General features: G+C 59.0%; 101 protein-coding genes, 1 pseudogene, 3 riboswitches and 1 other annotated feature (1 of these 106 only partly in view). Of the genes and pseudogenes, 70 read left to right on the top strand and 32 right to left on the bottom strand.

Translation table 11 applies throughout. From position 1 onward, the window contains the following. Positions 1-49 precede the first annotated feature (49 nt). Both ACSEXW_RS06790 and ACSEXW_RS06785 read right to left on the bottom strand, forming a co-directional pair. Positions 50-1,345 carry a sensor histidine kinase gene (locus ACSEXW_RS06790; protein ID WP_438445354.1) on the bottom strand — a complete coding sequence of 432 codons (1,296 nt, stop codon included), beginning with the start codon at positions 1,343-1,345 and terminating at the stop codon, positions 50-52. Then, a complete protein-coding gene (locus tag ACSEXW_RS06785; protein ID WP_438445353.1) occupies positions 1,338-2,048 on the bottom strand; it encodes a response regulator transcription factor in 711 nt (236 codons plus the stop codon). Before ACSEXW_RS06785 ends, ACSEXW_RS06790 begins: the two co-directional genes overlap by 8 nt. 245 nt (positions 2,049-2,293) lie before the next feature. Between ACSEXW_RS06785 and ACSEXW_RS06780 the strand changes: the two genes are divergently transcribed. Together ACSEXW_RS06780 and ACSEXW_RS06775 are read left to right on the top strand one after the other, a co-directional pair. Beyond that, positions 2,294-3,382, top strand: coding sequence for a Gfo/Idh/MocA family protein (locus ACSEXW_RS06780; RefSeq protein WP_438445352.1), 1,089 nt, complete (start codon positions 2,294-2,296; stop codon positions 3,380-3,382). A gap of 13 nt (positions 3,383-3,395) precedes the next feature. Beyond that, positions 3,396-4,487: an iron-containing alcohol dehydrogenase family protein gene (locus tag ACSEXW_RS06775; protein WP_438445351.1), complete on the top strand. Its 1,092-nt coding sequence runs from the start codon at positions 3,396-3,398 to the stop codon at positions 4,485-4,487. 74 nt (positions 4,488-4,561) lie between these two features. On the opposite strand, the gene ACSEXW_RS06770 is transcribed toward ACSEXW_RS06775, so the two are convergent. After that, entirely contained in the window at positions 4,562-7,093 is a 2,532-nt protein-coding gene (locus tag ACSEXW_RS06770) for a TPM domain-containing protein (RefSeq protein ID WP_438445350.1), read from the bottom strand. A gap of 134 nt (positions 7,094-7,227) precedes the next feature. On the opposite strand from ACSEXW_RS06770, the gene hflK reads away from it, so the two are divergent. The 4 genes from hflK (at position 7,228) to ACSEXW_RS06750 (ending at position 11,017) form a co-directional block, all read left to right on the top strand. After that, positions 7,228-8,229 (top strand): FtsH protease activity modulator HflK, encoded by a 1,002-nt coding sequence (gene hflK, locus ACSEXW_RS06765; protein WP_438445349.1) that lies wholly within the window; start codon positions 7,228-7,230, stop codon positions 8,227-8,229. Further along, positions 8,226-9,089: a protease modulator HflC gene (gene hflC, locus ACSEXW_RS06760; RefSeq protein WP_438445348.1), complete on the top strand. Its 864-nt coding sequence runs from the start codon at positions 8,226-8,228 to the stop codon at positions 9,087-9,089. Before hflK ends, hflC begins: the two co-directional genes overlap by 4 nt. 65 nt (positions 9,090-9,154) lie before the next feature. Then, a complete protein-coding gene (locus tag ACSEXW_RS06755) occupies positions 9,155-10,111 on the top strand; it encodes an ATP-binding protein (protein ID WP_438445347.1) in 957 nt (318 codons plus the stop codon). Positions 10,112-10,144: 33 nt separating this feature from the next. After that, the gene (locus ACSEXW_RS06750; protein WP_438445346.1) at positions 10,145-11,017 is read left to right on the top strand and encodes a tetratricopeptide repeat protein; all 873 of its coding nucleotides are present in this window, start codon (positions 10,145-10,147) and stop codon (positions 11,015-11,017) included. Between the two features lie 51 nt (positions 11,018-11,068). Here the strand turns inward: ACSEXW_RS06750 and ACSEXW_RS06745 are convergent, their stop codons facing one another. Next, a complete protein-coding gene (locus ACSEXW_RS06745; protein ID WP_438445345.1) occupies positions 11,069-11,905 on the bottom strand; it encodes an AraC family transcriptional regulator in 837 nt (278 codons plus the stop codon). Between the two features lie 193 nt (positions 11,906-12,098). Between ACSEXW_RS06745 and ACSEXW_RS06740 the strand changes: the two genes are divergently transcribed. Beyond that, positions 12,099-13,172, top strand: a complete 1,074-nt coding sequence (locus ACSEXW_RS06740; protein WP_438445344.1) for a Gfo/Idh/MocA family protein — start codon at positions 12,099-12,101, stop codon at positions 13,170-13,172. A gap of 47 nt (positions 13,173-13,219) precedes the next feature. Here the strand turns inward: ACSEXW_RS06740 and ACSEXW_RS06735 are convergent, their stop codons facing one another. Beyond that, entirely contained in the window at positions 13,220-13,996 is a 777-nt protein-coding gene (locus ACSEXW_RS06735) for a class I SAM-dependent methyltransferase (protein ID WP_438445343.1), read from the bottom strand. Between the two features lie 245 nt (positions 13,997-14,241). Here ACSEXW_RS06735 and ACSEXW_RS06730 point away from each other — a divergent pair, with 245 nt between their 5' ends. From ACSEXW_RS06730 to ACSEXW_RS06715, 4 genes are all read left to right on the top strand, one after another. Next, positions 14,242-14,685, top strand: a complete 444-nt coding sequence (locus tag ACSEXW_RS06730; RefSeq protein ID WP_438445511.1) for a DUF441 domain-containing protein — start codon at positions 14,242-14,244, stop codon at positions 14,683-14,685. A gap of 204 nt (positions 14,686-14,889) precedes the next feature. Then, positions 14,890-16,470: a gamma-glutamyltransferase gene (gene ggt, locus ACSEXW_RS06725; protein ID WP_438445342.1), complete on the top strand. Its 1,581-nt coding sequence runs from the start codon at positions 14,890-14,892 to the stop codon at positions 16,468-16,470. 37 nt (positions 16,471-16,507) lie between these two features. Further along, entirely contained in the window at positions 16,508-17,713 is a 1,206-nt protein-coding gene (locus tag ACSEXW_RS06720) for an amidase (protein ID WP_438445341.1), read from the top strand. A gap of 189 nt (positions 17,714-17,902) precedes the next feature. After that, the gene (locus ACSEXW_RS06715) at positions 17,903-18,445 is read left to right on the top strand and encodes a GNAT family N-acetyltransferase (protein WP_438445340.1); all 543 of its coding nucleotides are present in this window, start codon (positions 17,903-17,905) and stop codon (positions 18,443-18,445) included. A gap of 88 nt (positions 18,446-18,533) precedes the next feature. Here the strand turns inward: ACSEXW_RS06715 and ACSEXW_RS06710 are convergent, their stop codons facing one another. Then, positions 18,534-19,283, bottom strand: coding sequence for an MBL fold metallo-hydrolase (locus ACSEXW_RS06710; protein WP_438445339.1), 750 nt, complete (start codon positions 19,281-19,283; stop codon positions 18,534-18,536). 232 nt (positions 19,284-19,515) lie between these two features. On the opposite strand from ACSEXW_RS06710, the gene ACSEXW_RS06705 reads away from it, so the two are divergent. Then, a complete protein-coding gene (locus ACSEXW_RS06705; protein ID WP_438445338.1) occupies positions 19,516-21,513 on the top strand; it encodes an MASE4 domain-containing protein in 1,998 nt (665 codons plus the stop codon). Between the two features lie 140 nt (positions 21,514-21,653). Here the strand turns inward: ACSEXW_RS06705 and ACSEXW_RS06700 are convergent, their stop codons facing one another. Both ACSEXW_RS06700 and ACSEXW_RS06695 read right to left on the bottom strand, forming a co-directional pair. Then, complete coding sequence (locus ACSEXW_RS06700; protein WP_438445337.1) at positions 21,654-23,216, bottom strand: sensor histidine kinase; 1,563 nt, start codon at positions 23,214-23,216, stop codon at positions 21,654-21,656. Then, positions 23,213-23,899 (bottom strand): response regulator transcription factor, encoded by a 687-nt coding sequence (locus tag ACSEXW_RS06695; RefSeq protein ID WP_438445336.1) that lies wholly within the window; start codon positions 23,897-23,899, stop codon positions 23,213-23,215. The genes ACSEXW_RS06700 and ACSEXW_RS06695 overlap by 4 nt, the downstream gene beginning before the upstream one ends. Positions 23,900-24,374: 475 nt before the next feature. On the opposite strand from ACSEXW_RS06695, the pseudogene rpoD reads away from it, so the two are divergent. Then, positions 24,375-25,298, top strand: a pseudogene (gene rpoD / locus ACSEXW_RS06690) (RNA polymerase sigma factor RpoD); the annotation flags it as partial. Positions 25,299-25,382: 84 nt separating this feature from the next. Here the strand turns inward: rpoD and ACSEXW_RS06685 are convergent. Further along, entirely contained in the window at positions 25,383-27,317 is a 1,935-nt protein-coding gene (locus ACSEXW_RS06685; RefSeq protein ID WP_438445335.1) for an LTA synthase family protein, read from the bottom strand. A gap of 298 nt (positions 27,318-27,615) precedes the next feature. Here ACSEXW_RS06685 and ACSEXW_RS06680 point away from each other — a divergent pair, with 298 nt between their 5' ends. The 3 genes from ACSEXW_RS06680 to ACSEXW_RS06670 all read left to right on the top strand — a co-directional run bounded on the left by ACSEXW_RS06680 (position 27,616) and on the right by ACSEXW_RS06670 (position 30,767). Then, positions 27,616-28,038: a VOC family protein gene (locus ACSEXW_RS06680; protein ID WP_438445334.1), complete on the top strand. Its 423-nt coding sequence runs from the start codon at positions 27,616-27,618 to the stop codon at positions 28,036-28,038. Between the two features lie 29 nt (positions 28,039-28,067). Continuing rightward, positions 28,068-28,649 carry a thioredoxin family protein gene (locus tag ACSEXW_RS06675; protein ID WP_438445333.1) on the top strand — a complete coding sequence of 194 codons (582 nt, stop codon included), beginning with the start codon at positions 28,068-28,070 and terminating at the stop codon, positions 28,647-28,649. Positions 28,650-28,757: 108 nt separating this feature from the next. Further along, positions 28,758-30,767, top strand: coding sequence for a GTP-binding protein (locus ACSEXW_RS06670; RefSeq protein ID WP_438445332.1), 2,010 nt, complete (start codon positions 28,758-28,760; stop codon positions 30,765-30,767). 40 nt (positions 30,768-30,807) lie between these two features. Here ACSEXW_RS06670 and ACSEXW_RS06665 read toward each other — a convergent pair whose 3' ends face one another. Then, positions 30,808-31,023, bottom strand: a complete 216-nt coding sequence (locus ACSEXW_RS06665) for a hypothetical protein (protein ID WP_438445331.1) — start codon at positions 31,021-31,023, stop codon at positions 30,808-30,810. Positions 31,024-31,101: 78 nt separating this feature from the next. On the opposite strand from ACSEXW_RS06665, the gene ACSEXW_RS06660 reads away from it, so the two are divergent. From ACSEXW_RS06660 to ACSEXW_RS06650, 3 genes are all read left to right on the top strand, one after another. Further along, on the top strand, positions 31,102-31,659 hold the full coding sequence (locus ACSEXW_RS06660; RefSeq protein ID WP_438445330.1) for an SLOG family protein: 558 nt from the start codon (positions 31,102-31,104) through the stop codon (positions 31,657-31,659). A 229-nt stretch (positions 31,660-31,888) separates the two neighbouring features. Then, positions 31,889-31,976, top strand: a riboswitch (cyclic di-GMP riboswitch). A gap of 82 nt (positions 31,977-32,058) precedes the next feature. Beyond that, positions 32,059-33,717 carry a pyridoxal phosphate-dependent decarboxylase family protein gene (locus ACSEXW_RS06655; protein ID WP_438445329.1) on the top strand — a complete coding sequence of 553 codons (1,659 nt, stop codon included), beginning with the start codon at positions 32,059-32,061 and terminating at the stop codon, positions 33,715-33,717. Between the two features lie 16 nt (positions 33,718-33,733). Then, complete coding sequence (locus tag ACSEXW_RS06650; RefSeq protein ID WP_438445328.1) at positions 33,734-35,464, top strand: methyl-accepting chemotaxis protein; 1,731 nt, start codon at positions 33,734-33,736, stop codon at positions 35,462-35,464. Between the two features lie 64 nt (positions 35,465-35,528). On the opposite strand, the gene ACSEXW_RS06645 is transcribed toward ACSEXW_RS06650, so the two are convergent. Together ACSEXW_RS06645 and ACSEXW_RS06640 are read right to left on the bottom strand one after the other, a co-directional pair. Beyond that, the gene (locus tag ACSEXW_RS06645; RefSeq protein ID WP_438445327.1) at positions 35,529-37,766 is read right to left on the bottom strand and encodes an ATP-binding protein; all 2,238 of its coding nucleotides are present in this window, start codon (positions 37,764-37,766) and stop codon (positions 35,529-35,531) included. Between the two features lie 316 nt (positions 37,767-38,082). Beyond that, on the bottom strand, positions 38,083-38,988 hold the full coding sequence (locus tag ACSEXW_RS06640; protein ID WP_438445326.1) for an AraC family transcriptional regulator: 906 nt from the start codon (positions 38,986-38,988) through the stop codon (positions 38,083-38,085). A gap of 190 nt (positions 38,989-39,178) precedes the next feature. On the opposite strand from ACSEXW_RS06640, the gene ACSEXW_RS06635 reads away from it, so the two are divergent. The 6 genes from ACSEXW_RS06635 (at position 39,179) to ACSEXW_RS06610 (ending at position 45,191) form a co-directional block, all read left to right on the top strand. Further along, positions 39,179-40,036, top strand: a complete 858-nt coding sequence (locus tag ACSEXW_RS06635; protein ID WP_438445325.1) for a sugar phosphate isomerase/epimerase family protein — start codon at positions 39,179-39,181, stop codon at positions 40,034-40,036. Between the two features lie 8 nt (positions 40,037-40,044). Continuing rightward, positions 40,045-41,085, top strand: coding sequence for a Gfo/Idh/MocA family protein (locus ACSEXW_RS06630; protein WP_438445324.1), 1,041 nt, complete (start codon positions 40,045-40,047; stop codon positions 41,083-41,085). A gap of 12 nt (positions 41,086-41,097) precedes the next feature. Continuing rightward, positions 41,098-41,991: a sugar phosphate isomerase/epimerase family protein gene (locus ACSEXW_RS06625; protein ID WP_438445323.1), complete on the top strand. Its 894-nt coding sequence runs from the start codon at positions 41,098-41,100 to the stop codon at positions 41,989-41,991. A gap of 100 nt (positions 41,992-42,091) precedes the next feature. Then, positions 42,092-42,949 carry a phosphotransferase family protein gene (locus tag ACSEXW_RS06620; RefSeq protein WP_438445322.1) on the top strand — a complete coding sequence of 286 codons (858 nt, stop codon included), beginning with the start codon at positions 42,092-42,094 and terminating at the stop codon, positions 42,947-42,949. After that, positions 42,946-43,482, top strand: a complete 537-nt coding sequence (locus ACSEXW_RS06615) for a histidine phosphatase family protein (protein ID WP_438445321.1) — start codon at positions 42,946-42,948, stop codon at positions 43,480-43,482. The genes ACSEXW_RS06620 and ACSEXW_RS06615 overlap by 4 nt, the downstream gene beginning before the upstream one ends. Positions 43,483-43,652: 170 nt before the next feature. Beyond that, positions 43,653-45,191 carry an acetate--CoA ligase gene (locus ACSEXW_RS06610; RefSeq protein ID WP_438445510.1) on the top strand — a complete coding sequence of 513 codons (1,539 nt, stop codon included), beginning with the start codon at positions 43,653-43,655 and terminating at the stop codon, positions 45,189-45,191. 55 nt (positions 45,192-45,246) lie between these two features. Here the strand turns inward: ACSEXW_RS06610 and ACSEXW_RS06605 are convergent, their stop codons facing one another. Further along, positions 45,247-46,140: an EFR1 family ferrodoxin gene (locus tag ACSEXW_RS06605; protein ID WP_438445320.1), complete on the bottom strand. Its 894-nt coding sequence runs from the start codon at positions 46,138-46,140 to the stop codon at positions 45,247-45,249. A 139-nt stretch (positions 46,141-46,279) separates the two neighbouring features. Then, complete coding sequence (locus tag ACSEXW_RS06600; protein WP_438445319.1) at positions 46,280-46,870, bottom strand: acetylglutamate kinase; 591 nt, start codon at positions 46,868-46,870, stop codon at positions 46,280-46,282. A gap of 243 nt (positions 46,871-47,113) precedes the next feature. On the opposite strand from ACSEXW_RS06600, the gene ACSEXW_RS06595 reads away from it, so the two are divergent. From ACSEXW_RS06595 to ACSEXW_RS06570, 6 genes are all read left to right on the top strand, one after another. Then, positions 47,114-48,046, top strand: a complete 933-nt coding sequence (locus tag ACSEXW_RS06595) for a manganese-dependent inorganic pyrophosphatase (RefSeq protein WP_438445318.1) — start codon at positions 47,114-47,116, stop codon at positions 48,044-48,046. Between the two features lie 113 nt (positions 48,047-48,159). Further along, a complete protein-coding gene (locus ACSEXW_RS06590) occupies positions 48,160-50,091 on the top strand; it encodes a dihydroorotate dehydrogenase (RefSeq protein ID WP_438445317.1) in 1,932 nt (643 codons plus the stop codon). A gap of 91 nt (positions 50,092-50,182) precedes the next feature. Then, positions 50,183-50,671 carry a MarR family winged helix-turn-helix transcriptional regulator gene (locus ACSEXW_RS06585; protein ID WP_438445316.1) on the top strand — a complete coding sequence of 163 codons (489 nt, stop codon included), beginning with the start codon at positions 50,183-50,185 and terminating at the stop codon, positions 50,669-50,671. An 83-nt stretch (positions 50,672-50,754) separates the two neighbouring features. After that, positions 50,755-52,170: an MFS transporter gene (locus ACSEXW_RS06580; RefSeq protein ID WP_438445509.1), complete on the top strand. Its 1,416-nt coding sequence runs from the start codon at positions 50,755-50,757 to the stop codon at positions 52,168-52,170. 79 nt (positions 52,171-52,249) lie between these two features. After that, positions 52,250-53,614 (top strand): MATE family efflux transporter, encoded by a 1,365-nt coding sequence (locus tag ACSEXW_RS06575; RefSeq protein WP_438445315.1) that lies wholly within the window; start codon positions 52,250-52,252, stop codon positions 53,612-53,614. Positions 53,615-53,657: 43 nt separating this feature from the next. Continuing rightward, positions 53,658-53,954 (top strand): DUF6509 family protein, encoded by a 297-nt coding sequence (locus ACSEXW_RS06570; RefSeq protein ID WP_438445314.1) that lies wholly within the window; start codon positions 53,658-53,660, stop codon positions 53,952-53,954. A gap of 41 nt (positions 53,955-53,995) precedes the next feature. Here the strand turns inward: ACSEXW_RS06570 and ACSEXW_RS06565 are convergent, their stop codons facing one another. Continuing rightward, the gene (locus ACSEXW_RS06565; RefSeq protein WP_438445313.1) at positions 53,996-55,042 is read right to left on the bottom strand and encodes a glycoside hydrolase family 88/105 protein; all 1,047 of its coding nucleotides are present in this window, start codon (positions 55,040-55,042) and stop codon (positions 53,996-53,998) included. Positions 55,043-55,171: 129 nt separating this feature from the next. Here ACSEXW_RS06565 and ACSEXW_RS06560 point away from each other — a divergent pair, with 129 nt between their 5' ends. Continuing rightward, positions 55,172-56,140 (top strand): helix-turn-helix domain-containing protein, encoded by a 969-nt coding sequence (locus tag ACSEXW_RS06560; protein WP_438445312.1) that lies wholly within the window; start codon positions 55,172-55,174, stop codon positions 56,138-56,140. A gap of 4 nt (positions 56,141-56,144) precedes the next feature. Here ACSEXW_RS06560 and ACSEXW_RS06555 read toward each other — a convergent pair whose 3' ends face one another. Then, the gene (locus ACSEXW_RS06555) at positions 56,145-58,622 is read right to left on the bottom strand and encodes a beta-mannosidase (protein WP_438445311.1); all 2,478 of its coding nucleotides are present in this window, start codon (positions 58,620-58,622) and stop codon (positions 56,145-56,147) included. A 122-nt stretch (positions 58,623-58,744) separates the two neighbouring features. Here ACSEXW_RS06555 and ACSEXW_RS06550 point away from each other — a divergent pair, with 122 nt between their 5' ends. Next, positions 58,745-59,626 carry an AraC family transcriptional regulator gene (locus ACSEXW_RS06550; RefSeq protein WP_438445310.1) on the top strand — a complete coding sequence of 294 codons (882 nt, stop codon included), beginning with the start codon at positions 58,745-58,747 and terminating at the stop codon, positions 59,624-59,626. 85 nt (positions 59,627-59,711) lie between these two features. Here ACSEXW_RS06550 and ACSEXW_RS06545 read toward each other — a convergent pair whose 3' ends face one another. Continuing rightward, complete coding sequence (locus tag ACSEXW_RS06545) at positions 59,712-60,635, bottom strand: ArsR/SmtB family transcription factor (RefSeq protein WP_438445309.1); 924 nt, start codon at positions 60,633-60,635, stop codon at positions 59,712-59,714. A 209-nt stretch (positions 60,636-60,844) separates the two neighbouring features. On the opposite strand from ACSEXW_RS06545, the gene ACSEXW_RS06540 reads away from it, so the two are divergent. Beyond that, positions 60,845-61,618, top strand: a complete 774-nt coding sequence (locus ACSEXW_RS06540; protein ID WP_438445308.1) for a Cof-type HAD-IIB family hydrolase — start codon at positions 60,845-60,847, stop codon at positions 61,616-61,618. Positions 61,619-61,967: 349 nt separating this feature from the next. On the opposite strand, the gene ACSEXW_RS06535 is transcribed toward ACSEXW_RS06540, so the two are convergent. Together ACSEXW_RS06535 and ACSEXW_RS06530 are read right to left on the bottom strand one after the other, a co-directional pair. Further along, a complete protein-coding gene (locus tag ACSEXW_RS06535; RefSeq protein ID WP_438445508.1) occupies positions 61,968-62,846 on the bottom strand; it encodes a transposase in 879 nt (292 codons plus the stop codon). Positions 62,847-62,990: 144 nt separating this feature from the next. Next, entirely contained in the window at positions 62,991-63,206 is a 216-nt protein-coding gene (locus ACSEXW_RS06530) for a hypothetical protein (protein WP_438445307.1), read from the bottom strand. Positions 63,207-63,482: 276 nt separating this feature from the next. Here ACSEXW_RS06530 and infC point away from each other — a divergent pair, with 276 nt between their 5' ends. From infC to ACSEXW_RS06515, 3 genes are read left to right on the top strand one after another with little or no spacing between them, the layout of a single operon-like run. Further along, positions 63,483-63,956, top strand: a complete 474-nt coding sequence (gene infC, locus ACSEXW_RS06525) for a translation initiation factor IF-3 (protein ID WP_438445507.1) — start codon at positions 63,483-63,485, stop codon at positions 63,954-63,956. Between the two features lie 37 nt (positions 63,957-63,993). Continuing rightward, a complete protein-coding gene (locus ACSEXW_RS06520) occupies positions 63,994-65,739 on the top strand; it encodes an ABC transporter ATP-binding protein (RefSeq protein WP_438445306.1) in 1,746 nt (581 codons plus the stop codon). Further along, positions 65,723-67,588, top strand: coding sequence for an ABC transporter ATP-binding protein (locus ACSEXW_RS06515; protein WP_438445305.1), 1,866 nt, complete (start codon positions 65,723-65,725; stop codon positions 67,586-67,588). The genes ACSEXW_RS06520 and ACSEXW_RS06515 overlap by 17 nt, the downstream gene beginning before the upstream one ends. Here ACSEXW_RS06515 and ACSEXW_RS06510 read toward each other — a convergent pair. Continuing rightward, positions 67,581-68,561 carry a Gfo/Idh/MocA family protein gene (locus ACSEXW_RS06510; RefSeq protein WP_438445304.1) on the bottom strand — a complete coding sequence of 327 codons (981 nt, stop codon included), beginning with the start codon at positions 68,559-68,561 and terminating at the stop codon, positions 67,581-67,583. The genes ACSEXW_RS06515 and ACSEXW_RS06510 overlap by 8 nt on opposite strands. 120 nt (positions 68,562-68,681) lie before the next feature. Beyond that, the gene (locus tag ACSEXW_RS06505) at positions 68,682-69,029 is read right to left on the bottom strand and encodes a hypothetical protein (protein ID WP_438445303.1); all 348 of its coding nucleotides are present in this window, start codon (positions 69,027-69,029) and stop codon (positions 68,682-68,684) included. Between the two features lie 291 nt (positions 69,030-69,320). On the opposite strand from ACSEXW_RS06505, the gene ACSEXW_RS06500 reads away from it, so the two are divergent. Together ACSEXW_RS06500 and ACSEXW_RS06495 are read left to right on the top strand one after the other, a co-directional pair. Next, a complete protein-coding gene (locus ACSEXW_RS06500; RefSeq protein ID WP_438445506.1) occupies positions 69,321-69,593 on the top strand; it encodes a magnetosome magnetite crystal formation protein family in 273 nt (90 codons plus the stop codon). A gap of 20 nt (positions 69,594-69,613) precedes the next feature. After that, positions 69,614-70,090 (top strand): 2-thiouracil desulfurase family protein, encoded by a 477-nt coding sequence (locus tag ACSEXW_RS06495; RefSeq protein WP_438445302.1) that lies wholly within the window; start codon positions 69,614-69,616, stop codon positions 70,088-70,090. A 60-nt stretch (positions 70,091-70,150) separates the two neighbouring features. Here ACSEXW_RS06495 and ACSEXW_RS06490 read toward each other — a convergent pair whose 3' ends face one another. From ACSEXW_RS06490 to ACSEXW_RS06480, 3 genes are all read right to left on the bottom strand, one after another. Continuing rightward, positions 70,151-71,311, bottom strand: a complete 1,161-nt coding sequence (locus tag ACSEXW_RS06490) for an iron-containing alcohol dehydrogenase (RefSeq protein WP_438445301.1) — start codon at positions 71,309-71,311, stop codon at positions 70,151-70,153. Between the two features lie 46 nt (positions 71,312-71,357). After that, a complete protein-coding gene (locus tag ACSEXW_RS06485) occupies positions 71,358-72,647 on the bottom strand; it encodes a class II aldolase/adducin family protein (protein ID WP_438445300.1) in 1,290 nt (429 codons plus the stop codon). A gap of 215 nt (positions 72,648-72,862) precedes the next feature. Then, positions 72,863-73,084, bottom strand: a complete 222-nt coding sequence (locus ACSEXW_RS06480; protein ID WP_438445299.1) for a cold-inducible protein YdjO-related protein — start codon at positions 73,082-73,084, stop codon at positions 72,863-72,865. A 112-nt stretch (positions 73,085-73,196) separates the two neighbouring features. Here ACSEXW_RS06480 and ACSEXW_RS06475 point away from each other — a divergent pair, with 112 nt between their 5' ends. From ACSEXW_RS06475 to phnC, 11 genes are all read left to right on the top strand, one after another. Beyond that, the gene (locus ACSEXW_RS06475; RefSeq protein ID WP_438445298.1) at positions 73,197-73,721 is read left to right on the top strand and encodes a hypothetical protein; all 525 of its coding nucleotides are present in this window, start codon (positions 73,197-73,199) and stop codon (positions 73,719-73,721) included. Beyond that, the gene (locus ACSEXW_RS06470) at positions 73,718-74,881 is read left to right on the top strand and encodes a virulence factor (RefSeq protein ID WP_438445297.1); all 1,164 of its coding nucleotides are present in this window, start codon (positions 73,718-73,720) and stop codon (positions 74,879-74,881) included. Before ACSEXW_RS06475 ends, ACSEXW_RS06470 begins: the two co-directional genes overlap by 4 nt. Before the next feature lie 43 nt (positions 74,882-74,924). After that, positions 74,925-75,144, top strand: a binding site (T-box leader). Between the two features lie 59 nt (positions 75,145-75,203). Continuing rightward, complete coding sequence (locus tag ACSEXW_RS06465; RefSeq protein WP_438445296.1) at positions 75,204-77,078, top strand: arginine--tRNA ligase; 1,875 nt, start codon at positions 75,204-75,206, stop codon at positions 77,076-77,078. A gap of 97 nt (positions 77,079-77,175) precedes the next feature. Then, positions 77,176-77,907, top strand: a complete 732-nt coding sequence (locus tag ACSEXW_RS06460) for an MBL fold metallo-hydrolase (protein WP_438445295.1) — start codon at positions 77,176-77,178, stop codon at positions 77,905-77,907. Positions 77,908-77,911: 4 nt separating this feature from the next. Next, positions 77,912-78,502: a TetR/AcrR family transcriptional regulator gene (locus tag ACSEXW_RS06455; RefSeq protein ID WP_438445294.1), complete on the top strand. Its 591-nt coding sequence runs from the start codon at positions 77,912-77,914 to the stop codon at positions 78,500-78,502. Positions 78,503-78,539: 37 nt separating this feature from the next. Then, positions 78,540-79,088, top strand: coding sequence for a GNAT family N-acetyltransferase (locus tag ACSEXW_RS06450; protein WP_438445293.1), 549 nt, complete (start codon positions 78,540-78,542; stop codon positions 79,086-79,088). An 82-nt stretch (positions 79,089-79,170) separates the two neighbouring features. Further along, positions 79,171-79,821, top strand: coding sequence for a hypothetical protein (locus ACSEXW_RS06445; RefSeq protein WP_438445292.1), 651 nt, complete (start codon positions 79,171-79,173; stop codon positions 79,819-79,821). Positions 79,822-79,921: 100 nt separating this feature from the next. Continuing rightward, complete coding sequence (locus tag ACSEXW_RS06440; protein ID WP_438445291.1) at positions 79,922-80,683, top strand: SDR family NAD(P)-dependent oxidoreductase; 762 nt, start codon at positions 79,922-79,924, stop codon at positions 80,681-80,683. Between the two features lie 93 nt (positions 80,684-80,776). Next, entirely contained in the window at positions 80,777-81,733 is a 957-nt protein-coding gene (phnD, locus tag ACSEXW_RS06435) for a phosphate/phosphite/phosphonate ABC transporter substrate-binding protein (protein WP_438445290.1), read from the top strand. Beyond that, positions 81,730-82,479, top strand: coding sequence for a phosphonate ABC transporter, permease protein PhnE (phnE, locus tag ACSEXW_RS06430; protein WP_438445289.1), 750 nt, complete (start codon positions 81,730-81,732; stop codon positions 82,477-82,479). Before phnD ends, phnE begins: the two co-directional genes overlap by 4 nt. Further along, positions 82,479-83,225 (top strand): phosphonate ABC transporter ATP-binding protein, encoded by a 747-nt coding sequence (gene phnC / locus ACSEXW_RS06425; RefSeq protein ID WP_438445288.1) that lies wholly within the window; start codon positions 82,479-82,481, stop codon positions 83,223-83,225. Before phnE ends, phnC begins: the two co-directional genes overlap by 1 nt. 132 nt (positions 83,226-83,357) lie before the next feature. Here the strand turns inward: phnC and ACSEXW_RS06420 are convergent, their stop codons facing one another. Further along, complete coding sequence (locus tag ACSEXW_RS06420; RefSeq protein ID WP_438445287.1) at positions 83,358-83,885, bottom strand: hypothetical protein; 528 nt, start codon at positions 83,883-83,885, stop codon at positions 83,358-83,360. A 252-nt stretch (positions 83,886-84,137) separates the two neighbouring features. Here ACSEXW_RS06420 and ACSEXW_RS06415 point away from each other — a divergent pair, with 252 nt between their 5' ends. Both ACSEXW_RS06415 and ACSEXW_RS06410 read left to right on the top strand, forming a co-directional pair. Further along, complete coding sequence (locus tag ACSEXW_RS06415; RefSeq protein ID WP_438445286.1) at positions 84,138-84,488, top strand: hypothetical protein; 351 nt, start codon at positions 84,138-84,140, stop codon at positions 84,486-84,488. A gap of 62 nt (positions 84,489-84,550) precedes the next feature. Next, positions 84,551-85,087: a beta propeller repeat protein gene (locus ACSEXW_RS06410; protein WP_438445285.1), complete on the top strand. Its 537-nt coding sequence runs from the start codon at positions 84,551-84,553 to the stop codon at positions 85,085-85,087. 211 nt (positions 85,088-85,298) lie between these two features. On the opposite strand, the gene ACSEXW_RS06405 is transcribed toward ACSEXW_RS06410, so the two are convergent. Continuing rightward, positions 85,299-86,306 (bottom strand): MDR family oxidoreductase, encoded by a 1,008-nt coding sequence (locus tag ACSEXW_RS06405; protein ID WP_438445284.1) that lies wholly within the window; start codon positions 86,304-86,306, stop codon positions 85,299-85,301. Between the two features lie 33 nt (positions 86,307-86,339). Further along, positions 86,340-86,966 carry a restriction endonuclease gene (locus ACSEXW_RS06400; RefSeq protein WP_438445283.1) on the bottom strand — a complete coding sequence of 209 codons (627 nt, stop codon included), beginning with the start codon at positions 86,964-86,966 and terminating at the stop codon, positions 86,340-86,342. A 257-nt stretch (positions 86,967-87,223) separates the two neighbouring features. Here ACSEXW_RS06400 and ACSEXW_RS06395 point away from each other — a divergent pair, with 257 nt between their 5' ends. Together ACSEXW_RS06395 and ACSEXW_RS06390 are read left to right on the top strand one after the other, a co-directional pair. After that, positions 87,224-87,952, top strand: a complete 729-nt coding sequence (locus ACSEXW_RS06395) for a Crp/Fnr family transcriptional regulator (protein ID WP_438445282.1) — start codon at positions 87,224-87,226, stop codon at positions 87,950-87,952. Between the two features lie 180 nt (positions 87,953-88,132). After that, positions 88,133-89,371 carry a putative bifunctional diguanylate cyclase/phosphodiesterase gene (locus ACSEXW_RS06390; protein WP_438445281.1) on the top strand — a complete coding sequence of 413 codons (1,239 nt, stop codon included), beginning with the start codon at positions 88,133-88,135 and terminating at the stop codon, positions 89,369-89,371. A gap of 80 nt (positions 89,372-89,451) precedes the next feature. On the opposite strand, the gene ACSEXW_RS06385 is transcribed toward ACSEXW_RS06390, so the two are convergent. Then, positions 89,452-90,816 carry an MATE family efflux transporter gene (locus ACSEXW_RS06385; protein WP_438445280.1) on the bottom strand — a complete coding sequence of 455 codons (1,365 nt, stop codon included), beginning with the start codon at positions 90,814-90,816 and terminating at the stop codon, positions 89,452-89,454. A 223-nt stretch (positions 90,817-91,039) separates the two neighbouring features. Here ACSEXW_RS06385 and ACSEXW_RS06380 point away from each other — a divergent pair, with 223 nt between their 5' ends. Both ACSEXW_RS06380 and ACSEXW_RS06375 read left to right on the top strand, forming a co-directional pair. Continuing rightward, positions 91,040-91,516 carry a hypothetical protein gene (locus tag ACSEXW_RS06380; RefSeq protein ID WP_438445279.1) on the top strand — a complete coding sequence of 159 codons (477 nt, stop codon included), beginning with the start codon at positions 91,040-91,042 and terminating at the stop codon, positions 91,514-91,516. Beyond that, on the top strand, positions 91,504-91,995 hold the full coding sequence (locus tag ACSEXW_RS06375; RefSeq protein ID WP_438445278.1) for a hypothetical protein: 492 nt from the start codon (positions 91,504-91,506) through the stop codon (positions 91,993-91,995). Before ACSEXW_RS06380 ends, ACSEXW_RS06375 begins: the two co-directional genes overlap by 13 nt. Positions 91,996-92,058: 63 nt before the next feature. On the opposite strand, the gene ACSEXW_RS06370 is transcribed toward ACSEXW_RS06375, so the two are convergent. Next, positions 92,059-92,292 carry a 3-dehydroquinate dehydratase gene (locus ACSEXW_RS06370; protein WP_438445277.1) on the bottom strand — a complete coding sequence of 78 codons (234 nt, stop codon included), beginning with the start codon at positions 92,290-92,292 and terminating at the stop codon, positions 92,059-92,061. A 294-nt stretch (positions 92,293-92,586) separates the two neighbouring features. Here ACSEXW_RS06370 and ACSEXW_RS06365 point away from each other — a divergent pair, with 294 nt between their 5' ends. From ACSEXW_RS06365 to ACSEXW_RS06330, 8 genes are all read left to right on the top strand, one after another. After that, entirely contained in the window at positions 92,587-93,366 is a 780-nt protein-coding gene (locus ACSEXW_RS06365) for an alpha/beta fold hydrolase (RefSeq protein ID WP_438445276.1), read from the top strand. Continuing rightward, positions 93,363-94,937 carry a UDP-N-acetylmuramoyl-tripeptide--D-alanyl-D-alanine ligase gene (locus ACSEXW_RS06360; protein WP_438445275.1) on the top strand — a complete coding sequence of 525 codons (1,575 nt, stop codon included), beginning with the start codon at positions 93,363-93,365 and terminating at the stop codon, positions 94,935-94,937. The genes ACSEXW_RS06365 and ACSEXW_RS06360 overlap by 4 nt, the downstream gene beginning before the upstream one ends. 16 nt (positions 94,938-94,953) lie before the next feature. Further along, positions 94,954-96,129 (top strand): D-alanine--D-alanine ligase family protein, encoded by a 1,176-nt coding sequence (locus ACSEXW_RS06355; protein WP_438445274.1) that lies wholly within the window; start codon positions 94,954-94,956, stop codon positions 96,127-96,129. Between the two features lie 81 nt (positions 96,130-96,210). Then, entirely contained in the window at positions 96,211-96,405 is a 195-nt protein-coding gene (locus ACSEXW_RS06350) for a hypothetical protein (RefSeq protein WP_438445273.1), read from the top strand. A gap of 98 nt (positions 96,406-96,503) precedes the next feature. Further along, positions 96,504-96,962, top strand: a complete 459-nt coding sequence (locus tag ACSEXW_RS06345) for a PilZ domain-containing protein (protein WP_438445272.1) — start codon at positions 96,504-96,506, stop codon at positions 96,960-96,962. A gap of 98 nt (positions 96,963-97,060) precedes the next feature. Further along, positions 97,061-98,680 carry an alpha-glucan family phosphorylase gene (gene glgP, locus ACSEXW_RS06340; protein ID WP_438445271.1) on the top strand — a complete coding sequence of 540 codons (1,620 nt, stop codon included), beginning with the start codon at positions 97,061-97,063 and terminating at the stop codon, positions 98,678-98,680. Between the two features lie 107 nt (positions 98,681-98,787). Next, a complete protein-coding gene (locus ACSEXW_RS06335) occupies positions 98,788-99,600 on the top strand; it encodes a lipid II flippase Amj family protein (protein ID WP_438445505.1) in 813 nt (270 codons plus the stop codon). Between the two features lie 152 nt (positions 99,601-99,752). Next, a riboswitch (cyclic di-GMP riboswitch) is annotated at positions 99,753-99,837 on the top strand. An 85-nt stretch (positions 99,838-99,922) separates the two neighbouring features. Continuing rightward, on the top strand, positions 99,923-101,236 hold the full coding sequence (locus ACSEXW_RS06330) for a glycosyl hydrolase family 18 protein (RefSeq protein WP_438445270.1): 1,314 nt from the start codon (positions 99,923-99,925) through the stop codon (positions 101,234-101,236). Between the two features lie 26 nt (positions 101,237-101,262). Here ACSEXW_RS06330 and ACSEXW_RS06325 read toward each other — a convergent pair whose 3' ends face one another. Further along, positions 101,263-101,436, bottom strand: coding sequence for a hypothetical protein (locus ACSEXW_RS06325; protein ID WP_438445269.1), 174 nt, complete (start codon positions 101,434-101,436; stop codon positions 101,263-101,265). A gap of 197 nt (positions 101,437-101,633) precedes the next feature. Further along, on the bottom strand, positions 101,634-103,091 hold the full coding sequence (locus ACSEXW_RS06320) for an HD-GYP domain-containing protein (RefSeq protein ID WP_438445268.1): 1,458 nt from the start codon (positions 103,089-103,091) through the stop codon (positions 101,634-101,636). A 175-nt stretch (positions 103,092-103,266) separates the two neighbouring features. On the opposite strand from ACSEXW_RS06320, the gene ACSEXW_RS06315 reads away from it, so the two are divergent. The 3 genes from ACSEXW_RS06315 to ACSEXW_RS06305 all read left to right on the top strand — a co-directional run bounded on the left by ACSEXW_RS06315 (position 103,267) and on the right by ACSEXW_RS06305 (position 109,836). Beyond that, entirely contained in the window at positions 103,267-103,794 is a 528-nt protein-coding gene (locus tag ACSEXW_RS06315; RefSeq protein ID WP_438445267.1) for a DinB family protein, read from the top strand. Between the two features lie 267 nt (positions 103,795-104,061). Beyond that, positions 104,062-107,976 (top strand): glycosyl hydrolase family 28-related protein, encoded by a 3,915-nt coding sequence (locus tag ACSEXW_RS06310; RefSeq protein WP_438445266.1) that lies wholly within the window; start codon positions 104,062-104,064, stop codon positions 107,974-107,976. Positions 107,977-108,114: 138 nt separating this feature from the next. Further along, positions 108,115-109,836, top strand: a complete 1,722-nt coding sequence (locus ACSEXW_RS06305; protein ID WP_438445265.1) for an ABC transporter ATP-binding protein — start codon at positions 108,115-108,117, stop codon at positions 109,834-109,836. Between the two features lie 56 nt (positions 109,837-109,892). On the opposite strand, the gene ACSEXW_RS06300 is transcribed toward ACSEXW_RS06305, so the two are convergent. Beyond that, positions 109,893-111,269, bottom strand: coding sequence for a dipeptidase (locus ACSEXW_RS06300; RefSeq protein ID WP_438445264.1), 1,377 nt, complete (start codon positions 111,267-111,269; stop codon positions 109,893-109,895). Positions 111,270-111,541: 272 nt separating this feature from the next. Here ACSEXW_RS06300 and ACSEXW_RS06295 point away from each other — a divergent pair, with 272 nt between their 5' ends. The 3 genes from ACSEXW_RS06295 to ACSEXW_RS06285 all read left to right on the top strand — a co-directional run. Further along, positions 111,542-112,204, top strand: a complete 663-nt coding sequence (locus tag ACSEXW_RS06295; RefSeq protein WP_438445504.1) for a phosphatase PAP2 family protein — start codon at positions 111,542-111,544, stop codon at positions 112,202-112,204. 187 nt (positions 112,205-112,391) lie between these two features. Next, positions 112,392-112,940 (top strand): WGxxGxxG family protein, encoded by a 549-nt coding sequence (locus ACSEXW_RS06290; protein ID WP_438445263.1) that lies wholly within the window; start codon positions 112,392-112,394, stop codon positions 112,938-112,940. A gap of 154 nt (positions 112,941-113,094) precedes the next feature. Further along, positions 113,095-113,192: riboswitch (purine riboswitch) on the top strand. Positions 113,193-113,251: 59 nt separating this feature from the next. Continuing rightward, positions 113,252-114,341, top strand: partial view of an NAD(P)/FAD-dependent oxidoreductase gene (locus ACSEXW_RS06285; protein WP_438445262.1) — the 5' portion only. Its footprint extends 341 nt past the window's final position; 1,090 of the gene's 1,431 nt are visible here — the first part of the coding sequence; its start codon is at positions 113,252-113,254; its stop codon lies beyond the right edge, outside the window.

Here is a 114,341-nt window from a genome sequence, read left to right as displayed (position 1 = left end):
GATGCCTTAAGCCTATCAGCCCCGCCTTACGTCCAGATGACGCGGTACCTTACGATTCCGTAAGCTTTCGGGGGAGGGTTGCGGTGAACACGGAGCCGGCTCCGGGGGTGCTGCGCACCGAGAGGAAGCCCCCATGCTGCTCAACGATGGCCTTGGCCAGCGATAACCCGATACCGGTTCCGCCTCCCGGCGAGGCGGAGCGGCCTTTGTAGAAGCGCTCGAACACCCGGGGAAGCTCCTCCGGAGGAATCCCTTCTCCGGTATCCGTGACCACCACACGCGTCAGGACCGATGTTTCCTCCAGCCGTACCTGTACACGGCCTCCGGCTGGGGTATGCTCAAGCGCATTCTTGATCAGATTGCCCAGAGCTTCTCCCAGCCAAGCGGAATCGTGGGGAAGGAGGTAGGTTTTGCCCGGATCATATTGGGTCGACAGCTCGACCCCGAGCTGAACCGCCCGGGCGCGGAAAGCTTCCGCAGCCTCCTGGACGGAAGGGAGGAGGGAGCCCATCTTCATCTCCAGCCGGGTGGAGCCGGCCTCCAGCCGGGCGACGGTCAGCAGCTGGCGGATGAGCCAGTCCATTCTCCCGATCTGAGCCTCGCCCTTCGCCAGGAAGGCGTTGCGCCGGTCCGCCGGCAGAGCGTCATCCTGGGCCAGCTCGATGAACATCTGGAGAGCCGCCAGCGGCGTCTTGAGCTGGTGTGAGATATCGGAGAGGAGGCGCTCCATGGCCTCCTTCTCTTGACGCAGCCGTTCCAAGGTCAGCTCCATGCGGTTGGACATGAGCTGGAATTGGTGCGCCAGCTTGGCGAAGACCCCTTCCGCGGGGCGGACCCACTCCGTGCGGAAATCACCCTCTACGATCCGCTCGGCCCAATGCGCGTAGGTGGAAGCCGTTCGATAGAGGGTGCGGAAGGAACGGCCTGCCGCTCCCAGCAGGAGCGCTGCTAAGAGGAGCTCCGCCGCCATAAGGCCGGCCGCCCCTCTCCACAGGAGCCGGGTCATATCCCGGTCCGTCCGAAGGGGAAGGGAGCGGTCGAGCCCGAAGGCCCGTGCGGCTGCTTCTCCTGCGGCCATCTCCTCCGGAGAGGCTTCCCGGGCGAAGGCTCGGGCAATATCTCCGCTCCATTCGGGATGCTGGAGGGCCAGCTGTCCGATGACCGACAAGTCCCGGGATATCCGGCGCTGGTGCTCGTGCTCTATCATGAGCCACCAGAGCCCTTGGGCAAGGAAGATCAGGACCAAGGTCATCACTAGCAGCCGCTTGGCGAAGCTCCGGAACTCCGGGTTGACCCAGAGCGGCAGGGCGCTCTGGGTTCGAAGAGAGTGCGGCGCGTCAGACATGATGACCGGCACCCCCCGTCTCCAGACGGTAACCGATTCCCCGGACCGTCGTGATGAGCTGAGGATGGGAGGGATCGTCCTCAAGCTTCTCCCTTAGGCGCCGGACATGGACGGACAGCGTATTGTCGTCTACGAATTCCCCCTGTTCATCCCACAGCTTGTCCAACAGCTGCGCACGGGTCAGCGTCATGCCCGGGTGCTTCAGAAGCAGGGCCAACAGGCGAAATTCCACCGGAGTCAAATTTACCTCCGTACCGTGCTTGAATACCTTCGTATCCAACAGCCGGAGCGTAACGGCTCCCGCGCTCAGCAAGCCTCCAGCGTCGGCCTGGGATTCATGGGGCTGAGCTCTGCGAAGAATGGCCTTGATTCGGGAGAGCAGCTCCCGGAGCCGGAACGGCTTCGTGATGTAATCGTCGCCGCCCAGCTCCAGCCCTTGCACCACATTCACCTCTTCGTCGCATGCCGTGAGGAACAGGATGGGCATCCGGGAGAAGCTGCGGACATGACGGCACAGCTCGAAGCCTGTACCGTCCGGGAGCATGACGTCCAGCAGCGCGAGATCGTAGGGGGAGGCAGCCAGATGGGCTTTGGCTTCCGCAACGGAGCCTGCCCGGTCGGTCTCATAGAGCTCCTTGGTTAAGGCGAAAATCAATCCTTCCGCCAGCAATTCGTCGTCTTCCACCAGCAATATTCGGGTCATAGAAGAATCTTCCTTTGTCCATAATGGGTAGGGATGGATATTTCTTACTATAGGGGAATCGGCAGAGCAGGTCCAGTTCGGTCCGGTCGATGGTTCAGTCCGGTATCCATCGAAAAACAATCAAGCAACCGCCATATAAATACGTTATAATATAATTGTACACGTTTTCAGATGATAATTCCGATGAAGCATAGTATATTCATGCTCGAATATACGGAGTTTGAACAGGTAGAGGGAGGTTAACTATGTCTGCGGCTACGGCATTTGCCATCATTGGCGGGGGCTTCCGGGCCGAGTTCTTCGTCCGGATCGCCCAAGCGATGCCCCGGCGGTTCCATCTGTGCGGGGTGGTGCTGCGGGATGAAGAGAAGGGAAGGGCCTTCGAGGAAAAATGGGGGGTTCCGGCATACCGAACCCTGGCCGAGCTCCTGGACCGGCAGAGGCCGGCGTTCGTTATCGTGTCCGTTTCCCGGCCGGCCAGTCCCGGCTTCCTGCAGGAGTTGGCGGACCGGGGGATCCCCGCACTGGCGGAGACCCCGCCGGCGCCGGATCTGCCGGGGCTGCTGGCGCTCCATGAGCTGACCCGGGCGGGAGCCCGGATCCAGGTGGCGGAGCAGTATCAATACCAGCCCCAGCATGCGGCGCAGATCGCACTGGCCCATTCCGGGAAATTGGGCCGCATCACCCAGTGCTGCGTGTCCAAGTCCCATGGGTACCACGGGATCAGCCTCATGCGCAAGCTGCTCGGCGCCGGATTCGAGAATGCGAGGATCCGGGCCGCCCGCTTCCATCATCCGATGGTGAACGGACCGGGGAGATCCGGGCCACCGGCAGAGGACAAGCTCATTACCGTAGAGCGGGATCTGGCTTGGCTGGAATTCGACGGTGGACAATTGGGGATCTTCGACTTTGAGAAGGATCAGCATCGCTCCTGGATCCGGTCCAACCATGTGAATGTGCGGGGCGAACGGGGAGAAATCTATGACAATCGGATCAGCTGGCTGGAGGATCACGCAACCCCGGTGCATCTGGAGCTGATGCGGATCAACAAGGGCGAGGACGGCAACATGGAGGGCTTCCACCTCCAGGGGATCCTGGCGGGAGACAAGTGGGTGTACCGCAATCCCGCGGTGCCGGCCCGACTCTCCGACGATGAGATTGCCGTAGCCGTATGCATGATGAAGATGGCGGATTATGCGGCGGGCGGACCGGAATTTTACGGGCTGCCGGAGGCGTCGCAGGATCATTATTTCTATATGCTCATGGAGCAAGCCATTCAATCCGGGGAAGCCGTACAGTCGGTCACGCAGAGCTGGGTACCGGATCTATCTTAAGGAGGATGCCAACATGCAGGGATCGCATTATGTGGCGGGAACGCCGAATGCCTATATTCAGGAGCCGGGCTTGATCGGACGGGCGGGGGAGTGGATCTCCCGGTTCGGCCGCAAGGTGTTCCTCGTAACAGGCGTCAAGTCTTGGGAGGCTGCCGGAGCCAAGCTGGCGGACAGTCTGGAGCGGGCCGGGATCAACTACCGGGTCGAGCGCTATGGCGGCGAGTGTACCTACGGCGAGGCGGACCGGCTGAAGCAGCTGGTGGAGCCCGGCACGGAGCTGATCGTGGGAGTCGGCGCCGGCAAGGTTACCGATACCGCCAAGAAGCTGGCCAATGATCTGTCCCTTCCGCTGGTGACGATCCCCACCCTGGCAGCCACCTGCGCCCCGGTGACGAACTTGTCCATCATGTACACGGAGGAAGGCGTCTATATGGACTTCCCCGTCTTTTACCGGAATACGCTGCTCACGCTGGTGGATACAGAGGTGATCGCTGCGGCGCCGCCCCGCTATCTGGCAGCCGGCATCGGGGATACCATCGCCAAGTGGGTGGAGTCCAAGGCCTGCTCCACCGGGAAGCCGCAGAATCTGCCCACCATCGGCGGGGTGCAGACGGCCAAGCTGATCTTCGACACGCTGCTGGCGGACAGTGAACAAGCGCTGGAGGATGCCCGTGCCCAGCGGCCTACGCCGGAGCTTCAGCGGGTGATCGACGCGGTGATCCTGTTCAGCGGCATGGTCGGCGGGCTGGGCGAGGACAACTGCCGCTCCGCAGCGGCTCACGCCGTGCACAATGGGCTGACGACGCTCCCGGAGATGCATGCCGCTTACCATGGGGAGAAGGTGGCCTACGGCATCCTGGTCCAGCTGGCCTTGGAGCGTCGGCCTGAGGAGGAGATCCGCGAGCTGACCGGCTTCTACCGCAGTATCGGGCTGCCGGTGAAGCTGCGTGACATGGGACTCGATCGTCCCCTGACCGGCCGGGAGATGGAGGAGCTCATCCGAGTGTCCCTCTCCCCCGAAGGCACCATGGCCAACATGCCGTTCCCTGTGACCGGAGAGAGTCTGGCCGAAGCGATCCGGCAGGTGGAGGCTTGGACGTACTAAGGTTCCACGCATGCGAACAGAAAAACACCCCCTCGAACCCAGGACTTCATGGGATCGAGGGGGTGTTCCTTTCGTTACCAGTTGGAGCCGCCGGAGGAATTGCCGCTGTCCGAGCTTTCGCCGGAGCTGCCGCTATCCGAGCTGCCGGAGCTTCCCGAATCCCAGGAGCTGCCGCCGGAGGATTGCGATTGGGCCTGGCGCTCCTGCTCCTGTCTGCGGCGCTCGGCCTCCTCGGCCTCCAGGAGCTGCCGGTATTCGCGGTCCAGCCGATCCGCCAGACTATCCACCTCCGAGATTCGGCTCATCGCTTCGGCAAATAAGCCCAAGGCCATCAGCCGGCCAATGTCGCTTTCCGCGGAGGAGAGCTGGCCGTCTGAGGCGCCGAGGCGGATTCTGGATCCCGCCCGGGCGGATACGGACCGGTAGCGGGCCAGCGCCTCCCGGTAGCGACGCTCCGCATCTCGCTTCTCTTCGGCCATCCGCTCCACGGAATGACGGAGCGATTCCGCTTCCTTCCGGTATTCCTCCAGCGTATCCTCGATACGGTCGAGGCGGCGGGGCGAACGGCCCAACGCCTCATCGACCTGGTGGTCCGCCTCCTCCAGATATGCCAGCTGCCGCTTCCAGCCCTCGTTCACCGGCAGGCTCTCGTGCCGGATCATGTTCCGGGTATCCTGCTGCAGGCGGCGAAGCTGCTCCGCCCGGCCCGCCGCTTCGGCAAGCCGTCGGTCCAGCCCGGCGATCTCGTCCCTGATCCATCCGCTAAGCCGTTCGGATTCATGCAGCTCCGCAAGATGCCGGTCCAAGGCGGTCCTCGCCAGATCGTATTCCTGACGGCTATCAGCCGTCAGCTCCCGAATCTCCGGCAGCCCGGCAACGGCGGCTTCCAGCAGCCTGCGCATGTCCTTCTCCCCGGCATCCAGTTCCGTCCAATGGGAGGGATCATATTCCCTGCGCACCCGCGCCAGCCCTTCATTCAGCGGGGGCCATTGGGACCGAAGCTGCTCCGAGCGGCTCCCGATGGTCCCGAGATCGCCCGCATTCTGCTCCTTCAGCCGGACCTGGCGTTCCGTTACGGACACGGCGTCGGACAGCAACCGGTCCGCCTCCTCTCCCAGCTTGATGACCGGGTGCATATCGCCCTCCTGAAGCTTCGTCCACAGCTGCTCCATGAGCTGCGCTGCCTGCTCCAGATGGGAATGGGGCTTCAGGCGGCCCACGGCGATGTTGATTCCATGCTCCTGCGTCAACGCGTCGATCCGTTTCCGGGCGTCGGCCATAGCGGACGGGTAGGCATGGTACTTCTCCCGGTGCGGAAGCACCGCCTCCAGCAGCCTTCTGGCGGCGGATAACCGCTCCGCCAGACCTTGAGCCGCCTGCACCGCTTCCACAGGGTCGAAGAGCTTCAGCGCATCGGCCCGTGCATGCTCCTCGAGAAGTCCTTCCGCTTCGGTCCGGAGCACAGGAAGGGGGAAGCCCGTCTCCGCCGAGATCCGCTGCAGGTCCGCCACCAGCTTGGCCAGATCCTCCCGGAGTGCTTGGAGCTGCTCCTTGACGCTGCGGTCCGCTTCGACGATCGCCGCCGTTTCGCGGTCCGCTTGGGCCGCCGCCGCCTCCAGCTGGTCCAGCTCTCCGGTCAGCCGGGCATAGGAGGAGGACCATCGGGCCGGCAACAGCGTATAGCCGGAGGACTGTTCCCGCTGTGCCTCCCAATCGGAGACCCGGATCATCAGCTGGGCCAGCTCCTGGCCAAGCTTCTCGGACAGACGGGCGGTGGTGCCTTCGGACAAGCCGTGGAACGGCCGCAGCTCCTCCTGGATCCGGGCCAAGCTCACGAGGAGGCGGGTGCCCCGGTCCTTGAGCCGCCGAATCCTGCGCTGCATGAACCAGGCGGCAGCCGCCCACACGGCCAGCACGGCCGCAGCACAGCCGGCCAGGAACAGTCCGGCCTGTGCGTACGAGAAGGGACTCGAAGCCGGAACGGGTACGCCGTCCGTTACCGGCGCGACGGGGACGCCCGGGGCTGCAGGAGACGCGGGAGCAACGGGGGCAACCGGCGCAGCTGGAGCCGCCGGTGCCGCAGGCATGACAGGTGCCGAAGCAGCGGGCTCCGGCAGGCGGCGGGTCGCATCCATCAGTTGGATGGCCGCCCGGACATAGTCACCGGCCTTCGCCGACGGGATGAAGTGGACCGTGACGAATTCGTCCAGCTTGGTCTCGTTCGTCACACCGTCGCGGTCGTAATCCGGCGGCAGAGCATCCAGCCGCTTCTGCAGGCTGCTGTTCTTGAAGTTCATCTCGATCCGGTGTTCCCGGTTTGCCAGGAGCAGGAGAATGTCGTTCTCCTGCAGCTTCCACTTCTCGTACGCGGCGGTGGCCAGCGCGGCCGGATTTTCCCCGTCCAGGGAATCCAGGGTCAAGATGTAGAAGGTGTAGCCGGCCCCGGTGGCGCTCGACTCCAGCGACTTCAGCTTGTCCTTCGGGAATAAGCCCGCCTGGTCCGAGACGGAACCGGTACGGTCCGGAAGGGCCGGAGCCGCATTCAGCGTGCCCACGCCTAAGCTCCAAATCAATAAAATCCATAGGATTGTCCATATTTTCTTCATTTGCCAACCTCCGCTCTTCCTCTTCTCCGCATCCTACCACAGCGGCTGAAAATCGCGCAAGGATGAAACGGGACACCCCATCTCTTCGTACTACAGGCAACGGGAAACCGTATCAGAGAGGGGAGAGTGGGATTATGGACGTATTCCCGGGTGGGAAGACGGACCGGCCGGTCAGACCTCCGCAGATGCCTGCTGGTTGGGGGAAGAAGCTCGCGATCGGGGCGGCGGGAGCGCTGGTGCTGGGCTTCGGCTTCAGTACGTTCTATACGGTGCAGGAGCAGGAGCAGGCGGCCATCCTGACCTTCGGGCAATACACGGCCACGCAGGAGAAGCCCGGTCTGCACTTCAAGCTGCCGTATCCGATCCAGCAGGTGAAGACCGTACCCGCCAACCTGACCCAGAAGATCCACATCGGCTACAGGGAGAAGGACGGCCAGACCACTCCGATGCCTGAAGAGGCGCTGATGATCACGGGGGATGAAAATATCGTCTCCGCCGATGCGGTGGTCGAATGGAAGGTGGCGGATCTCCGCGATTACTTGTTCAATATCGAGGATCCGGAGCTGTTCCTCCGCAATGCGGCGGTGTCCGCCATCCGGTCGGTCATCGGGTCTACGAAGCTGGATTATGCCATCACGGACGGCAAGACCATCATCCAGACGGAGGTCAAGGCCAAGCTCGAGGAGCTGCAGACCCATTACCGTACGGGGATCCAGATCATCGACTTGAAATTCCAGGATATTGAGCCGCCCGAGGGGCAGGTTCAGACGGCTTTTAAGGATGTGACGAATGCAAGGGAAGAGAAGAATACGAAGATCAACGAAGCCCAGAAATACGTGAACGACCGTCTGCCCAAGGCGCGCGGTGAGGCTCAGGCTCTGATCGAGAAGGCCGAAGGGACGAAGAAATCACGGATTCTGAACGCCCAGGGGGACGTGGCCAAGTTTAACGCCGTCTACAACGAATACGTGAAGAGCCCCGGCGTAACGAAGAGCCGGCTGACGCTGGAGACGCTGGAGAAGATCCTGCCCCATTCCAAGGTCATCGTGACCGACGGCTCGGGGGATACGGTGAAATACTTGCCGCTGAACGAGCTGTTGACCAAATCCGGCACAACGGGAGGGACGGCTAAATGAAAAAATGGATCATAACCGGCGTAACGGCCGTAGCCGCGATCATCCTGCTTGCCGGATCGCTCTTCATCGTGCGGGAGGGCGAGTATAAGGTGGTGTTCAAGTTCGGCGAAGCCGTGCGGATTCACTCGAACCCAGGCATCAAGCTCAAGGTGCCGTTCATCGAGACGGTGTCGTCCCTGCCCAAGTACCAGAAGATCAGCGACACGCCGGAATCCACCATCATCACCCGCGACAAAAAGCCCATCAAGGTGGACAATTACACCGTGTGGCGGATCAATGACCCGCAGGCGTTCCTGAGGTCTCTGCGGACCGTCTCGGCCGCCGAGAGCCGGATCGGCGACGCGGTCTACAACGCGGTGCGGCGCAAGCTCTCCGAGATCGATTACGGCAGCATCATCAGCGAGAATTCCAGCCGGGGAGACCTAAACGATGAGGTCACCAAGGAGGTGTCGGATATCGTACAGCGTCAGGGCTACGGCGTAGAGGTCATCGACGTCCGCATCAAGCGCACGGACCTGCCGGAGGAGAACAAGCAGAGCGTCTATAACCGGATGATCTCGGACCGTCGCTCCATCGCAGCGGGCTACCTCTCCGAGGGGGATGAGGAATCCCGCAAGATCACCTCCAACGCGGACCGGCAGGCCCAGGAGCTCATCGCCCAGGCGGAGGCCGACTCCAAGAAGATCATCGCCGAGGGCGAGCAGGAAGCGGCGCGGATCTATAATGAGGCGTATGGCAAGGATGCGGAATTCTATAAGCTGTACCGCACCCTGGAGAGCTACGTGACCACCTTCCAAGGCGAGCCGGTCATCATGCTGCCGGTGAATTCCCCCTATACGGAAATTCTGCTCGGGAAGTAAACATCTGGTAATATTCTAAACTCATGGTACACTTGACATAGAGACCGGTCCAAAGGAGAGAGAGCATGTCCGACCATGACGAGCTGGCGGAGCGACGCCGCAAAAATCTGAAGCTCATTCAATTCAGCAAGGACGATCAAGCGATGATCGAGACGGAACGGCCGCAGGAAACCTTCGCGGATGTCGGGGGATTGGAGGAAGTGAAGAAGAAGATCCGGATGAACTTCATCCTCCCCTTGAAGCAGCCGGAGGTGTTCAAGGCGTACGGCAAGGAAGCGGGGGGAAGCCTGCTTCTGTTCGGACCGCCGGGCTGCGGCAAAACCTTCCTCGCCCGGGCGGTTGCCGGCGAGATCGAAGCGAACTTCGTCCATATCGAGCTCCAAGCAATTCTGTCCATGTATGTGGGACAAAGCGAGCATAATCTGCACGATATCTTCGAGCAGGCCCGGGCCAACAAGCCCTGCATCATCTTCATCGACGAGCTGGACGCCATGGGGGGAAGCCGTCATCACATGCGCCAGCACCACGACCGGATGCTGGTGAACCAGCTCCTGCTGGAGCTGGACGGCCTGCAGGCCCAGAACGATCAGGTCTTCGTCATCGGAGCCACCAACACCCCGTGGTACCTGGACTCCGCACTCCGGCGGCCGGGACGCTTCAACCATATGGTCTTCGTTCCGCCGCCGGAGGAGCCGGAGCGCCAGACCATCCTTCAGCTGAAGCTGGCCGGCAAGCCTGCGGATTCGCTCCAGCTGTCCAAGATCGCGGCGGAGACGAAGTTCTTCTCAGGGGCGGACCTGGAGCAGGTGGTGAAGGATGCGGTGGAGTCCGCCATGGAGCGTACCTTCGAGACCGGGGAGATCCAGCCGATCACCCAGGATGACCTCCGGAAAGCGGCCAAATCCCGGAAAGCTACCACCCTGGAGTGGTTCGCGACGGCCCGCAATTACGCCACGTTCAGCGACGTGAACAAGGATTACCAGAATATTCTCGACTATATCAAGCAGCACGGGATCAAGTAGGAGCCGGCGGGAGTTTCGGGAGGGCGTTCGTAAGTGGAACAACGCAGGAATCAGAGGGCATACGCAGAGATCTACCAGCTCATCCAGTGGAAACGCTACAAGGAAGCTCTGCGCGAGGCGGAGCAGCTCCTGGCGGAGGAGCCGGAGGAACCGGACCTGATGGCGCTGATCGGCCGGATCTATCTCTTGCAGGAAGAATACGAGAAGGCGCTGTATTGGGCGAGGGAAGCGCTGCTTCGGGAGCCCGATCATGAACAGGCCTGGAACGTCCGGGTCATCGTGTATTACCAGACGGACCGGGAGCGGGAGTTTCAGGAAGCGGTACAGGAAGCGCTGCGCATCGATCCGTACGAATCGGACTATTATTACTTACTGGCAAACCGGTTGAATAAGAAGGGAAAATTCAAGGAGGCCAAGGAGCAGCTTCTGCTGGCTCTGGAGCTGGCGCCGGAAACGCCGGAATATCTGGCGACGCTGAGCTATATCGAATCGCTTCTGGGGGACATGGCGGAATCCCGCCGGCTGGACCGGCAGGCGGTCCGGTATGATGCGGAGAACCCCCAGGTGCTCCTGTACCTGGCATGGGCGGCCTGCCGGAGGGGAGATTACGACCAGCAGGAGGCATACATGCGGTCGGCGGTACGGCTGAATCCGGAGGATAAGCAGGTTCAGGACGAATATCTGGAGGCGCTGCAGAATAGCAGCCGGATCTACCGGTTCTTCCTCTGGCCGTCCAAGATGCTGCGGCGGTTGAGGACCTGGCAGATCTTCGTCGGCTGGTTCTTCGTCTGGCTGCTGTTCAAGCCGCTTATTCTGCTGTTCCTGGTGCTCTATGTCGTCACCCACTGGTCCACGAAGGCCATCGTTCACGTTCGCGTGTTCGGGTGGAGGCGAAGGGGATCCTAGAATAGGCAGGCCCGGATCCTGGTGATCCGGGCTTGTTCGTTGTACCCGCCCTTAACGTGCCGAGCTGCGGTAGACGCTGGGGGAGAGGCCGATGGCGCGCTTGAACTGCTTGGAGAAGTTCATGAAGTCCATGCCGACGGCGGCCGCGATCTCGGACACGGGCAGCTCGGTGGAGCCCAGGAGCCGCTTGGCCTCCTCCAGGCGCTGTCGCTGAACGAACTGCATGGGCGAGATGCCCATGTGCTTTTTGAAGAAGGCGATGAAGTAGTTGGGGTGGAAGTGGACCAGCTCCGCCAGACCGTCCACCGTCAGAGGCTCCGCCAGCCGGTTCTGGATATGATTCAGCGTTAACGTCAGCTTGTGCTGCTCCGGCGTAACCAGGAGGGATTCAAGGAAATTGCCGTACCCGCCGTCCTCCATGCAGATGGAGATGAGCCGGATGAGCGCCGCCTGGGTACGGAGGTAGGACGCGGGGGACGCGCGCCGAAAGTGGAGGGTCAGCTCCTCGAAGGTCCGCCGCACATCCTCGGGGTCCCGGACCTGGGCCCAGAACGCCTGGTCGGCGGCCTGCAGCAGCGGCCATTCTCCGACCGTGGCGTAGAAGTCGCAGTAATACCGGATATAGGGATCGTCCGTCCGGGTGGTGAAGGTCTGCACGGTGCCGGCGGGCAGGATGAACAGCTGGTTGGGCTTCGGCTCGTAGGTGCGGCCGTTCAGCTGAATGGTTCCCGCGCCGGAGGTGAAGAAGTACATCCGGTTGTACCGGGGAACCTCATCGGTGCGGATCCAATCGGACAGGTTGGACTTCAGCATGGTGCCCGAGACGGTGACTTTGAGATTCTCCAGAAGATTGGCGGTGGTGTTCCGGGAGGGGACGGGGGGCTTCATGGGAGTCGCTCCTTCGGGTGCGGTGTGGCCGTATTGTTCCGGTACCTCCATTCTAGCACGGCGCCGATTTACCTGAAAGGTCTTAGGATTGGATAAATGATTCTTAATTCCGGCTATGGCGGGCGCGCGGGAATCGCGGTATGGTGGAGAGGAGAAATAAAGCGATTGCATTGCATAGAAGGAGGCTGCCTGAATGCAAGTAAGTGACGGAATGAACTATGCCCCGCAGGGCAAACCGAACCCGGTGGTGGGTCCGGGAGAGTTTATTTTTGCGGCTGTGGCGCTGGACCACGGCCATATCTACGGGCAAACCAACGGTCTGATCGAGGCGGGGGCGACCCTGAAGTGGGTTTACGACCCCGACCGGAGCAAGGCCGAGGCTTTTGCAGAGAAGTATCCGCAGGTCAGAATCGCCGATTCGGAGGAGCAGGTGCTTGCCGATCCGGAGGTGAAGCTGGTGGCCTCTGCCGCCATTCCCTCCGACCGCTGTGCTCTGGGCCTGCGTGTGATGGACGCCGGGAAGGACTACTTCACGGACAAGGCTCCGTTCACCACGCTGGAGCAGCTGGAATCCGCCCGCCGCAAGGTGCAGGAGACCGGGCGCAAGTATATGGTGTATTACAGTGAGCGACTCCATGTGGAATCGGCCATGTACGCCGGCCAGCTGGTCCATCAGGGTGCCATCGGCCGGGTGCTGCAGGTGGTGGGCTTCGGTCCGCACCGTCTGAATGCGCCGTCCCGTCCGGAGTGGTTCTTCCAGAAGGAGAAGTACTGCGGCATCCTGGGCGACATCGGCAGCCACCAGATCGAGCAGTTCCTCTATTATGCGGGCTGCAAGGACGCGAAGGTGCTGCACAGCAAGGTGGCCAATTACAACCATCCGGAATATCCGGAGCTGGAGGATTTCGGCGACGCGACGCTGGTGGGAGATAATGGGGCGACCCAATATTTCCGCGTGGACTGGTTCACGCCGGACGGCTTGAGCACCTGGGGCGACGGCCGGACCCTGATCCTGGGCACCGACGGCTACATCGAGATCCGCAAGTACACGGATGTGGCGCGGGAGAAGGAAGGCGACCAGGTGTACCTGGTGAACCAGCAGGGCGAATACCACTTCAAGGTGAAGGGGCAAGTGGGCTATCCCTTCTTCGGGCAGCTGATCCTTGACTGCCTGAACCGGACGGAGAACGCCATGACGCAGGAGCATGCCTTCAAGGCGGCCGAGCTGTGCCTGAAGGCGCAGGAGATGGCGATTCAGATTCAATAGGCTCGAGTAGTAAGACGGACAGTCCTTCTGGACTGTCCGTCTTTGCGTCAGGGCTTTCGCGCCAGATATAATTCGATCGTATCCTGCACCCGAATCTGTCCGCCGTGTTGGCGGATGGCTTCCTCCAGGCCTTGTTCCAGAAGTACTCGCTGCTCATCCGGCAAGGCCCGATGGTCGGAATAGGTATTCAGCAGGGAGATGTAGCGGTTCGCATCAAAAGTCCTTGCCGTATGATACAGCTTATAGCTTGCGTCCCTATAACCGTATTGCTCGATGGTACGGACCAGATTCTTACAGTTGTCTTCGTTGTGCTTGTGTGTGGAGCCCGGCTTGTGGAGCTTAGGGGAATAGCGCTCATAAACGTTCTGGATGGCCGCATGAAGATCATCTTCCCGAGCTGGAAACGGACGGTTCCAAAAGAGGGCTAACGTTCCCCCGCTCTTCAAGAGCTGATAAGCCTTCGGATAGCCGATGTCCTGTGGGATCCAATGAAAAGCGGTTGCCGAATAGATCAGATCGTATCGACCGGGCTCGAGCGGCACACCTTCAAAATCCTGGTTGATCACTTGAAAGTTCGGAAAGTCCGAGAATTTGGCAGCGGAGTAACGGGCCATCGACTCGCCAAGCTCAATGGCCGTCACCTGGCACCCGGTTTTCAAAAAAGGTAGGGTGGCTTGGCCTGTCCCAATGCCGATTTCCAGTGCTTCCGCAAGAGGATTCAAGCTGGAGAACCGAATCACATCCTGGAAGAGCTCTTGGACATACGTGGGGCGCATGTTCTCATAATTGACCACATCTTCATCAAACTTGAGGCGTAAATCCATGGGTTACCTCCGCTCCATTCGGGTTACTTGTTTATACGCTTCCAGCATATGGTAAGTTGCGCATCCGCAAGGACTGGCTGGAAGCGGTGGGCATGAAGATGCCGGCCAATCCGCAGGAGTCCCTGGAGGTGGCGAAGGCCTTCAGCGATAAGGATCCGGATGGCAACGGCAAGGAAGGTATGGACCTTCCGCTTTTGGACGATAGTGAAGATAAGGCTATCGCGCTTGAAAGGGGAGTCCGCCCGATGGACGGGGCATCGCTTGTGCTGTTGGGGATTGCGGTGCTGGGAGTTGTGGGGAAGAACCAGAGCGTCGCCATCGCAGTGTTGGCGCTTCTTCTCCTGCGGCTGACCCAGCAGGAGAAATCCATCGGCCTGCTGGATAAATACGGCGTTACCCTCGGCATCATCCTGTTGACCGCCGGGGTGATGGCGCCCATTGCAGGGGGCCGCGCTGGGCTTCGAGATATGGCGGCTGTCTTCGGAGACTGGCGCTCCCTGGCGGCCCTTGGAGTCGGTGCCCTGGTGGCCTACTTGGGCGGCCGAGGCGTACGCCTGATGGCTGATGACCCGCTGGCGGTCAACGGCCTGCTATTGGGCACCATTCTGGGCGTGGCGTTCTTCCGCGGCGTCCCGGTAGGTCCGCTGATCGCAGCGGGCATTCTGGCGGTGCTCACCGGAAGAGGCTGACCAGCCGGTGTCCGGTGCCGATCTTCCGGCACCGGTCCGGATTCGTATCGAACCATCCCGCATCCCTCGCTGATTTTGGTATGGCGAACGGAGGGCGGGCTGTTTTTTTGTCAGGATGCACAACATTGGGGACGCCCCGTTGACGGGCCGATTCCACTCGGAATATGATACCCCTAAACCAAGGTTGCAAGGGGGGGGATGGCCATGAGCCTGGCAGCGGAAGGGACACGATCCATGGTGGTCAGTCCCCACTATCTGGCCTCCGAGGCCGGATCGGTCATTCTTGAACGAGGGGGCAACGCCTTCGACGCCGCCGTGGCGGTCAGCGCGTGTCTCGCTGTCGTCTATCCCCATATGACCGGACTCGGCGGAGATTCGTTCTGGCTTCTCCACGATGGGGGAGAGGGAAAGGTGGCGGCTTACAATGCCAGCGGCCGCTCCGGTGCCGGCGTGAGCCGGAGCCTCTTCGAGGGGGAGGAGCGGATTCCCGTACGCGGCGCACGCAGCGCCATCACCGTTCCGGGAATGGTCGACGGCTGGGATGCCGTTCTGCGGAGGTACGGGAGGCTGACCCTCGGGGAGGTGCTGGAGCCGGCCATCCGCCATGCGGAGAACGGGTTTCCCCTGTCGCGGGACCAGCACGCCACTACGCTGGAGCGCCTGGAGCTGCTCCGGGGCATGCCGGTGACCCGGGACATCTATGTGCCGGGGGGGAGGGTCCCTGCTGCCGGAGAGAGGTTCACCCAGAAGCTGTTGGGAAGAAGTCTCCGGAAGCTGGCCGAGACCGGACGGGACGGCTTCTATCAGGGGGAGCTGGCCCGCAATGTCACTGGCTATCTGGAGAAGAACGGCGGGCTCTTGACGATGGAGGACTTTGCCGGTCACCGCGGCGAATGGGTGGAGCCGCTGATGGGCTCCTACCGGGGGCTGGAGCTCTATCAGCTTCCCCCGAACTCACAGGGCTTCACGGGGATCATGGTTCCCCATATTCTCGAGCATTTCGATTTCAGGGCGATTCGGCACGGGTCCTATGAATATTATCATCTGCTGGTGGAGGCGCTGAAGCTGGCTTTTGCGGACCGGAACCGGGTGCTGACGGACCCCGACTTCGCCGATATTCCGGTGAAGCGGCTGATCTCCAAGGCCTACTGCCGTGAACTGGCAGAAGCCATCGATCCGATGGGCAGCCGTCCCTTCGATTCGGTGTCCCTGGGCTCGGATACGGCCTATGCGGCGGTGGTGGACGAGGAGGGGAACGCAGCCTCCTTCATCCAGAGTCTCTACTTCGAATTCGGCTCTGCGGTGACGGCCGGGGATACCGGCATTCTGCTGCAGAACCGGGGCTCGTTCTTCTCGCTGGATCCTGGGCATGTGAACCGGCTGGAGCCCCGCAAGCGGACGTTCCATACGCTTATGCCTGCCATGGCCTGCCGGGAGGGCAAGCCCTACCTTCTCTACGGCACCCAAGGCGGGGAGGGGCAGCCGCAGACCCAGGCCGCCCTTCTGACGCGGATGGTGGATTATGGCATGAATCCCCAGGAGGCGGTCAGCGCGCCCCGTTGGGTATGGGGCCGGACGTGGGGAGAGGAAACTCAGGAGCTGAAGGTGGAGAGCCGAGTGGAGCCGGAGGTGCTGGAGGCGCTTAGCCGGGCCGGCCACCGGGTGAAGCCGGTGGCCCCCTTCGACGGAGTGGTCGGGCACGCCCACGCCATTAAGATCTCCGGAGCCGGACGCCTGGAGGGCGGAACGGACCCGAGATGCGACGGCGCAGCCGTCGGCCGGTAGAGATAGGGCCCTAATAGGAAACGGAGGTGCAGGAGGGATGGGGAAGCCGCTGAATGCTTACGTGCGGGAACGATACCTGGTGGAGCCGGCAGGCAATGGTCCGCTGGATGGGTACACCTTCGCCGTAAAGGATGTGATCGATCTGGAGGGACATACGAATACGGCAGGGAATCCGAGCTGGAAGAGGACCCATAGCCCTGCCGCCGCCCATGCTCCGGTCATCCGCCGCCTACTGGACGCAGGGGCCCTGCTGCATGGCATTACCCACACGGACGAGCTGATGTACAGCTTGAACGGGGACAACTTCCATTATGGCACTCCCTTAAATCCACTCGCTCCGGATTCGCTGCCGGGCGGCTCCTCCAGCGGCTCCGCCGCTGCCGTGGCGGCAGGGGCGGCCGGCTTCGGAGTGGGAACGGATACGGGCGGCTCGGTGAGGATCCCGTCCTCCTACTGCGGCTTGTTCGGCATCCGTCCTACCCACGGTGCGGTATCTCCGGAGGGGGTCATCCCCTTGGCGCCCAGCTTCGATACGGTGGGTTGGATGGCCAGGGAGGCGGCGGTGCTTCGCCGGGTTGGCGAAGTGCTTGTGGAGCTGGGGAGAGGAACCGGCCCAGCGGGCGGTGTACCGGCTGCCGTCTATGCTCCCCGGGAGCTGTGGAAGCTGGCGGATGACGGAGTGCGGGACGCCCTGCTCCCCTTGGCGGAGGCTCTGTCTCCGGAGTGGACGGAACTCCTGCAAGATGTGGAAGCGGAGAGCTGGCCGGCCTGCTTCCGGACGCTTCAGGCCTTCGAGATCTGGCAGCAGCACGGCGCTTGGATCGACCGGGTGAAGCCCCGGTTCGGGGCGGATGTAGCCGGCCGGTTCGAGATGGCGCGGGGGGTAAGCCGGGAGGAATACGAGAGGCAGACGGAGGTGCGGGTCGCCATCCGGCATCAGCTGGAGGAGCTCCTGAACAGCGGAGCCGTGCTCGTATTCCCTACGGCTCCCTGCCCGGCGCCCCGCATCGGCCTGGATGCCAGGGCTATGGACCGGATCCGCTCCCTTCTCCTTCGGTATACTTGTCCGGCCGGTCTCTCGGGTCTCCCCCAGGTTACCGTCCCGGTGAAGGGACCGGAAGGACGGCCCATCGGCCTGTCGCTGCTGGGGGGACGCTTCCGGGACCTGGAGCTCCTTCGCTTGGCGGAGGAATGGACCTCCCCCGGAGGGATATGGGCGGGTCGTGCCGGGTTTCCTGCCTGACTGTATGTAAAGTGAACAAGAGCTGCCAAGGATCCGGGTTCGGATCGGGCAGCTCTTGTTGTCTTGCAGAGGAGGCGTAGGGAAGCTTCACCTTCACATCATCGTACTTGCTGTCCGCAGGTTCTCAATGTATGGTATACTCCTCCAATAACGGATTGGAATTTGATTACAACGGGGATGAATAACGGTATGGGAGCAGAGCAGGTGTACATCCGGTTTCCGGTAGAGCTGGACGCGGAAGAGCTGGCGGCAATGGCGTTGAGAAACCGGGAGTTTTTCCAGGAGTTCTCCCCCATCAGCCCGGAGGAGTATTACACGGTGGACCATCATCTGGAAGCCATACGCAGGAATCAACAGGAGCGGGAGTCGGACAAAAAGTATTCGTTCGTCGTCTGCCTGGGGGATAACGGGACGGTCATCGGCACCGTGGGGCTCTCCTTCGTCGTGCGGGGGCCGCTGCAGAGCTGCATGATCGGCTACAGCCTGGACCGCGCCTACAATGGGAAGGGCTATATGACGGAGGCGGTGAAGCAGGTGGTGCGCTATGCCTTCGAGGAGCTGAAGTTCCATCGTATCGTCGGGGAGGCGTCACCCCGCAACACCGGGTCCATCCGGGTCCTGGAGAAGGCCGGCTTCCACAAGGAAGGCATCGCCCGCAGCAACGTGAAGATCAATGGTATTTGGGAGGACCACCAGGTGCTGGCCATCCTGAATCCGGCGGACGAGGATTAACGGATCGGAGCGTGCAGTCCGATCCCAAGAAGATAGATAGAGGCGATGCCCCCGGTTATCCAGGGTATCGCCTCTTCTTCATTGAGGCTCAGGCTTCCGCTGCAAGCTCCGCCAGTCTCTCCCGGATCCTGCCTCTGAACCATCCGCCATGGTAGCAGACCACCGTTTCGGTATCATAAGCGGACAGCTCCTCCAGGGAAGCCCTTGCGGTCTCACGGTCCAGAGTTGTAGCCGGATCCGGACCGAATAACCGGCCCTCCCGGACGGTAAGGGCATCGCCTGCAATCAAGGTTCGAGACGGTCCGTGATAGAGGCTGATGTGGCCCGGCGTATGTCCCGGCGTTGCGGCAACCGTCAGTCCGCCGCACCAAGGCAGAAGCTCTCCGCCCTGGACCGTCCGGTGGACGGCGGTTCTCGGCGGGTGGAGCATAAGCGCCCGGAGTCCCTCCCGGAATGCAGCGGGCACCTGGTCCGGCAGCAGGTCCAATCCGGCCAAGGCCTCGTCCGTGAACCGGATCAGCCTCCGGTCCCCTTGGATATAAGGAGCCTCCAGCTCATGTGCCGTTACTTCAAGACGAGTGGAGGCGGTCTCCGCAACCTCCTGCACGTTGCCGATATGATCGATATCTTGATGGGTCAGGATAAGCCGGGTCAACCGGTGCGGCTCCACGCCGTAAGTCCGGATGGCTTCCGCAAGCTGCGCCGATTGTCGGGGGAAGCCTGTGTCAATGAGAACCGCTTCCGGACCGTCCCACAACAGAACGGGATGAACGGTGTCGGAACGTCCCATTACAGAAGCCGATATGGACAGCATCGCTAAGCCTGGATAGAGGATCACGAGAATTCACACTCCCTGGTTGGTGGACCCGGCCGGGATCTTGTTTCTATCATAGAAAAAGAGATGATTACTTGTAAATAGCAAAATAAATTATTATACCACATAAATTTTATTTTGTCAAGTGCCTAAATTTCCCGACTTAGTGCACTAGGAGGATTTTTGCAGCCAGGGGAGGATTGTGACAGATTTTGCCGAATATTATAAAAGATTGATTATCGCGAAGGAGAATTTCATGAGCCCACCGCAAGCACCGGCTTACAATCTGTTGACGCTGCCGACGAACGCCGCACAACGGCGCTTTGCTTTTCTGATCGGCGCTCTGGTATGTGTCATCTCGTTGGCGGCCATTCCCTATACCCGCGTTCAGCTGCCGGAGCTGCAGGCTTACCAGCCGGCCTTATTCTCCACCGTGATCAGCTTCGAGCTGATTACCGCCTATGTGCTGTATACCCAGTTCTGGATCGAGCGGTCTCCGTCGACCTTGGTGCTGGTGGCGGGATATCTCTATTCCTCCGGCATGAGCTTGATGTACCTATTGACCTTTCCTCGTACCTTCTCCGAGACCGGTCTGTTTCATGCGAGCCTGCAGACGGCTCCTTGGCTGTATCTAGCCTTGCATGGCGGGTTCCCTCTGGCGATTCTTCTTCATCTCGCAGTGGACCGGAAATTCGGCCCGGTCCCCCTGAGCAGAAGGATGGCTCACATCCTGGCCTGGCTTGTGCCGGTAATGGTGCTCGCCGTCATCGTTTTTATCACGTACCTCACCACCTCGCTGCATGACCGTCTTCCGGTTCTCTTGAACAACGGGAAGCTGACTCCGCTGTTCAACTATGGGCTCGCCACTCCCATCGTGATCGTGACGTTCCTGACCATTATCCTCTACTACCGGTCGACCCGGGGCGGAACGGTCATGTCCGTCTGGCTCTGCATCGCGCTCCTGGCCTCCGCGCTGGATGTGGGGATTATTCTCTGCGGGGGCAAACGCTTTAGCGTCGGGTGGTACATCGCCCGCTGGAATACCTTCGTCTGCTCCAACATCGTTCTGGCCGGTATGATCTATGAGTTCACCCGTATGTATTACCGAATGACGGTCCTGTACCGCCAGGTGGCGGACAGCGAGAACCGGTTCAGGGTGCTGTTCGACGAGAGCCGGGCGGCGGAACGGAAGATTGCGGAGCAAAGCCGGATTATCGAGCGTATGCTGGAATCCAGTCTCGAAGCCATTGTCATGTGTGGAGAGGACGGCCGTGTCATCTTCGCCAACCGGCGTCTCGAGACGTTTTTCGGGAAGGAAGCGGTGCCCGGGGAGCTGTTCGGAGATTATTGCTCGGAGATGAGGCTTGCCCAAGGCGGACGACTGTGCGACAAGCTCCGGTCGGTGATGGAGAATGGCGGGGATGGGGAAGCCCTCGTGGAGCGGATCACCCATCTTACGGAAGGCGGGAGCGTCCGGCATTATGAGTGCTATGTGATCCCGGTGGCGGACGAAGGGGAGATCCGTCCCCGGGGATATCTGATCGGCTTTCGGGACCGGACGGAGGAGGAAAAGCTGGATGAGGCCAAGGATCAGTTCGTCAGCACCATCTCCCACGAGATCCGAACGCCGCTGTCCTCTATCGTAGGCTTCGTGGAGATCCTGGCCACCCGTTCCGTCACCGATGAGAAGCGGGCCGCTTATATCGCCATCATCCAGAAGGAGGCGGGGAGGCTGGCCAATCTGATCAACGATTTTCTGGATTTGCAGCGGCTGACCTCCGGTAAGATGAGCTTCCAATACCGGCCGCTGGATATGGCGGAGCTCTTGAAGGAGCTGGCCGCCCAGTGGCAGGGAAGGGACGCTCACAGCATCGAGCTCATCCTGCCGGATCGGAGGCTGACGGTTCTTGGCGACGAGGACCGCTTGAAGCAGGCTTTCCACAATCTGATCAGCAACGCAATCAAGTACTCTCCCTCTGCCTCCAAGGTGGAGCTGGTCTTGGAGCAGGCCGGCGGGGAAGCGGTGGTCCGCATCCGCGACTTCGGCCTGGGTATTCCTCAGGAGGCTATGGATCTGCTGTTCACCCGGTTCTACCGGGTGGATAATTCCGACCGGCGCAAGATCGGAGGGACGGGCTTGGGGCTGTCCATCGTCAAGGAGATCGTGGAGGCCCATCAGGGCAAGGTTATGGTGGAGAGCGTCCTCGGGGAAGGCTCCACCTTCACGGTCCGGCTGAAAGCGGAGAAAAGCTAGTATTTCGGCGCGGCGTGGTCCATGGAGGGAGGGCAAGTGCCCGTAACGTCACGCATGCCGGCCGGGCCTGATACGGCAAGAAGCCTCCAAGCCATAGGCCTTGGAGGCTTCTTGCTCCTCGGGGATCGTCAGAATAACGGTCAACCCGGATCGTTCCCAACCAACGGAACGCGGATGATGAAGGAGGTTCCGTCTCCGGGCTTGCTCTCCACCCGGATGGTGCCGCCGTGGGCTTCCACGATGGACTTGGTAATCGACAGGCCCAGTCCGGCGCCGCCGGAGCGGCGGGTGCGGGACGATTCGCTGCGGTAAAACCGATCGAATACGTGGGGAAGGTGCTCGTCGCTGATGCCGCTGCCGTTGTCCATGACCGTCAGCACCGCGTCGTCGCCTGCGCGCTCCAGCTTCAAGGTGATGGCGCCCCCCTCCGCTGGGGTATGCTGGACCGCATTGTGGAACAGGTTCAGGATCACCTGCTTCATCTTATCCGTGTCGAACCTGCCTTGGCAGGGCTCGCCGAGGTAGAAGCCAACGCTGCGGGTGTCGGCCAGCATACGAAGCTGGTGCTCCATCTCTTGGAGCACGTCCTTAAGGGCTGCCTTCTTGAAGAGAAGCTGGGGCTCCCGGTCCATCTTGGCCAGGAGAAGCAGATCCTCCACCAGCTTGTTGATGCGCTTGGATTCGCCGTACATGCTGTTCAGCGCCCGGTACAGCTGGTCGGGCTTATCTGCTGCTCCGCGAAGCAGGATTTCCAGGAAGCCATGGATCGACGTCAGCGGAGTCCGGAGCTCGTGGGACGCATCCGCTGCGAACCGCCGCATCTGCTCCTTGGCTTCACGTTCTACCTGGAAGGAGGTTTCGAGCCGCTCCAGCATGCCGTTGAAGGAGAGGGACAGCCGGTCGACCTCCTCTTGACCTTGGCAAACGGGAAGACGCTGGGACAGGTTGCCGGCATCGATCTGTTGAACGGCATTGCCGATGTTGGACAGCGGGACCAGAGTGCGGCGAACCACAGGCATAGACAGGAATAACCCGGCGAGCAGGGCGAAGGAAGACAACCCCAGGAAGAGGAATAATTGCTGGAACAGAACATCCTGCAGGGCCTCGGTCGGCGTGCTGATCTGGATGAAGCCTGCCGCAGGGTGCTCGGGTCCGCCGATGCTCCGGAAGACGACCAGCTGCTCCACGCCATCAGCGTTGGAGGCAATCCGGTAATCCGGCTCGGCACGCCGGTTCAACTGATCGAGAATGGTCTGGTACTCCTCCGCGGTCAGCTTGGGAGGCTGGAGCGTATTATCGACGGATATCACTGTTTGGGTTCCCGCGGCATCGATGGCGGCGATGGCAATATCCGGCAGGAAAATAAACGGGCGCTTGCCGCGGTACCCTTCCTCCCGGCCTCCTCCTGGGGGCTCACCTCGGTTCATGCCGCCGTTGGGTTCCTGGCGCGGATTGCCGGAGCCCGGTTCCTCCATCCGGCGGTCGGAATCATAGCCGAACAGATCCTTCGGGAAGGTGGAGATCTGGCTCTTCAGCGTCTCGGCCTTATTCCGATAGGCAAAATCCTTCATGAACCAGTACTGCAAGGTTCCGATCAACACGAGAATGACGGCCAGGATGGTCAGGGAACGGGAGAGAAGCTGCCGGCGCAGGGAGCGGGGGACAAGGAGCCGTTTCAACGCCGCTGCGAAGCTATCTATCATGTCAGGTCTACCCGGTAGCCGGCGCCGCGAAGCGTGCGGATCAGCCGGTGCTCCTTATCTTCCAGCTTCTCGCGAAGGGAGCGAATGTAGACTTCCACGATGTTCTCCTCGCCGCCGAAGTCATAGCCCCATACCTTGTCCAGTATTTTGGCTTTGCTCAGGACGATGCCGTGGTTCAGAACCATATACTTGAGCAACTCGTATTCGGTAGGGGAAAGCTCCAGGACCCGGTCGCGGAAGCTGATCTCCTTGCGCTGGTCGTCAATCCGGAAGGGACCGTGGTGCACCTCTCCCAGCAGGCTCGGGAACTGGTTGCGGAGCCGGGCATGGATGCGGGCCAGAAGCTCTTCGAAGCTGAAGGGCTTCACCAGGTAATCATCCGCACCCAGCGTCAAGCCTTTGACGCGGTCGTCGATCTCGTCCTTGGCGGTCAGCATGATGACCGCAGCTTGCACGCCGGACTTCTTGATCATACGGCACGCCTCGAAGCCATCGATGCCCGGCATCATCACATCCAGGATGATGACATGGGGCTGGAACTCCTTGGCTTGATTGACGCCGTTCAACCCGTCCGGAGCGGTCTGCACCTCGAAGCCTTCATTAGACAGGCCCAGCTCCAGAAATTGAAGAATGTGCGGCTCGTCGTCGACCAGCAATATTTTAACACCCTTTAGATTTTTCATGAGAGGTTCCCCCGTATCTTGTGGTTGCTTTCATTATGAGTCCTGATGCTGAATGTGCCCTGAACGCGCCCTGAATCCTCCCTTAAGGAGACGGCTTCCAGTATACCATTATAGCAAACTTCATCGGATGAAGCGGTGCATAAGGGGCGGGTATGGCTCTTTTTTTTTCGCCACTGTTCTCGGAATCCATCAAAAAAGGAGCTGCCTCAGGACCATGGTCATGGTTCTGAAGTCAGCCCCTTCCAAAATTCGCAGCAAGGCAGGCTTGTATTACCGGGATAAAAGTGGTACAATGGTGAAAGTCACTCTGCTATCGTCATACAACTGATGTGCCAATCATATATTATCATAACACAATCACCCGAATGAGTCAATATATAATCAGGCGCTGTTGCAGCTAAGGATCTTATAGATTAAGGATGTGTAGGGTATGGCAAACGGTGCAAACGGGGTTTCCTCCGGAACGAAGGAATTGGAGCTCGACCGGGATCATTCCATGGAGGCTTTCCATGATCGACAGGATTCCGCCGCTTATGGGACCGAGGATGATCTGACCCTGCCGGCGGGGATCAAAGTGGACGATCCGGTCCGCTTGTATTTGAAGGAAATCGGACGTGTTCCGCTCTTATCCGCGGAGGATGAGGTGAAGCTGGCCAAGTCCATTCTGGAAGGCGACGAGGAGGCCAAGCGCAAGCTGGCCGAAGCCAATCTGCGGCTGGTTGTCAGCATTGCCAGACGTTACGTGGGGCGGGGCATGATGTTCCTGGACCTGATCCAGGAAGGCAATATGGGCTTGATCAAGGCTGTGGACAAATTCGACTACACCAAGGGATTCAAATTCAGTACCTATGCCACTTGGTGGATCCGCCAGGCCATCACGCGATCCATTGCGGACCAGGCTCGAACCATACGGATCCCCGTGCATATGGTGGAGACCATCAACAAGCTGGTCCGGATAACCCGGCAGCTGGTACAGGAGCTGGGCCGGGATCCCACCGCAGAGGAGATCGGCCAGGCCATGGATCTGACGGCGGAGAAGGTGCGGGAGATCATGAAGATATCCCTGGACCCCGTCAGTCTGGAGACCCCCATCGGCGAGGAGAACGATTCCCATCTCGGAGATTTCATCGAGGATCCGGACGCGGAGGCTCCGGCGGATTCGGCGGCGTTTATGCTCCTGAAGGAGCAGCTGGAGGATGTGCTCGACACGCTGACGGAGCGGGAGGAGAACGTGCTGCGCCTGCGCTTCGGTCTGGATGACGGCCATGCGAGAACGCTGGAGGAGGTCGGCAAGGTCTTCGGCGTGACGAGGGAACGGATCCGGCAGATCGAGGCGAAAGCCCTCCGGAAGCTGCGCCATCCGAGCCGCAGCAAGAGGCTGAAGGACTATATGGAATAACGGCAACGGCTGGACGGGTCATCCCTGTCCAGCCGTTGTCGTTATGCTTTATGGTGAAGACTGCTCCTGCGGCAAATCTTCGAACTATTCATTGAAGCGGTCAGCGACGTAGCCGCTTAAGAATGGAGTATCCATGTATTGGGCCAGGTAGGATCGCCCGAACAGTAGGTCATACTGGAGCAGACGGTATTCCGCCACCGCATGCTCCGCCTCCAGGGGAACCTCGGCGGAGGAGGTTCCTTGAGCATCCACCGTAAGGTTGCGGAGCAGCACGGGGGTCATCTTGGCGACGTCGCGGCCCATGGCGAACTGGCCGGGCAGCTCCAGGTGCAGCGCATGGAGTATATATGGACCCAGGAAAGAATAGCTCATAGCCGGGATCCGTTCCTGCGGCAGACCGATATTGGACCATACGGCAAAAGGCACGCTCCGGATCTTCCGCAGCTCCTCCGAAGTCCAGTTCCCGGAATTCGGGGAGGACAGGAAGCCGGTCTGCACGTAGGTGTCGTAATCATAGCCCAACATCGGGAGATGGTCTCCGTAGAAGACGACGACCGTCGGCTCATCCAGCTCTTCGAAGCCTTCCATCAGCAGCTCCAGCGACCGGTCTGCATCCCGGATCCCTTCCGCATAGGTGGCGAGCGCTTCCCTGGCGCTGTCCGTCATGTCTCCCTGCACCTGGATCGTGGGGGGGCCGTACCGGTTATCATCATAAGGTCCGTGGTTCTGCATGGTCACGGCGTAGAGGAATAGGGGCTCCTCCGTATCCCGGGCGGTCTGCAGAATGCTGCGTGACACCTCCGCATCGGAGATGAAAGCGCCTCTCACCTCAGGGTCCTGGAACTGGGACTTGCTCTTGAAGCTGTCGAAGCCCATCAACGGATAGACCTTGTCCCGGTTCCAGAACCAGTCCTCGTACGGATGGACGGCCACGCTCTTGTAGCCCTGCTCCTTGAAATAGCTGGCCAGACTGGGCAGCGGCTTCGTAATGTACTGCTGGTAGGCCATGGACCCGGCCGGCAGGAAGCTCATGCTCAAGCCCGACAGCACCTCGAACTCCGTATTGGCCGTGCCGCCGCCGAATACCGGAGACACCAGATAGCCGGAGGTGGATGCCTCCTGCAGGCGGTGCAGCGTCGGTGCTGGATCTTCGCTGTAGCGGACTCCCGGCAGCAGCGACGGATCCCAGAAGGCTTCGCTCATCACGAAGATCACATTGGGCTTAACCGGAACTGGAGCCCGTACGGTGTCTGACGATTGAGCGGTGCGCTCCTCCTTCAGGATTCCGGCGATGCTCTGGACGGCCGCTTCATTATAGCCCGCGGGCTTGGGGATGATGGAATTCTTCACGTTCAGGGCAAAAGCGGTGAGAATCCCGTTGTTGGCGTAATTCTCCTGCTGGTTCCAGACGATCTCCTCCACACCGGCCCGATGGATCCAGCTCTGTGTCCAGGGGGATTGGACCCCGACCGAAACCAGGAGGGCCAGAGCGAGTCCGCCGCTGATCAGTCTGTGGGCGGGCGTCAGGCCCAGCTTGCGTTTGCGCCGCATCAGCGACAGCAGCAGAAGGGTTAAGACGGTGGCCGCCACAGCGCCGATCTTAAGGAGAGCACCTGAGCCGGTAACGAGAGGCGCGATGTTCATGCCCTCCCGGTTCAGAATCACATCCCACGGATAGAAAGGCTCGCCGATGAGCTTGGTCTTGAAGTAGCTGATCAGGGACATGGCGGAGAGCAGAAGCACGGCGAAGGCAGCTGAGAGAAGCAGGGACCCCGCCAGGGACAACAGGAGGAGCATCACCGCGAACGCCAGCAGGGCATTCACGGCGAACAGCAGGGGATGGGAGCTGAGCCAGCTCCAAGCTTCGGAGAGAGAACCCCTCTGGAGACCTTCGGCTCCCAGCGCCATGATCAAGGAACCTAGCGCGGCCAGAAGATAGACGGCCGTCTGGCTGGCATACGGGAGTCTGCGGCTGCGGAACCGTCTGGCGGAGGCAAGGGTATATCCTCGAGACTTCATGGTGTGGCTCCTTTCTTACATCTATATAGTCCAAAAAAAGAAGAGCCCTTTAGGTCCGCAGGCTCTTGGGTGTCCAAGACATCGATATACGACTTTGTTTCAGAATACCATCATTTTTCGATGAAAAATGAAAGGAATTGTAAACGAATTGTAAACAATTCGGTGAAAACGCTAACAGCTGGGTTCCGCTTTCTCCGCCGTTACTTAGTTACATTCACGTAAGTCATTTTCAGATGAGAGGATTTTGTCTATACTGGACAAGGAAGCGATTACCGGATAAGAGGAGGCTGTAACGAGAATGGGAACGAATGCAAAGATCGGCGGCGGAGGCTTTCACCATGTGGCCCTGAGAGCCTATGATTTCGAAGCGACATTGAAGTTCTATACGGAAGGTCTCGGTTTCCAAGAGCGTTTCGGCTGGGGGGAAGGCAATAGCCGTATCCGGCTTCTGGATTGCGGTGACGGCAATTATCTGGAGGTGTTCGCCGGCGGGGACAGCCCGACGAAGCCGGACGGCGCTTACTTCCATGTGGCCTTCCGAAGCGAAGATGTGGACGGCGCGGTGAAGGCGGCGGTGGCTGCAGGCGCGGTCGTCACGGTGGAGCCCAAGGACGTGGTGCTTCAGGGCAACCCTCCGACACCCGTGCGCATCGCTTTCGTACAGGGCTTGAACGGCGAGACCATTGAATTTTTCCAGAGCACCGGAGATCATAAACTGTAAGCCAATCCATTCATGAAGGAGACGATCCCATGAGCTTTACCTTGCCCATTGGCGCAAGCGCGCCGGACTTTTCCCTGCCGGGTACGGACGGCAAGACGTATGCCTTGAAGGATTTCGCAGATGCGAAGGTGCTGGTGGTCTTCTTCACCTGCAACCATTGCCCCTTCGTCATCGGCTCCAATGAAGTGACCCGCGAGACGGCGGACCGGTTCCGGGACCAGGGCGTCCGCTTCGTCGGCATCAATTCCAACAGCGTCAAGACCAAGCCGGAGGATTCCTTCGAGAAGATGGTGGAGGAGATGGAGAACCATAAGTTCCCGTGGACCTACCTGCGCGACGAATCCCAGCAGACGGCGCTGGCCTACGGGGCGCTGCGGACGCCGCACTTCTACGTATTCGACGAAGAGCGGAAGCTGGTCTACACCGGACGGGCCATCGACAACCCGAGAGAGTCCGCCAAGAGCACGGTCAACGATCTGGACCGCGCGTTGGAGGAGATCGTGTCCGGCAAGCCGGTATCCGTGCCCGTAACCAATCCCATCGGCTGCAACGTCAAGTGGGAAGGCCAGGATGCGCACTGGATGCCTGCGGATGCCTGTGATCTGGTATAATCGTCCGGCACACAGCGCGGGATAAGCGTGGACGGATTGCGGACGTAACATGAGGCTCCCTCCGGGCGGGGGAGCTTTTCTTTTGTTCCGGGGAGGAGCGGCTTGAGCATGATAGGGGAAGACAATCGGGAGGGCCTTCGGGTCCGGAACGTGGGCGTGTTCGCCCACGTGGATGCCGGCAAGACGACCACCACGGAGAGGATTCTGTATGCCAGCGGCAGAATCCGGACCTTAGGCAGCGTCGATACGGGGACGGCGCAGACGGATTGGCTGGACGTGGAGCGGGAACGGGGCATCTCCGTCCGGGCGGCGGTGACCCGATACGAATGGCGGGGAGTATCCGTAAATGTGGTGGATACGCCGGGACATGTGGATTTCTTGTCCGAGGTGGAGAGAAGTCTGCGGGTGATGGACGGCGCCGTGCTGGTTCTCTCCGCGGTGGAAGGCGTCCAGGCTCAGACGGAGGTGATCTGGAGGGCGCTGCGGGAGCTGCGGATTCCGACCCTCCTCTATGTGAACAAGATGGACCGGATCGGCGCAGACCCGCTGCGCGTTCTCACGGAGATCCGCAGGCTGCTCTCGCCTGCCGCGGTGCCGATCCAGGCGCCTGTGGGGGTTGAAAATGGGTTTACGGGAGTCCTCGATCTTATGGGCGAGGGGGCGACGGCTTCGGGAGAGGCTTGTCCGGAAGCGGCGGAATACCGCAGGCTGCTGAACGAGATCCTGGCGGAGCAGGACGAGGAGCTGCTCATGAAGGTGCTGGAGGAAGGAGAACAGCCGCCAGAAGTGCTGAGGGATGTTCTGAAGCCCGCGGCGGAGCGAGCCACAGCTTATCCCGTTCTCTTCGGAGCTTCGAGTCAAGGCATCGGCATCCTGCCGCTGATGGATGCCATCATTTCCCTGCTGCCGCCACCGGCAGGCTCGTCCGACGCTCCGTTGTCGGGCGTCGTATTCAAACTGGAGCAGGATGCGGCCATGGGCCGGGTGGCGTATGTCCGCTTGTACGACGGCGTGCTCCGCAACCGGGATTCCGTCCTGAACCACACCCGGGGGCTGGACGAGAAGATCACGCAGATCCGCAAGGTGGAGGGGCCCAAATCCGTGGACGCCGGGGTTCTGCAAGCCGGGGACATCGGAGCCGTGTACGGCTTCAGCCACGCGGCCGTAGGGGACATTCTCGGCAGTCCGGAGCGGATCCCGCACCTCGGGCGGATGGCGGTGCCCCTCCTGACCGTACAGGTGAAGTGGCGTCAGGAGAAGGACTTCCCTGCGGCGGTAGCCGCCTTCCGGGAGCTGGCGGATGAGGATCCCCATCTGGACGTCCAGTGGCTGAAGGAGGAGCGGGAGCTTCATCTGAAGGTCATGGGCCCGATCCAGATCGAGGTCCTGACGGAGCTGGTGAAGAGCCGCTACGGGCTGGACGTGGACTTCGGGGAGCCGACGGTCATTTATAAGGAAACGCCGGCCGAAGCCGGCTTCGGGTTCATCGCCTATACGATGCCCAAGCCCTGCTGGGCGGTACTCCGGTTCCGGATCGAGCCCGGCGAGCGGGGCAGCGGCCTGCAATATGCCTCCATTGTACGGAAAGAAGACCTTCTGGAGAGCTATCAGAACGAGGTAGCTCGCAGGGTCCCGGAGGCGCTGGAGCAGGGCTTGCGCGGCTGGGAGGTAACGGATCTGAAGGTGACGCTGGTGGAGGGGGAGCATCACGTGTGGCATACCCATCCGCTGGATTTCGTCGTGGCGACGCCGATGGGCATCATGGACGGGCTGGCGCGCACGGGAACCAAGCTGCTGGAGCCGATGCTCCGGTTCCGCCTGTCCGTGCCGGAGGAGGCCGGAGGCAAGGTGATGAATGAGCTGGTGCTGATGAGGGGGGAATTCGACAACCCCGTCTTGAGCGGGGAGCGGCTGGAGCTGACCGGGATGCTCCCGGTGGCAACCTCCCTTGATTTTCCGGCGCGGCTAAGCTCCATGACCAAGGGAAGGGGCCATCTGTCCGTATCGTTCGGTGGATACCGGGAATGCCCGCCGGAGGTTCATGTGGAGCGGCCCCGGAGGGGAGTGAATCCGCTCGACCAGTCCAAATATATATTGGCGGTTCGACGGGCTCTGTAGCGTGCCATGCGACGGAAGGAGCCCCTGGGCAATCGCGGGGCTAGTCCCTCTCGTTTTCGAAGAACTCGCACTTTTTCCGTTGATGGTAGGTAATTTCGCTTACGCTTGATTGTACGACGATGACGGAATCGTCGAACCGGATGATCAGCCCTTTGGGATCCACGATCATATCGTCCTCGAACACCCGGATCGGGATCCGCTTGGTCATAGCCTCCTGGAAATCGGCGTCGGTCATCAGCTTGCGGTTGCGTGCCATGGTTGCATTCTCCTTTTCAAAGTTTCCTAGACTTACCATCTTATGCTAACCTGTATCCGTGTCGAATACAAGGGGGGATTGTCGCTGGAACGGATTTTGATCACAGGCTACAAGGCATCGGAGCTGGGGATCCACTCCATGAAGCATCCAGGGATTCCGATTATTAAGAAGGCGGTGGCCAAGGTGCTCCGGGGCCTGCTGGAGGATGGCCTGGAATGGGTGGTGGTCAGCGGCCAGTGGGGGGTGGAGCTGTGGGCCGCCGAAGCCGCTCTGGAGCTTCGGGAGGAGTATCCTGCGCTCCGGCTGGCGGTGATCACCCCTTACGAGAACCAGGAGGAGCACTGGGGCGAGGAGAAGCAGGAATGGTACCGCAGCCTCCTCGCGCGGGCGGACTACAAGGCCTGCGTCTCCAAGCGCGGGTATGAGGGGCCTTGGCAGTTCAAGGCCAAAGACCGGTTTTTGCTCCGCAACACGGACGGCCTCTTGCTTCTGTATGATGAGGAGAAGGAGGGCTCGCCCCGGTACCTCCGTGCGGAGGCTCAGCGTTACGCAGCTATTGAGCCTTACCGAATCATCACGATTACGGCGCAGGACCTTCAGGATACGGCGGACGAGGAACGTCCGGCTTGGGATTAAAGGGACAAGGGACCGGCAGGGGCCGGATGCATCCGAAGGGAGGCGTCCGGTCCTCTTTGTCGCACCCCAAGATCGCCTGATTGCAGGGAATTAGCCAATCTTACCCATGGAAACGGGAGTTAAAAACGACAAATTACAGAAAAGTTTCCAATTTAGACACATTTTTTGCGTGACAAAGATCGTTCATCCTTTATCCTACCTATTGGGGGATGAAGTTGGACCTGAATCGAATAGTGACCGGCAAACCTGCCGAAAGGCAGGGACGCAAAGCTATAGGGACTACTCCCGCAGGTCGGGAAAGTCAGCCAGTTGCCCATTCCTGAACTGTGGCATATCCGGCTCCAGTTTTTTTTCTTTCCCTTACAAGCCCACTACAAAGACAGAAGAGGAGAGATGTACGTGAACCATGCTTTGAATCGGGTTCAAGAATGGTTTCCCAGTGCGGACGGCGACCCCTCCCGGCGCCAGCAGCTCCAGGAGCTCTTAGAGGAGCTCCTGGCAGGAGCCGACCGGTTGAAAAATCCGGATCGGGTCAATCTGGCCGGAACGAAGCGGCGTTCGGAGCATTTTTACCGGGAGCTGCTGCAGGAGAGCGCGATACCCCAATCGGGCGCTCCTATGAAGGATGTGGTTCCGAAGCTCTTGGAGCTGCTTCATGACCATCCATACCACACGAAGTATTTTTTGACGAACATTTTGCCCATGGCGAGCATTCCCGGGATCGTCGGCATGCTGGCCGCTTTCCTGGTGAACGGGAACAACCTGTGGGATGTCTACGGGCCCGCTGGAGCCGAGGCGGAGGTGCGCGTCATCGGCATGATGTCCAAGCTGGTCGGATACGACCCCATGCTAAGCGGCGGCTATACGACCTGGGGCGGTCAAGGGGCGGTCTTTACAGGTCTCCGTCTGGCCATTGCCAAGCTTGCGCCGGACGCTCAACAGACCGGAGTGCCGCGGAACCTGTACGCCTTCTGCTCGGAAGCGGCCCACTACAGCCTCTATAAATCGGTCCAGGCCACCGGTCTCGGCACGGATCGGCTGATCCGGGTGCGCACCCGCCGCGACAGCAGCATGGACCTGGATGATCTGCGGGACAAGCTGCTGCAGGTAATCCGCCAAGGCGGAATTCCCGCTTATATCGTCGCCACGACGGGGACGACGGATGCCTTGGGCATCGACGATGTGCAGGGCGTCAGCGCCGTCTCCCGTGAGATCGCACAAGCCCACGGCTTGCCTGATCCCCATATCCATGCCGATTCGGCGCTGGGCGGATTTTTCGCGTTCTTCAACGGGTATGACTTCGACCGTAACCCGCTTGGGCTGCCTATTACGGCGCTGAAGCCTCTGCACGCCATTCACCGCAGGCTCCGGCACCTGAACCTGGCTGATTCACTCTGTTTCGACTTCCAGAAGCTGGGCCAGACGCCGTACGTGACGAGCCTGTTCATGGTCCGCAACGCATCGGATCTGAAGCTCTTGGATCTGGAGCCCGAGGAGACGCCTTATGTGGGACACCGGGGGTACGGCCAATACCATACGGGTTACACGCTCGAATGCTCCAGGATGGCCAGCGCCGTCAGCATTTACAGCGCCTTGACCGCATTCGGAATCGAGGGCTACCAAAGACTGCTGGCGCAGTTCATCGAGGTGAGCCACCGTATCCGTGAAGAGGTGGCCCGGGAGATTCCCGAGCTGACTCTCGTGAATGCCGATAATCCGGGCATCGTCTCCTTGTTCCGGCTGTATGCGCCGGTAGGCCCCCGTTTCGCGGACGAAGTGGCCGGGCGCTGCTCCACCGGGCAGATCGCCGAGACCAACCGGCTGAACGAGGAGCTGTTCGAGCTCTTGGGCCGGGATCGGGATAAGATGTTCTTCGGCGATACCAAGAAGCATCTGCTCGTTCCCACAACGGACGGTCCGGACCAGCCGCTATCGGCTTCCAAGATCTTCGTCATCTCGCCGTACACCGAGGTGGAGCACGTCCCGGAGATCGTCCGCTACCTGAAGTCCAGAGTAAACGAGGCTCTGTCGGCCTTGAAGATTCCAACCGCACCTTAAGGAGGACCATCATACCTTGAACCGCATATGGAACAACCCCATCACGAGAGGATTCCGAAGATCCGTATCTATGAAAATCATGCTGGGCGTCACCATCCTCCAGCTCTTGACCTGCTCCGCCTTCGCCCTGTCGGGGTATATGGTGAATACCAAACAAACGGACCGGCTCCTGGAGCAGTTCGACCTTCGGCTGGCGACGGATATCCACGTGGCCGATGAAGCCGTTGCCTCCATACCGGGCCACATCGAGGAGATCGACGGGGTCAAGCATCCCTATTACCAGCAAGTGAAGAAGTCTTTGGAGGCCCTGAAGCAGAAGCACGGCTTGGAAAATGTCTACATCCTGGCCAACCGCCAGGATAAGGAGCAAATTCTGATCCTGACGGGCCTGGACGAGGATTTCGGCACGGATTACCCCTTCACCGGCGAGATGAAGGAGTCCCTGCAGAAGGGCGTCGAGGTGCTGAGCCCGATCTACAAGGACGAGTACGGCATTCATAAGTCCATCTTCCTTCCCTTGAAGGACAAGCAGGGCAAGGCGGCCGGCATTCTGGGCATCGACCTGGATGCGTCGGTCGTTCCCGGTACGAGCCGCACGGTATTTTGGATTACGGCCACGATCACCGTTCTGGTTCTGGTCATCGGCTTCGGCGTCACCTTCCTGATCAGCCGCCTAATCACCAAGCCGATCCGCCGTCTGATGCAGGCTTCGGAGCAGATGGCCGGCGGGGATCTGACCGTCGACATCGCCGTGAACCAGGAGGACGAGATCGGGAAGCTGGCCTCGTCGTTCAGCCGTCTGGGACATAATCTGCAGAGCCTGGTGAAGCAGATCTCGTCGGCTTCCGAGCACATAGCGTCCACCAGCTCCCAGCTGGTGCTGACCGCCGGCGAATCCAGCGCGGGCTCCCAACAGGTGGCCAGCTCCATGAGCGCCATGAACGACAGCATTGCCGAGGTGGTGGCCTCCATCACCGACAGCGCCGATTCCATCGTCATCATCGACCGGGAACTGGAGAAAACTGCCGCCGGGATGCTGGAGATGGAGGAGGAGGCCAAGCGGGTGGGTGTCCGTTCCTCCCACGGACAGCAGGTCGTGGAGGAAACGCTCCAGCAGATGAGCGCCATCCAATCGACGATGCAGCAGTCCCATCAGGCCGCGCAGCAGCTGGAGAAGCGGTCCGGGGAGATCAGCGCCATCATCCAGATGATCACGGAGATCTCCCAGCAGACCAACCTGCTGGCGCTCAATGCTGCCATCGAAGCCGCCCGGGTCGGGGAAGCGGGACGTGGCTTCGCGGTGGTCGCTGAGGAGGTGCGGAAGCTGGCGGACCAGTCCTCCCAAGCGGCGGTCTCCATCGCCCAGCTGGTATCCAGAACGCAGGGAGATTGCGTGCAGGTTATGGAACGGATTACCGAAGGCAGCCAGGCGGTGACGGAAGGCCACGAGCGGATGAAGGTCACCTACAGCAGCTTCCAGGAGATCTACCAGGGCATTCAGCAGTTCGTGGAGCAGACGGACGAGATGCTCGATGCGGTGCGAGGCGTGAAGGGCTCCTTCGGGACCATCACCGTCGGCATGCGGCGCATCTCGGATACGACGGCGGACCAGGCGGCGGGAACGGAGCAGGTGACGGCGGTCGCGCAGGAGCAGAGCGCCTCAGCCCAGGAGATCTCCGCTGCGATCCAAGCGCTGGCGAAGATGGCCAACGAGCTGAAGGCCTCGGTGCATCAGTTCAAAGTGTAGGCTATTCAGCTTCATTGAAGAAAGGACCGTGCCGGAGGCTCCGGCGCGGTCCTTTCTACTTGAATCAGCCTCCAGAGGCCTTCGCCCGCATTTGGGGCTGCGTCTGCGGTTGAGGGAAGTGAAGCACCACCTCAGTGCCGCGGTTCACCTCGCTGGCAATGGCCATGCTTCCGCCATGAGCTTCGATGATGCCTTGGCAGATGGTCAGTCCGAGGCCGGTGCCTTTTTCCTTGGAGGTGTAATAGGGCTCCCCCAGACGCTTGATCCGCTCCGCTGGGATGCCGACTCCGTGATCGCGGATGCTGACCCGCACGCCGCCGTGCTCGGCCAGACCGGTCCGGATCAGGATCTCCCCGCCGTCCGGCATGGCCTCGATGGCATTCTGCACGATGTTGATGAACACCTGCTTCAGTTGGTTCTCGTTGCAGCGGATTGCCGGAATCTCCTCCAGCGGTTCGTAGACGATCCAGATGTTGTTCATCACGGCTTGGGTGTTCACCAGAGAGATGACGTTCTCCAGGATTCCTCCCAGGGAGCTGTCCCTGAAGGATTCCATAGGCTGGGGCTTGGCGATCAGCAGGAATTCGCGGATGATCTGCTCGATCCGCTCCAGCTCCGACAGCATCACGCGGTAATGCAGGTCCTGGAGGTGGGGCTTCGAGATCTGGAGGAAGCCCTTGATGCTGGTCAAGGGATTCCGGATCTCGTGGGCCACTCCCGCCGCCAGCTGGCTGACGATAAGCATCCGGTCGGATTTGCGGAGGATCTCCTCGGTTTTCCTGCGGTCCGTAATGTCCAGGACCAGCCCCCACATGCGGTAAGCCGCCCCGTCTTCATCGAACAGGGCTTCCCCTTGACACCAGATCGTCCGGATTTCCTTGTCGGGCCGGACGATGCGGTATTCGCATTGGAACGGCTCGCCGCTCTTGGCGGAATCGACGCTTCGGCGGACCAGCTCCCGGTCGTCGGGATGGAGATAGTACCGGAAGAGACGGGTGGATACGGGAGTATCCGGGGATAGATCGAAGATCTTATAGGTCTCCGGCGACCAATGGGCGCGTCCGGTCTTCAGATCCGTATCCCAGATGCCCATGCCGGCGATCTGCTGGATGCGCATCAGCCGTTCGTTGCTCTTCCGCAGCTCCTTGGCCATCCGGTCCCGGGCCTCCATGGCCCGCTTCAAGCCGGTTACGTCATGGACGAAGCCATAGATGCCCACGGTCCGGCCTTTCATCCGGATCGGAATATGGGTGGAGACCGAATGGGCCAGCCCGCCGTTTTTGTGCTGCCACGCGATCTCCCCGCTCTGGGATATGCCGAAGGAGGCTTGGAAGACCTGATCCTTCAGAGATCGGACGCTGTCGCTTGCGGCAAGGGCCGTGACGGGCCGATGCATAAGCTCCTCCGCCGTGTAGCCGGTCAGGGCCTCGAACGCCGGGTTCGTGCCCGTGCAGCAGCCTTCCAGATCCAAGGTGTACACGGCTTGCGGATGCCGTTCGTACAAGGACTTGTACTGCTGTTCCCGGAGCCGGCTGTTGTAGCTCTCCCTCCGGATGGTCAGAACCAGATAGACGGACAGTCCGGTTGCCATCATCAAGGCGACGGCGCCGACGATGAGCCCGAGGACCGTATGACTCATCTCGAAGGCCGCCAGGCCGGAGGCCTCGGTGCGGACGCCGCCGCGGGCTTCGGGGATGAGGCGGGTGGCGTACATGGCCGCGTAGTGAGTGCCGGAGATGGCCGCAGTCATGACGAGGGAGCCGTACAGGACATAGGGGTGCCTGCTCTTGTGCCCCGGCCTGCCGGGAATGCTGTGGAGCGCAAGCCGGATGGATAGCCGGGACAAGGCCGAACCGAGCAGCAGGATCAGCATGAGAGCGGGGAGATGTAGATGGATCCGGTAAGGCATCTTCATCGCCATCATGCCCGTCACATGCAGGGAGAGGATGGCGAAGCCGATCAGGAAGCCGGCGGCCCACCAACGGAGCCTTCCCCGGGGACCATATACGGCGGCATGCAAGCCGATGAAGGAAGCGGAGACGCCGAGCAGCAAGGACAGAAGGGTCAGGGGACCGTCGTAAGTAACCGCGGCATGCAGATTCAGGGACAGCAATCCGGAGTAATGCATGGCCCAGATGCCGGCACCCAGCGTGACGGCACCGGCGGCGGTGCGGGCATACCGGTGCCGTTCCTGGGCGGCGAACGAGCGGTTCATAATGGTCAGGGCAACGAAGGCGGCCATGACGGCCAATCCGACGGATACGGCTACGAGGAGAACGTTATAGCTGTATGGGGAGTGCACGGACGATCAGGACTCCTTTCATTGCTTTTCTCTCTATTATGTCCACGGTTCATAGAGTATAATCGCTTTGGCAGGAGGATGGGCGGGGGCGACCCCCGTGAATTATAGCTGCGTGGATGAGAATCCAATTGCAACCTGCGGCGTTTGTGGAAGGAAGCTATAGACTGCGGACGGTTCGATTCATAGGTATGAAAGGGAGGGATGGATAGCCGGCCCCAGTATGAACAAAGCCTGCGGATCGAGGATCGAATCCGCAGGCTTTTTTGCGTTCGCTGCGATCACTATATCGGCCAGGAATGCCTTTATCTTCGATGCTTCATAGGACGCGGGACAGCTTCCGGTAGTTGCGGGGGGACATACCTTCGATGGAGCGGAACAATCTGCTGAAATAATGGATGTCCGCGTACCCGACATACTCGCCGATGCGCTCAATGGGCCAATCGGTTTCCCGGAGCAGCCTTCGTGCCTCACGGTGCCGGATGGAGCGCAGGTATTCCACGGGGGGAACTCCGGCGATATGCCGGAAGAGCTTGGTGCTGTAGTCCCCGCTCATGCCCAGACGCTCGGCAAGGCTGGTATTGCTCCACGGAGCGGCGGGCTTGCTCTCCATCTCCGCCATGATCTCCTTAATTCGCTGCCCGTGAACGGTCGTATCCGAGACCCGGCCGGACATGCGGCTTCGGAGCAGGGAGGCGAGTACGGTCAGCATAAGTCCGCGGCAGACCAAGGCATATCCGAGTGGGCGCATGGCGAATTCGTGAATCAGATTCTCCATGGCCTGCACGCATCCGTGCGAAGGAAGATAGATCAGGTCCTCCGACAATGGGGGGGAGGACGGGTCCACCGCTTCTGCAGCATATTTCCCCGCCGTTCCTTCGCCTTCAGGAACCACCATATCCTCTTCCCCTGCAATCGACAGCTCCCCGAAGAAGTCGAAATGAATGCCGATCAGCTTGGTGGTCGGCACACCTGCGGTCGTATTCTGATGGTAGACGCCGGAAGGCAGAAGGATGAGCTGGCCGGGGAGGAGGGAGTGAGCCTCGCCCTGGATGGTGACGTCCAACCGGCCATGGCACACATACAGAAGCTCGAAGTCATACAAGCGTCTACCCGGGAACGTCCGGGGCGCTACGGTTTGGTATTGGGCGTAATGAATGTTGGGTGCCCAGTCTTGAAAGAAAGCCGGTCTGCGGACCGGCTGTTGAATATGTCCCGGATTCACGGCGCAAGAATCCCTCCCGGTATGGGGTTAAGAATTATCGGATAGAACGGAATCGTCCAAAAACTCGCTCTTTTCCCTAAATAAAACCAGATCAACATTTACTATAATACAGTTAAACGCAGGAGGGATGTGAAAAGTTCCATCGTGCGGGTTTATAACGGAAATGTACAAAATGATGAGGAGGATTCCGGTGAAAAAGGGAATCAACATCTGGTCATTCCCGGAGGGGATGCCGATTATGGAATGCGCGAAGCTGGCCCGCAAGGCAGGGTTCGAGGGATTGGAATTGTCACTGAACGAATCGGGCGAGCTGGGGCTTGCGACGACGGAGCAGGAGGTAAGGTCCATAGCCAGACAGATCCGGGAGCTGGGTTTGGAGATCAGCAGCTTGGCCACAGGCCTCTATTGGGGCAGCTGGATGACGAGTGATTCGGAGGCGGAACGGATCAAGGCCATGGATATCTGCAAGAAGCAGCTGGAAACCGCAGCGGCATTAGGAGCCGATACGATCCTGGTGATACCTGGCGCGGTCGGGGTTGATTTTATCCCGGGATCGAATGTGGTGGATTATGAGAAGGCTTACGAACGGGCGCAGGAGGCGGTCCGCAAGCTGGCTCCCGAAGCGGAGCAAGCGGGGGTCAACATCGGGATCGAGAACGTATGGAACAAGTTCCTCTTGTCTCCCCTGGAGCTGCGAGGCTTCATCGACTCCATCGGCTCTCCCTTCATCGGTTCTTACTTTGACGTGGGCAACGTGGTATACGCCGGCTACCCGGAGCAGTGGGTCCGCATCCTGGGGAAGCGGATCAAGAAGGTTCACTTTAAGGATTACCGCCGGGAAGCCGGGGGACTGCACGGGTTCGTGGACCTGCTGGCCGGAGACGTGGACTATCCGACGGTGATGGCGGCGCTCCGGCAGACGGGCTACGACGGGTATGTGACGGCCGAGATGATCCCGAACTATAGGCACTATACGGAACAGATCATCTACAATACGTCCGCTTCCATGGATGTCATTCTGGGCAGGACCGCATTCGGAATCGAATAGGAGGGTTCATGACGATGTTGAGAATCGGATTGGTGGGCTTCGGCTTTATGGGCCGCATGCATCTGGACAACTACAACCGGCTGATCTCCGAGGGCTTTCCTCTGGAGCTGAAGGCCATATGCGATATCCGGATCGAGGAGCTGAAGGACGGTGCGGCAGGCGGCAATATGTCCACGGCCCAGTCGGTTTATGATCTGACCTCGTATCACCTGTATGACCGGTTGGATCGCATGATTGCGGCCGAAGAGCTGGATGTCATCGACCTGGCCGTCCCCACATATCTGCATGCCGAGATGAGCATCGAGCTGCTGGAGAAGGGCTTCCACGTCCTCTGCGAAAAACCGATGGCGCTGAATCCGGCAGACGCCCGGAAGATGGCCGAAACCGCTGCCAGAACGGGCAAGAAGCTGATGATCGCCCAATGTCTCCGTTTCTGGCCGGGATATGAATATTTGAAGAGGTGTGTGGAGGACCGGCGGTTTGGCGCTGTGACCGAAGGGTATTTCTATAGGGGCTCCCATTCCCCGAAGGACTGGTTCCTCGATGAGAAGCTGAGCGGCGGATGCTTGCTGGATATGCACATTCATGACACGGACATGATCCATTATCTATTCGGCAAGCCGTCCAGAGTGTCGGCATTGGGAAGGAACGTCATACCGGGTGCAGGCATGGACCTCGTATCCAGCCACTATTATTATCCGGACGGCAAGGTGATCAACGCTCAAGCGGATTGGACTCTGGAAGGGGACTTCGGCTTCTATATGGGCTACCGGGTCAACTTCGAAGGAGGCAATCTCCTTTTTGACGGCTCCACGGTCAAGGTGAACCCCAACGGTGCCCCCGGCTTCGTACCGGAGCTTGCGGCCGACAGCGGCTATTACGGCGAACTGGTCTACTTCTTGAATGCCGTGCTCCAGGATCGGCCGATCCGGGTTTGTACGCCGGAGAGCACAGCGGATACGCTGACTATCGTCCGGGCGGAAGCTCTGTCCGCGGCCCAAGCCGGGGCTTGGATCGACGTCGATGGAACGCTCCATGAGAAAGGGTAAGGGGGGAATACGATGGTACATCCATTCACGAATCCAATAGGCGTGGTCGTGGACTGCTTCGGGGTCGGTGTCCGGGAAGGGCTGAAGAAGGCTAAGGCCATCGGAGCGGACGGTGTTCAGATCTGGGCGGTATCCGGCGAGATGGATCCGGGTAATCTCTCCGCCGGCGGGCGCAAGGAGTGGAGAAGCACCATCGCCGGCTTGGGTCTGGAAATCTCAGCCTTGTGCGGCGACCTGGGAGGCCATGGGTTTCAGGACCATCGGGAGAATCCCCTCAAGATTGAGAAATCCAAGCGGATTCTGGAGCTGGCGATGGACTTGGGCTGTTCGACGGTGACCACCCATATCGGCATCATTCCCGCAGATCCGGCGGACCCGGTTTATCGGACGATGCAGGAGGCTTGTGCGGAGCTTGGCGAATATGCGGCGGCAATGCAAGGCTATTTTGCCGTGGAGACCGGACCCGAGACAGCCGCCCATCTGAAGTCATTCCTCGATTCTCTCGGGACCAAGGGATTGGCGGTCAATTTCGATCCCGCCAACATGGTCATGGTGACGGGAGACGATCCGGTGCAGGGCGTGCGCCTACTCCGAGACTACATCGTGCATACGCACGTGAAGGATGGCATCCGCTATCAGGACGTCGATCCGCGGGCGGTCTATGGTGCGCTGGGGTACCAGCCGATGGATCATCAGCATATGGCCGAGCTGGTCCGCTCGGGAGCCTGGTTCCGGGAGCTTCCCTTGGGCGAGGGAGGGGTGGATTTTGACGCCTATTTCGCGGCTTTGCAGGAGATCGGTTATAAGGGATACCTGACTATCGAGAGGGAAGTGGGCGATCAACCGGAGGAGGATATCAGGAAAGCGGTCTCGTTCATCCGTAAGTACAAATCGGGAGACCAGTAAGCAGGGAAATAAAGGAAATCACGTCCTGTACGGCGAATAGATGGTGACGAGGCGGTCTGCTCAGCAGTCCGCCCACACCAATGTCGAAGGAATGGACCCTATGACTCTGCATATTGGCGAAAAGATCGGTGAAGGCGGCTGCTCGGAGGTTTATGCGATCGGGGATGGCCGGATCCTGAAGCTGGCGAAGTCGAATACGAGCTTTGAAGCGGCCAGAAAGGAATACCGCAATAACCAGATCGCCTGGGAATGCGGGCTTCCCGTACCGCAGCCTTATCAATTTATTGAAAAGGACGGACGTCCGGGGCTGGTGGTGGAACGTATTGTCGGCGAGACCCTCATGGAGCGGTTCATCCGGCAGATGGCTTCGGACCGTTCCCCTGAGAGGAATGATGCGGACATCAGGCTAACGGCCCAGGTCTTGTGCAGGATTCACCGTATGGAGTCTGTCAGCAGCGATCTGCCAGCTCAGAGAAGCAGCATCAAGTCCGATATCCGAAGAGCTCCGTATCTGCGTTCGGATGAAAAAGATGCCATAATCTCCATCCTTGATTCCTTGCCTCCGAAGCAGATGCTGTGTCATGGCGACCCCAATCCGGGCAACCTGATGATCAGGCCGGACGGCAGCGTGGTGATCCTCGATTGGATGAACGCCTCGATCGGGAATCCGGAAGCGGATCTTGCCGAATATATCCTGATGATCCGCTATGGGGTGCTGCCTTCGTTCCTTCCGGCCGGCATCCTCAATTTCTTCGATTCCATGCGTGAGGAGATCATCGGCGGCTTCATGGACGAATATAGGACCTTAACGGGGATGAGTGATGGCGTAATTGCTCCCTGGCTCGTTCCGATCGCAGCAAGGAAGCTGGCTGCGGACGGCATTCCCGATGAAGAGAAGATGAGGCTGGTCCGGATGATCCGGCAGGGACTGGAAGATAGAGGAGGGGATCGTCCTTGAAGCTCTATATCGTCCGGCACTGTTCAGCCGCAGGACAGGAACCTGCTGCTCCTCTCACAGATAAAGGCCGCGCCCAAGCGGAAGCCTTATGCGAATTTCTGAGCGGACTTCATATAGAAGAGATCTTCTCCAGTCCGTATCTGCGGGCGGTCCAATCCATATCGCCCTTGGCGCAGAAGCTCCGCATGAGCATCCGCACCGACGAACGATTGTCCGAACGGATTCTATGCGGGGAGAATCGTCCGGATTGGTGTGAGATGCTGCGGAACACCTTCCAAGATCTTGACTTGCAATTCGAAGGCGGCGAATCCAGCAGAGCAGCGATGCAGCGGGCCGTATCCGTGATTCGCGAGATAAGTGAAAGCGGACTGAACCGCGCCGTCATCGTCACCCACGGAAACTTGCTGTCTTTACTGCTTCATCATTATGATCGCAGCTACGGCTACGAAGCGTGGGAGGCACTCACCAACCCGGATGTGTACCTTCTGGAAAATACGGGTGAATCGTATAGGGTGGAGCGGGTGTGGAGGTAATCCTCGGCGGGGAAAATGTATCATAAAATTGACACCTTTATTAGTACTAGGTACTAGGATTTAGCCCTATAATGGTCAATAGAAGGATATTACCCGACGAAGGAGCTTGACTTGTGGATACTCAACACCTGATCGAAACCTACCAAGCGCCCGAGCGCTATAATCTGTCTATGGAAATAGAGAAGCACGCATCGGACAAGACCGCCTTGAAGTGGATGGACGAAGCCGGTCATACAGAAGAGATCACTTACAACGGACTGCTGCGGGAAGCGAGCCGGATCGCAGGCGGATTGGCTAGCCTGGGCCTGGCCAAGGGAGACCGGGTCTTGGTCATCATGCCGCGCCTGATCCAGTCTTACGCGCTCTATCTTGCCTGCTTCAAGCTGGGATTGGTGGTAATCCCATCCTCCGAGATGCTTCGTGCCAAGGACCTGAGCTACCGGATCCGTCATGCGGAGGCCCGTGCGGTTATCGCGTTCCCGGCCTTTACAGGAGAGGTGGAGAAGATTGACGACGACACCCCCTCCCTTCAATTCCGCATCACGCTGGATGACAGTCTGAAGGGCTGGCTGTCCCTGGACCGGCTTACGATGAACCAGCCGGACCACTATCCGGCCGTGGACACGCATCGGGACGATATGGCTCTCCTCGCCTATACCTCCGGCACCACAGGCAACCCTAAGGGTGTCGTCCATACCCATGGCTGGGCTTACGCCCACCTCCGGATCACCGCCACTTCCTGGCTGGATATCCGGGAGTCGGACATGGTATGGGCTACGGCTGCACCGGGCTGGCAGAAGTGGATCTGGAGCCCCTTCCTCTCGGTGTTGGGCACCGGCGCCACAGGGTTCGTCTACAGCGGCCGCTTCCAGCCGGAGACCTTCCTGCAGCTTCTCCAGGATCAGAGGATCCGGGTGCTGTGCTGTACGCCTACGGAATACCGGCTGATGGCCAAGACCGACCGTCTGGAGCGTTATGATCTGTCGGCGCTGCGCAGCGCGGTTTCGGCCGGTGAGCCGCTGAACGGCGCGGTCATCGAGGTGTTCCGCCGCTCCTTCAACCTGACGATCCGGGACGGGTACGGCCAGACGGAGAGCACGCTGCTGATTGGAACGCTGAAGGATTCCGCCATGAAGGCCGGCTCCATGGGCCGCGCCACCGCCCATGGGCTGGTGGAGGTTATCGATGGCGAAGGACGTCCGCTGCCCCCTGGTCAAGTGGGAGACATCGGGGTCCACGGCTCCATGCCGGCCTTGTTCCAGACCTACTACAAGGAGCCGGAACGTAAGGCCGCTGCGATGCGCGGCGAATACTTCGTTACGGGCGACCGGGCCCGTAAGGATGAGGACGGCTGCTTCTGGTTCGAAGGCCGAAGCGACGATATTATCATCAGCTCCGGCTACACCATCGGTCCCTTCGAGGTGGAGGATGCGCTCCTGAAGCACGATGCCGTCAAGGAATGTGCGGTGGTCGCCAGTCCGGACGAGATCCGGGGACATGTGGTGAAGGCATTCGTCGTGCTGAAGGAAGCCGACGCTGCATCGGAGGCGCTTGTCCGGGAGCTGCAGGAGCATGTGAAGGAATGGACGGCGCCCTACAAGTACCCGCGCCGGATCGAGTTCGTCGGGGATCTGCCCAAGACCAGCTCGGGCAAGATCCGCCGGGTGGAGCTGCGGGAGGCGGAAGCTGCGGCCTATGCCGGCGTATAGGCTCCCTGGACATGAAGAAGCGGTTGGTGCAGGAACTCTGCCCAACCGCTCTTTTTTATTCCCGATCGAAGAAGTAAGGAATGAAGTGACGGTAGTAACCCCGGCTCTTCGCATGGACGTATTGCCCGTCGTTATGAGGATCACGGGCCAGGCGGTCCAGTGCAGGCCCTCCGGTATAGGGCCGGACAACGCTCGAGGGGAGCCGCTTAGCTTCTATGGCTTCCACCGGGCAGCCATAGACGCAGCGCATGCACCAGATACAATCCGGGCCGAACCGGATTTTCCCGTCCTCCATCCGGATGTTGGACTGGGGGCATTCCCGGGAGCAGCGGCCGCAGGTGCGGCATGCAGCAGTGGCGCGCAGCCCTTTGACCCAATACCGTGCCCCGCGCTCCTCCATCACGTTGACCATACGAAGAAGCTTGGATAGGGCGGGATGGATCGGAAGGCCCTTGGATACTCCCCGAGCGATCTCGTCTGCCGTGCGGTCGGCAAGCCCGATGGAGGCTTGATCCAATTGCTTGTTCATCCGGTCGTCATATCTCATGAAGAAGTTGCAGGGCATGGCGAAGATGGAATCATGGAAGACACGGTATTCCTTCCGATGAAGGATCCGGATGACGGATTCCGAAGCGCCGTGGTTGACATAATGGGGGGAGGAGGCGGTCTTGAATACGAATGCGGGCTTCCCACCGCCGGGGGGCAATTGCTCGGCGAACCGGATGACCAAATCTGTAGCTCCGAAACCCAGAACGGGATGTCCGATGCCGAGGAGCTCCAGGCTGTCGTAGTCGGGTGCTTCAGCGCCCTTCAGAATCCGATCGATCCGGCTCAGGCGGACGGTATGGTTCCGCCGCTCCAAGGCCTCTCCCAGCCTTGCGGCCACCCGTTCCGTATTGCCGGTTCCCGAGAAATAGAAGATTCCCGTCTTCGTTCCAGTAGCGGCCATTCCGAACTCCTCCCTTTTTCTGGATGGCCCCATTATATACCCTTTATCGGAAGGAAGCTGTAGAGCATCTGTGACGATAAGAACGATAAGTCGATCCCTTGTTCCGGCTAGGGCATTACGTCCGCGCGCAGCCGACGCTTCAGTACGTGAATGCTCCCGGGAACTGCCGGATGATGCCCTCCGTCATAACGTCGGCCATCTCCAGCGCCTGAGGTTCAACGCGGTCGTTCGTCGCGACGTTCTCTTCGTAATGTCCCGCGAGACGGGAGGCAACCTCTTGGCTTAGGAGCTCCAGATGCTCGTGCATCATGCGTCTCCAGGCTTCCCGGCTCCAGTGCGGGTTGATGCCGGCCAAGAACGCGGCGATGGCGTCGGCATTCTGAAACCAGCGGTTGCGCGCTTGGGAAGCACCCATGGCGTTGCCGGCCTGAAGCGCATGAACGAGCTCGGCCGCTATGGTGAGATGCTCCCGGAGAAGCGAGGCGAAGCGGCTGGCGATAGCCGGACCATAGAGAGGCCGAAGGGCATCGGCAAAATCCGCAGGGTTGCGGAGCAGGCGTCCCGTGGTGGCCTTCTCGTCCGGAAGCCGGCCGATAATGCTGTTGACGGTCAGCCGGGTCCAATAAATGTGCTGCTCCCACAGGGTGCGCAGCTTTCGGTTCAACTCCACTTGGGACGGTGTCCAGATCCTCGGGCGGACCGGTCTGAACCCCAGATCATATTCATACATGCCGGAAGTCATCTCCTTGTTACGGTATGCTTCAATATATAGGCGGATGTCAGGTTCGGTGCGTAATGGCAACAGAATATAGGGGCGTGATCTCTATAGGTATTGTGTTTGGGGTGAAACTTTTTCGCGGACTAACTGTGTAAAGGAATTGGAATAAGGAGGATTACACGCTATAATCATTAAGGAGGAATTCGCCTGTGACGGCAGTTCCGACCAATAACTCGGATAAGAAGAGGTCTGATCATGGAAAAAACATTGATTTTCGGGCATAAAAACCCCGACACCGACTCCATCTGCTCCGCGCTGATCTATGCGGACCTGAAGACGAAGCTGGGCCAGAACGTGGAGGCCGTCCGTCTGGGCGTCGTCAGCAGCGAGACTCAATTCGTGCTGGACACCTTCAAGGCCGCCGCTCCGCGCCAAGTGGACACCGTAGCCAACGAGACCAAGACCGTCATCCTGGTCGACCATAACGAGCGCCAGCAAAGCGCCAGCGACATCGCCGACGTGCGCGTGGCCGAGGTCATCGACCACCACCGCATCGCCAACTTCGAGACCAGCGGCCCGCTGTACTACCGTGCCGAGCCGGTGGGCTGCACCACCACCATCTTGAACAAAATGTACAAGGAGAACGGCGTGGAGGTTACACCGCAGATCGCAGGACTGATGCTGTCCGCCATCATCTCCGACACCCTTCTCTTGAAGTCCCCGACCTGCACCGAGCAGGACGTGGCTGCAGCCAAGGAGCTGGCCGCCATCGCAGGCGTTGAGCTGGAAGCCTATGGTCTCTCTATGCTGAAGGCCGGCGCGGATCTGAGCGACAAGTCCATTCCGCAGCTCATCTCCCTGGACTCCAAGGAGTTCACCATGAACGGCCGGAAGGTGGAGATCGCCCAAGTGAACGCCGTGGACGTGAACGACGTTCTGTCCCGCCAAGGCGAGCTGGAAGCCGCTCTGAACGGCATTATCGCCGAGAAGGGTCTGGACCTGTTCCTGTTCGTGGTCACCGACATCCTGAACAACGATTCCATTGGCGTTGCGCTGGGCAAGGCAACCGAAGCTGTGGAGAAGGCCTATAACGTGAAGTTGGACGCCAACAAAGCGGTCCTGAAGGGCGTTGTATCCCGCAAATCCCAGATCGTTCCGGTTCTGACCGACGTATTCAACGCGCTGTAAGCCTCTCTCGCTCTTACACCTCTGATCCGCAGCCGCGGGACAGAGGTGTTTTTGATTTCACCTGAGGAAGACCGAGCAAGGCAAAATGTAGACCCGTAAAAGGAGGAGGCTCCATGCCCGACTGGTCCTACCGGACGTTGTTCCGCCCGCTTCTGTTCCGATTGTCCGCGGAAAAGGCGAGAGACCTGACCCTTTCGGTATTCGGTGCGCTGGGGAAGCTGCCTGGCGGCTCCTTCCTGATCCGAACGATGGGACACATGGAAAGCTCCCCGCTTCTGGAGAGTTGGCTGCGCCAAGCGGAGCTTCCTTTCCCCGTCGGACTTAGCGGCAGTGTGGACTCCTGCGCTCGAGCCGCGGATGCGCTGTCCCAGATCGGCTTCGGATTCATCGAGGTGGGTCCGGTAACTCCTGAAGCGCAGCCTTATGTGGATCCGCTCCGACGGGTCGAAACGCAAGAGGCGATTCACAATGCCGATCCTTATGCGAATGCCGGCATCGATCCGGTCTTGGCCGGACTTCGCACATACCGGGGGAGAGCGCCGCTGATGTTCCGGCTGCGTCCTTCCCCCGGAAGCTGGCCGGAGGAGGCCTGCCGGCAGGTGGTCGGAATGGCTGAAGCCGCATCCGGAACGGCTTCCGGCTTTTATCTCGATTGGCTGGATGATCGGTGGAGCCAGCAAGAGACGGCGGAGGGGCTAACCGTCCTGTTGAAGGAGCTGCGCTCCCGCCGGGAAGAGGCGCCGCTTCTGTTATACGTTCCGTTGGATACGCCCGCATCCCGGGTGGGTGAGCTCCTGCAAGCCGTTCCGGCAGAGCTGCTGGATGGAGTCGTGCTGGGGGAGCATTACCGCACGGAGGAGGGATATACCATGTCTCCGGAAGGGAAGGGACGGAGTATCGCCAAGCTCCGGGAGCTTCGGCCGTATCTTCCGGAGCATTTCGCAACCATAGCCTCCGGCGGCGTACACGAACCGAAGGATGCGCTGGAGCTGCTGCAAGCGGGAGCCCGGTATGTTCAATTGAATAGCGGATTGGTCTATTCGGGTCCCGGTCTGCCCAAGCGGGTTAACGAGGCGGTCTTGTATGAATCCCTTCGGAAGGAGCCGGACTGGATCGAGCCTCCGTTCCGGAAGCACTGGGGCTGGATGGTTCTGATGGGGCTCGGTATGATTCTGGGCGGGGTCCTGGCCTGGGTCGTCGCGGCTACTTCGGTGCTCCTGACCTATGACGAAGCATACCTGGGACTGAGTGCTGCGGAGCTTACGAGCCTGCTGCCGCGGGTCAAGGCTTTTATGTCCCACGACCGGATTTCGCTGGCAGGGACGATGATCTCGATCGGCATTCTGTATGGCTTTTTGGGACAATATGGGCTGCGTGCGGAGCTTCATTGGGCCAAGACCACCCTGTTAACCTCCGGTGTGGTGGGGTTCAGCAGCTTTTTCTTGTATCTGGGGTACGGATACTTCGATCCGCTCCATGCCCTGTCAGCACTGCTCTTGCTTCCGTTATTTCTATTGGCGATGAGGGGTGGCGGCACCAGGCCATTCCGAGGACGGCCGGAGCTATCGAACGACAGGTCTTGGCTCCTGGCTCAATGGGGCCAGCTGATGTTCATTCTCCTTGGTGCCGGCTTTGCCACAGGAGGCTTGGTTATTGCCTGGGTCGGCATCACGGGAGTCTTCGTGCCGCAGGATCTGGATTATCTATGCACGACGGCATCCGAGCTGAGCCAAGTGAACGGGCGCTTGCTGCCCTTGATCGCCCATGACCGGGCCGGCTTCGGCGGCGCATTGGTTTCGGATGCACTGGCCGTGCTGGGAACGGCTCTCTGGGGGATCCGGAGGGGAGAGCGCTGGATCTGGTGGATGCTGCTTCTGGCCGGGGCACCGGGCTTCGCCGCCGGCTTCGGCGTTCATTGGAGCATCGGCTATACGGACTTCGTCCATCTGCTGCCGGCCTATTTCGTGGCGATGCTCTACGTTGCAGGGCTGATCCTTCTCTATCCTTATCTCATGCGAAGCAGCCGGACCGACGTTCACCGCTAAAATAAATCCCGCCCCAAATCGCATTGACAATCCAGGGGCGGGGTTTTATAGTGAAATTAGTTAGAGTTCGAACTAAAGGCGGTGATGAAGGATGGGGCAAGACGGATGCCGACCCAAGGGGTTGTTTCCTTGGGAGACGGAAGAGCAGGTCGGCGCTATGGTGAAGCTGGTGCATCATGCCATGCGGCGCAGCATCGAGCAGGTCATCCGGCCGTTGGGCTTGACTCATCAGCAGGGGCAATGCTTGCGGGTATTGACCATGCGGGAGGGCTCCACCCATTCGGAGCTGGAGCATGTCTTGGGCATTGAGAAGCCCAGTGTGACCAGCTTGGTGAACGGGATGGAGAAGAGAGGCTGGGTGGTCCGCCGGCAGCATCCGGAGGATGCCCGGATCAAGCGGATTTATCTGACGGAGCAGGGGGAAGAGCTGGCCGGCCGGGTCATCTGTCAGGTGGATCAGACGAAGCGGAGGCTGCAGGAATCGCTGGAGGCTGCAGAAGCCGCGCAGCTGGTGCAGCTCTTAAAGAAGCTGCTTGCTGCATATGATGGAGACATGAAGCAGGGAAGCCCGAAGACTTAATGCTTGAAGAATTACCCTAGGTTGGCCCTAGGCTGCCCTAATAGTTAGATCTCGAACCATAAGGAGGAGGAAGCATGAGTTCCATGAACCATACGCCCGAAGGAACCGCTGGAGTCGTGAACAACGGTGAAAAACTGTTGAAGATCCTGGTATTCACGCTGATCTTCTCGGTTATGAATGCCTCGATCTTCAATGTGGTGCTGCCGGTCATCGGCAAGGAGTTCCACCTGGCACCGTCCCAGTTGAGCTGGATCTCAACGGGTTACATGATCGTCTACGCCATCGGCTCCGTCACCTACGGCAAGCTGGCGGACCGATACAAGCTGAAGAATCTGTTGACCTTCGGCTTGATCTTCTTCGCCCTAGGGTCCGTGGTAGGACTATCAGCCACCGAATACTGGATGATCATCCTGGGCCGGGTGCTGCAGGCTGCCGGCGCATCGGTCATCCCTGCCACCGGCATGATCATTCCGGTGCGGTATTTTCCGCCGGAACGGCGGGGGAGAGCGCTGGGAACCTCGGCTATCGGCCTTGCGCTGGGCGCCGCCATGGCCCCTATCGTCTCCGGCCTGGTGACCGGCTTCGCCAGTTGGCGCTTCCTGTTCCTGATCTCGCTCCTGCCGCTCTTGACCCTGCCCTTCTACCGGAAGTATCTGGATGACGAGGCAGGCCAGGCCAAGTCCATCGACTTCGTGGGAGGGGGGCTTCTGGCAGGCGCCGTCGCCCTGGCCTTGATGGCCATTACCCAGAGCAATGGCTTCTATCTGATCGGAGCCGTGCTGCTGGCGCTGCTGCTCGTCCTCCGGCTCCGGACGGCGAAGGAGCCCTTCATCGACCCGCAGCTGTTCCGGAACCGCAGTTACTCCCTCGGACTCCTGATCGCCTTCCTGGCGACCTCGCTCAGCTTCGGAATGCCCTTCATCACGCCGCAGTTTCTGAGCAAGCTGAACGGCCTGAGTCCGCTGGCGACGGGCTTCGCCATGTTTCCTGCAGCGCTGGTCACCGCCATCATGGGGCGCCGGGGAGGCCGGCTGGCGGATACGCGGGGCAATGCCTTCCTCGTCACCATAGCCGCAGCTCTGCTGTTCCTGTGCTTCGCGGGTCTGTCCACGGCCGTTGGCGCAGCCGTCCTCTGGACCTCCTTCTTCCTGATCCTGGGCAATGTGGGCCAGTCCTTCATGCAGATCTCCATGTCCAACGCGGTGTCCCGCACGCTGCCGCGGGAACAGACCGGAGTAGGCATGGGCTTCTTCTCCATGCTGAACTTCATCTCCGGTGCGACCGCCACCAGTCTGATCGGTAAGGTCCTGGACTTCCAGTCGCCATCGCTGCGGCTGAATCCTTTTGTCAGCCCGGAGGGGGCCTATATTTACAGCAATATCTTCGTCGTGCTCGGACTTCTTACCGTGGCAGTTGCGGTTCTGTACCATCTTCTGTTCGGCGCGCGAGCACGTGCCAGCACTGCGACTCCGGCTCCGGCCAAGGAGGTTCGAGGTTGACAGTACGGCCTATGTGCCACATACTGGGACGGTAGCGGCACGAAGCCGTATCATCGATTAATGCGGAGGATCTACCATCATGAATTGGGCCCGACACTGGAGACTTATTCTTTCCTTGGCCATTCCATCCATCGTCTCCTTTGCCATGCAGACGCTGTCCGGCACGCTGAATCTGATCATTGTCGGGGGACTCGGTGCCACCGTCATCGCCATCGTCGGCGTGTCGAATATTATCATGTACAACGCCTGGGCGCTGTTCTCGGGCATCGGGCATACCGTCAATTACCTCGTCGCCCAGAATTACGGGGCCCACGATATGAAGAAGGGCATCGAGCGCACCTCCGTGGCCCTTACCGTCACGGCCGGGATGTCCCTGGTCATCCTGCTGGCCGGACTTCTGTTCGCCGGTGATATCCTGCGGCTTGTAGGGGGAGAGGCTTCCAGCGGGCTGGCTGCGGGGGGCGAATATCTTGAGATCCGCTTCTTCGCGATGGCCTGCGGCATCCTGAACTTCGTCTTCCACGGCTTCTTCCGGGGCATCGGGGATACGAAGACACCCATGCTGCTGTCTCTCGTCTCGAATCTGCTGATGGTGACCTTCACCTATGCTTGGACCTACGGCAAGCTGGGTTTTGCGGAGTATGGGCTTCCGGGTGCGGGCTGGGCCTTCTTCCTGGGGGAGGCCGTAGGCCTGCTGGGCTGTCTCTACTTCTACTTCATCCGGCTGCATCGGAAATACGAGACGCGCTCCCGCATCTTAGGCTGGAACCGTACGGAAGCCGCCTTGATCTTGAAGGAAAGCGGCAAGCTGGGAGCGCAGGAATTCGCGCTCAGCATCTCCATGCTGCTCTTCACGCTGTTTGTGGCCGTGCTGGGTGAGGAGGCCTTGGCAGCCAACGAGGTGGCCTTGAATGTCATGTCGCTGGGCTTCATGCCGGCCTTCGCCTTCGGGGCCACAGCCACCATCCTGGTGGGGCAGCGGATCGGCGAGGGCAAGCCCATGGAAGCACGGAGGCTCGGCACCGATACGGCCGTGCTGGGAAGCATTTTTCTCCTAGCCGTCGGGACCGTCGAATTTTTCTTAGCCGAGCCCATCGCCCGGATCTATACGAAGGATCCTTTTGTGTACGAGATGGCCGGAGAACTGATCATGATCTCGGCGTTCCTGCAGCTCTTCGACGGCTTGTTGAATTTCTTCGCAGGCGGCCTCCGGGGAACGGGGGACACCTCTTTTCTCTTGGTGACCAGCCTCATTATGGGCTTCGCCGTGTTCGTGCCGCTGTCGTACCTCTCCATCTTCGTGCTGGAATGGGGGAACGTAGGGGCGTGGGTGTCCTTATACTCGTTCCTGGTCCTGTTCGGTCTGACGGTTATGTTCCGGTTCTACCGGACAAACTGGATGCAGGTCAAAGTGAAGGAAGCCGGAGCGGCAGCCGGCCATTAAGGTTATTGAGCATCATGGATGCAGATAGGAAGGAGGATTCGATATGTTCGCCATTACCGCATACAGCGTAGAATGGGTGAAGGACCCGTTCGGCATCATCCCCGGCAAAAGATACGAGTTCAACCTGGATATTGAACCCGACGAGGAGGACGAACTCTTTTCCGAAGGAGGAATTGCGCTCCGGGTCATCTACGGGGTGGAGGAATCGAAGCAGGGAATTGTGAAGTATGAGTTTCAGGAGAAAGACACCGGCAAATATCTGGACTTCGAGATGGAGGCCGGCGAAGCCGAAGCCGTGGATGCCTTCTGCAGAGAGCATGTGGGCGAAGCGGAGGAATAAGGGAAGAGTCCTCGTACATCCGGTACGAGGACTCTTTTTCTTTACTTTTGTGCTTCGGCCAGCAGCATGAGGACCAGGCCTTGTCCGTATTGGGTCGGGTAGCAGGGGATATCGTTGTATGCTTCCATGCTGGGCATCACGGGAGTGCCTCCGGACACACCGGTAACCTCGCCGTCCGGACGGATCTTGGATAGAACGCCCTTCAGCGCTTTGCCGGCGGCGGGGAGAAGGGATTCCGGAAGCAGTCCGGCTCGGACTCCCTTCAGAATGCCGCATGCGATGCCGGCGCTTCCGGAGGTCTCTTGGTAGAAGCGGGGCTGGTTCATGACCGTCGCCCACAGGCCGTTCTGCTGCTGGAAGCCTGCCAAGCCTTCCATCATGCGGGTGTAACGACCCGTTACGGCTGCAGGAATATCGGTTAGTCCCTTCACCTCTTCCAGGATCATCGGGGTGCCGACGGCGATCCAAGCGTTGGCCCGGGTCCATAGAGCCGAGGACATGTGATTCTGCTCCATACAGCTCCAACCATGGTACAGGACCCCGGACTTCGGCTCCTGCAGAAGTCTCAGATGGACTTCCAGCTGGTTTACGGCCTCGGCGGCATATAGGGCTTCACCGGTTTGCTTCGCCAGGCGCGCCAGCAGGAGGACGGCCATGAAGATGGTATCCGCCCATACCTGCTCCGGGAAGCTGGCGTTCTCGGTTACGGTGTGCTCTAAGGCTCCCTCTCTTGTTCGTGGAGCCTCCTTCAGAATCCATTCGCCGATCCGAACGGCTGCTTCCAGATAGAGGGGGTCCTTGGAATGCCGGAATAAGGCAGGGAAAATGGCAAAGGGTGCCATGGAATTGATCACCTTCATCTTCTCCGACTTCGCCAGATTGTTCTTGGCCCATTGCTCCAGGAAGCCCATGACATCCTCCCGCTTCGATTGTTCATAATACTCCAATATGGAGATCACCCCGACACCCGGTACCCAATCCCAGTAATCCAGGTTCAGCCCCCAGTCCTCCCCATGGCCTGCCTTCATCCTGCTGTAGACATTATGTGCTTGCTGTTTCAAGATTTCTTGCGAAATATGAGCGATCATGATAGGATCCTCCCCCAAGGTTTGATATACTTCTACTATAAGACCGACAGCATCGGGAATCTTGGCTGATTCTCTACAAATCATTGGGGTATTGTGTACAATATCGGCGTGATGAAGGAGGGGGAGGGAGTGGAGCGAATAGAGGGGAAGGCGGAAGAAGCCGAAGCCAGCGGACTCGGATTCCAAGGGCTTGATCCCGGCGAGAGCTGGGTGGACACGACGACCAACCGCGCCCTGACGGAATTCCCGGTCCATTGTGCCTTCCGGACCTATCCGATCCGGCAGCCGAGCCTCCATTCCCACCAAGGCTATGAGTGGTATTTATGCCTGTCGGGCTCCGGTGTATTCGTCGCAGGGGGGAAGGTTCATGAGATTGGGCCGGGGGTTCTGATCATCGTGAAGCCCATGGCGCTGCACCTGCCCCGTTCGGCCGAAGAGGAGCCGTTTCACCGCTATGTCCTAGGCATAGACGGGGGCCTGATGGACGCTCTGGGCTCTTATCATGGGAGCGGCGATGCCGCGGAATGGATCCGCCGCTGGCTTCCCGGAGCCGGGGCGGATTCGGTCCGCTGGCAGCTGAATGCCAGGCAGCTGCTAAGCCTGCAGGAGATCCTGGCCCGGCTGGAGAAGGAGATCGGCGAGAAGCGAGGCGGGTATGAGCTGGCGGCACAGGGTCTGCTCCTGCAGATGTTCGTGGCGCTGGGCCGTCAAGAAACGGAAGCGGTCCCCGCCGAGCCTACAGGCGGGGACCGCGACCGCAAGAAGCTGGCGGAAGGGGTATTGGGATATCTAACGGAGAATTACAGGGAGGCGGTCCATTCATCGGATCTGTGCAGAAGGTTTCACCTGTCCCGATCCTATCTGCATCGAATCTTCAAGCAGGAGACCGGGGTATCCATTCACGAGTTTCTGATCGCCTATCGGGTCAACAAGGCCAAGGAGCTGCTGAAGAGCACTGCCGATCCCCTGGCTGAGATTGCCGCTGCGGCCGGCTTCCAGGATCTGTCCCACTTCTGCCACATGTTCAAACGGCTGTCCGGCATGACACCCGGACAATACCGGAGCGCTGCCGCTCCCGCGTCCCCATCCGAAGGCTGAAGCTTCAGGACCATTGATAGAGGGACTGTACCGTCAGCTGCCGCCGGAGCTCTTCCAGTTCAAGCGGGGCGCTCAACCGTTCCTTCGCCAGAAGTACGGTAACCGGAACGCCGGCCGACAGGTCGAAGCTGTTGTCGCTGAACACACCGTCGGCTTCCGTGAGCTCCAAGGTCACATACTTGGCGAAGGATCCGGACCGGAGCGTGATTGCGAAGGCGTCCTGCTGCTCAGCGATCTCCGTTATGATAGACGGATCCTCGAATTCGAAGTGCTTGGGCTTCGTGAACAATACCGTTGCCCGGCTGATCTCTTGGCCGCCGATGTCCAGCGCATATTCCAGGTAAAGTCTTCGGTTCGCACCCTTGGCCTTCAAGTCATCCGAGAAATCCAGACCGGTGCACATCTGTGCCTGCAGCGCAGGAACCGTGACATCCAGGCTGCTCTCCTTCAGCACCTGACCCGAACGGTCCTTCAGCCACCAGGACACGGTGCCAGTGACTGGAGAGAGGGTATCGTTCGTCAGATGGAGCTCCACCTTGGGGCCTTCGTCCTTGGCCGAGAGCAGCACCGGCGCATAGAACCGCTTCGCGAAATAATGAAGCGCCTTCCACCGTCCGAAGTTGTCCATACTCGACCAGGAGGCTACGGGCCAGCAGTCGTTCAGCTGCCAATAGATGGAGCCCATGCAGCGGCCCCGGTTGCGGCGCCAATGCTCGACGCCGTACTTAATGGCTTCGGCCTGCAGCATTTGGGAGCTGTACAGGAGAGAGTCGAAGTCCTTCGGATACTTCAGGTTATCCGACAGATAATACAGAATTTTGCCGTTGGCGGCCTTGTTCTTCTGGTGGCGTTCCATCACGTAGGAGAAGATGTTCCGGTCCTCCGGCAGGGTGAAGGTGCGGACGGTCTTCGGTGACGGGAAGGACTGGAAGCCGAACTCGGAACAGAAGCGGAAGTGGTGCTTCCGGTATTCGGTGAAGGGCTTCTGTCCGTGCCACACCTCCCAATAGTGAACGTCGCCCCGGTTCTCGTCGTTCGGCTGGTCGAAGCTGCCGCCGGAGGAGGGGGAGGACGGCCAGTAGTCCCGGTCGGGATCGTACCGCTTCACTACATCGGCCAGAAGGATCTCGAACTGCTTCAGATAATCGGTCCGAAGCTTCGGGGTTTTGCCGGGTATGTCCCAGCTGACCCAGGCCTCCTCCATCTCGTTGTTGCCGCACCAGAGAGCCAGGCTGGCGTGATGCCGGAGCCTCTTGATGTTGTCGATAGCCTCCTGTCGGATGTTCTCGGAAAACGCGTCATTCATTTCATAGAAGGCGCAGGCGAACATGAAGTCCTGCCAGACGATCAAGCCATAGCGGTCGCACCGGTCATAAAAATCATCCGACGGATAGATTCCCCCGCCCCACACCCGGACACAGTTGAAGTTGGCCTCCAGGCAGTCCCGGAGGAGCCGGTCTGTCTGCTGCGGCTTCACGCGGGACAGGATGTTGTCCTCGGGAATATAATTGGCGCCCTGGATGAAGATGGGGATCCCGTTGATCTCGAAGGCGAAGCCTTCCCCCCATTCATCCTTCTCGCGCTTTACTCGAAGGGTGCGCAGACCGATGGTGAAGGATTTGGAGTCCAGTAGGGTCCCATTCCTCTCCAGGCGGACCGTCAGCTCATACAGCGGCTGCTTGCCATAGCCGTTGGGCCACCAGAGCTCGGGATCGTTGACCACCCATTGGAAATCAACGGTCCTATGCCCCGCCTCCACGCGGCGGGATTCCCGGTGAAGGACGGTGCCGTCAGGTGCTGTGAACGTAAGGGCGGCATCGACGGGGGACCCAGGCTCTGCCCATACGTCTGCGGCAACTTCAGCACTCACCGTGACGGTGCCTTGGGTATGCTGCTGGCGGACCCGTACATCCTCCAGCCGTCCGATGTGGTAGGCGGCCAGGGAGATCGGGCGCCAAATGCCCAGATCCGGCAGCTGAGGGCCCCAGTCCCAGCCGAACATGGAGTGGCCCTTGCGCAGATGATTGAATCCGCTTACGGCGTCGTCCGCTCCCCATATGGGATTGTCCGCATGCTTGACGGCTGCATAACGGGTGGGGGAGCGCAGGATGATCCGCAGCTCGTTAGATCCGGATTGCAGCAGGTGCCGCACCTCCCATTCGTAGGTCCGGTGCATGTTGTCCGTGGAGGCGACATGTGTACCGTTTAGGTAGAGCTCAGCCAAGGTGTCCAGTCCTTCGCACCGGAGCAGCAGCCGGTCGGCTGCCAGCATGTCCGGTTCGGCCTCGAACGTGCGGATGTACTCATAGTCCTCATCGCATAAGGCCAAGGCGGCGTCTTCATTGTCCCGGTAGAACGGGTCCTCCATCCGGCCGGCCCGGAGCAGATCCGCATATACGGAGCCCGGCACCGCCGCATCAAGCCAATCGGAGTCGCCGATGCGGCGCATGCTCCATGCTCCGCCCAAATCCAGCTTTATCATCCTTAGAACACTCCTTATCGGAAGATCGGTTCATGTCGTTCCTCATCATGGTAAGCCGATCCGGCCGAAAAAGAATGACGCTTTTTTGGGTACCAGTTACCACTTTTCGGGAGGTGTGTCCGATGACCAAGTATCCGTTTGACTTAACCGACTACGGGCTGAAAAATCCTTCGTTCCCGCTGACTGTGGATATTCACAAGGTGGAGAAGTTTCCGGCGCACCGGCATGATTTTTTGGAGGTATCCCTGGTGATCGAGGGTGGTGGGGAGGAGACGGTCAACGGCAGAGTGCACGCCATGCATCCGGGAACGCTGACGCTGGTGCTGCCCTACCAGATCCATGAGCTTCGATGCAGCCCGGGAACACCCATGCGGCTCTACAACATCATGTTCAGCGCCGAGCTGCTGGGCGGAGGTATGGGACTTCTCGAGGGTCTTCGCGAGCGGTTGCTGAGCGGAGAGGACATCCGCCAGAGCTTCCTACAGCTCACGAGGGAGCAGGCTGATCCCTTGGAGCGTATATTCGCAGAGATGCATGCGGAGTATGGAAAAGACGGGGAGCCCTGGAAGAACGGACTCCTATACGCCAAGCTGGTGGAGCTGATGGTTCGGGTGGACCGGCTTCGCGAAGGAGCCGCCGGGGCAGGGGAAGCTCCGGGACATCCGAAGGCCGACGCGCCCGACCGAATTTGGCAGGTCATCCGGCACATGCACACGCATTACCGTGATCCGCTGACGTTGGCAGGGCTGGCATCGGTGTTCCACTTTAATGCTTCTTATCTGAGCGAGCAGATCAAGAAGCACACCGGCAAAAACTTCGTCGGCATGCTTCACGAAATCCGGCTTCGACACGCCGGCTCCCTGCTGGCCGGAACGGATATGACCGTGTCCGCCGTCGCCTATGAGGTCGGATACGGATCGGCCAAGACACTCTTCCAAGCCTTCGTCAAGTACAGGGGCATGACTCCGGGAGAATTCCGCAGCCTGTGGAAGCCCCGCTCATAAACCTCTGACATCTCCTTATGTCCGGTTTCGCCGCAGTGCTTGAAGGAGGTGGGATCCCGTGCTCCACAACAACAAAAAACCCGGATTATCCCGGGTTGGAGAGCTTGCTGTAGAAGAGCTTGAATACGATGTCCTGGGGATAGTTGCCGAAGGCGCTCCCGTAGAGGGTCAATCCGCCGATATGGGCGGCATCCTTCAGGACAGCCATGCGGAAGGTCCATTGGCGCTGGCGAATGTCCACCTGGTCCAGGGTGACGTTGGACAGCTTCATCCCGTCCATATGGGTGCCGTCCGGTGTTATGGTCAGCCGCTTCAGAAGGCCGTATTGATTCACGTCCTTGGACCACCAGCCGGGATTCAGCCTTCCCGGGTTGCCCCCGAAGTCACCAGGTGAAGTCCAGGTGCCGATAGGGACGCCGTTCAGGAAAAAGGAGATGTCCGAGGGCCAGTCGTTGTTGGTGTTGGGTGCTTCGGAAGAGATCTCCATGGAGATCTCAAGCTCCTCCGGTTTCTCACTGTTCATCAGATAATTGGGGATCTTGTATTCGATGTAGCCCTCGCCGAACCAGAGAATCTTGGCATTGACTCGATCCGGGTCGAGGAAGTAACGGGGATCGTCGAACATGCCGATAATCCGGTCGGGTGTGCAGATCCCACAGGTAGGCAGAATGTCGAAATCGGTGTAATGCCCGATGGATACCTCCATCCGGTGATATTCCCGCTTGGCGGCCTGCTTCGAGGGGAAGAGGATCTCGATTCGGTCGGTATGCAGGGAGCATATTTTCTGGGCGGCTCCTCCCTTGCTTGGGACCATAGAGGAGGTTATGATACCGGCCTTCTCCAGCTTACGGACATGCATGGTCATAATGGCGCTCGACAGCTTCAAGGCTTCCGCCAGTTCCCGGATATTCATGGATTTCTCGGACAAAAGATGGATGATCTGGATGCGGACATGGCTGGCCAGCGCTTCATAGACCGGCAAGGATTCTTCGGACAGATCGATTATCAAGCTGTATCACCCGGTAAGATCGAATTTATACCTTTCACTATACGTGATACGGATATGTTAGGCAAGTTCAGTTGCGTTTTGTTGCGTTTTTCTGCGCGTAGATGCTGTTTTTTCGTCGAGTTTGCGTTATAATTAGGCTCATCGGAACAATTTCAGAGAGAAGCCGTCCGGAGTGGGATGCTGGTCGGCAGGATGGGAGAGGAACTGAGATGAGGTATAAGATTGCGTTTTTTGATATCGACGGCACACTGGTCAACGAGTCCAAGATCGTTCCGGAGGATGCCGCGGCAGCCATCCGCGAGCTGAAGGCCCGGGGGATCGAGCCGGTTATTGCAACCGGACGGGCACCATATTTTATTCGGAAGCTGGCAGCGGAGCTGGGAATAGATTCTTATGTTTGTTTGAACGGCGCCATTGCGGTATATCGCGGGAAGACCATGTATAAACGGATCATGTCCAAAGAGAGCATCGAGCAGCTGGTTCGATTGGCGGGAGAGCACGGGCATTCGCTGGTATTCCAAGGCGAGCACGCGTATTATACGGATGCGGAGGATCAGTTTGTGGCCTCCTCGGTTAATTCCTTGAAGGTGAACATGCCGGGGTATGATCCGGATTTTTGGAAGAGCAATGAAATCTTCCAGATGTTCCTGCATTGTGAAAGCGTAGATGAGGAGAAGTATCAGAGCCTGCCGGGGTTGAAGCTGATCCGTTGGCATCCTCATGCGATGGATGTGCTGCCGGAGGATGGCTCCAAGGCGCAGGGTATTGCCGCGCTTCTCGAGAAGCTTGGGTATACGGCGCATGATGCGGTTGCATTCGGTGATGGCTTGAACGATAAGGAAATGCTGGAGTATGTGGGCTTCGGGATCGCCATGGGCAATGCCCACGAGGAGCTTCTGCCCTATGCGGATTACGTCACCACCCACGTGGACGAAGGCGGAATCCGCAACGGACTGGTTGCAGCAGGGCTGTTGGAAGAATAAGTGAATACGTATAATAGAGCTAGAGCCGGCTGCCTATGAGGAGCCGGCTATTTCTGTTGGCATGGAGGCCGGAGGGGGGGCGTAGTGGTGGGAGGCGATGGGGATGTGAAAGGGACAGGTTGGGTTGGGGAGGGGAGGGCTGGTACTCCTGCCGAAACCTTCTGACCATTATCCCACTCGCTCAGGAAAAATGGATTGTAAATATGGAGACCAATGAAGAGATTACCTGTACCCAAAAGAGAAGTTGGCTAGTCAACTTGTTGAGGGACGTTACTTGTTTGCCAGGCCAGAATCAGGGATGAGGGGACCACTAAGATGACACGGTGTGAGGTAAGAAAGTGCAGCATGCCTATACCGCCGTTCGGTATTTGAGCGAAATCTCATGCTTCGAAATGGCAGGCTTGGTCGTAAGGGTTCGGTAGGTAATCGTGCCGAAAGCGGCGCAGATATAACTTAATCTGGAGAAGATGGGGGCGGAGCATAGTGCTAGATTAGTGCGGCAGCAGAACTCATCGAGGTAGGTCTGCAAGTGTTTCTTGCCGATTCCGCGGAAAGTTTGGTTCAGCCAAAGACATGCTTCGCGAAACAGAGGACGGGCGATCTTCGTTCGAATTGGAGCGAATCGCAGGAGTTGGATGGAGCAGGAACGCCTCGAAAGTGCGCTGACATAGTCCCGTATGAAGGAGTGGGCGGCGATGGGGAGAATTTGCCGGCCTTGCATCCATTCCGTCGGCACAGTCCGAAACATGATCCGGGACGGTTGGTCATCCGATACGACGGCACCAACCACAACAGGAGATTCCTCGGGATGCTGGAAAACCGTTGAATTGTGTGGTCTTCCATAACAGGCGTCGTGAATGACCACTTGTCCATGGAGAGGCTCCTCGGCCTCGGCACGTCCCATGGCATAGCGAATCTTATGGAGCATGCTCCAAGCCGTCTTGTAAGTAACATGGAGAATGCGGCAGAGGGTTAAAGCGCTTATGCCGTGCTCGGGATCCGAGACGAGCTGAATGGCATGGAACCACTTTACCAGAGATGTGCGGCTGCCTTCCATAACCGTTCCGGCCAGGAGAGAGGTCTGATGCTTACAGCAACTGCATTCGTATAAGGGAAGCTTGCGCGTGGAAATGGTGTAAGCATGCCAGTGCCCGCACGCTGGACAAGAAAATCCATGGGGCCACTTGTGACAGTATAGATACTGGATGCACTCAGTCTCCGTCTTCACTACTGACGTTATCTGTTCAAAAGGGAAGCTCAAGGACTGCACCTCCTGTGGTCACAAGTGAGTAGGTGGGCAAATAGTCAAAATGAGATAGGGTAGGGAACTAACGTTCTTATATTCATAGAATACCAAACAAATGTTCCTATTTCAAGCACGTTTTTCTATTTCTTTTTTTTCCTGAGTGAAGGGGATAGTGGTCAGAAGCGGCGTGGAGAGAGAACACACCCCCCAACCCACCGGAACATAAAGCAAATGTTGCATCAAACAACCATACCGGCCGGCGCCGTCCCCTTGGGGCCACATGGCGGTAACACCTTTTACGGAGGGGTCATGGATGTCAACCGCTTCGATAATCCTCTCCATCCTTCGCGCCTCCTCGAAATATTCCCGATGTATTCTCGTTGTAGCTCGCTAACGGATATCAATCTAGTGTAAAATTAGTGAAAAAACGTTTCAAAAAACTGGGAAGCGGACGCCGGCCATATCCTCCAAAATATACGCTTCAGCAATTGACCCATGTGCTGGGATTGACCATAGAGCCCGTCTCGAAGGCTCTCCGGGGACGGGGGATCAGGGGAGAGTTCGTTCAAGTATGACAACTAGCAAGCCAAACCAAGGATAAGGAGCAATAATCGAATGATCATCATGAACGAGAAAATCAAGGCCTCCGAGGTTCAAGTCACCGGACTGGAAGGCGAGGATCTGGGCGTCATGCGGACGGCAGAGGCGCTGGCTTTGGCCAAAAAGCTGAAGGTGGATCTGGTATGCACCTCCCTGTTCAGCAGCCCGCCGCCCTGCAAGCTCATTGGCGCCGGAGCGGCCAAGCAGGAGGCTCAGCAAGCCCGCAAGCAGGAGCGGGCGCCCAAGGTAAAGGAGATTCGCCTGACTCCGCAGATTGAGGATCATGACTATGAGACGAAGAAGTCTCAGGCGGAGAGAATCCTGGATGGAGGAGATGCCGTTCTTCTGGCCGTCTCGGTTAAAGGAAAAGAAGGAGACCGTGCCAAGAAGCTTCTGGAAGGGCTGGTGAAGGAGCTGGCGCATGCTGGCCGTCCCCGGACCGGAATTCAGCTCAGCGGCAAGCAGGCAGCCGTTCAACTGGACCCGAAATAACCGCGTCGGACATCGCGAAACCTGGGAGGGGAGACGGTTGTCTTACTTACACCGATATGTGCGCAAGTATGGGGCGATGTTCGCTCTGGCGGTCGGATGTCTCATGATTGAGTCCATGGCGGATCTGCTGCTTCCGACCGTGCTGTCGCAGGTCATTGACCAAGGGGTCGCCCAATCCGATATGGACGTGGTCTGGCGGCTTGGAGGATACATGCTGCTGATCACGGGAATCGGGGCGCTGGCGGCCTGCGCCCGCAATATTTTGGCCAGCCGGGTCTCCCAAGCCTTCGGCACGGAGCTCCGGTCGGATCTGTACCGGAAGATTCAGCGGCTGTCCTTCGATAGCCTGGACCGGTTCGACCGGGCATCGCTCATTACCCGTTTGACTAATGATGTGACGCAGGTGCAGAACTTCATGAACGGACTCATGCGTATCTTCGTCAAGGCGCCGCTGTTATGCATCGGCAGTCTCATCATGGCCGTACGCTTGAATCCGGAGCTGTCCGTCGTTCTGGCCATTGTCGTGCCGGTCGTGGCACTCTTGATCGTATGGAATATGAGGGTGGGATTTCCCCGCTATATGAAGGTGCAGCGGGCGCTGGACCGGGTGAATCTAGTGGTTCGGGAGTATTTATCCGGGGTTCGAGTGGTGAAAGCGTTCAACCGGTTCGATTATGAATCCGGCAAGCTGGAGGAGGCGAACCTGGAGTATCAGTCCCGATCCATCCAGGTGATGCGCGCGATGGCGGCCTTCAATCCGGCGATCATGCTGACCGTGAACGCCGGGATTCTGACCGTGCTCTGGTACGGCGGGGTCCGTGTCAGCAACGGCAGCATGCAGGTGGGACATATCGTGGCATTCATCAACTATATGACCCAGATTTTGTTCGCCCTCATGATGATCTCCATGGTCTTCATGATGTTCATCCGCGCACGGGCCTCCTCCGAGAGAATCGGGGAGGTGTTCGCGGAGACAGATGCCATGAGGTGGGATCCACACATGGAAACGGATCCTTCGGCCGGCGGCCAAATCGAGTTCGACCATGTGAGCTTCACCTACGGCGGGCCGGATGGCGAGCCGGTACTGAAGGATATCAGCTTCACCTGCAAGCCCGGGGAGACGGTCGCTCTGATCGGCTCCACCGGCTCCGGGAAGAGTACGCTGATCAGCTTGATCCCCCGATTTTACGATGTGACGGAGGGAACTATCCGTGTGAACGGGGCTGACATCAGCCGTCTGGATCCGGAGAAGCTTCGGAAGCACATTGCCTTGGTGCCCCAGAAGTCCACACTCTTCAGCGGAACGATCCGGGAGAACATTCTCTGGGGCCGGGAGGATGCCCAGCCGGAGGAGATCGAGGAGGCGGCCCGGATCGCTGAGGCCCACGAGTTCGTCACCTGCTTCCCGGAAGGGTATGAGACCCGCTTGGGGCAGAAGGGCGTCAATCTCTCCGGCGGACAGAAGCAGCGGATCTCCATTGCCCGGGCGTTGATCCGGAAGCCGGATATCCTCATTCTGGACGACAGCACCAGCGCGGTGGATGTCATGACCGAAGCCCGAATCAAGTCCGCCATCCGGTCCCTTCGGGGACGTATGACCTGCATCTTGATCGCTCAGCGGATCACTTCCGTGGCGGATGCGGATAAGATTATCGTGCTGGAGCAGGGTGAGATTGCAGGAATCGGTACCCATGCTGAGCTCCTGCGCACAAGCCGCGTGTACCGGGAAATCTATCAGTCTCAGATGGGGAAGGAGGCGCTGAAGCATGTCGAAGCCGAGTGAACCGCAAGGTGCGGCCAGACCCCCGCAACAGCCGGACCTCCAAATGATGAATCCGCCCGGCCGTCCCGGAGGCTTCGGAGGTCCACGCCGGGGACCGGTACCGAAGCCGAAGCAGTTTAAGGGAACACTCCTGCGGCTGTGGTCTTATATCGGTGAGGACAAGAGCATTCTGCTCTTCTTGTTCGGACTGATCGTCATCAGCGCGCTGCTGGGATTGTTGGGACCGTATCTGATCGGCAGGGCCGTCGATGCCATTTCGCCAGCCGACGGCAGCGGCGTATCCTTCGGGCTGCTCAAGACAGCGCTGCTTGCTCTGGGAGCGGCCTATGTCACGGACGCGGCGCTGAACCTGCTTCAGAGCTGGCTGATGGCCGGGGTGGCCCAGAGGGTTACGGCCAAGCTCAGGCGCACCTTGTTCGCGAAGCTGCAAAAGCTGCCGCTTCGGTTTTTCGATTCGCGGCCGCACGGCGAAATCATGAGCCGGATGTCCAATGACATCGACCAGGTCAGCCAGACCATCTCGCAGACCACCACCCAGCTCATGTCCGGCTCTCTCGCCATCACGGGATCTCTTGTGATGATGTTGATCCTAAGCCCCGTGCTCACATTGGCCAGCCTGATCACGGTTCCGCTGGTCTTCCTGCTGGCCCGAACCATAACCCGGCGCACGGGCGTTCTCTTCAAGGAGCAGCAAGCGCAGCTGGGACGGCTGAACGGGCATATGGAGGAGACCATTACGGGGCTGCAGGTGGTGAAGGCTTTTAACCGGGAGGAGCAGGCGGTGGCGGAGTTCGAGGCGGTGAACCGGAGGCTCTATGAGGTGGGCTTGAAGGCTCAGATCTGGACCGGCTTCATGATGCCCTTGCTGGCCGTCATCAATAATATCGGCTTTGCGGCGGTTGCCTTCGCAGGCGGAATGCTTGCGGTCAAGGGCTCCATTACGGTGGGGGTCATCGCCAGCTTCCTGAGCTATTCCAGGCAGTTCGTCCGGCCGATCAACGAGCTGGCAAATATGTACAATACGCTTCAATCGGGTGTGGCTGGCGCGGAACGGGCCTTCGAAGTGCTCGACGAGGAGGAGGAGCCGGAGGACCGGCCGGATGCTCTGGCGCTTCAGGATACCCGGGGAGAGGTGGTATTCGAGGATGTAAGCTTCGGTTATCGGCCTGACGTACCGATCTTGAAGCAGGTTAGCTTTCAGGCTCCATCGGGCAGCAGCACGGCCTTGATCGGACCGACGGGAGCGGGCAAAACCACCGTCGTCAATCTGTTGACCCGCTTCTACGATACGACGGGAGGCCGGATTCTGATCGACGGAAGGGACATCCGGGATTACTCCCGTGACAGTCTCCGCAGGGCGTTCGGCATCGTCCTCCAGGATACGTACCTGTTCGCTGGGACCATACGCGATAATATCCTGTACGGAAATCCGGATGCCACCGATGCGGAGCTCCGGGAGGCTGCGGTCCTGGCCAATGCAGACGGCTTCATTCGGAGACTGCCAAAGGGTTATGACACGCTTCTGACGGAGAATGGCGGCAATCTGAGCCAGGGACAGCGCCAGCTCTTGGCCATCGCCCGGGTCATCCTGGCGAAGCCGTCCATCCTGATCCTGGATGAAGCGACCAGCAGCATCGACACCCGGACCGAGCTGCACATCCAGGATGCGCTGCTCGGTCTTATGAAGGGGCGGACCAGCTTCATCATCGCTCACCGGCTTTCGACGATCCGCGACGCGGATACCATCATGGTGGTGGAAGAAGGGCGGATAGCCGAGCGCGGAAGCCATGATGAACTCTTGGAGCAAAGCGGCTCCTACAGCAAAATGTATACGAGCCAATTTAAGTAAGCGTATCTAGTCGGACCGGCAGCCCTGATTCAGCCGACCGGTTGGCGGCAACGGTAACCTGTTGAGTCTTCCAAGCATTTTCATAAGTGGATCGAATGCCGGAGGTGTCCCCGGTCCGGACGGCATGCAAAAATGCACGGTTCTCGGCTTCATAGGGGTTGGAGCGGTTCTTGTACTCGGTGGTCCGGTCGGCCAGAATCTCCTTCAGCCCGCCGGCTCCCAACTCCAATACGCCTGCGTCCGTATAAACATGAAGCCCCGCCGTATGTCCGATCGGCATCATGCAGGTATTCGCTACGGTAGCCACCATGCCGTTCTTCATCCGAAGCGTAACCGTGCCCACATCCGGCACCGTTACATCTTCTTCGGTGGTATGCATGTGCCGATTCCCGTAGACGGCATAGACCTCGTTCACTTCACCGAGCAGATATCTCAGCAGGTCCACAATATGGGTCGTCTGCTCGACGAACTGGCCTCCAGAGCCGTCCTGCTTGCGCCACCAATATACCCCCGGCATGCCGCCCATCCAATAACCCAGCGCCATGCCGGGGGTTCGCGATTTCAAGAGCTCCGCGGCAATGGTCGTGCCGTCCATATAGCGGAAATGATACCCAACCGAGGTGATCAGCTTCCGCTCCGTTACCGCCTGCAGAATGGTGGAGGGGGTTTCCAGATCGACGCCTAACGGTTTTTCCACCAGGAAGGGTATGTTCCGTTCCGCCAAGGCGAGCTCGATGGTGCCGTGGGCGAAGGGCGGGACGCAGATATAGACCGCATCAAGCGGCTCGGCATCCAGCATATCATGGACGGAGGCATACGCGGCGGTTCCTGCGAAACGTCCGGCCATCCTCTCGGCCTTCTCCAGCGAGGAGCCGCAAACGGAAACGATCCGCACGTCCTCCATGCCGGCCAGCAGCTTGGCATGCATATCGGCAAACCAGCCGGTTCCTATCATTCCGATCTTCAGAGCCATCGGTGCATGTCCTCCCAACATTTGGCGATCCTATTCGTAGCAAAGTATAGCATAAACGGAAGCGCCGAACCGCATGAAACGCGAAAAAGCTCCCCGCGGACGGGGAGCCTATTCGTGAGGTCAGTGAAGGCCTGAGGCCTTCGTCTGCGACAGCCGCTGCTGGATGGTCGTCTTCTTCCACATGGGCACGCTGATAATCTTGGTGCCGGTGGAATGCTCGATGAAACGGATGTGGTCCTTCTCCAAGGAGGAAATCTTGTTCACGTTGACGTAGCAGTTGGAGGTGATTCTCACGAATGCGGCATTCCGGATCAGACTCGCCCGTTGCTCCGGCGTCAACTGCTTGGTGATATGATAGTTCGGACCATGGAAGCTGATCTTGCCCCGGTTGCCGATCTTGAAATAAAACGTGTCCGTACAGGGCTCGAAGTCCTCGTACATATCTCTATGTTCCGGCGCTGCTAACATCGTTCCAAATCCCCCTTTAGAACTGAAAAGTTGGTAGCGCTTACATTATAGCACACTTCAGAGCCGTTGCATATAGGCGCCATCCCTTTGTGGCATAATATTCCTGTAACCCCCCAAAAAGCTGGGGGCATTATGAGAAAAATCACAAATATGTAGTGCGCATTACAGACTGAATGTCCGAATAGGCTTTATACTGAGTGAAGAATTTGATGCGAAGAGGTGTTCGAGTTGACCAATCAACCCCGTATTTCCGAAGTGTTCGATCCGTCAGACGTAGAACGTAACAAAGGCATGGCGATCGTCGCCTACATCTTGTTCTTCATTCCGCTGATTGCCGCGAAGGACTCCAAGTATGCCATGTACCATGCCAATCAAGGACTGACGCTGTTCCTGGTCGCCGTGGCTTGCAATATCGTTCTCAGCATCATCCCGATCCTGGGCTGGATCCTGCTGCCCTTCGCCAATCTGGCTATCCTGGTGCTGTTAATTCTGGGCATCGTCGCTGCAGCTCAAGGCCAAGTGAAGCCGCTTCCCATTATTGGGCAGTACACGCTGCTGAAGTAAGGGGAGGGCGGAGAACGGACATGCTGTTGATTAGTTCATGCTTGGCCGGTTTGGCGACCCGGTATGACGGCCAAGACAATTACCGGGAGGAATTTGCGGACCTTCTCCGCCAAGGCCGGGCCGTATTGGTCTGTCCGGAGCAATTAGGCGGATTGCCGACTCCTAGGCCGCCGGCGGAGATCGTCGGGGGCAGCGGAGAGGACGTGCTGGAGGGGCGGGCCAAAGTAATGACCGCTGCCGGAGAAGATGTCACCGCCGCCTTCGTCCGCGGAGCCGAGATGACCTTGAGCACCGCACGTATGGTCGGAGCGGAATGCGCGATTCTGAAGGAGTCCAGCCCATCCTGCGGGGGACTCCGAATCTATGACGGATCCTTCAGCAAAACGAAGCAGCCCGGCTTCGGCGTTACCGCGGCGCTGCTCCGGAGGCACGGCATCGCCGTCTACTCCGAGGAGAACGCCGGTGAGCTGCTTCAGCTGCTGAAGCAGGCGGAATAACAAAAGAGCCCGTCCTCCCACTATTTGGGGGACGGGCTCTTTTCATTAGAAGCGTACGGCTTAGCCCTTGTACGCGGTCATGTAGATGGCGATCATGTCATCCTTGGAGACTTCCTTCGGATTGCCGCCGGTGCAGACGTCGCGCATCGCTTGATCAGCCAGCTTGGCTGCATCGTCCGGGTTGAAGGAGGTTTCTTTGAGCGCAGGGATTCCTACGGCCTTGGAGAGCTTGCGGACGGCATCCAGCGCCAGCTTGGCTGCTTCCAGCTCATTGGCGGCCTTGGAGGTGTCTTCACCCATGGCTTCGGCAATCTCAGCGAACTTCTTCGGATTGGAATCCAGGTTGAAGTCCATGATGTACGGAAGCAGGATGGCATTGGCTACGCCGTGCGGCAGGTCATATTCGGAGCCCAGCTGGTGTGCCATGCTGTGGACGATACCCAAGCCGCAGTTGGAGAAGGAGAGGCCGGCCACATAGGAGCCCCAAGCCATCTCGGAACGGGCAGCGATATCGTTGCCGTTCTTCACGGCGTCAACGAGAGAGTGGGAAATGAACTTGATAGCTTGAAGTGCCAGCGCATCGGACAGCGGGAACGCACCCTTGGTCACGTAGGCTTCGATTGCGTGAGTCAGCGCGTCCATACCGGTTGCGGCGGTAAGGCCAGCGGGCTTCTTCACCATCAGCTCGGGGTCGTTGACGGCGATGGTAGCCATGGAGTTCGGATCCACCATAACCATCTTGATCTTACGGACTTCGTCGGTGATGACGTAGTTGACGGTAACCTCGGAAGCGGTACCGGCGGTCGTATTGATGGCGATGATCGGAGCGGACTTGTTCTTGGACTTGCCGATGCCTTCATAGTCCACGATGTTGCCGCCGTTGGCAGCGAGGATGCCTACGGCTTTCGCCGCGTCCTGAGGAGAGCCGCCGCCCAAGGAAATGATGAAGTCGCAGCCTTCCTGCTTGTACATGGCCAAGCCGTCATTTACGTTCTTGGTGGTCGGGTTCGGTTTCACATCGTCGAAGATCGCATAGGAAATGCCGCTGGCGTCCAGCACATCGGTAACCTGCTTGACGACGCCCACTTGGTTCAGCACCTTGTCGGTGACGAACAGCGCTTTGGTCATACCCAGCTTCACGATCTCTTCTCCGATTTCCTTGACGCAGCCCGGTCCGATCAGGTTGATGGCAGGCCAATAAATACGACGTACAGTTAACATGCCGGTCACACTCCTAGTGAAGGTTATGGTGAATGCTTAAAGATGCTTAAAGCAAATTGAAAGCAACTTCCAGATCGTGAATCTTCTCATCGTCGATATGGACGATATCGCCCAGCACGCCAGCGGCGATGATGGCTTGAGCGCTGTACTCGGCCACTTCAAGACGGTCGAAGGCGTTCAGCAGGCTGGCGCCGGTAGCGATGATGCAGTCGTTCTCGCAGATGACGATGGGCTTATCCTTCGTGAACACCTTGGCGGTTGCTTCAGGCTCCAGGAACGCTGCGCCGAAGGGGAGCTTCGGAGTGCCGCGAAGAAGGATGTAGCTCTCCGGGATCGTCCGGGAATCGAATACGGTATTGGTCACGGCGAAGGCCATGCTGTATGGCGGATGCGCGATGATGACCGAATTGATATGAGCATGGGTGTTGTAGATATGCTGGTGCAGCGTGACGGCGCGGCTCGGAGTCTTGCCGGCTTCCTTCATGCCGTTCTTCACGCGGACCAGATCGCCCGGCTCCAGGTACTTGCGGTCGACGCCGAACGGCGTGATGACGAAGGAGCCGTCCTCCAGACGCTGGGAGAAGGAGCCCTGGGTGCTGGTGAAGAGACGCTGGTCATAAGAGCGGTGGATCAGCTTGCACATTTCGCGGCGGACTTCCCGTTCGGCCGAGCTGTAAGCATTCGGGATGAAGTCGTCCATAACGGCCGGCAGACGGTTCTTCGCTTGCTCCAGCTGTTCGGGAGTAAGGGAGACGGTCTTGCCCAGACGGCGTGCGTTGATCTCCAAGCGGGCCATAAATTCCAAGGTTTCAAAAGACTTGAACGCGTCGAACATATTCTCCGCGCCTACAACAACGCCGTGGTTCTCCAGCATGACGCTGTTCACGCCTTGAGCGAATACGGCCGCCACCTTGTCCGCCAGCTCGGCACTGCCGGGAAGACCGTATTCCGCCATCCGGACTTCACCGCACACCTTGTGGTCGAAAGGCAGCATGTGCAGGTCCGGAACCTTCCGGACAATGCTGAATGCGACCAGTGCAGGGGGGTGTGCGTGCACGATGGCTTTGAGATCCGGACGCATCCGGAAGACCATCTGGTGGAACGGGAATTCGCTGGACGGCTTATGCTTGCCGATGACGGTGCCGTCGGGCTTGACGCAGACGACGTCGTTGCGGTTCAAGCTGCCTTTGTCCACGCTGGCTGGGGTAATCCAGATGTCGCCGTTGTCGTCCAGAATGGACAGGTTGCCGCCGGATGTGGTCGTCATGCCGTAGCCGTAGATCCGTTCCATCATCATGATGATCTGGTCGGCGGGGTGCAGAAGTTCGAATTGCATGGTTGCTCCTCCTCTGGGGTGCTGTTATTTGTTTTTATCCGAATGCTTTTGAATATCTTTGATATGTATCCTATTCTAAGGGATAATCCTGAAAAATAGAAGAGTCTACTTTGTGAAAAATGTGACATAATTTTGTTTGTTTTTGTTTTGGTTGTGTAAACATAAGAAACCAAAAAAGCGCCGTACAGGCGCTTTACGATAATCGGCCAGGGCCGTTACCATGGATTGTCCTCGCTTTTCTTTTTCTTAGGAGGGGCCTTCTTTACGAGTTTGGGCAAATGCTTCATGCTTCGGATCATGCTCCCCTTGCAGATGGGGCACAACGGCTTTTCGCCTGCCAGCTCCTCGCGTATCCACGCCTTGCATTCCGCTTTCGTACACCGCCAGATCGGTACGGGGGCAGTTGCCGGCTTTGCCGGATCATTTGGTCTGTCCATATACGAACACCTCCAGGATACTTTGCCCGTTCATGATAGCAGGTTTACATGGGAAATACATCCTCCGCGGCCTTCTTCTGTTATAATAGTGGGAAAGGGAGGTTGGGCCGTCATGCTGGTATCGATGGATAGAACCGCTTACAAAGCCTTGGAGGATCGTGCTCTGGTGTGGGCTTGCATCGAACCGACGATCTCCAGGATCCGCGGGAAAGGAACAGACGTAAAAAATAACGTATTTCAGGAATTGACTCCGGGGCAGCAGGGGCTCTTCCTCTTTCAGATCTTCTATGGGCACGCCCGCTCTCCAGCGGAGCTGTTCTGGTTTGCATGCGATTATTTGGCCAACGGGAAGCTGTGGGCCCGGATGAAGGAGAATCTCTCCGTCTTCGGATGCGGCACGCTGGTTAACCTATACGTTGATATGGAACGATCCTTCCTGCCACATGTATTGAAGAGTGCCGCGGAAGGGCGTGAAATCACGGTTTCCGATCTGGACCGGAGCCAAGAGCTGATGCGGGATGCCGGCCGGCTGTTCAACCTGTACCGGGATGCTGCGGGAGAGGCGATCGCCTCGATCGCCGCTTATATCCGGTCGAAGCCCGAGGAATTTATCAGATGGACGGAGGTCCAAGCATGAAGATTATACGTGTCGAGCCGACACCCAGCCCCAATTCGATGAAGCTGACCTTGGATACGCGCCTGAACCGGGGCGTACGGTTGGACTATAAAGCGGGAGAGGATGCGCACGCTCCCTCCCATATCCGCAAGCTGCTTGCCATTCCGGGTGTGACGGGGGTGTTCCAAACCGCGGATTTTCTGGCGCTGGAGCGGCATCCCAAGGGAGACTGGCAGGCCATATTGGAGGCTGCCGGCCAAGTACTGGGCATAGCCGGGGTTCAAGAGGGCACTCCGGTACCGGCGGGGAGCTCGAACGGATCTCCCCCGGAGCCTGAGAAGGGCTACGGAGAGGTGACACTGCTCGTTCAGACCTACCGGGGCATTCCCATGCAGGTCCGGATTTCTTCGGGCCTGGAGGAGAAGCGAGCGGCGCTTCCGGATCGGTTCCAGAATGCTGCAGCGGAAGCGGGACTGGCGTCGCCCAACCTGATTATGGAGCGGAAGCTGGAGGACCGGGGCGTACGTTACGGGGAACTCCAAGAGGTGCTGGAGGAGGTGGTGAAGGAGCTGGAAGCCTCCTTCGACGACCTTCGGCTCCGAGAGCTTGTGGAGCGTTCCCATGCGCGGGGAGCTCCGGAAGACCGGACAGGCCCGGCACCTGCGGCGGAGGGCCCGGCTGAAGCGCTGGCCGATCCGGATTGGCGCGTCCGGTACGCCGCGCTGGAGCGGCTAAGCCCCGGACCGGATACACTGCCGCTTCTGCTCCGTGCCCTGAAGGATCCGCACACCTCCGTCCGCCGGCTTGCCGTGGTGTATACCGGGGACATCCGGGAATCGGACACGCTTCCTTATCTTTTGGAGGCGCTCCGAGATCCGTCGCCGATGATCCGCCGCACCGCCGGGGATACCTTGTCCGACAGGGGCGATCCGGCGGCGGTGCCCGCCATGGAAGAGGCGCTGTCGGATCCGAACAAGCTGGTGCGCTGGCGGGCTGCACGGTTTCTCTACGAGGTCGGAGATGAGGGTTCGATTCCGGCTCTGGAAAAGGCGAAGAACGATCCGGAATTCGAAATCCGGTTGCAGGCCCGTCTTGCTTTGGAGCGAATTGCTGGAGGCGAAGAGGCACAGGGAACCGTATGGCAGCAGATGACCCGAAGGAATGAGAAACCAGGTGGTTGACAGCATCCGTCCCTATCCTGTATAAAGGGATATAATATTAGCGAAAACATTGACGATTGGGAGAGTAATCCAGAGCGGACAGTCGCAGCGAGCCGGAGCAGGTGGGAGCCGGTACGGCCGCCCCGGATGAAACGGACCCATGAAATGGTCTGCCGAAATGATGATGTAGGCAGATCCGGCACGGCGCCGTTATGGATCGAGCGGTTCTCCCTAGGGGAGGACTATTGGAGTGGTACCGCGGGAATGCAGCTCTCGTCTCTTTAGGAGACGGGGGCTTTTTTGTATTCTTCAATAATTCTACGAGGCGGAAGGAACGGTGCTTATGAAGGAGATCATTGCGCAAGCAGTGGAGTCGGAGCTGGCCCGGCTGGCGGAAGAGTGGGGGACGGATCGGGGCCCGCTTCCCAGTGTTGTCATCCAGCATCCCGCTAGGCCTGAATTCGGAGAGTACAGCACGAATGCGGCTCTCTTGGGAGCCAAGATGCTCCGAAGACCGCCCATGATCATTGCGGAAGAGCTGGCCGGAAGGCTCGCAGAATCGGAGTTCTTACGCGGCATGGTCACCAGGGTGGAAGCCGCAGCTCCGGGATTCGTGAACTTTCATCTGGACTGGGAGCATTGGGTCCGAAGCTGGAGGAGGAAGACGCCCCCGGCAGGCAATGGCCCTAAGGTCTTGATCGAGCACACCTCCATCAATCCGAACAAATCGGCCCATATCGGCCATCTGAGGAATTCCTGCATCGGTGACACGCTGGCCCGGCTCCTGAAGCATACCGGCGCCAAGGTCGAGGTGCACAACTATATTGACGATCTCGGCAACCAGCTGGCGGACACCTTGGTGGGCTTGCGATTGGTGAAGCTTGCGGCGGAGCACCGCCGTTTCGGGGATTTTTGCTGGGATATCTATGCGGGAATCAACCAAGCTTATAAAGCGGATCCCGGCCTGCAAGCCGAGCGGACGCAAGTGCTGCATGAACTGGAGCAGGGACACTCGGGTACCGCTTGGACCGGGCTCCTCGTGGCGGAGCGCATTGTGCGCGAGCATGTGGAGGAGATGGCCGGCTTCGGCATCGGGTATGACATACTGGTCTGGGAGAGCAGCATCGTCCGCGAAGGCTTCTGGGAAGCGGCGTTCCGTCTGCTGCAGCGCACCCCCTCCTTCGTCCGTGAAACGGAAGGGAAGCTGGCCGGCTGTTGGGTGCTGAAGCAGCAGCCGGACGGAAGAACGGCTGCGGCAGAGCCGGACGCTGATTACCAGCAGGATAAAGTATTGGTCAGGTCCAACGGTATCCTGACCTATACGGCCAAGGACATCGCATACCATCTATGGAAGTTCGGCCTGCTGGATAAAGACTTCACCTACCGCAAATTCTCAGATGGACTCTGGTCCACCCAGGCGGGCGGAGTGAAAAAGCCGGTCGGGCATGCCGATATGGTGATCAACGTCATCGATCAACGGCAGGAGTATCCGCAAGCGATGGTGAAGGAGGCGCTGTCGGCTCTGGGTTACCTGGAGGAGGCGGCTCACCTGAAGCATGTAGGGTACGGTGTGGTCTCACTCAGCCCGGCTACGGCCGCAGGTCTAGGCATCGATATCTCGGACGGCAGGACCTCTTATCCCATGTCGGGCCGTCAAGGCATCGGGGTGAAGATCGCCGATCTGTTGGACCGGATGGAAGAAGCGGTGGATGCCAAGCGTACCCGCAAGGCAGGCATCGGCAGCAGAGCGATCGCCGCAGCCTCGATCCGTTATTACCTGCTGAAGTATCACCTGCAGACGGAAGTGGTGTTCGATCTGGAGCAGGCGACGGAAGTGACCGGCAATACCGGGGTGTACCTGCTGTACACATATGCGAGAGCCTGCAGCGTGCTGCGCAAAGCCGAATTGCAGCAGGTCGGGCTGCCGGATGCTTCGAAGCTCCGAATGTGCTTGGGCGAGCCGGAACGGCAGCTCCTGCGCAAGCTGGCGTATGGAGCGGAGACGCTGGAGCAGGCGGCAGCGGAGCTGTCTCCACAGGTCCTGTGCGGATACGCATTCGAGCTGGCCTCCTTATATAACCGCTTCTACGCGGCATGCCCCGTCCTGAAAGCAGAGGAGGAGGTGCGGGACATCCGCCTTTGGCTGACGGCCCGGGTTCAGGAAACGCTTCGAGAATTTTTGGGGATTCTAGGTATGCCGGCACCTTCCCGAATGTAGGGATTGTACGAAAACGCCAAAATAGGCTTGCTAAAACTAATGTGATTAGTTATTATAAAACTAATAACATTAGTTTCGATGGAGCGTGATTCAAAAAATGAAAGTGACCCGGTACGGAAATGTGCTTCAGCTGGCCTTTTTGCCCAGGCTGTTCCCGGTAAATTGTTACTTGGTAGAGGAGGAGGACTCCTTGACGCTGGTGGATGCGGCGCTGCCCTTCAGCGTCAAGGCAATCCTGCGGACAGCGGAGTCCCTGGGGAAACCGATCACCAATATCGTTCTGACTCACGCCCATGGCGACCATATCGGAGCGGTGGATGCTCTGAAGTCCCAACTGCCTGATGTACGCCTCCAGATATCGGAACGGGATGCCAGGCTGCTTGCCGGTGACCGTTCTCTGGATGCCGGGGAACCTGCACAGCCGATCCGTGGAGGAGTGCCGAAGCCTTCCCAGATCCGCTCCCGGCCGGATCGGCTGCTCCAGGACGGCGACCGGGTCGGCTCCCTGCTGGCCGTCACCACCCCCGGCCATACTCCGGGCTCCATGTCGTTCCTGGATGTCCGGAGCGGAACGGCGATTGTCGGCGACGCCTTCCAAGTGCGGGGCGGCATCGCCGTCTCCGGGAAGCTGATGCCGTGGTTTCCGTTCCCGGCCATGGCTACCTGGAGCAAGGAGACGGCTATAGAGAGCGCAAGAAAGCTGACGTCGCTTGCGCCATCCCTCCTGTGCGCCGGACACGGCCGGGCGCTGGAACGCCCGGAGGCGGTGATGAAGCAAGCGATTATCGAGGCGGAACGGGCTCTTCAGTCCGCCGCCGTAAGGAGCTGAGCCTATGTCACCCCGCATCGGTGCGGATTTGGACGTTATTCTTCGGGCTGCGGCGGAGATTGCGGATGATAGAGGCTTGGAGGAAGTGACGCTGGCCTCCGTCGCCCAGAAGCTAAATATCCGTTCACCCTCGCTGTACAATCATGTGGACGGATTGCCCGGCTTGCGCCGCAAGCTGGCCGCGTTCGGGATGGAGCAGCTCTATGGCAGGCTAAGCGATGCTGTAGAGGGCCGTAGAGGAGAGGGCGCTGTCAGGGCTCTTGCCACCACTTACGTTGACTTTGCCCGCAGCAATCCCGGGCTCTATGCAGCCGCGCTTCGGGCACCCGGACCAGGGGAGGAGGAACTGGCCGGCTTGGGAGGGCGACTTGTAAAGCTTGTTCTGGATGCGATGGCGGACTATGCCCTTCCGCAGGAAGCGGCGCTGCACGCGGTCCGGGGGCTCAGGAGCATCATTCACGGGTTCTCCGCACTGGAACGGCAGGGAGCTTTTGGCTTGAAGCTGCAGACCGGCGACAGCCTGCAGCTGCTTCTGGATGCATTCCTGACGGGGATCGAGGCTTACCGTCACCCCCCGTTGAAGCGGGACCTCTAGAGAAAGGAGACGATGATCGTTGGTGGAGCAGGAGCACTTGCAATTTCATACCGCGTCGGAGTGGGAGGAGGAGCGCTGGAGACAGGCGGAGCCGGTCTATAAGGAGGCGTTTCCGGAGCATGGACGCAAGCCCGAGGCCATCGTCCGCCGCATGTTCCGCCGCCGGATGTGCCTCCTTCATACGATGGAATGGAACGGCAGGACGGTGGGCATGGCGCTGAGCGGTCCGGACCCTGTGACCCGGATGCTGGTGGTGGACTACCTGGCGGTAGCCGGTGAGGCGAGAGGCCAGGGCCTGGGTCGAGCACTGCTGGAGTACATTCGCGGCTGGGCCGAGCATACGGCGGATTGTACGGGCATCGTTGTGGAGGTGGAGGCGGAACCAACGGAAGAGAACCGGGACCGGATCCGGTTCTGGGAGAGCTGCGGCTTCACGCTGACCGATTACGTCCATCATTACATATGGGTTCCGGAGCCTTACCGGGCCATGTATTTGCATTTCAACGGTGCCGGGGAGCGGATCACGGACGGGGAGTCCTTGTTCCGGGTGATCACCCGGTTTCATGAGAAGGCCTACCGGAAGTAATCCTCTTCCGAAAGGGATTTTCCATTTTGCCCGAAAAAATGTTAAGATGGTTGGTATGGAAATCAAGGGAGGACGCCGCGCGATGGATGAGAAAGAATTGAACGCAGCCGAAGGCAACGATAACGGCACCAACGCCCAAGACGAGGGCAATAATCTTGATGAGCAAGTACAAGCCTGGTTCAACATGGTGAAGGAAATCATCGGTCAGCAATACCCGGATTACGAGGTGGAGGGACAGATCGCCCTTCATCCCAATTACGGCCATCTCTTTGCTTTCCGCATCAAGAAAGAGGACATGTTCTATACCTGCGGATTTATGCTGACCGAGCTGATCCGGGTGTTCCAGAATAACGGCAATCCGCCGCTGTGGCTGGCCTCCTTCTTCTACGATATGATCCAGGCGGGAGAAAGCCGTCCGCTTCCGAATCCTCCCGCATCGGAGGAGGAGGCGAACCAGATCCTTCAGGAGAAGGTGCTGCCCTTGGTCATGCAGGGAGTCCAGGAGGAATTCTCGGAGGCTGAACAGGTCTATGTGGATCTGGATACCAATGAGCAATTAGGTCCGGTGCTGGAGCTCGGGATCCCTTCGATTAAGGACGGTCCCAATACCTGCGCCATTCCGCTCCAATATTTGCTGACCATGTACATGCTGAACCGGGATCCCGCGGAGCATGCCGTCCAGAATTTGTCCAAAATATTGGAAGCCAGGGATGAAACTACCGCCCAAGCGTAAGCGGGCACTATGATTGCAGCCGGATTACCGTTCATCCTTCCTGTGGGGGGATGCAACGGTTTTTCCGTCTCTATACACTTACATACGGAGGGTTAAACCCATGAAGATAGACTTATCCGGCAAAATCGCGCTCGTCACCGGCGGGGCATCCGGCTTGGGACTTCAAATGTCCAAATCCTTGGCGGCTTGCGGTGCCAAGGTAGCCATCAATTACTGGAGCGGCAACGGGGACCAGGCGGTGGAGGAAATCCGCCAAGCCGGTGGGGAAGCGGCTGCCTTCCGTGCGGATGCCACCAAGCCCCGGGAGCTGGAGCGCCTTGTGAAGGACGTGGAGATGACCTTCGGCAGCAGCGTGGACATTCTCGTCTGCAACGCCGGCGGCATGATCAAGCGTGTGCCTAACGCGGAGATGACGGAAGAGCATTACGACCTGGTCATGAACGTGAACTTTAAGTCCACCGTCTTCGCCTGCCAAGCGGTGCTGCCCGGTATGATCGGGAAGAAGGGCGGCGCCATCGTCAACATGGCCTCCTTGGCGGCACATGACGGCGGAGGTCCCGGCGCTTCCGTCTATGCGGCCAGCAAGGCGGCGGTGCATTCCTTCAGCAAGGGTCTCGCGAAGGAAGTGGCGCCACACGGCATCCGGGTGAATGTGGTGTCCCCGGGGCTGATCGGCCAGACGGCCTTCCATGATACACATACCGCTCCGGCCGCACGCCAGGCCACGGTCGGACGCATTCCGCTCCAACGTGAAGGCACTCCGGAGGATGTGGCGAACGTGGTCCTGTTCCTGGCCTCCTCCTTATCGGACTATCTGACGGGGGAGATCGTCGAGGTTAACGGCGGATTGCTCATGCGTTGAAGGCTTCCTCTTTCATTTCAGGATTAACTATGTTACTCTCATGGATGGCAGATCCACCGGGTCTAGCCCAATCCATGAAGGAGTGAAAGAGGAATGTTCTGGAAAAGACAGTCGTTTCTAGTATTAACATTCCTGTTACTCTCCGGTTTGCTGCTCGCCGCATGCGGGTCCAAAAGCGAATCGAACAACGAGACAACAGGAACCAGCCCAACAACAGCAGCAACGCCTTCACCTGCCGCAGCCAAAGGGGAATTCAAGATCGGGGTCATCCCGGCCCAAGGCAGCAGCAACATGCAGACCGGCACGGACAAGCTGGCGGTCATCCTGACCGAGAAGCTCGGCCGCAAGGTCAAGGCGGAGATCTATCCCGACTACAACGGCGTCGTCGAAGCCATGGGTGCAGGGAAAGTTCAGATGGCTTATCTGGGGCCGCTGACTTATGTGGAGGCTCACGAGCGTTACGACGTGAAGGCCATCGTCACCCAATTAATCGGCGGACAGCCTTTCTATTATTCGTACCTGATTGCGCCGAGTGATTCTCCTTACTCCTCCTTGGAGGATGTGGTGAAGAACAGCGCCCAGGTCCGATTCGCCTTCGGAGACATCAGCTCCACCTCCGGCAGTCTGATTCCCGGCATTGCGCTGAAGAAGACCGGCGTGTTTAAGTCCCAGCAGGAGCATTCGTTCAAGAGCGTCACCTATACAGGGGACCATACCGCTACCGCTCTGGCCATTCAGAACAAGACCCAGGACGTTGGAGCCATCGACAGCGCTTTTTACAACAACCTGGTGAAGAACGGCAAGGTTGACGGAAGCAAGATCAAGACGATCTGGAAGTCCGAGCCGCTGTTCCAATACCCGTGGGCGGTGGAGAAGACCGTGTCCGACGCGGATATCAAAATCATCCAGGACGCCATGCTGGCCATCCAGGATAACGACATTCTCAGTGCTTTCGGCGGAGCGAGCGGGTTCACACTGGCCAAGAATGAGGATTATGCGGCTATCCGGCAGGCAGCCATCGCCGACGGCCGTATCAAAGAGAAAAAATGAAAAAGCTATGGATTCCGATCCTTCTTGCAGTACTGTTCATATGGTCGGGCCGGGGGATTCAATTGAACCCCGGCCTGTTCGCCGATCTGGGGAATTCCGTCCGTTTTGTCCGGGAGCACTGGTTTCCGATGGACACCTCCAACACGTTATTCGCCCTGAAGCAGATGGTCATTACCGTCCAGATCGCCTTGTTCAGCACGCTGGCGGCATTGGTCATCGGGCTGCCGCTCAGCTTTTTGGGTGCCCGGAACACATCGCCTACCCGCTACGGCTACCATGCGGTACGGTTTCTCTTCAACTGCATCCGCGCCATTCCGGAGCTGGTGCTGGCCCTGATCTTCATCCCTACCCTGGGCTTGGGTCCCATGCCCGCCGTGTTTGCACTTATGATTCATAACATCGGGGTGTTCGGGAAGATGTTCTCGGAGACCATCGAGGCGATGGACAAGGGTCCCCAGGACGTAGTGCGGGCGGTGGGAGGGACCCGGACGCTGACGGCGCTGTACGGGATCCTGCCTCAGATGCTTCCGCTGGTATTCTCCCAGTACTTCTACAGGCTGGAGGTGGCCATCCGGGCTTGCCTGATCCTGGGGATTGTGGGGGCAGGCGGCATCGGGCAGCTCTTGTATAACGACTTCAAGCAGTTCTTCTATGAGAAGGTGGCATTCGAGGTGCTGCTGATCATGGTTCTTATTACCGTCGTCGATTACGTGGGCGCTTGGGCTCGGAGGAGGGCTGGAGGCTGATGCTCCGGATTACCGCTTTGAAAAAGCATTACGCCGGCGAACCACAGCCGGCACTGGACGGGATCGATCTCCAGGTGGAGAGCGGGGAGATGCTGGTGATTCTGGGCCGCAGCGGCGCAGGCAAATCCACGCTGATCCGTTCCTTGAACCGCTTGGTGGAGCCGGACAGCGGCACGGTGGAGTGGAAGGGGACGGCGGTGACCGGGCTGCGAGGAGAACAACTCCGGCTGGTGCGGGGACGGATGGCGATGATCTTCCAGAACGACGACCTGCTGCCGAAGCTGGATGTGCTGACCAACGTGATGGTCGGCGCCTTCACGGAGATGCCGCGGTGGAGATCGTTGTTGTTCGCCTTCACCGCAGAGCACCGGAAGCGGGCGGAGGAGGCTCTCCGCAAGGTGGGACTCCAGGGCAAAGGGCGGAAGCGTCCCGACGAGCTGTCAGGCGGACAGAAGCAGCGGGTGGCCATCGCCCGGTCCCTGATGCAGAAGCCGGAGCTGCTGCTGGGTGACGAGCCGGTGGCCAGTCTGGACCCGGTTACGTCCGTGCAGATCATGGAGCTGCTCTCCCACCTGCATCGGACGGAGGGGCTAACGCTTCTGCTGAACCTTCACGATGTGGAGCTGGCGCGGCGCTACGGGAAGCGGATCATCGGCTTGGCAGGAGGACGCATCGTGTTCGATGGCCCTCCGGAGTCCCTCGATGATGCAGCGCTTCAACGGATCTATCCGCCGGATGCGGAATAATCTGATGATCCAAGCGTCCGGCATTTCCCATTACCCGGGAAACCGCAGGAAGAGACAAAACAAGAACCATTCCGACTTGGAGCCCCGAAAGGAGGCACTTTTCACGGAATGGTTCTTTTTGGTTATTTGCCACTATTCCTTCTGATTGTAAAATAGGTTGATGACAAAGCCTTTTTCACCGATGCTGGCACCGTCTATGATCTGGACTCCTGCATCTGCCTTATCCGACTTCCCGTTCATGATGACGGTGGTGCTGTTCTCATCGCTGATGTCGGTCTTTTCCACAGCCATGCCGCTCTTCTTCAGCGTCTCCTCATAATAAGCAGTCAGCTCCTTAGCCGGCTTCTCGCTGGATAAGGATACGATATAATGCTTCGTTCCCTTATCCGTGGTAACGGCGGAGCTGGTGATCTTAGATCCTGCGACAGCAGGCAGAGGGAAGCCCTCGGGAAGCTTGCCGGATTCGCCGCCAAGCTGGACTTGGCCGTCCTTGGTCGTAATCGTGACCGAGTCGTCTTTTTGCTCCACCTTGGCTCCGGTGGCCTCCTCGATCGCCTTGCTTACGGCCTTCTCGGCCAGCTTCTCCCCACAGCCTGCGGCGGAGACCACGGCAGCCAGCAGGGTAAACATCATGATGATTCTTCTATTGGTTCCTCGCATGGTTCAGTTCCACTCCCATTCTTTTCTTGAAACTGATTGTATCAAGAATGGAGCTTTGAAACTGTAGTCCTTATTACAAAATGATAATAATTTTTGAAGAGGTGAATCTCATTGTCGTACGGAAGAGTGATCCTGCTAACGATCCTGATAATGACGGCTGCAGGCTGTACCCATAAGGAACCGGAGCCGTCCGCTGCTACGTCTCCGCTTCCAGTGTCCTCCCCAACTCCGGTTGTATTGGAAAGATTCGCGATGCCGGCTACAGATGGAAACCGGATCCTGTTCCATCATGAAGGGGATCTTACCGGCTGGACGGTTGACCGGGTATCCATCACAAGCGGGGAGCCGGGATTATTCGTCTATCGGACGGAAAATACAGGAGGCTCCTGGAGCCGGGTTCGCCTCCCAATCGAGGAGAACTGGGAAGCGGAGGCGGACCAGGATCAGATCCTTGCTTCCTTCGCCCTGAAGAATCCGTCTTGGATTCTGCTTCAATCGAAGAAGGATGGAGGGGGCTCCACCCGCAAAGCGCTGTACGCTCGGATGCTGCAGGGTCGACGTGGAGCCGGGTCGGTGATCTGTCCGCTATGGATGGTGCCGTAACTGCTTTTCGGCTGAATGGAGAGGGGCAGGGCTATCTCATATCGGATTGGAGGGAAAAGGATGTGCTGCCCCTCTTTCGGACAACGGACGGAGGGGTGACTTGGAAGCCGCAGCGGTTGCCCTACAGCAGGGGCTACACCTACGGAACCGCATATCTTCCCTTAATCAACGACAAGGGTCGCGGTTCGGTAAAGGCGGACTTCGTGTCGGAGCCGGGGAAAGAAACGGTGTATTATGAAACGCTTGATGGAGGGGCGTCCTGGCATAGCTTCGATACAGCCAGCATTCTGAAGCTGGACGGGGATGCGGAGGCGCTGCGGACGGTAAAACGGTTTGCGGATGCATGGACGGCAAAGGATAAAAACGGAGTGGAGGAGGTTTCGTCAACGGGGTTTACGGATAATGTACCTTACAGAATGGAGAACGGCTACAGGTTCTATGGGGTGCTGCCGCCTTCTTCGGGTGGAGGGGAGTTAGAGACGTGCGTGGGGCTGATGTATCGGACGGAAGCCAAGATCGAGCCGTCTGAGGGTACGATGGCGGTGTGTGTGAAGAAACAACCGGAGGGGAAAGCATGGAGGGTGTACATGTTGGACTAAGCATGGAGAATGGGTGTGTGCGGAGATCGCTGGGACCTTAATGGTCCCGAGGGGATGGGCTCAGGTATCCTCTTCGTCCCTTCAGGCCATTATCCCCCTCGCTCAGGAACTTGGGCTCCTGAGTAAAGGGGATAATGGCCGGAAGGTTTCGTGAGTAGTACCCCAATGGGGACCCCGTCGGGTCAGACTTGGCCTGACCCGACGGGATAGCTTACCGGCCGTCCTGAACCCGGAACACGATCCGTCCCCGCACCTTGCCTTCCATAATGGCTTCGCAAGCCACTTTGGCTTCGGACAACGGCTTCGTCACGGCTACTTCTCCAAGGTGCAGACGGGGCAGCAGACCCGCCAGCCGCGTCCAAGCCTCCACCCGCTTGGCGTATGGCGCCATCACCGAGTCTACGCCGATCAGCCGTACACCCCGCAGGATGAAGGGAAATACGGTGGCCGGCAGATCGCTTCCGCCTGCCAGACCGCACGCAGCCACCGTGCCGTCATAAGCGGTGTGACTCAGGACGTGGGCCAGAATCGGGCCGCCTACCGTATCCACAGCACCCTGCCAGAGCTGGGTGTCCAGCGGCTTGGCGGGTTGAAGCAGCTCCGAGCGATCCAGAATGGCGGTGGCACCCAGGCTGCGCAAATATTCGGCCGTCTCCGGCCGGCCGGTTACAGCCGTAACCGGGTAGCCTTCGGCTGCAAGCAGCGCAACGGCCATGCTGCCCACCCCGCCGGCTGCACCTGTAACGAGGATCGGCAGCTCCGATCTCCGATCCGCATGCCGCTCTAGCTCCATAACGGAGAGCATGGCGGTTAAGCCCGCGGTTCCGATCCCCATCGCGCTCTCCGCATCCAGTCCGTCCGGAAGAGGGACCAGCCACTCGGACTTCACGCTGGCGTACTCCGCATAGCCGCCCCAGCTTCTCTCGCCGACGCCCCATCCGGTCAGAATTACGGAATCTCCCGGCCGGTAAGCCGGGTTGGCCGATTCCATCACGGTCCCTGCAAAATCAACGCCCGGCACAAATGGAAACTGCCGGATGATCTTGCCGCGGCCGGTTACCGCCAGCCCGTCCTTATAATTCAGCCCGCTGTACTGGACCTTGACGGTGACATCATAGGGCGGGAGCTCCTCCCGCTTCACCTGCTCCATCCGTGCGGTGAGGGCTCCGTCCTCTTCCTTGCGTACAACCAAACCTTGAAACAGCTCCGGTACTCCCATGTGATTCTCTCCTTGTTCTGCCCCGGCTCGGCGTCATACCGTTACCGGCCGAAGGCTCTCTTGTTGCCCGTTTCCGGACTCTCTGCGCTCCATCGACTCCAGATACTCACTCCATAACTGGACCAACCGGATTCCGTCCACCCACACCAGCTCGGTCTCCTCCGCATACCGTTTGGCCGACTCCGTGAAGCCTCCTGTGCTGACGATCCAGCCGGCCTGGGCCCGCCGCTTCACGACCTGGGAGTGAAGAATGGCCACCGCGTCCGCATCCGTATCCTCCCAATTGCTTCGCACTTGAATCAGATAGAGGCCGTCCCGGCGCTCATGCTCGATATCGATGCCCGCCGGATCATCCGATTGGACGACATAGCTCTGACCGCCGTACAATCCTTCTAACAGGTCGGCCACAAAGTAGGCGAACTCATAAGGGCTGCTTCGAATATAAATCGAAGAGCCGCCGGAATCGATGCCGGCGGACTGCTGTCCTTCCCCGAAGCGGTGGTAAAGCCCTGTAGCCAGAGTCCGTTGGACCTGGCGGTTGGTGTTCCAGATTCGAAGATTGCGTTCCCGGAGCTCTTGGAGCTCCCGTTCCTTCATCCAATACTTGTAAGTGCCTGACCCGAACATGAGCAGCACGGCGACCGTAAATAGGATCATCATGCTTGCCATCACCGCCTTTTTATCCGTTATCCATCAGTATGGACGCCGGAGGCGGGCTTCAAACCACGGGTTTGTACCATCGTAACGCGATACGCAGCGTTTGTCTCGTTACAATTTCGCGGCACTTATGATTTGTTAGGAAGATTAACATTTGCTTCCGCAGTATTTTAAAATTATTCTAATGATTCTCTGTTATACTCATTCCATACATCAGGGAGGGAACGTAAAACGCCAGGATGAAGATGGAGTGATTCGCCATGCAGGCCACAACCCGACTGATCACGGAGCAGCCTTATCAGCCGTCGCATACAGAGATCTTCAATGAGCAGGGCAAGGCATACCTGAAGAGCGTCATGCGGTATAGAACTTATTCTTCCGGCAGCAGCATCTTCGAGGATGGGGACCAGGCGGGGAAGCTGTACTGGCTGGTCCGGGGACGGGTGAAGCTGTCGAAGGCCACGGCTGACGGGAAGCTGGTCACCTTCGCCCTCTATAGCGCCGACGATCTGTTCGGCCAATGGACGCCGTTCATGGATTCCAGGCACACCATGAATGCCGAGGTGCTGGAGGAAGCGGAGATCGGGGTGATGGACCGCCGGGAGCTGGAGGGTATGATCGCGAGACATCCGGATTTTGCTGCGATGATGCTGAAGTGGCTGGGCTGGAACCAGGTCCGTCTGGAGAGCAAGCTCCGGGACATGATGCTGTATGGAAAAACGGGCGCCTTGAGCTCCGTGCTGATCCGCCTGGCCAATACGTACGGGATGGTCTACGGCAGCGACATCTGCATCAGCCTGAAGCTGACCAATACGGAGCTGGCTGAGATGATCGGTTCGACCCGGGAGGGCGTCAATCGGATGCTGTCCGACATGAAGCAGGATGGACTGATCGCGTATCTGAACGGCCACTTGGTGCTGAAGGATATCAAAGCCCTGCGGAGCCTGTGCCAATGCGACCGGTGTCCCGTAGAGATTTGCCGGCTGTAGTTCCGGTAAGCCCGAATAGTACGAGTAGAAGCGGAGCCGGCAAGGCTCCTTCTTTTTTTGGAGCGCAGAAATCGCCTTTACAGCGGATTCATCAATTGGTAAGATAGGAAAAACATACGATTGACAACATGATCGGTCAACCCTGTGGAAGATTAGTGAAATGGAAGGGACTTACTTATCATGAGAAATAGGGATACCGAAGGCCTGGAGAACCCCGTCGAAGCTTATTACTCCCGGATGCCTGGAGCCGGCTTCATCGTCGGCCGGGACGGCGGCTTGAAGAGCTTCAACCGGCAAGCGGCATCCGCCCTGTTCGGAACGGGGGAGCTTTCTCCCGATTGGGAGGACTGTGAGCATTGGATATCGGCTGACTACCGGGATTACTTCAGGAACAGCGTCCGGATGGCAGCCTCTGGGCAGACGGTGAAGGATTGCCGCATGGTTCTGCTGTCCCGCAAGGGCGATCTGGTCTCCTGCAGGCTGCATCTATTCCCCTTGGATGACCTCGGACAACGGGTTGGTGTCGACGTGCGGCAATATACCGTGCCGTATCCCGCCTTCCGCCCGGCCGGAGAAGAGCCGGAGACATTCGCGCCGGAGAAGAGCGGGCAGCCGGAGCCGGTATGGGCGGCCGACCTGCCCGGTGCGTGGAACCGGGGAGAGATGGCGCTCCATTACCAGCCGCAGTGGAACATCGAGACGGGCGAGCTCATCGGTATGGAGGCGCTGATTCGTTGGCACCACCCCCGGCTGGGGTTGATTCCGCCTCTGGATTTTATCCCCTATGCCGAAGACACGGATTGGATCATGGAGCTGGGCGAATGGGTGCTGCGGGAAGCGGCGCATCAGAATAAGCGGTGGCAGGATGCGGGCTTCCCCGCTGTGCCGGTGTCCGTGAACTGCTCCGTGAAGCAGTTCGGGCGCACGAATATCGTCGGTACCGTGTTCCAGATTCTGAAGGAGACCGGCCTCGACCCCCAGTATCTGAAGCTGGAGATTACCGAGAGCGTGGCTTACCGCCAGGAGCAGGATGTGGTCCGCAAGCTTCATGACTTCCAGAACTTCCAGATTCTTATCTCTATAGACGATTTCGGCACCGGATACTCGTCATTAAGTTATCTGCATGAGATGCCGGTGCATGTCATCAAGCTCGACCGCTCCTTCCTGACGGGAGTGGAGACGAATCCGGCCAAAGCCGGAGTCGTCCGCTGCATTCTGGATCTGGCCCGGCACCTGAATCTGAAGGTTATGGCGGAGGGGCTGGAAACCGAGGCACAGCTCGACTATCTCAAGAGCCAGGGCTGCGTAGAAGCCCAGGGCTACTATATGAATCGGCCGATGCCGGTTCCGGACATCGAGAGTCATTGGCGGGGAGAATCCCTGTCCGCCTGGCGCAACCGGAGCCGTCTGCCGATGTAAGGCGGCAGATACGCCCGAAAGGGCTGGTTCAGCGGAACGTAATGTTCCCTGAACCAGCCCTTTTTGGCGTCCGGCCCGGATCAGGCCAGCGACGCGGTTTCCTCCCCGCGTACGGCGGCGGGCCGCTCCCTCATGAACGGCTTGGATCGCCATCGGATCAATACAAGTATCCCGCGTATGGCTTCATCGAGGATCATGGCCGCATAGGTGCCGTACATGCCCCATTCGAGCCGTATGCCGAGGAAGTAGGAGAGGCCGGCGGCCACCAGCCACATGGAGACCAGACCCGTGATCATGATGTAACGGGTGTCTCCGACGGCGATCAGGGCATTGCCTAAGGCCATGTTGAGCATCTTGGCCGGCTGTAGGAGCAGATTGAGCGCCAAGAGGGACAGGCCCATGGAGATAATCTGGCCATCTTCCGTGAAGAGCGAGAAGGCCGGCTTGCCGAAGGCATAGAGGAGCACGGTGTTGCAGCCTACGACGGCCAGGCCGATCCACATGGCTTGGAAGGCGCATCGGTAGGCGGCCTCCCGGTCTCCGGAGCCGTACAGATGGGCGATTCGGATCTGGCCGGCCAATGCGATGGAGTACCCGATCATGAAGCAGAAGGACTCCATGGTGTTCATGTAGGTTCTGGCGCTGAGCTCCTTGGTTCCCAGCATGGCGATGATGGAGAAGATCACCAGCTGGGTCAGGCACCAGGAGGACATATTGATGCCGAGAGGCCAGCTGATCCGGAGCGTCTCCCGGAACAGGGGCTTATCGAACAGCCGCAGGTCCCGAAGTCCGATATGGGGCATAAAGGCCTTGCGGTACAGCAGAAAAAGAGCGGCGGCTCCCAAGAACCGGCTGATCAGGGTGGATACGGCCACGCCGGCCAAGCCCCACTCGGGGAAGCCGAACGCGCCGTAGATGAAGGCGTAATTCAAGCCCACGTGGAACGCATTCATCGCAAGCGATATCACCATAGGCCCCCGAGTGTTCCCCGTGTTGCGCACCGCGGTGCCAAGCGCGGACATCGCCGCCAGGAAGACCATGCCGGCACCGACAACGGAGATGTATCCGGATGCCATCGGAACGAGGGACTCCTCAATCTGCAGCAGCCGGGCTACCGGTGCGGCATAGAGATACAGCAGGAGGCTGAGCACCGCTCCGATCGCCATCGACACATTCAGTCCCATGATGCCGATGATCCGGGCTTCACCCTCCTTGCGCGCCCCCAGCCTCTGGGCCACCAGAATACCGGCGCCGCTGGCGATGGAGGCGAACAGGATGGTAACGGCTGAGAACAATTGATTCGAGATCCCAACCACCGCCACGGCATCATCCGAGATGTGGCTGACCATCAGGGTATCGGCGGTACCGAGAAAAAACTGCAGAAACATTTCCAAAAAAATGGGCCAGGTTAAAACCCATAATGACATTTTGCGGTCAATTGTCATGTGCATGCCTCCCGGGCGGTTCGTGATGCAGTGAAGGAGATGGCCCTTCAATATGCACATTATAAGGGGATTCGGTTAAGGGAAGTACGACAATCCGAACCAAAACATTCAAAATTCAAACCTGATGAATAGACGCCATTCCTGCTGGGAGTCTTGTAAATAGTTGGGCGGCGGTATGGGGAAAGTAAGGAGGAAACAATGTCGGGAGTCTGGAGGAACACGCATGGTTCTAGTCGTCAACGCCATTCTATCCTGGTTCACCTTGGCGGTATTCGCGGTGATGCCCAGGAAGCTTCCGGCGGCAGCCAACACGCTCGCCTACATGGTGCTCGCCATAATCGATATCAACAAGCTCTCCATTCTGAGCTTTCATTACCACTTCTTCGTGATCAGTAAGCAGGTTCCTGACTTTCTGTCCGTTATTCTCCACCGGGACATCATCATCTCCGTCACGCTGCTCATCTTCATGAATACGACTCTTCAGGCCAAGCGCAGGACCGTACTGTGGGCTGGGGCGGGGATCTATACCTATCTGCTCCTGCTCTGCTGGATCATGCATCTGTTCGGAGCGGTGGAATACCGGGATTGGGGCTGGGAGATCAACGGTTTGCTGATCCTGCTGCTGATGGGGCTGTCGTGGGTGTTGGGCAGGGGATTCAAGAGTCTCGGGGCGGGCGGTGGCGAGACATGGAGAATGTAGTGTATGACGACCGCTTCAACGGCAACGAGTGGCTCGTCTTGGGACTGATGGCGGCAGGGCTCGCGGGCTATCTGATCCTGCCGAAGCGTTTTTCTCCCATGGCGGCCTGGTTCAATCTTCTGATCGGCGTCGTCATCGGCCTCCTGTTTGACCATACGATCGCCGTCCCGCCCTTTGACCTGTACGACGTGGGTGATGAAGCTCAGTATCAATGGTTCGATGTCCTGTCTTATGGTATGTATGCGCCGTTCGGCTATTTTTTCATCTACGGCATCGAGCGCTTCCGTCTCCGGTCTCTCGGAATTCTCCTCTATATCGCGGTATGGGCTCTGGGAGGAGTAGGACTGGAATGGGTGTGCGAGACGGTCGGCGTATTCCACTACAAGAACGGGTACCGCCTCCTGTATTCGCTGCCCATCTATTTCGTGACGGAATCCCTCCATCTTGTGATGTACCGGCGCCTGTTCAAACGGCACTAACAAGGGGCGTCCCGCGGTCGGATTAACCGGCCTGCGGGACGCCCCTTTAGCAATACGAATCGATTAATAGAGTGACAATGCCAACGAATCTCTCTCATTGAAGCTGTGGAGCATAGCCTCGCACCCGTCAATCTCGACGCTGATCAAGTTGGTCAGACATTGCTTTACGGTGCTTTTGCCATGGTTCCATTTGGCTTCCAGAGCGCCGACCAACAGATCCAGCGCCCGCTTGGAGGACTTGCTGCTCTTGATGTAGACGGGAATGACCTTGTTCTGAAATTGAATGAGAATCGGCAATCGGAATCACCTACCTGTAAAAAGTTACTTTCCTTAAGTATACAGGTGAAATATTAATTTCAGCTTAAAAATCTCTTACTTTTTCAAAAAGATTTCGATTAAGCATCTGCTAGGATCGGCGGTTGTAAGCACCAGTACATTTTGGTACAATGATTGGGTTCGGAAGGTAATCCTATGAAAAAACGCCGAGGGCCATTGCGTTTTCCTAGAGATGGGAATACTTTTGGCCCTTTCCTGTATAATGGTTATGATGAGCGAACGGCCTTCTTAGATTGAACAAAGGTGTTGATGGACTTGAAGATTACAATCGAAGGCGTACCCGTCCAGTATACCGTGTCGGGCAGCGGCCGGGACGTTCTCCTGCTGCACGGGTGGCGAGCCAGCCTCCAGAGCTTCGGCTTCATCCAGGAGTCGCTGTCCAAGGATTTTAAGGTCTATGCCCTGGATTTCCCGGGCTTCGGCGAGAGCGGAGAGCCGCCGGTTCCCTGGGGCGTGGATGAATACGCCCGGTTTGTTGGGAAATTCATTGAAGCACTGGGGATCGAGGATCCCATCATCTTAGGCCACTCCCATGGCGGGAGAACGGCCATCCGCTATGCCGCGGACCACCCGGTCCGCAAGCTGGTGCTGGTGGACAGCGCCGGCGTGAAGCCCAAGCGGAGCTGGAAATATTACGTCCGCGTCTATACCTATAAGGCGGCGAAGCATCTGTTGAGCCTGCCGCTGCTGCGGACCTACAAGGAACGGATCTTGAACAAGTTCAAGTCAAAGCTCGGATCTTCGGACTATTCGTCCGTGTCGCCGCTGATGCAGCAAACCATGGTCCGCGTGGTCAATGCGGATCTGACGCCCTATATGCCCAAGATCCAAGCACCTACGCTTCTGATCTGGGGGGAGCTGGATACCGCCACTCCGCTGTCGGACGGCCGCCTCATGGAGAAGCTGATCCCGAACGCCGGACTCGCCGTACTGAAGAATGCCACCCATTGGTCCTTCGTGGATAAGCCTAGGGAGTTCCTGATCATCCTCCATCATTTCCTGGAGAGCGACAAAGGAGGCATCAACCCGCGATGAACCACATCCTCGCGCTTCTGGCCGGCTTGGCCGGACTGCTGTACGCCTGGGACCGACTCCGCAGAAGCGTCCATATGCTTCAGCTGAACTCTTACCGCAATAATCGGTTCTATAACTGGAACAAACAGAATGCGGCCAAGGTATGGGCCCCCCGGGAATGGATTCCCTTCGCGTTCCTGATCCCCTTGATCTTCGGCGCGGAAGAGGCGGCTCTTCTGGTTCTCACGGCCGTATATGCCGGGCTGTGGCTGTTCCGCAGCAAGGAGAAGGAGAAGAAGAAGCTGGTTTACACGAACCGGGTCAAGCGCCTGTTCGCCACCCTGGGCCTGTTCGTCCTGGCCGTGACGTCGATCGCGGTGGCTTCCGCCTGGAACGGAGCCGAGTCCGTCCTGCTTCTCTCCGTATTGGTGACCCTGCTGCCCATGGGCTTCGTCCTGGCAGCCAATACGATCAATGCACCTATCGAACAAGGCATCAACAACGGCTATCTGAATGATGCCCGACGGATCATCCGGAGCATGAACGGCCTGACGGTCATCGGCATTACCGGTTCCTACGGCAAGACCAGCGTGAAGCACTTCTTGAATACGGTGCTGTCCCAGCATTACAACACGCTGATGACGCCCGAGAGCTTCAACACGCCCATGGGGGTCACCCGGACCGTCCGGGAGCAGATGCGGCCGACCCATGAGATCTTCATTGCGGAGATGGGCGCCAAGCAAACCGGGGATATCAAGGAGCTGTGCGACCTGGCCCAGCCAAAATACGGCATCCTCACCTCCATCGGACCCCAGCATCTGGAGTCCTTCAAGACGCTTGAGAATGTACAGAAGACCAAGTACGAGCTGCCGGAATCCCTGCCGGAGGACGGCATCGCATTCTTGAATGCGGATGACGCCAACGTGATGTCCTACCGGCCCCATCTCCGCTGCCGCAAGGTAACGTTCGGAATGAACCACCCCGAAGCGGATTACCGGGCGACGGAGGTGAAGGTGTCCTCCAAGGGCACGTCGTTTACGGTCACCACCCCCAAGGGGGAAGCGGTAACGGTCGAAACCGCCCTCCTGGGCGGACATAACGTCACCAATCTGCTGGCCGTTCTGGCGGTCGGCTCCGAGCTGGGCGTACCGCTGGAGAAGCTGGCCAAGTCGGTGAAGAAGATCAAGCCGGTCCAGCATCGGCTGGAGCTGAAGCGCTCCGGTGCCGTCACGATCATCGACGACAGCTTCAATTCGAACCCGGTCGGCTCCAAGGCCGCGCTCGAGGTGCTGAAGCAGATGGAGGGCAAGCGGATTCTGATTACACCCGGGATGATCGAGCTGGGCGCGGAGGAATATGAGCTGAACAAAGCCTTCGGGCGCTACGCGGCCGAGTCCTGCGATTACGTCATTCTCGTGGGCAAGAAGCAGACCGTGCCGATCCAAGACGGCCTTAAGGAAGCAGGGTATCCGGAATCGCAATACACGGCGGTCCGGACCTTCCAGGAAGCCATGCAGCATCTGAACCAGATCTCCGAGCCGGGCTGTATCGTCCTGCTCGAGAATGACCTGCCTGATAACTATAATGAATAATCCGGAGGCTTTCACGATGAAAACAAGAATCGGCGTATTATTCGGAGGGATGTCCGTAGAGCATGAGGTGGCGATCATATCCGGCCTGCAAGCTCTGCATGCCCTGGATACGAACCAGTACGACGGCGTCCCGATCTACATCACGAAGAAGGGCGAATGGTATACCGGCTCCGAGCTGACCTCCATCGACGCCTTCAAGGATACGGCCGCCGTGACCAAGATGGCCAAGAGAGTGGTTCTTCATACGGATGCCAACGGCCGCCATCTGCTGATCGATCCGAATCCGGGCTTGTTCAAGCCGAAGGTCATCGACGAAATCCACGTCGCCTTCCCCGTCACCCACGGCACCTTCGGTGAGGACGGCGCCCTTCAGGGGCTCCTCGAAATGAACAAGGTTCCTTATGTAGGCTGCGATGTGCTGTCCTCCGCCGTGGGGATGGATAAGGTGTCCGCCAAGACCATCCTGAAGGGTGCAGGCCTTCCCCAGACGGATTATCTGTGGTTCTATTCCAAAGCCTGGTCCGATGACCGGGAAGCCTGCGTGAAGCGTGTGGAATCCGAGCTGGGCTACCCCGTCATCGTCAAGCCGGCCAACCTGGGCTCCAGCGTCGGCGTTGAAAGAGCCGTGGACCGGACGGAGCTGGAGGACGCCATCGACCTGGTCGTCGGCTTCTCCCATAAGGTGCTCATCGAACGGATGGTCGACAATCTGAAGGAGGTCAACTGCTCGATCGTAGGCGACTATGAGGGCGCGGAGGCGTCCGTCGTCGAGGAAGTGGCCAAGACGGATGAAATCCTGAGCTATCAGGACAAATATATGAACCAGGGCGCCAAGGGCATGAGCGGCTCCGCCCGGATCATTCCGGCCAACCTCTCGGCGGAGACGACGGCCCAGGTGCAGGAGCTGGCCCGCCGAACCTTCCTGGAGCTGGGCTGCAGCGGAGTGTCCCGGATCGACTTCCTGATCGATACCGTGACGGGTGATGTGCACATTAACGAGATCAACACCATTCCGGGCTCCTTGTCCTTCTATTTGTGGGAACCGAGCGGCAAGAGCTTCACCCAGTTGACCACTCAGCTGATCCAGCTGGCCCTGAAGCGTGCGCGTGAGCGGGCGAGCCTGACGTTCTCCATCGACAGCAACCTGCTGTCCATGCACAGCAAGGGCGGCAAGCTGGGCTCGAAGGGCTAGCGAACTCGGTCCACTGCATATTTTATCCAGCGGGGGGCACTCTATTGCGGAACCGATCAATAGGGTAAAGGAGAGAGTGCGATGAACCGCGGCAATGAAGAAACGCTTGCAGGCCTGAAGCTGGAGTTCGAAACCTTTAACGCGGCAACGTCCGCCAGCGCCGGCATGACCCCGATGCAGTCCCAGACGGACATCATCCAGGAGGATCTGGCCGGCGATCTGGCCAATGCGGAGCGGCTGCCGGAAGGCGGGCATGACCCGAGCCGGATGGAATAGGCTATTGACGTGATGAACCCGCCGGTTGCTGCTCAAGCCGCAGAGCCGGCGGGTTTTCCATACCGGGACCATTACCGACAGATAGGAATGATCTCCTTATGCCCAATCGCGATAACCGGAGGGAATTCTACCGGCTGACCCTGCATGTTCCCTTATCGGCCCAGTTCAAGGTCATCGGCTACCGCAAAGAGAGTGTTAACAGCAACAGCACTTATATCTATATCGTCGATATCAGCGCCGGCGGCCTGCGGATGCACTCCAAGCTGAACCTGCCCGTTAATGAAGGGCTGCTGCTGGAATTCCGGTTCATCCTGTTCAACCGGGACCTGATCCTCTTGGGTTCCGTCGTGCGCAAGAAGCAGACAAGCAGTGACATCTTCGAGTATGGCGTCGAATTTTCCCTCGATGAGGACACCCGGGAGACCCTGCTCGCCAATATCCATATGCTGTCCATCCGCCTGAAGAATGCACGGGTGCTGACCAGCTGCAGCTTCATCTCCGACGAAGAGATGGAGCGGTTCTACGGCCCTGCGCTGCCGCCGGATTCCTCGGCGTAGCCCGCAGGGCTTTCACGCATAGCGGCCCCACTCCCCGCACATAATGGTATAGGATGGCAATACGGATGCCACCACCAGGAGAAGGGAGACGGGGAATCATGGCATTGCCGGCTGCGCTGCCGCGGGTGGCGTATTTTTGCATGGAGTACGGTCTGCATTCCGACTTTAAGCTCTATGCGGGAGGCTTGGGCATCTTGGCGGGGGATCACCTGAAGGGGGCGAAGGATCTGGACCTTCCCCTCATCGGGATCGGCCTGAAATGGAAGCAGGGCTACACGGACCAGCGGATCGATGAGAACGGGAGGCCGTACGACAGCTACCCGAATTATGTGTATGATTTCCTGGAGGATACGGGCGTCAAGGTGACGGTCACCATCCGCAAGGTGGACGTGGTGTGCAAGGTCTGGAAGACGGAGAAATTCGGCAACGCTACGCTATACCTGCTGGATACGGACGTGCCCGAGAACGGAGATGCCTGGATTACGGGACAGCTCTACGGCTGGTTCGGGGAAGAGCGGATCGCTCAGGAGATGGTGCTGGGGATCGGCGGCGTACGGGCGCTCCGGGCGTTGGAGGAGCGGGTGGAGGTGTACCACTTCAACGAGGGGCATGCGGCGCTGGCAGCCGTGGAGCTGATCAAGGAGAAGATGTGCGCCGGCTCCACCTTCGAGGAGGCTTGGAGAAACACCCGGGAAGAGGTCGTGTTTACGACCCATACGCCGGTTAAGGAAGGCAATGAGTCCCATCCGCTGGACCGGCTGGAGTATATGGGGGCCTATAACGGCTTGACCCGAAGCCAGATGGAGCGGATCGGAGGGGAGCCGTTCAACATGACGGTGGCCGGTCTCCGGCTGTCCCGGATCGCCAACGCGGTGGCCCAGCTCCACGGGGAGACGGCCCGCGGCATGTGGAAGACAGTGGCAGGCCGAGCGCCTATCATCGCCGTCACGAACGCCATTCATACTCCGACCTGGGTGGACCGGCGGATGACCAAGGCGTTCGAATCCGGGAGCGACCTGTGGGCGCCCCATATGGAGCTCAAGGAGGAGCTGCTCGCCTTCGTCGAGAAGCGGACCGGACGCAAGCTGGAGCCGGGCAAGCTCTTGATCGGCTTCTCCCGCCGGGCGGTGCCGTATAAGCGGAGCGATCTGATCTTCTCCAAGCCGGAGCTGATCGAGCCGTATCTGGAGAGCGGGAAGATTCAGATCATCTTCTCGGGCAAGGCCCATCCCTTGGACGATACGGGCAAGCGTATCGTCAGCGGCCTGGTCTCCATGATGAAGCGGTATCCGAAGGCCGTGGTGTTTCTGGAGAACTACGACATGACCATCGGGGCGGCTCTGACACGGGGCTGCGACATCTGGCTGAACAATCCCCGGCGCCCGCTGGAGGCCAGTGGGACCTCGGGGATGAAGGCGGCCATGAATGGAGTGCTGAACGTCTCGATTCTAGACGGCTGGTGGCCGGAGGCCTGCATTGACGGCGTCAACGGCTGGCAGATCGGCGGCGGCTTCGAGAGCAAGGATTACGAGGTGCTGGATGAGCATGACAGCCAGGCTCTGTACGAGGTGCTGCTGGGCAAGGTGGTGCCAACCTACTACGACAACCGGAGCAAGTGGGTGGAGATGATGGGGCAGAGCATCGCCACGACACGCGAGGCCTTCGCGTCCAAGCGGATGCTCGAGGAGTACTTCAGCCGCATGTATATCCGGCAATAACCGAAATAACGGCGCTTGGGAGCGGATGCTTCCGGGCGCTTTTTTTTGGGGCGGTACAAGCCTTCCAGATTGTGGTATAGTGTGGGGATATGCCTACTTGTACGGGAGTGAGTCCGTTGACCATCATCATCGCCGTCGCTTTCCTTCTGACCCTATTGATCCATTGTGTGGAGACGCTGTCGTACGCCATCCGGCTCGCGGGGGTCCGGACGGGCAAGCTGGCCGTGTCCTTATCCTTGACGGGAATCCTGCTGTTGGTCTCCCGAACCGCGAATATGGGCTTGACCCCCCTGCTTGGTGGAATCGCAGACCTCGCCAAGAAGGATCCCGCAGTGCCTGTGGCAGGAGCCTACCATGTGGTCCTCGCAGCATCCACGGTGGGAACGCTGGCGGGGATGACATTGTTCCCATCGTTCGTCCGGCTGTTCTCCCGGATGGTCATGCATCTGGAGACGGCTGGAACCCTGCCCAAGCTGTTGACAGGCGTCACCTTCGATCAGCTGCGCCACGCCAGATCCCACCTTCGCAAGCCGCGGGTATCCATGCTGAAGAGCCTGCGGTATCACGGCATTCCCAACCGGCTCCTCGTGATGAACGGCATTATTACAGGCATCTATACGGTGGGGGTGCTCTCCTCCATCTACGCCGGCTATCTGTTTCCGCAGAATAGTACGGCCGCCACCACCTCCTCCGGCTTGATTAACGGCGTCGCCACCATCCTGTTAACCGTGTTCGTCGATCCCCATCTGGCCCTCCTGACGGACCGGAGCCTGAATGACGAGTCTACACGGGCCGGCCTGTCCAAGATCTTCGGCATGTTCATGCTGACGAGGGCGGGCGGTACCGTTCTGGCCCAGGTGCTGCTTACCCCGGCGGCTTATTGGATCGGCTGGATATCGGGCATCTGGATTCCGGGTTGAATAAGGCTTACGGCACTTCATCGCCAGTGCCGCTAGTCCCGCTGCTTGAGGCGGGATTTTTGGCGTTGGGCAGGAGTTTTATATGAATCTTCCGGCCTATTACGGTCTTCTTCCAAAATCGGTAGAATAGAGATGCAAATGGTTTCTACATAATTCGACAAAGGCAAAACCGCCGAAAGGCGGCGACGCAAAGCTACAGGGGCTTCGACCGGCCGGTCAAGCCAGCCAGCTGCCGATAAACTTCCGCCTTGGAGGCTTATTCGGGAGAATAGGTCTATTTGCTTTCCTGCAACCTACCAACCCGCGAGAGGAAGAGGACCCGATGAGATCGAAATGGTTGCTGGCCCCCATGGCGGCCGTACTGACCGCAGCATTGGCAGGACCTTACATCACCGCCGATGCGGCCACGAAGAAGAAGCCGACACCAAGCCCAAGTCCCACTGTGAGCGCAACGCCGACTCCGACCGCGACGGCAGCGCCGACGCCAACCGTCACTCCAACGCCTTCTCCAACGGTGGCGCCGACGATAACGCCAACCGCAACGCCTACGCCGACGATTACCCCAACGCCGACAGCCACGGTCACTCCAACGCCTTCTCCAACCGCCACTGCAACGCCTGCACCGACGGCGACCCCTGCGCCTACACCTACTCCGGTGACCGCGCCTAATCCCGCCATTCTCGGATATTACGTCAAGTACTATTCGACGGATATGAACAGCTATAACAGCCTGTCCCAGTTCACGGCCAACTATATCAATCAGATCTCCACCGCCACATACAGCGTAACCTCCGCCGGGACCATTAGCGGCTCCACGCCGACGGAAGGCGTGCAGCTTGCGTTATCCAGCAACGACCAAGCCTTCGCCTGTCTTCAAAACACCTTGAACGGCGCCTTCAGCTCCAGCCTGGCTCACACGGTCATGACGGATTCGGCCGTTCGTTCCGCTTTTATCCAGAATACCTTGAATCTGCTGAGGACCTATGGTTATACCGAAGCCAACATGGACTTCGAGGATATGCCGGCTGCGGACCGCTCGGCTTACAACCTGTTAATCAGCGATATGGCCGCAGCTCTTCACAGCGCAGGCTATAAGCTGATCGTCTCTGTACCCGGAAAAACCAGTGATTCGCCTACGGCCGCCTGGAGCGGAACCTTCGAGTATGCCGCTTTGGGCCGGGCTGCGGACGCGATTCAGCTGATGACCTACGATCAGAACGGTCCTTGGGGGGCTCCCGGACCGGTTGCAGGCTTGCCGTGGGTGGAGAATGTGGTGAAATACGCCGTATCCCAGATTCCATCCTCCAAGGTGATGATCGGACTCCCGGCATACGGATACGATTGGAATACGACGACGAATACGGGGCATAAGGCGGTCATGTGGAAGAGCATTCCGAACCTGATCGCGACTACCGGAGCGGTTCCACAGTACGATTCGGTACAGCAATCGCCTTGGTTTACGTATACGGCAGCAGCGGACGGCAGCAAGCATACCGTCTGGTATGAGAACAGCACCTCCATCGCCGCCAAGAGCGCCTTGGTGAAGAAGTATGCCTTGGGCGGCGTCTCGGTCTGGAGGCTCGGCATGGAGGACGAGAACTTCTGGAAAGCCGTTCAAACCGGCATGGCTCCTTAACCAACCGGTTGATGGCCCTCCTGGTCCTATGGGCGGTTGTTCAGGCGGACGACCTCTGTGCGGAGCTCGTCGAGCAGAAGGTCCAGCTCATGGCGGAGGCGGTAGAGCCTGTTCCAATTCTCCCGCAAGGGATCGGTGAGCCTGCGGTTGCGCTTCATTTCGGCGGGGGCGGATACGGGTTTCTCCAATATGTTCATCATGGATGGATCTCTCCTTTATCGGATCTCGATGTAACCCATCTTACCGGACAAATGTTAATGACGAATGAGGGGAAACTCAAAATCCGCTGAAGAGTCTCTGAATATTCACTGAAAAGGGACGCAGGACCAATAGAAGAAGCCCTTCCGGCTATGCCGGAAGGGCTTCTTGGCATTCGTGCTGTATACCTGGATTCAGTTCATCCGCCGCTGGCCAGCTTCGCCGGCTTCACCGTCTCCGTCTGCATCCGGGAGGGCTCCAGATAGGCTTCCGGCTCCCGCCTGCACAACGCAGCCCAGGCTTCCACGCATACGGGATCGAACTGGGTGCCCGCTCCGGCTTCCAGGTGCTCCATAGCCGCTTCGTGGGTCCAAGCGACCCGGTAGGAGCGGGTGGAGGTAAGCGCATCGTAGACATCCGCCACCGCCGTGATCCGCGCCAGCAGGGGAATGGCGGAGCCCGCGATCCGGTCCGGGTAGCCGGCGCCGTCCCAACGTTCATGATGATGGCGGATTACATCCAGCTCCTCCTTCATGAAGCCGACGCGCTTGCACATTTCGTAGCCGACGACGGGGTGGGTCTCGATAATCGCCCGCTCCTCGGAGGTGAGCCGGCCGGGCTTGTTCAGAATGGCGTCCGGAATCTGAATCTTGCCCACATCGTGGACGACGGTGCCTTGAGCCAAGGCCCGAAGCTGCTCAGGGCTTAGATTCATCTCTTCTCCCAGCCGGAGGGCGTACATGGCGACCCGGAAGTTGTGTCCGGCCGTGTAGGTATCGCGGCTCTCCGTCGCCACGACCAGAGATTTGACGCTGGGGGAGATGCAGGCTTCGATCCGTTCCTTCGGATCCCGGGTGAAGAGCGCCTTGAAGATCTGGGCCGGACGGACCCCGGCGGCTGAGTGACGAAGGAAGCCGCCGATCATCACGATCATGGCGGCAAGCAGGACGTAGTGGTACAGCCACCAGCTCAGCCTCCAGATGCTTCCGGTGGCCATGATAATCTGGGCGACGGACAGCCAGCAGGCGCTGTATACGATGCTCATCTGAAGCGGCAGCCGCGCATACCGGAAGCCTTGAAGGTACCGGAAGATGACCAGACCGCAGAACAGGATGGTCATGCCGGTGGCGATCCACTTCAGCGGATTCTGGTTCAAGGGGAGGCTGTCGGCCATGTGGGGAAAGGCCATACTGGCGGCTCCCATGAGGACCAGGACCCAGAACCAGACGGGTACCAGCACGTTGATCCGGCTGCTCAAATGCCGGAGCAGGGGATTGTCCGTCGGAAGGGAGGACATCCACAGCCAGACTGCAGCGATCAGGACGCTGACCTGGGCGGAGACGGCCGGCATATGCGAGGGCTGCATGATGAAGCCCGGAGTCGACAGGCCGTGTACGGCGAAGATGCCGCCCATCGATAGGAACGACAGGGACAGGAAGACCAGCTTAATATTCCGGAGCCGCCTGGCGGATAAGCCGATGGTCAGAGCGATGCAGGCCGCCAGCACGGAGATGAAGCTTACGATATAGAAATGCCCTTCGGGATGGTCCAGAAGCGGGTCCCAGCTGGGGTTTATTTTGATGCCGAAGTACACCAGCAAAGGCAGCAGAATGGCGCAGGCCGGGCCGGCAAGGAAAGCAATGGAGCGTCGGTGCATGAAATCCTCCTCGATCTAGGCATGTTAGGTTCTATTATAATATAAGTTATAGGGATAGAGGTGTTTTTTTGTCGATACGAGATGAAAAAGTTGGTAACGCAGATTGGCTTGAGATAAGATGGAGGAAGCCGCCTAAGGACGGCGCTGTTCATATAAGGGAGAGAGGAGCATGAAGATGACAAGCTTACGACCGGTACCCGGCGATTATGGAGACTTTTTTGAAAAGTACGTCCGGCTCGTTCCCGAAGGGGATCTGATCGACATTCTGGAGCAGCAGCAGATGACGGTCACAGCCAAGCTGGCGGAATGGTCTGAAACGGCCAGCCTATACCGGTACGCACCCGGCAAATGGAGCGTGAAGGAGCTGGCGGGACATCTCGCGGATACGGAGCGTGTGATGGCCTATCGGTTACTCCGTGCAGCCAGAGGCGACCGTACCCCATTGCCGGGCTTCGATGAGAATCTGTTCATGGAGAATGGGTCCTTCGACCAACTGCCTTGGAGCTTCCTTCAGGAAGGGCTGGGACTGGTGAGACGCTCTACGATTCAGCTGCTCGGAACCTTGGACGAACCGGCTTGGTCGAGACGTGGTGTCGTGAACGGGCATGAGGTTACCCCGCTGGCTCTGGCCTGCATCATCATCGGACATGAAAGGCATCATCTTCATGTGCTGGAGGAGCGCTATTCGGAGGGAAAAGGATAGAGCGGTTCAGGAGGAAGACCTGCAGCGTCGAAGGACGCACGACAGGTCTTTTTTTAGTGTGGAATTTTTCTATATCCACTTTACTTTCCCGTGAAAGTTGATTAATATGAAAAGTGCCGGGGTAACTTTCACGTGAAAGCATTTTTTTTGTAAGCGCTTGCCAAATGATTATCTACATAAAGAACGGAGGTGGAGGACTCAACGCGATGCACCCTTGGCTAGGCGGACAGCCGAGCAGGCTGTAACAACAAAGGAGGAGATAAGGATATGCAATGGAACTCATTAACAAAGCGGCTTGGCATCTATGCTGCGGTGGCAGGGATACTCTCGGTCATGGCCCCTACCCCGTCGGCGCATGCTGCCGGAATCAACATCTGGATCGAAGCTGAAAGCGCCGTGCAGTTGAAGGCACCGATTCAAGCGGATACGGACGCCAATGCGTCCGGCGGGACGTACATCTGGGCGGTCAATGGCTCCGCTGAAGGGGGCTACGCGGATTATGCCGTGGAGGTGCCTGCGGACGGAGACTATATGTTCTGGGGAAGGACGCTGTTCCCCAACTCCAATGACGACTCCTTCTTCCTGTCCTTCGACGGCGGGGAGGATGCCTATTATTGGGGGTCCGCCGGAAGCTCCTGGCAGTGGCGGAAGCATCCGGGCACCGCGTTCACACTGACGGCGGGAACCCATACGCTCCGGATCAAGAAGCGGGAGGACGGCGCCAAGCTGGACAAATTCCTGCTGACCACAGATGCGTCCTATACGCCTTCGGGCTTGGGCGGAGGAGAGCGGAAGCCGTATCTGGGGGCACCCTTCACTTCGCCTGCCGTGATCGAGGCGGAGCATTATGATCTGGGCGGGGAGGGCGTCGCATACCATGACAACTCGACCAACAACGAGGGCGGCAATACGTTCCGGACTCAGGAAGGGGTGGACATCGGCACGGGGGCCTGGGGCTACCATCTGGGCTGGACCAAGGCCGGCGAGTGGACCGAATATACTCTGAATGCGGAGACGGCGGGCACCTATGCCCTTCAGGTCCGCTATGCCTCCAAGGTCAGCGGAGCGGCTCATGTCGAGATCGACGGAGTGAATGTGACCGGTAAGATCTCCACGAACACCGGGGACTGGACCAAGTGGACGTATACGCCGGAGAAGACCTTCCCGCTTACGGCAGGAAGCCATAAGCTGCGGCTCGTGATGGACACGGAATCAGGCGGCAACGTGGGCAACTTCGATCATTTCCTGTTCTATAAGACCCCCTTGTTCGATCCGTCGGATGACAAGACGCCGCCGCAGACCCCCTCGGACGTTACGGTCCGGACGGGGAACGGCCTAGCGGATGTGACCTGGTCCGGCAATACGGAGGCCGATCTGGCCGGGTATTACGTCTATCTGAACGGGGTGAAGCAGAATCTCTTCTATCAGAAGACCACTTCCTACACAGCCAAAAATCTGGCCTACGGCCAGCCGTACACCCTTCAGGTCACGGCCGTGGACAAGGCGGGGAACGAATCTGCCCTGTCCTCCGACGTGAAGTACGCCACCCTCCCGTATGTGGACGTCACCAAAGCTCCTTACTACGCCAAGGGGGACGGCCTGACGGACGATACGGCCGCCTTGCAGAAGGCCTTGTCCGAGAATACGGGCAAGAATGCGCTGGTGTATCTTCCGAACGGCACTTATCTCGTCAGCAATACGTTGACCTGGAGCAGCTACGTGAAGGAAGCCAAGCGGATGGTGGTGCAGGGTGAAAGCCGGGAAGGCACCGTCATCAAGCTGAAGGACCAGACTCCCTCCTTCATGGATCCGGCGGCTCCCAAAGCCGTGATCTCCCCCTATTCCGGACCCGGAGGGGTGGCCGGCAGCGCGAGCAATGACGAGATCAATTACCAGGCCTTCATGAATGCTCTGATCGATGTGACAGTGGATACCGGAGCCGGGAATCCGGGTGCCGTCGGCATCGAGTGGACCAACCACAACGAAGGCGGCATCCGTAACGTCACGATCCGTTCCGGCGATCCGTCCGGCACCGGCGTGGCGGGGATTGACCTCTCCAAGCCGTGGGAGGGCCCCGGACTCATCAAGAACGTGAGCATCGACGGCTTCGACGTCGGCATCAAGGGCCGGAACACCACCTACAGCATGGTGTTCGAGAATATTACGCTGCGCAATCAGAAGCTTGCCGGAATTGATAACAGCGCTTACATTATGAGCATCCGCGGGCTGACGAGCCATAATGCCGTGCCGGTGCTACACCAGCATGATTCCAACGACGGCATGATCACCCTGGTCGATGCCGTTCTCTCAGGGGGGGGCTCCGATACGGCCGCCTTGGTGAACGACGCGGGCCAGCTGTTCGTCCGCAACGTCCGGGCGGAAGGCTATTCCTCCGTTATCCGGGATAAGGGGGCAGAGGTGCCCGGCTTGACCGTGAAGGAATATGTGGCTGGCGGCGTCTATTCGTTGTTCCCTACTGCTCTGCAAAGCTTGAATCTGCCGATAGAGGACGCCCCGAAGCTGGGGTATTCCTCTCCGAAAGCCATTATGGAGCACGGCGCCAATGTAAAGGACTTCAAGCGTCCGGGCGATCCGGACGATACGCTGTCCATCCAGAGAGCAATCGACTCGGGAGCATCTATCGTGTACTTCCCGACCCGCAGCACTTATACCATCAGCGATACGATTCATATCCGGGGCAATGTGCAGCAGATCACCGCCTTCGAGAGCACGTTCGACGTGTCGAATGCAGCGGACTTCGCTGAGAAGCCGGTCTTCCGGTTCGAAGGCACCCAGCCTGCCGTTCTGCTGGAGCGCTTCGCGGCGCAGCGGGAGAACACCAACGTCCACTGGTGGATGGAGAATGCATCTTCCGGAACGGTTGCCTTCCGCAACATCTTCTTCACCGACGGCAAGACCTACCGTTCTACGGTACCGGGCGGCAAGGTCTTCGTCGAGAATGTAGCCGGAACGGGCTGGTTTTTCAACAACCAATCCGTTTGGGCCCGTCAGCTGAATCCGGAGAGCGGCACCACCAAGGTGACCAATGACGGGGGCAAGCTGTGGATTCTGGGCTTGAAGACGGAGAAGAAGGGGACCAACTTGGCGACCTACAATGGAGGCTTCTCCGAGGTGCTGGGCGGTCTGATGTATCCGGCGTCCGGGAACGGGGTTATGGACCAGCCGGCGTTCATCAATCACGAATCCTCCATGTCCATCATTGTCGGGGAGGAGAAGGGCACATCGGCAAGCCAGGGGCATTACCCCCTGTGGGTGACGGAAACCCGCAACGGGGAAACCCGGTCGCTGAAGGATACGGACCTTCCGGTCCGCATCGTCGGCACCATGATCCCCTTGTACGCAGGAATCCGGGACAACGAGCCTCCGGTGACCCAAGTCCGTCTGGAAGGAACGGAGAAGAGCGGCTGGTACGTGTCGGACGTATCGGCGGTGCTGGAGGCATCGGACAATAGCGGTGCTGCTGTCGGGACGTTCTACAGCACGGATGACGGTGCTTCCTGGAGCCTCTATGGCGAGCCTGTGGCGTTCACGCAGGACGGCCGCTACCGGCTGCAATACCGCTCCGAGGATCCGGCCGGCAACCGGGAGCAGGCCCGGTCCGCAGCCTTCGGCATCGACCGTACGGCACCGGCGGTGCGCATCATGGCCGACGGGACGCCCCTCACGGCCGGCAAGGTCTGGGGTGCGGAGGGGACCGTCACGCTAAGCGTCTATACGGAGGACGCCGATTCCGGAGTTGCGTCGGTTCTGACGCTGTTGGACGGCAAGCCTGCGGACCTGTCCAAGCCGCTGGCCCTATGGCAGCTGCCGGGAGTGCATACCTTGACTGTCCAATCGACGGATCAGGCGGGCAATACGGCTAACATCGCAGTGAACTTACGGGTAGCCGTTACGGTGGATTCCGTGAAGGCCTTGATCGACCGGCTGTCCGCCTCCGGACAGATGGGCAAGGCGGTGGCCCTGATCCTGAAGCAGCAGCTGGATCAGATCGCCCGGTTCTTGGAACGGGGAGACGTTCAGAAGGCGCTGCAGGAGATTCTGAAGCTGGCCGGTCGATTGGCGGAGCACCATCCTTCCCCGAACGCCGCGCCCTTGACCATGTCGGAGGATGCATCGCGCCTGTTGAAGGCATACATGGACCAGCTGGGCCAACGTGAATAGATGCACAAGCAGCACCCGATGAGCGGCTGAAGCCGCCTCTTCGGGTGCTTTTGTATATAGCCTTATTCTCCCTTGACCGTCATCGCCGGGGTCGTTTAGGATGGGAAATAGGATTGGGATGGGAGGGTACTGAACCGAATGCTGCGCCGTTTCTTCGAATACTACAAACCCCATAAGCGTCTCTTCCTCCTGGACTTTTCCTGTGCGGTAGTGGCGGCGCTCTTGGAGCTGGGCTTTCCGTTAGCCGTACAATGGGTGGTGGACTCCCTGCTTCCGGAGGGGGATTGGCCCACGATCGCCGCTGCAGGAGCGGGGCTTCTGGCCTTGTACCTGGTCAGCATGGGCCTGCATTTTATCGTCAACTATTGGGGTCACAAGCTGGGCATCAACATCGAGACGGATATGCGGCAGCGGCTCTACGAGCATGTCCAGAAGCTGGGCTTCCGCTTCTTCGATAACACGAAGACGGGGCACATTATGTCCCGGCTCACCAACGATCTATTCGAGATCGGGGAGCTGGCCCATCACGGTCCCGAGGACCTGTTCATCGCCCTCATGACCTTCGCGGGGGCCTTCGGCATCATGCTGACGGTGAATATCGAGCTGGCCCTCATCACCTTCATCGCCATTCCGCTCCTGGTGGTCTTAATCGTGGTCTGCAACCGTCTCCTGAACCGGGCGGCCGACCAGATGTTCAGCAAGATAGCGGACGTGAACGCAAGGGTGGAGGACAGCATCTCGGGCGTCCGGGTCGTTCAATCCTTCACGAACGAAGCCTACGAGGTGGAGCGCTTCCGGGAGATGAACGTCTTGTTCCGGCTGGCGAAGCTGCGCTCATACCTGGTCATCTCGTTCAGCTCCTCGGGCATCTACATGCTGACCCGGCTCATCTCCCTGATCGTCCTCATCTGCGGAGCCTGGTTCGCTTACCAGGGCGACCTTACGTACGGGGAGCTGGTGGGCTTCCTCTTATACGTCAACATTTTCCTGAAGCCCATCGACCGGATCAACGCGCTGATGGAGGGCTACCCCAAGGGCATGGCCGGGTTCAAAAGACTGTGCCAGCTCCTCGACACGGAGCCGGATGTGCAGGATGAGCCGGATGCCGTAGAGGCAGGACGCCTGCAGGGGCATATCGAGTTCCGCGATGTTACCTTCGGCTACGAGGATCATGCCAAGGTGCTGTCGAACATCCGCCTTCACATCCGGGCGGGGGAGACGGTGGCGCTGGTGGGGCCTTCCGGTGCCGGCAAATCCACCCTGTGCAGCCTGATTCCCCGGTTCTACGAGGTGGATGCGGGGTGCATCACCATCGACGGTATGGACATCCGGCGAATGACCCGGAAGAGCCTGCGCTCCCAGATCGGCATCGTGCAGCAGGACGTCTTCCTCTTCAACGGAACCATCCGGGAAAATATCGCCTACGGCCGCCTCGGCGCCGCGGACCGGGAGATCATCGATGCGGCCCGGCGGGCGCATCTGTGGCCGATGATCGAGGCGCTGCCCGAAGGCCTCGACACGTTCATCGGCGAGCGGGGACTGAAGCTGTCCGGCGGGCAGCGGCAGCGGCTGGCCATCGCGCGGATGTTCCTGAAGAACCCGCCGATCCTCATTCTGGACGAAGCCACCTCCGCCTTGGACACGGAGACGGAGTCCATCATCCAGGTGGCGCTGGAGGAGCTGGCGGTGAACCGCACCACCCTCATCATCGCCCACCGGCTGGCCACCATCCGCCACGCGGACCGAATTCTGGTCGTGACGGAGGAGGGCATCGCCGAGGATGGCACCCACGAGCGGCTTCTGGCCGACGATGGGATCTATGCCCGCCTTCACCGGGCCCAGTTCGGGGTGTCCGTCTAAACAACCGGACAGCACAAAAAACGGGAGGCCGCTATGCCTCCCGTTTCGTATTGCTGCTATTGCTGCGAGCCGCCGATTTCCTGCCAGAACCGGCACAGGGTCGCCGTCCCGCGGTCAAAGTTCTCCAGCTGGAAATATTCGTTCGGCGCATGCATGTTCTCCTCCGGCAGCCCGAAATCCAGCATGACCACCGGTGCATTCAGCACCCGCGCGAACACCTCGATGACCGGGATGGAACCGCCGCTGCGGATGTACACCGGTTTCTTGCCGAAGCCCGCTTCGTAGGCCACCGCCGCCGCCCGGATATAGGGATGCTGCGGAGAAATATAGAAGGGCTTGCCGCGGTGGGACTGCTTCATGCTGACCGTAACGCCTGCAGGGGTGTGGGCTTCCACATGCTTCTTCACCTTGGCGAAGATATCGTCCGGGTCCTGGTCGTCCACCAGCCGGCAGGAGAGCTTGACGCCGGCCGCAGCGGGCACGATGGGCTTCAGGCCTTCCCCCTGATACCCGCCGTAGATGCCGTTGATCTCCAGAGTCGGCCGGGCGCTGGTGCGCTCCAGGAAGGTGTAGCCCTCCTCGCCGGCCAGCTCCGCCACCTGCAGCTCCTTGCGGGTGTCCTCCTCGCTGAAGGGGATCTCACGGAAGGCCTGATGGTCCGCCTCCGTCAACTCATGGACGCCTTCATAGAAGCCCTCCACCAAGATTCGGTCCTGCTCATCCTTCATGGAGCCGAGGATCTTGACCAGCGCGGTTGCCGGATTGGCCACGCCGCCGCCGTACAGACCGGAATGAAGGTCGGACTTCGGTCCCTTGAGCTCCAGCTCGAAGCCGCTTAAGCCCCGGAGACCGTAGCAGATGGAGGGCTGGTCCTTGCTGACCATAGGACCGTCGGAGATGGCGATCAGGTCCGCCTGCAGCAGCTCCGCGTGGCTGTTGACGAAGGCCGGCAGATTGGGGCTGGCGATCTCCTCTTCCCCCTCGATGCAGAACTTGACGTTGACCGGCAGGGAGCCCAAGGTCTTGAGATAAGCCTCCACCGTGGCAACCTGGGTGTAGAGCTGAGCTTTGTCGTCGGTGGCGCCGCGGCCGAACAGCTTCCCGTCCCGGACCACCGGCTCGAAGGGAGGAGTCTCCCACTGCTCCAGCGGATCGGCAGGCTGCACGTCATAGTGGCCGTAGATCAAGGCAGTCGGCTTGCCGGGCGCATGCAGCCAATCCGCATACACCACGGGATTCCCGTCGGTCTCCAGGATCTGCACATGCTCCAATCCGGCCTGCTCCAGCCGTTCCGACAACCAAACGGCCGCCTTCCGCATATCATTCTTATGTAAGGAGCTGGCGCTGACGCTGGGGATCCGGATGAATGCCTTCAATTCCTCCACATAGCGTTCCCGCTCTTGGTTGAGATAAGCGATTATGGCTTCAGACATGGGACTCTCTCCTTTATGGGATGTTCTGGATGCTATTGTACCATATCCGGAGAAGGGATGCCGGATGGCGGTCCCCAAATTCTTAAGAGTTCTTAAATTTGTCCCAAAAGCCGTTTTGCCGAATTCATGGCAAAAAACAGGAATATCCTCTGAAAACAGGCACTTTTAAGGATTTATTAACGCTAATTGGCCATGGCGGAATAGGATTCATTTTGATATAGTGTGAGATGTTCATGTTAATGTCATGTAAAAAAGGAGAATGCCCCGTGACGATGCGCATCACTCAGACCATCCGCAAGCTCCTGCCCTTGAGCTGGCTCTTGGCGGTTATGGCGTGCAGCTGGGTCTACGGCCTGACCAACGGAGTCAGCCGTCCTCTTCATACGATGGAGCTGTGGCTCGACCGGATGATCCCGTTTAACGAATACTTCATTATCCCTTATATCATATGGGGACCTTGCATATTCCTGTCCTTTATCATTTTCTTCTTCCGGAACCGGGATGCCTATTACCGGATGATCGTCAGCTCGGTAATCGGGCACATCTTCTGCTATGCCTTCTATATGACGTACCAGACCCATGTGCCGCGGCCGTTCATTACGGACGATACCATCTTCCTGCGGCTCGTCAATTACATCTATTCGAACGACCAGCCGGTGAATTGTTTCCCCAGCATTCACGTCCTGACTACCTACCTGATGATGCGGGCCTTCCATTGGGAGAAGCTCCACAAGGCCGTCGCCTGGATTCCACAGTTCATCGGGATCTCCATTATTCTCTCCACTGTGTTCGTCAAGCAGCACGTGGTGATCGATGTGGCCGGAGGAATAATCCTGGGAGAGGCAATGCTGCTCCTGGTCTACCACCCGGCGTTCCGCCGCCAGGTGTTCGCCGGAAGAAGGCAGCCTGCCGGAAGCAGGGAATTGTCGGCTTAACCTCCATACGAAGTACACCGCAACGGAGCCCCGGATGGGCTCCGTTTTCTTTATTCGGCCTGGTGGGCGAGCCCCCGTTATTTCCTATGGATAGGGGCCATCGAAGAAGGAAAAACAATATAGGGTCAGGCATGCACACGGCCTGAACTTGCTTTTCCACATCCCACAAGTCGAAAGGAGATTGTCCATGAAGAAGAAGGCTACGACGCTTGCAGCTGCACTGACGTTATCCGCCATGCTTGCCGTTCCCGCTTTCGCAGAAACCTCCGGCACGATGGGTACTTCCGGAACGACAGGCACCTACGGCACGACGGGTACCTCCGGTACGACAGGCACATACGGTACCACAGGGACGGGCGGAACCTCCACTTACGGGGCTTATGAGAACAGCGGTCTGGGTACTGGGACTACCGGCACCAGTACCGGCATGGGCACCAGCACCAGCACAGGTGCGGGGACAACGGATGCATACGGAACCGGTACGACAGGCACAGGGACCTCGGGCACTGGCACCGGCACTTATGGAGCGGGGACCAACACTTACGGCACTTACGGCACGACAGGCTACAACGGCTACGGCACCACCTCTTCCACCGGTACCGGCACAGGGGACTATGGAACGCTGGCCACTACGGATAATGGTACCGACTGGGGCTGGCTGGGACTTCTGGGTCTCGTCGGTCTGGCCGGCCTGATGGGCCGCAACCGCGAACGCGACCGGATGAACATCAAATAACAAGCTCATAAAGGAGAAGCCCGGCAGCCCGGAGAGGGAAGCCGGGCTTTTCATTTTGCGCCAAAAGACGAACATTCCACATGAATATTCGGAAATACAACTTTTGGTGATGGAAAAAGACGAACATTGTTATTGACAATACACGGAATGATTGTGTATGATCATGAAGGATGTTCGTATAACCCCTTAATAAGGTCGGGGGTCTCTACCGGGAACCGTAAATTCCCGTCTACGAAGGGTTCATTACTCATACCCTCGGAGACGGGGATTTTTTGTTGCGTGCAAAATGAACAATGTGGAGGGAACAGACGTTGAAACCGTATGATCTGATTGTCGTTGGAGCCGGCCCCGCCGGTATCTTCGCCTGCTATGAGATGGTTCTGAAGAAGCCGGAGGCGCGTGTTCTGCTGGTCGACAAGGGGAATGACATCTATAAGCGGCGCTGCCCCATTCTGGAGGAGAAGATCAAGCTGTGTCCCCCTGCCGCGGGGAAGAAGGATTTTGCTGGATGCCTGCCGGCTTGCTCCATCACCAGCGGCTTCGGCGGCGCGGGTGCCTACAGTGACGGCAAATTCAACATCACAACGGAATTCGGCGGCTGGCTGACGGACTACCTGTCTCCCTCCCGGGTACTGGATCTGATCCAGTATGTGGATGAGCTGAACCTGAAGCACGGGGCCACGCCGTTACTGACCGATCCTACGACGGAGGCGGTCCGGAGCATCGAGCAGCGGGGGTACGCGGCCGGATTGAAGCTCTTGAGGGCTCAGGTACGACACTTGGGGACGGAGCAGAATCTGAAGATTCTCGCTTCGATCTATGAGTATCTGCGGAGCCGCATCGAGATGATGTACCATACGGAGGTTCTGGATATCGTGACCGAAAAGGACGGCGGCGTCCTGCGGGTCACCGGCATCCAGCTGAAGGACGGCGCGATTCATTCCGCGCCTTACGTCATGATCGCGCCGGGCCGGGACGGCTCCGCGTGGCTCGCTTCGATCCTGAAGAAACGGAAGCTGAAGATGTACAATAACCAGGTGGACGTAGGGGTCCGGGTCGAAACCTCGGACGTGGTCATGAGGGAGATCAACGAGCACTTATACGAAGGCAAATTCATCTTCAACACCTCGGTCGGCACCCGGGTCCGCACCTTCTGCAGCAACCCTTCGGGCCACGTGGTGGTGGAGAACCATAGCGGTGTCATGGCGGCCAACGGCCACTCCTACAAGGATCCGGCGCTAGGCTCCCAGAACACGAACTTTGCCCTGCTGGTCTCTCACAAATTCACGGAGCCGTTCGATAAGCCCAATGAATATGCCAGAGAAATCTGCAAGCGGGCCAACGATTTGTCCAACGGCGGCGTAATCGTGCAGAAGTACGGGGATATCCGCAAGGGCCGCC

This window comes from Oryzibacillus soli (assembly GCF_051594765.1).
Taxonomy (GTDB): domain Bacteria; phylum Bacillota; class Bacilli; order Paenibacillales; family NBRC-103111; genus Paenibacillus_AR.
This window is presented reverse-complemented; position numbering and strand designations above follow the sequence as displayed.

What these genes read in the sequence shown, in the direction of transcription:
- ACSEXW_RS06790 (WP_438445354.1), bottom strand. Translation starts at nt 1,345, where the DNA reads ATGTCTGACGCGCCGCACTCTCTTCGAACCCAGAGCGCCCTGCCGCTC.
- ACSEXW_RS06785 (WP_438445353.1), bottom strand. Translation starts at nt 2,048, where the DNA reads ATGACCCGAATATTGCTGGTGGAAGACGACGAATTGCTGGCGGAAGGA.
- ACSEXW_RS06780 (WP_438445352.1), top strand. Translation starts at nt 2,294, where the DNA reads ATGTCTGCGGCTACGGCATTTGCCATCATTGGCGGGGGCTTCCGGGCC.
- ACSEXW_RS06775 (WP_438445351.1), top strand. Translation starts at nt 3,396, where the DNA reads ATGCAGGGATCGCATTATGTGGCGGGAACGCCGAATGCCTATATTCAG.
- ACSEXW_RS06770 (WP_438445350.1), bottom strand. Translation starts at nt 7,093, where the DNA reads ATGAAGAAAATATGGACAATCCTATGGATTTTATTGATTTGGAGCTTA.
- hflK (WP_438445349.1), top strand. Translation starts at nt 7,228, where the DNA reads ATGGACGTATTCCCGGGTGGGAAGACGGACCGGCCGGTCAGACCTCCG.
- hflC (WP_438445348.1), top strand. Translation starts at nt 8,226, where the DNA reads ATGAAAAAATGGATCATAACCGGCGTAACGGCCGTAGCCGCGATCATC.
- ACSEXW_RS06755 (WP_438445347.1), top strand. Translation starts at nt 9,155, where the DNA reads ATGTCCGACCATGACGAGCTGGCGGAGCGACGCCGCAAAAATCTGAAG.
- ACSEXW_RS06745 (WP_438445345.1), bottom strand. Translation starts at nt 11,905, where the DNA reads ATGAAGCCCCCCGTCCCCTCCCGGAACACCACCGCCAATCTTCTGGAG.
- ACSEXW_RS06740 (WP_438445344.1), top strand. Translation starts at nt 12,099, where the DNA reads ATGCAAGTAAGTGACGGAATGAACTATGCCCCGCAGGGCAAACCGAAC.
- ACSEXW_RS06735 (WP_438445343.1), bottom strand. Translation starts at nt 13,996, where the DNA reads ATGGATTTACGCCTCAAGTTTGATGAAGATGTGGTCAATTATGAGAAC.
- ACSEXW_RS06730 (WP_438445511.1), top strand. Translation starts at nt 14,242, where the DNA reads ATGGACGGGGCATCGCTTGTGCTGTTGGGGATTGCGGTGCTGGGAGTT.
- ggt (WP_438445342.1), top strand. Translation starts at nt 14,890, where the DNA reads ATGAGCCTGGCAGCGGAAGGGACACGATCCATGGTGGTCAGTCCCCAC.
- ACSEXW_RS06720 (WP_438445341.1), top strand. Translation starts at nt 16,508, where the DNA reads ATGGGGAAGCCGCTGAATGCTTACGTGCGGGAACGATACCTGGTGGAG.
- ACSEXW_RS06715 (WP_438445340.1), top strand. Translation starts at nt 17,903, where the DNA reads ATGGGAGCAGAGCAGGTGTACATCCGGTTTCCGGTAGAGCTGGACGCG.
- ACSEXW_RS06705 (WP_438445338.1), top strand. Translation starts at nt 19,516, where the DNA reads ATGAGCCCACCGCAAGCACCGGCTTACAATCTGTTGACGCTGCCGACG.
- ACSEXW_RS06700 (WP_438445337.1), bottom strand. Translation starts at nt 23,216, where the DNA reads ATGATAGATAGCTTCGCAGCGGCGTTGAAACGGCTCCTTGTCCCCCGC.
- ACSEXW_RS06695 (WP_438445336.1), bottom strand. Translation starts at nt 23,899, where the DNA reads ATGAAAAATCTAAAGGGTGTTAAAATATTGCTGGTCGACGACGAGCCG.
- ACSEXW_RS06685 (WP_438445335.1), bottom strand. Translation starts at nt 27,317, where the DNA reads ATGAAGTCTCGAGGATATACCCTTGCCTCCGCCAGACGGTTCCGCAGC.
- ACSEXW_RS06680 (WP_438445334.1), top strand. Translation starts at nt 27,616, where the DNA reads ATGGGAACGAATGCAAAGATCGGCGGCGGAGGCTTTCACCATGTGGCC.
- ACSEXW_RS06675 (WP_438445333.1), top strand. Translation starts at nt 28,068, where the DNA reads ATGAGCTTTACCTTGCCCATTGGCGCAAGCGCGCCGGACTTTTCCCTG.
- ACSEXW_RS06670 (WP_438445332.1), top strand. Translation starts at nt 28,758, where the DNA reads ATGATAGGGGAAGACAATCGGGAGGGCCTTCGGGTCCGGAACGTGGGC.
- ACSEXW_RS06665 (WP_438445331.1), bottom strand. Translation starts at nt 31,023, where the DNA reads ATGGCACGCAACCGCAAGCTGATGACCGACGCCGATTTCCAGGAGGCT.
- ACSEXW_RS06630 (WP_438445324.1), top strand. Translation starts at nt 40,045, where the DNA reads ATGACGATGTTGAGAATCGGATTGGTGGGCTTCGGCTTTATGGGCCGC.
- ACSEXW_RS06625 (WP_438445323.1), top strand. Translation starts at nt 41,098, where the DNA reads ATGGTACATCCATTCACGAATCCAATAGGCGTGGTCGTGGACTGCTTC.
- ACSEXW_RS06620 (WP_438445322.1), top strand. Translation starts at nt 42,092, where the DNA reads ATGACTCTGCATATTGGCGAAAAGATCGGTGAAGGCGGCTGCTCGGAG.
- ACSEXW_RS06610 (WP_438445510.1), top strand. Translation starts at nt 43,653, where the DNA reads ATGGAAATAGAGAAGCACGCATCGGACAAGACCGCCTTGAAGTGGATG.
- ACSEXW_RS06605 (WP_438445320.1), bottom strand. Translation starts at nt 46,140, where the DNA reads ATGGCCGCTACTGGAACGAAGACGGGAATCTTCTATTTCTCGGGAACC.
- ACSEXW_RS06600 (WP_438445319.1), bottom strand. Translation starts at nt 46,870, where the DNA reads ATGTATGAATATGATCTGGGGTTCAGACCGGTCCGCCCGAGGATCTGG.
- ACSEXW_RS06595 (WP_438445318.1), top strand. Translation starts at nt 47,114, where the DNA reads ATGGAAAAAACATTGATTTTCGGGCATAAAAACCCCGACACCGACTCC.
- ACSEXW_RS06590 (WP_438445317.1), top strand. Translation starts at nt 48,160, where the DNA reads ATGCCCGACTGGTCCTACCGGACGTTGTTCCGCCCGCTTCTGTTCCGA.
- ACSEXW_RS06585 (WP_438445316.1), top strand. Translation starts at nt 50,183, where the DNA reads ATGGGGCAAGACGGATGCCGACCCAAGGGGTTGTTTCCTTGGGAGACG.
- ACSEXW_RS06580 (WP_438445509.1), top strand. Translation starts at nt 50,755, where the DNA reads ATGAACCATACGCCCGAAGGAACCGCTGGAGTCGTGAACAACGGTGAA.
- ACSEXW_RS06575 (WP_438445315.1), top strand. Translation starts at nt 52,250, where the DNA reads ATGAATTGGGCCCGACACTGGAGACTTATTCTTTCCTTGGCCATTCCA.
- ACSEXW_RS06570 (WP_438445314.1), top strand. Translation starts at nt 53,658, where the DNA reads ATGTTCGCCATTACCGCATACAGCGTAGAATGGGTGAAGGACCCGTTC.
- ACSEXW_RS06565 (WP_438445313.1), bottom strand. Translation starts at nt 55,042, where the DNA reads ATGATCGCTCATATTTCGCAAGAAATCTTGAAACAGCAAGCACATAAT.
- ACSEXW_RS06555 (WP_438445311.1), bottom strand. Translation starts at nt 58,622, where the DNA reads ATGATAAAGCTGGATTTGGGCGGAGCATGGAGCATGCGCCGCATCGGC.
- ACSEXW_RS06550 (WP_438445310.1), top strand. Translation starts at nt 58,745, where the DNA reads ATGACCAAGTATCCGTTTGACTTAACCGACTACGGGCTGAAAAATCCT.
- ACSEXW_RS06540 (WP_438445308.1), top strand. Translation starts at nt 60,845, where the DNA reads ATGAGGTATAAGATTGCGTTTTTTGATATCGACGGCACACTGGTCAAC.
- ACSEXW_RS06530 (WP_438445307.1), bottom strand. Translation starts at nt 63,206, where the DNA reads ATGGAGAGGATTATCGAAGCGGTTGACATCCATGACCCCTCCGTAAAA.
- ACSEXW_RS06515 (WP_438445305.1), top strand. Translation starts at nt 65,723, where the DNA reads ATGTCGAAGCCGAGTGAACCGCAAGGTGCGGCCAGACCCCCGCAACAG.
- ACSEXW_RS06510 (WP_438445304.1), bottom strand. Translation starts at nt 68,561, where the DNA reads ATGGCTCTGAAGATCGGAATGATAGGAACCGGCTGGTTTGCCGATATG.
- ACSEXW_RS06505 (WP_438445303.1), bottom strand. Translation starts at nt 69,029, where the DNA reads ATGTTAGCAGCGCCGGAACATAGAGATATGTACGAGGACTTCGAGCCC.
- ACSEXW_RS06500 (WP_438445506.1), top strand. Translation starts at nt 69,321, where the DNA reads ATGGCGATCGTCGCCTACATCTTGTTCTTCATTCCGCTGATTGCCGCG.
- ACSEXW_RS06495 (WP_438445302.1), top strand. Translation starts at nt 69,614, where the DNA reads ATGCTGTTGATTAGTTCATGCTTGGCCGGTTTGGCGACCCGGTATGAC.
- ACSEXW_RS06490 (WP_438445301.1), bottom strand. Translation starts at nt 71,311, where the DNA reads ATGTTAACTGTACGTCGTATTTATTGGCCTGCCATCAACCTGATCGGA.
- ACSEXW_RS06485 (WP_438445300.1), bottom strand. Translation starts at nt 72,647, where the DNA reads ATGCAATTCGAACTTCTGCACCCCGCCGACCAGATCATCATGATGATG.
- ACSEXW_RS06480 (WP_438445299.1), bottom strand. Translation starts at nt 73,084, where the DNA reads ATGGACAGACCAAATGATCCGGCAAAGCCGGCAACTGCCCCCGTACCG.
- ACSEXW_RS06475 (WP_438445298.1), top strand. Translation starts at nt 73,197, where the DNA reads ATGCTGGTATCGATGGATAGAACCGCTTACAAAGCCTTGGAGGATCGT.
- ACSEXW_RS06470 (WP_438445297.1), top strand. Translation starts at nt 73,718, where the DNA reads ATGAAGATTATACGTGTCGAGCCGACACCCAGCCCCAATTCGATGAAG.
- ACSEXW_RS06465 (WP_438445296.1), top strand. Translation starts at nt 75,204, where the DNA reads ATGAAGGAGATCATTGCGCAAGCAGTGGAGTCGGAGCTGGCCCGGCTG.
- ACSEXW_RS06460 (WP_438445295.1), top strand. Translation starts at nt 77,176, where the DNA reads ATGAAAGTGACCCGGTACGGAAATGTGCTTCAGCTGGCCTTTTTGCCC.
- ACSEXW_RS06455 (WP_438445294.1), top strand. Translation starts at nt 77,912, where the DNA reads ATGTCACCCCGCATCGGTGCGGATTTGGACGTTATTCTTCGGGCTGCG.
- ACSEXW_RS06445 (WP_438445292.1), top strand. Translation starts at nt 79,171, where the DNA reads ATGGATGAGAAAGAATTGAACGCAGCCGAAGGCAACGATAACGGCACC.
- ACSEXW_RS06440 (WP_438445291.1), top strand. Translation starts at nt 79,922, where the DNA reads ATGAAGATAGACTTATCCGGCAAAATCGCGCTCGTCACCGGCGGGGCA.
- phnD (WP_438445290.1), top strand. Translation starts at nt 80,777, where the DNA reads ATGTTCTGGAAAAGACAGTCGTTTCTAGTATTAACATTCCTGTTACTC.
- phnE (WP_438445289.1), top strand. Translation starts at nt 81,730, where the DNA reads ATGAAAAAGCTATGGATTCCGATCCTTCTTGCAGTACTGTTCATATGG.
- phnC (WP_438445288.1), top strand. Translation starts at nt 82,479, where the DNA reads ATGCTCCGGATTACCGCTTTGAAAAAGCATTACGCCGGCGAACCACAG.
- ACSEXW_RS06420 (WP_438445287.1), bottom strand. Translation starts at nt 83,885, where the DNA reads ATGCGAGGAACCAATAGAAGAATCATCATGATGTTTACCCTGCTGGCT.
- ACSEXW_RS06415 (WP_438445286.1), top strand. Translation starts at nt 84,138, where the DNA reads ATGCCGGCTACAGATGGAAACCGGATCCTGTTCCATCATGAAGGGGAT.
- ACSEXW_RS06405 (WP_438445284.1), bottom strand. Translation starts at nt 86,306, where the DNA reads ATGGGAGTACCGGAGCTGTTTCAAGGTTTGGTTGTACGCAAGGAAGAG.
- ACSEXW_RS06400 (WP_438445283.1), bottom strand. Translation starts at nt 86,966, where the DNA reads ATGATGATCCTATTTACGGTCGCCGTGCTGCTCATGTTCGGGTCAGGC.
- ACSEXW_RS06395 (WP_438445282.1), top strand. Translation starts at nt 87,224, where the DNA reads ATGCAGGCCACAACCCGACTGATCACGGAGCAGCCTTATCAGCCGTCG.
- ACSEXW_RS06390 (WP_438445281.1), top strand. Translation starts at nt 88,133, where the DNA reads ATGAGAAATAGGGATACCGAAGGCCTGGAGAACCCCGTCGAAGCTTAT.
- ACSEXW_RS06385 (WP_438445280.1), bottom strand. Translation starts at nt 90,816, where the DNA reads ATGACAATTGACCGCAAAATGTCATTATGGGTTTTAACCTGGCCCATT.
- ACSEXW_RS06380 (WP_438445279.1), top strand. Translation starts at nt 91,040, where the DNA reads ATGGTTCTAGTCGTCAACGCCATTCTATCCTGGTTCACCTTGGCGGTA.
- ACSEXW_RS06375 (WP_438445278.1), top strand. Translation starts at nt 91,504, where the DNA reads ATGGAGAATGTAGTGTATGACGACCGCTTCAACGGCAACGAGTGGCTC.
- ACSEXW_RS06360 (WP_438445275.1), top strand. Translation starts at nt 93,363, where the DNA reads ATGAACCACATCCTCGCGCTTCTGGCCGGCTTGGCCGGACTGCTGTAC.
- ACSEXW_RS06355 (WP_438445274.1), top strand. Translation starts at nt 94,954, where the DNA reads ATGAAAACAAGAATCGGCGTATTATTCGGAGGGATGTCCGTAGAGCAT.
- ACSEXW_RS06350 (WP_438445273.1), top strand. Translation starts at nt 96,211, where the DNA reads ATGAACCGCGGCAATGAAGAAACGCTTGCAGGCCTGAAGCTGGAGTTC.
- ACSEXW_RS06345 (WP_438445272.1), top strand. Translation starts at nt 96,504, where the DNA reads ATGCCCAATCGCGATAACCGGAGGGAATTCTACCGGCTGACCCTGCAT.
- glgP (WP_438445271.1), top strand. Translation starts at nt 97,061, where the DNA reads ATGGCATTGCCGGCTGCGCTGCCGCGGGTGGCGTATTTTTGCATGGAG.
- ACSEXW_RS06330 (WP_438445270.1), top strand. Translation starts at nt 99,923, where the DNA reads ATGAGATCGAAATGGTTGCTGGCCCCCATGGCGGCCGTACTGACCGCA.
- ACSEXW_RS06325 (WP_438445269.1), bottom strand. Translation starts at nt 101,436, where the DNA reads ATGATGAACATATTGGAGAAACCCGTATCCGCCCCCGCCGAAATGAAG.
- ACSEXW_RS06320 (WP_438445268.1), bottom strand. Translation starts at nt 103,091, where the DNA reads ATGCACCGACGCTCCATTGCTTTCCTTGCCGGCCCGGCCTGCGCCATT.
- ACSEXW_RS06315 (WP_438445267.1), top strand. Translation starts at nt 103,267, where the DNA reads ATGACAAGCTTACGACCGGTACCCGGCGATTATGGAGACTTTTTTGAA.
- ACSEXW_RS06310 (WP_438445266.1), top strand. Translation starts at nt 104,062, where the DNA reads ATGCAATGGAACTCATTAACAAAGCGGCTTGGCATCTATGCTGCGGTG.
- ACSEXW_RS06305 (WP_438445265.1), top strand. Translation starts at nt 108,115, where the DNA reads ATGCTGCGCCGTTTCTTCGAATACTACAAACCCCATAAGCGTCTCTTC.
- ACSEXW_RS06300 (WP_438445264.1), bottom strand. Translation starts at nt 111,269, where the DNA reads ATGTCTGAAGCCATAATCGCTTATCTCAACCAAGAGCGGGAACGCTAT.
- ACSEXW_RS06295 (WP_438445504.1), top strand. Translation starts at nt 111,542, where the DNA reads ATGCGCATCACTCAGACCATCCGCAAGCTCCTGCCCTTGAGCTGGCTC.
- ACSEXW_RS06290 (WP_438445263.1), top strand. Translation starts at nt 112,392, where the DNA reads ATGAAGAAGAAGGCTACGACGCTTGCAGCTGCACTGACGTTATCCGCC.